Source organism: Vibrio sp., from assembly GCF_984391705.1.
The window spans coordinates 114,322-198,499 of record NZ_CFHWOM010000004.1; the positions used below are offsets into that span (position 1 = coordinate 114,322).

General features: G+C 43.7%; 76 protein-coding genes and 1 tRNA gene (1 of these 77 cut by a window edge). 27 read left to right on the forward strand and 50 right to left on the reverse strand.

Annotated features, from left to right (window positions below; all coding sequences use genetic code 11):
- A protein-coding gene (locus tag AC4MRV_RS05105; protein WP_491186344.1) for an OmpA family protein crosses the window boundary here: on the reverse strand, nucleotides 1-228 show its 5' end (the start). The gene continues 390 nt to the left of window position 1, outside the view; only the first 228 of its 618 coding nucleotides appear in the window; it begins with the start codon at nucleotides 226-228; its stop codon lies off the left edge, out of view.
- A gap of 223 nt (nucleotides 229-451) precedes the next feature.
- On the opposite strand from AC4MRV_RS05105, the gene AC4MRV_RS05110 reads away from it, so the two are divergent.
- Together AC4MRV_RS05110 and bamJ are read left to right on the forward strand one after the other, a co-directional pair.
- A complete protein-coding gene (locus AC4MRV_RS05110; protein WP_491186345.1) occupies nucleotides 452-1,072 on the forward strand; it encodes a thiol:disulfide interchange protein DsbA/DsbL in 621 nt (206 codons plus the stop codon).
- A 17-nt stretch (nucleotides 1,073-1,089) separates the two neighbouring features.
- Nucleotides 1,090-1,563 carry a BamJ family beta-barrel-assembly machinery protein gene (gene bamJ, locus AC4MRV_RS05115; RefSeq protein WP_491186346.1) on the forward strand — a complete coding sequence of 158 codons (474 nt, stop codon included), beginning with the start codon at nucleotides 1,090-1,092 and terminating at the stop codon, nucleotides 1,561-1,563.
- Between the two features lie 44 nt (nucleotides 1,564-1,607).
- Here the strand turns inward: bamJ and AC4MRV_RS05120 are convergent, their stop codons facing one another.
- The 5 genes from AC4MRV_RS05120 to nrdD form a co-directional block, all read right to left on the reverse strand.
- Entirely contained in the window at nucleotides 1,608-1,994 is a 387-nt protein-coding gene (locus AC4MRV_RS05120; RefSeq protein ID WP_491186347.1) for an NUDIX hydrolase, read from the reverse strand.
- Nucleotides 1,995-2,184: 190 nt separating this feature from the next.
- Nucleotides 2,185-2,829, reverse strand: a complete 645-nt coding sequence (locus tag AC4MRV_RS05125) for an ATP-dependent zinc protease family protein (RefSeq protein WP_491186348.1) — start codon at nucleotides 2,827-2,829, stop codon at nucleotides 2,185-2,187.
- A gap of 90 nt (nucleotides 2,830-2,919) precedes the next feature.
- Nucleotides 2,920-4,101 (reverse strand): amino acid aminotransferase, encoded by a 1,182-nt coding sequence (locus AC4MRV_RS05130; RefSeq protein WP_491186349.1) that lies wholly within the window; start codon nucleotides 4,099-4,101, stop codon nucleotides 2,920-2,922.
- A gap of 169 nt (nucleotides 4,102-4,270) precedes the next feature.
- Nucleotides 4,271-4,741, reverse strand: coding sequence for an anaerobic ribonucleoside-triphosphate reductase-activating protein (gene nrdG, locus AC4MRV_RS05135; RefSeq protein WP_491186350.1), 471 nt, complete (start codon nucleotides 4,739-4,741; stop codon nucleotides 4,271-4,273).
- 87 nt (nucleotides 4,742-4,828) lie between these two features.
- A complete protein-coding gene (gene nrdD, locus AC4MRV_RS05140; protein ID WP_491186351.1) occupies nucleotides 4,829-6,949 on the reverse strand; it encodes an anaerobic ribonucleoside-triphosphate reductase in 2,121 nt (706 codons plus the stop codon).
- A gap of 293 nt (nucleotides 6,950-7,242) precedes the next feature.
- Here nrdD and AC4MRV_RS05145 point away from each other — a divergent pair, with 293 nt between their 5' ends.
- A complete protein-coding gene (locus tag AC4MRV_RS05145; RefSeq protein WP_491186352.1) occupies nucleotides 7,243-8,133 on the forward strand; it encodes an endonuclease/exonuclease/phosphatase family protein in 891 nt (296 codons plus the stop codon).
- Here AC4MRV_RS05145 and AC4MRV_RS05150 read toward each other — a convergent pair.
- From AC4MRV_RS05150 to AC4MRV_RS05170, 5 genes are read right to left on the reverse strand one after another with little or no spacing between them, the layout of a single operon-like run.
- Nucleotides 8,125-9,180, reverse strand: coding sequence for an efflux RND transporter periplasmic adaptor subunit (locus AC4MRV_RS05150; protein ID WP_491186353.1), 1,056 nt, complete (start codon nucleotides 9,178-9,180; stop codon nucleotides 8,125-8,127). The genes AC4MRV_RS05145 and AC4MRV_RS05150 overlap by 9 nt on opposite strands.
- Complete coding sequence (locus AC4MRV_RS05155; RefSeq protein ID WP_491186354.1) at nucleotides 9,177-12,482, reverse strand: efflux RND transporter permease subunit; 3,306 nt, start codon at nucleotides 12,480-12,482, stop codon at nucleotides 9,177-9,179. Before AC4MRV_RS05155 ends, AC4MRV_RS05150 begins: the two co-directional genes overlap by 4 nt.
- Before the next feature lies 1 nt (nucleotide 12,483).
- Nucleotides 12,484-12,972 (reverse strand): DUF6691 family protein, encoded by a 489-nt coding sequence (locus AC4MRV_RS05160; protein ID WP_491186355.1) that lies wholly within the window; start codon nucleotides 12,970-12,972, stop codon nucleotides 12,484-12,486.
- A 14-nt stretch (nucleotides 12,973-12,986) separates the two neighbouring features.
- Nucleotides 12,987-13,412: a YeeE/YedE family protein gene (locus tag AC4MRV_RS05165; RefSeq protein WP_491186356.1), complete on the reverse strand. Its 426-nt coding sequence runs from the start codon at nucleotides 13,410-13,412 to the stop codon at nucleotides 12,987-12,989.
- 12 nt (nucleotides 13,413-13,424) lie between these two features.
- Nucleotides 13,425-13,730: a metalloregulator ArsR/SmtB family transcription factor gene (locus tag AC4MRV_RS05170; RefSeq protein WP_491186357.1), complete on the reverse strand. Its 306-nt coding sequence runs from the start codon at nucleotides 13,728-13,730 to the stop codon at nucleotides 13,425-13,427.
- A 168-nt stretch (nucleotides 13,731-13,898) separates the two neighbouring features.
- On the opposite strand from AC4MRV_RS05170, the gene AC4MRV_RS05175 reads away from it, so the two are divergent.
- The 14 genes from AC4MRV_RS05175 (at nucleotide 13,899) to AC4MRV_RS05240 (ending at nucleotide 30,581) form a co-directional block, all read left to right on the forward strand.
- Complete coding sequence (locus AC4MRV_RS05175) at nucleotides 13,899-14,084, forward strand: YgaP family membrane protein (protein WP_491186358.1); 186 nt, start codon at nucleotides 13,899-13,901, stop codon at nucleotides 14,082-14,084.
- Between the two features lie 12 nt (nucleotides 14,085-14,096).
- Complete coding sequence (locus AC4MRV_RS05180; RefSeq protein ID WP_491186359.1) at nucleotides 14,097-15,800, forward strand: FAD-dependent oxidoreductase; 1,704 nt, start codon at nucleotides 14,097-14,099, stop codon at nucleotides 15,798-15,800.
- Between the two features lie 141 nt (nucleotides 15,801-15,941).
- Complete coding sequence (locus AC4MRV_RS05185) at nucleotides 15,942-16,124, forward strand: hypothetical protein (RefSeq protein ID WP_491186360.1); 183 nt, start codon at nucleotides 15,942-15,944, stop codon at nucleotides 16,122-16,124.
- A gap of 124 nt (nucleotides 16,125-16,248) precedes the next feature.
- Entirely contained in the window at nucleotides 16,249-18,018 is a 1,770-nt protein-coding gene (locus tag AC4MRV_RS05190) for a choice-of-anchor I family protein (RefSeq protein ID WP_491186361.1), read from the forward strand.
- A gap of 238 nt (nucleotides 18,019-18,256) precedes the next feature.
- Nucleotides 18,257-18,772: a sigma-70 family RNA polymerase sigma factor gene (locus AC4MRV_RS05195; protein ID WP_491186362.1), complete on the forward strand. Its 516-nt coding sequence runs from the start codon at nucleotides 18,257-18,259 to the stop codon at nucleotides 18,770-18,772.
- A 3-nt stretch (nucleotides 18,773-18,775) separates the two neighbouring features.
- Complete coding sequence (locus tag AC4MRV_RS05200; RefSeq protein ID WP_491186363.1) at nucleotides 18,776-19,714, forward strand: FecR domain-containing protein; 939 nt, start codon at nucleotides 18,776-18,778, stop codon at nucleotides 19,712-19,714.
- Nucleotides 19,715-19,786: 72 nt separating this feature from the next.
- On the forward strand, nucleotides 19,787-22,909 hold the full coding sequence (locus AC4MRV_RS05205) for a TonB-dependent receptor (protein WP_491186364.1): 3,123 nt from the start codon (nucleotides 19,787-19,789) through the stop codon (nucleotides 22,907-22,909).
- Between the two features lie 147 nt (nucleotides 22,910-23,056).
- Nucleotides 23,057-24,391, forward strand: coding sequence for a PKD domain-containing protein (locus tag AC4MRV_RS05210; protein WP_491186365.1), 1,335 nt, complete (start codon nucleotides 23,057-23,059; stop codon nucleotides 24,389-24,391).
- 139 nt (nucleotides 24,392-24,530) lie between these two features.
- Nucleotides 24,531-25,910, forward strand: a complete 1,380-nt coding sequence (locus AC4MRV_RS05215) for a PKD domain-containing protein (RefSeq protein ID WP_491186366.1) — start codon at nucleotides 24,531-24,533, stop codon at nucleotides 25,908-25,910.
- A 175-nt stretch (nucleotides 25,911-26,085) separates the two neighbouring features.
- Nucleotides 26,086-26,817 carry a Slam-dependent surface lipoprotein gene (locus AC4MRV_RS05220; protein ID WP_491186367.1) on the forward strand — a complete coding sequence of 244 codons (732 nt, stop codon included), beginning with the start codon at nucleotides 26,086-26,088 and terminating at the stop codon, nucleotides 26,815-26,817.
- Between the two features lie 61 nt (nucleotides 26,818-26,878).
- Entirely contained in the window at nucleotides 26,879-28,351 is a 1,473-nt protein-coding gene (locus tag AC4MRV_RS05225; RefSeq protein ID WP_491186368.1) for a surface lipoprotein assembly modifier, read from the forward strand.
- 107 nt (nucleotides 28,352-28,458) lie between these two features.
- Nucleotides 28,459-29,301 (forward strand): tonB-system energizer ExbB, encoded by an 843-nt coding sequence (gene exbB / locus AC4MRV_RS05230; RefSeq protein WP_491186369.1) that lies wholly within the window; start codon nucleotides 28,459-28,461, stop codon nucleotides 29,299-29,301.
- Nucleotides 29,302-29,304: 3 nt separating this feature from the next.
- On the forward strand, nucleotides 29,305-29,733 hold the full coding sequence (gene exbD / locus AC4MRV_RS05235; protein WP_491186370.1) for a TonB system transport protein ExbD: 429 nt from the start codon (nucleotides 29,305-29,307) through the stop codon (nucleotides 29,731-29,733).
- The gene (locus AC4MRV_RS05240; protein WP_491186371.1) at nucleotides 29,733-30,581 is read left to right on the forward strand and encodes an energy transducer TonB; all 849 of its coding nucleotides are present in this window, start codon (nucleotides 29,733-29,735) and stop codon (nucleotides 30,579-30,581) included. Before exbD ends, AC4MRV_RS05240 begins: the two co-directional genes overlap by 1 nt.
- Nucleotides 30,582-30,638: 57 nt before the next feature.
- Here the strand turns inward: AC4MRV_RS05240 and AC4MRV_RS05245 are convergent, their stop codons facing one another.
- Nucleotides 30,639-32,078, reverse strand: a complete 1,440-nt coding sequence (locus tag AC4MRV_RS05245; protein WP_491186372.1) for an aerolysin family beta-barrel pore-forming toxin — start codon at nucleotides 32,076-32,078, stop codon at nucleotides 30,639-30,641.
- A 411-nt stretch (nucleotides 32,079-32,489) separates the two neighbouring features.
- On the opposite strand from AC4MRV_RS05245, the gene AC4MRV_RS05250 reads away from it, so the two are divergent.
- Nucleotides 32,490-33,734, forward strand: coding sequence for an SGNH/GDSL hydrolase family protein (locus tag AC4MRV_RS05250; RefSeq protein WP_491186373.1), 1,245 nt, complete (start codon nucleotides 32,490-32,492; stop codon nucleotides 33,732-33,734).
- Between the two features lie 58 nt (nucleotides 33,735-33,792).
- Here AC4MRV_RS05250 and AC4MRV_RS05255 read toward each other — a convergent pair whose 3' ends face one another.
- The 6 genes from AC4MRV_RS05255 to AC4MRV_RS05280 form a co-directional block, all read right to left on the reverse strand.
- Entirely contained in the window at nucleotides 33,793-34,962 is a 1,170-nt protein-coding gene (locus tag AC4MRV_RS05255) for an MFS transporter (protein WP_491186374.1), read from the reverse strand.
- A complete protein-coding gene (locus tag AC4MRV_RS05260; RefSeq protein ID WP_491186375.1) occupies nucleotides 34,952-35,650 on the reverse strand; it encodes an aspartate/glutamate racemase family protein in 699 nt (232 codons plus the stop codon). Before AC4MRV_RS05260 ends, AC4MRV_RS05255 begins: the two co-directional genes overlap by 11 nt.
- A 157-nt stretch (nucleotides 35,651-35,807) precedes the next feature.
- Nucleotides 35,808-37,580: a class I poly(R)-hydroxyalkanoic acid synthase gene (gene phaC, locus AC4MRV_RS05265; protein ID WP_491186376.1), complete on the reverse strand. Its 1,773-nt coding sequence runs from the start codon at nucleotides 37,578-37,580 to the stop codon at nucleotides 35,808-35,810.
- A gap of 58 nt (nucleotides 37,581-37,638) precedes the next feature.
- Nucleotides 37,639-37,986, reverse strand: coding sequence for a phasin family protein (locus AC4MRV_RS05270; protein WP_491186377.1), 348 nt, complete (start codon nucleotides 37,984-37,986; stop codon nucleotides 37,639-37,641).
- 58 nt (nucleotides 37,987-38,044) lie between these two features.
- Nucleotides 38,045-39,253 (reverse strand): acetyl-CoA C-acetyltransferase, encoded by a 1,209-nt coding sequence (locus tag AC4MRV_RS05275; RefSeq protein WP_491186378.1) that lies wholly within the window; start codon nucleotides 39,251-39,253, stop codon nucleotides 38,045-38,047.
- Nucleotides 39,254-39,263: 10 nt separating this feature from the next.
- Complete coding sequence (locus tag AC4MRV_RS05280) at nucleotides 39,264-40,004, reverse strand: SDR family oxidoreductase (RefSeq protein ID WP_491186379.1); 741 nt, start codon at nucleotides 40,002-40,004, stop codon at nucleotides 39,264-39,266.
- A gap of 804 nt (nucleotides 40,005-40,808) precedes the next feature.
- On the opposite strand from AC4MRV_RS05280, the gene AC4MRV_RS05285 reads away from it, so the two are divergent.
- Nucleotides 40,809-41,510 carry a TetR/AcrR family transcriptional regulator gene (locus tag AC4MRV_RS05285; RefSeq protein ID WP_491186380.1) on the forward strand — a complete coding sequence of 234 codons (702 nt, stop codon included), beginning with the start codon at nucleotides 40,809-40,811 and terminating at the stop codon, nucleotides 41,508-41,510.
- 35 nt (nucleotides 41,511-41,545) lie between these two features.
- On the opposite strand, the gene AC4MRV_RS05290 is transcribed toward AC4MRV_RS05285, so the two are convergent.
- Both AC4MRV_RS05290 and AC4MRV_RS05295 read right to left on the reverse strand, forming a co-directional pair.
- Nucleotides 41,546-42,802 (reverse strand): sensor histidine kinase, encoded by a 1,257-nt coding sequence (locus AC4MRV_RS05290; protein WP_491186381.1) that lies wholly within the window; start codon nucleotides 42,800-42,802, stop codon nucleotides 41,546-41,548.
- Nucleotides 42,803-42,879: 77 nt separating this feature from the next.
- The gene (locus AC4MRV_RS05295) at nucleotides 42,880-43,584 is read right to left on the reverse strand and encodes a response regulator transcription factor (protein WP_491186382.1); all 705 of its coding nucleotides are present in this window, start codon (nucleotides 43,582-43,584) and stop codon (nucleotides 42,880-42,882) included.
- A 635-nt stretch (nucleotides 43,585-44,219) separates the two neighbouring features.
- Here AC4MRV_RS05295 and AC4MRV_RS05300 point away from each other — a divergent pair.
- From AC4MRV_RS05300 to AC4MRV_RS05310, 3 genes are read left to right on the forward strand one after another with little or no spacing between them, the layout of a single operon-like run.
- Entirely contained in the window at nucleotides 44,220-44,762 is a 543-nt protein-coding gene (locus AC4MRV_RS05300) for a hypothetical protein (protein ID WP_491186383.1), read from the forward strand.
- 3 nt (nucleotides 44,763-44,765) lie between these two features.
- On the forward strand, nucleotides 44,766-46,346 hold the full coding sequence (locus AC4MRV_RS05305; RefSeq protein WP_491186384.1) for a hypothetical protein: 1,581 nt from the start codon (nucleotides 44,766-44,768) through the stop codon (nucleotides 46,344-46,346).
- A gap of 55 nt (nucleotides 46,347-46,401) precedes the next feature.
- Complete coding sequence (locus AC4MRV_RS05310; RefSeq protein ID WP_491186385.1) at nucleotides 46,402-47,097, forward strand: VV20781 family protein; 696 nt, start codon at nucleotides 46,402-46,404, stop codon at nucleotides 47,095-47,097.
- 71 nt (nucleotides 47,098-47,168) lie between these two features.
- Here AC4MRV_RS05310 and fusA read toward each other — a convergent pair whose 3' ends face one another.
- Nucleotides 47,169-49,190 carry an elongation factor G gene (fusA, locus tag AC4MRV_RS05315; protein ID WP_491186386.1) on the reverse strand — a complete coding sequence of 674 codons (2,022 nt, stop codon included), beginning with the start codon at nucleotides 49,188-49,190 and terminating at the stop codon, nucleotides 47,169-47,171.
- A gap of 286 nt (nucleotides 49,191-49,476) precedes the next feature.
- Nucleotides 49,477-51,477 carry a HAMP domain-containing methyl-accepting chemotaxis protein gene (locus AC4MRV_RS05320; RefSeq protein WP_491186387.1) on the reverse strand — a complete coding sequence of 667 codons (2,001 nt, stop codon included), beginning with the start codon at nucleotides 51,475-51,477 and terminating at the stop codon, nucleotides 49,477-49,479.
- A 286-nt stretch (nucleotides 51,478-51,763) separates the two neighbouring features.
- Here AC4MRV_RS05320 and AC4MRV_RS05325 point away from each other — a divergent pair, with 286 nt between their 5' ends.
- A complete protein-coding gene (locus tag AC4MRV_RS05325) occupies nucleotides 51,764-52,039 on the forward strand; it encodes a hypothetical protein (RefSeq protein WP_491186388.1) in 276 nt (91 codons plus the stop codon).
- Nucleotides 52,040-52,099: 60 nt separating this feature from the next.
- On the opposite strand, the gene AC4MRV_RS05330 is transcribed toward AC4MRV_RS05325, so the two are convergent.
- From AC4MRV_RS05330 to AC4MRV_RS05380, 11 genes are all read right to left on the reverse strand, one after another.
- Nucleotides 52,100-52,873, reverse strand: a complete 774-nt coding sequence (locus AC4MRV_RS05330; RefSeq protein ID WP_491186389.1) for a DUF5718 family protein — start codon at nucleotides 52,871-52,873, stop codon at nucleotides 52,100-52,102.
- Between the two features lie 28 nt (nucleotides 52,874-52,901).
- Nucleotides 52,902-53,858, reverse strand: coding sequence for a triphosphoribosyl-dephospho-CoA synthase CitG (citG, locus tag AC4MRV_RS05335; protein WP_491186390.1), 957 nt, complete (start codon nucleotides 53,856-53,858; stop codon nucleotides 52,902-52,904).
- Nucleotides 53,845-54,366, reverse strand: coding sequence for a citrate lyase holo-[acyl-carrier protein] synthase (gene citX / locus AC4MRV_RS05340; protein ID WP_491186391.1), 522 nt, complete (start codon nucleotides 54,364-54,366; stop codon nucleotides 53,845-53,847). Before citX (AC4MRV_RS05340) ends, citG begins: the two co-directional genes overlap by 14 nt.
- 3 nt (nucleotides 54,367-54,369) lie before the next feature.
- Entirely contained in the window at nucleotides 54,370-55,878 is a 1,509-nt protein-coding gene (gene citF, locus AC4MRV_RS05345) for a citrate lyase subunit alpha (protein ID WP_491186392.1), read from the reverse strand.
- A 9-nt stretch (nucleotides 55,879-55,887) separates the two neighbouring features.
- Complete coding sequence (gene citE, locus AC4MRV_RS05350) at nucleotides 55,888-56,766, reverse strand: citrate (pro-3S)-lyase subunit beta (RefSeq protein ID WP_491186393.1); 879 nt, start codon at nucleotides 56,764-56,766, stop codon at nucleotides 55,888-55,890.
- Entirely contained in the window at nucleotides 56,763-57,065 is a 303-nt protein-coding gene (gene citD, locus AC4MRV_RS05355; protein ID WP_491186394.1) for a citrate lyase acyl carrier protein, read from the reverse strand. The genes citE and citD overlap by 4 nt, the downstream gene beginning before the upstream one ends.
- 242 nt (nucleotides 57,066-57,307) lie before the next feature.
- A complete protein-coding gene (locus AC4MRV_RS05360) occupies nucleotides 57,308-57,994 on the reverse strand; it encodes a response regulator (protein WP_491186395.1) in 687 nt (228 codons plus the stop codon).
- Nucleotides 57,991-59,628 (reverse strand): ATP-binding protein, encoded by a 1,638-nt coding sequence (locus AC4MRV_RS05365; protein WP_491186396.1) that lies wholly within the window; start codon nucleotides 59,626-59,628, stop codon nucleotides 57,991-57,993. The genes AC4MRV_RS05360 and AC4MRV_RS05365 overlap by 4 nt, the downstream gene beginning before the upstream one ends.
- 102 nt (nucleotides 59,629-59,730) lie before the next feature.
- Nucleotides 59,731-60,969 (reverse strand): sodium ion-translocating decarboxylase subunit beta, encoded by a 1,239-nt coding sequence (locus AC4MRV_RS05370; RefSeq protein WP_491186432.1) that lies wholly within the window; start codon nucleotides 60,967-60,969, stop codon nucleotides 59,731-59,733.
- A 75-nt stretch (nucleotides 60,970-61,044) separates the two neighbouring features.
- A complete protein-coding gene (oadA, locus tag AC4MRV_RS05375; protein WP_491186397.1) occupies nucleotides 61,045-62,844 on the reverse strand; it encodes a sodium-extruding oxaloacetate decarboxylase subunit alpha in 1,800 nt (599 codons plus the stop codon).
- Nucleotides 62,845-62,853: 9 nt separating this feature from the next.
- A complete protein-coding gene (locus tag AC4MRV_RS05380) occupies nucleotides 62,854-63,108 on the reverse strand; it encodes an OadG family protein (RefSeq protein ID WP_168786380.1) in 255 nt (84 codons plus the stop codon).
- Nucleotides 63,109-63,377: 269 nt separating this feature from the next.
- Between AC4MRV_RS05380 and citX (AC4MRV_RS05385) the strand changes: the two genes are divergently transcribed.
- Nucleotides 63,378-63,863: a citrate lyase holo-[acyl-carrier protein] synthase gene (gene citX, locus AC4MRV_RS05385; RefSeq protein ID WP_491186398.1), complete on the forward strand. Its 486-nt coding sequence runs from the start codon at nucleotides 63,378-63,380 to the stop codon at nucleotides 63,861-63,863.
- Nucleotides 63,864-63,905: 42 nt separating this feature from the next.
- Here the strand turns inward: citX (AC4MRV_RS05385) and citC are convergent, their stop codons facing one another.
- From citC to AC4MRV_RS05470, 17 genes are all read right to left on the reverse strand, one after another.
- Nucleotides 63,906-65,003, reverse strand: a complete 1,098-nt coding sequence (gene citC / locus AC4MRV_RS05390) for a [citrate (pro-3S)-lyase] ligase (protein ID WP_491186399.1) — start codon at nucleotides 65,001-65,003, stop codon at nucleotides 63,906-63,908.
- A gap of 191 nt (nucleotides 65,004-65,194) precedes the next feature.
- Nucleotides 65,195-66,700, reverse strand: a complete 1,506-nt coding sequence (locus AC4MRV_RS05395) for a tripartite tricarboxylate transporter permease (protein ID WP_005474580.1) — start codon at nucleotides 66,698-66,700, stop codon at nucleotides 65,195-65,197.
- A gap of 9 nt (nucleotides 66,701-66,709) precedes the next feature.
- Entirely contained in the window at nucleotides 66,710-67,204 is a 495-nt protein-coding gene (locus AC4MRV_RS05400; RefSeq protein ID WP_491186400.1) for a tripartite tricarboxylate transporter TctB family protein, read from the reverse strand.
- An 85-nt stretch (nucleotides 67,205-67,289) separates the two neighbouring features.
- Entirely contained in the window at nucleotides 67,290-68,279 is a 990-nt protein-coding gene (locus AC4MRV_RS05405; protein ID WP_491186401.1) for a Bug family tripartite tricarboxylate transporter substrate binding protein, read from the reverse strand.
- A 429-nt stretch (nucleotides 68,280-68,708) separates the two neighbouring features.
- On the reverse strand, nucleotides 68,709-69,380 hold the full coding sequence (locus AC4MRV_RS05410; protein WP_491186402.1) for a hypothetical protein: 672 nt from the start codon (nucleotides 69,378-69,380) through the stop codon (nucleotides 68,709-68,711).
- Nucleotides 69,381-69,552: 172 nt separating this feature from the next.
- Complete coding sequence (locus AC4MRV_RS05415) at nucleotides 69,553-69,876, reverse strand: YqfO family protein (protein WP_491186403.1); 324 nt, start codon at nucleotides 69,874-69,876, stop codon at nucleotides 69,553-69,555.
- A gap of 114 nt (nucleotides 69,877-69,990) precedes the next feature.
- Nucleotides 69,991-70,608, reverse strand: a complete 618-nt coding sequence (locus AC4MRV_RS05420) for an HAD family hydrolase (protein ID WP_491186404.1) — start codon at nucleotides 70,606-70,608, stop codon at nucleotides 69,991-69,993.
- Between the two features lie 35 nt (nucleotides 70,609-70,643).
- Entirely contained in the window at nucleotides 70,644-70,982 is a 339-nt protein-coding gene (locus AC4MRV_RS05425) for a hypothetical protein (RefSeq protein WP_491186405.1), read from the reverse strand.
- A 50-nt stretch (nucleotides 70,983-71,032) separates the two neighbouring features.
- A complete protein-coding gene (locus AC4MRV_RS05430) occupies nucleotides 71,033-71,791 on the reverse strand; it encodes an isocitrate lyase/PEP mutase family protein (protein ID WP_491186406.1) in 759 nt (252 codons plus the stop codon).
- Nucleotides 71,792-72,434: 643 nt separating this feature from the next.
- Nucleotides 72,435-72,509: transfer RNA gene (locus AC4MRV_RS05435), tRNA-Gly, on the reverse strand.
- A 120-nt stretch (nucleotides 72,510-72,629) separates the two neighbouring features.
- Nucleotides 72,630-74,042, reverse strand: coding sequence for a transporter substrate-binding domain-containing diguanylate cyclase (locus AC4MRV_RS05440; RefSeq protein WP_491186407.1), 1,413 nt, complete (start codon nucleotides 74,040-74,042; stop codon nucleotides 72,630-72,632).
- A gap of 136 nt (nucleotides 74,043-74,178) precedes the next feature.
- On the reverse strand, nucleotides 74,179-75,366 hold the full coding sequence (locus tag AC4MRV_RS05445) for a hypothetical protein (protein WP_491186408.1): 1,188 nt from the start codon (nucleotides 75,364-75,366) through the stop codon (nucleotides 74,179-74,181).
- 1 nt (nucleotide 75,367) lies between these two features.
- Nucleotides 75,368-76,087: an ABC transporter ATP-binding protein gene (locus tag AC4MRV_RS05450; RefSeq protein WP_491186409.1), complete on the reverse strand. Its 720-nt coding sequence runs from the start codon at nucleotides 76,085-76,087 to the stop codon at nucleotides 75,368-75,370.
- On the reverse strand, nucleotides 76,087-77,319 hold the full coding sequence (locus tag AC4MRV_RS05455) for an ABC transporter permease (RefSeq protein ID WP_491186410.1): 1,233 nt from the start codon (nucleotides 77,317-77,319) through the stop codon (nucleotides 76,087-76,089). Before AC4MRV_RS05455 ends, AC4MRV_RS05450 begins: the two co-directional genes overlap by 1 nt.
- Nucleotides 77,309-78,538, reverse strand: a complete 1,230-nt coding sequence (locus AC4MRV_RS05460; RefSeq protein ID WP_491186411.1) for an ABC transporter permease — start codon at nucleotides 78,536-78,538, stop codon at nucleotides 77,309-77,311. The genes AC4MRV_RS05455 and AC4MRV_RS05460 overlap by 11 nt, the downstream gene beginning before the upstream one ends.
- Nucleotides 78,539-78,541: 3 nt before the next feature.
- Complete coding sequence (locus tag AC4MRV_RS05465) at nucleotides 78,542-79,312, reverse strand: outer membrane lipoprotein-sorting protein (protein WP_491186412.1); 771 nt, start codon at nucleotides 79,310-79,312, stop codon at nucleotides 78,542-78,544.
- A gap of 158 nt (nucleotides 79,313-79,470) precedes the next feature.
- Nucleotides 79,471-80,010: a DUF3332 domain-containing protein gene (locus tag AC4MRV_RS05470; RefSeq protein ID WP_491186413.1), complete on the reverse strand. Its 540-nt coding sequence runs from the start codon at nucleotides 80,008-80,010 to the stop codon at nucleotides 79,471-79,473.
- A 568-nt stretch (nucleotides 80,011-80,578) separates the two neighbouring features.
- On the opposite strand from AC4MRV_RS05470, the gene AC4MRV_RS05475 reads away from it, so the two are divergent.
- The 3 genes from AC4MRV_RS05475 to AC4MRV_RS05485 all read left to right on the forward strand — a co-directional run.
- Nucleotides 80,579-82,129 carry an alanine/glycine:cation symporter family protein gene (locus tag AC4MRV_RS05475; protein WP_491186414.1) on the forward strand — a complete coding sequence of 517 codons (1,551 nt, stop codon included), beginning with the start codon at nucleotides 80,579-80,581 and terminating at the stop codon, nucleotides 82,127-82,129.
- 441 nt (nucleotides 82,130-82,570) lie between these two features.
- Nucleotides 82,571-83,662, forward strand: a complete 1,092-nt coding sequence (gene pdhA, locus AC4MRV_RS05480) for a pyruvate dehydrogenase (acetyl-transferring) E1 component subunit alpha (protein ID WP_491186415.1) — start codon at nucleotides 82,571-82,573, stop codon at nucleotides 83,660-83,662.
- Nucleotides 83,655-84,178, forward strand: a 524-nt coding sequence (locus AC4MRV_RS05485) for an alpha-ketoacid dehydrogenase subunit beta (RefSeq protein ID WP_491186416.1), incomplete at its 3' end; no start/stop codon positions are given. The genes pdhA and AC4MRV_RS05485, both read left to right, overlap by 8 nt.

Genomic DNA, 84,178 nt, shown 5'->3' on the forward strand with positions numbered 1-84,178 from the left:
AAGTAGAAATGTTTGCAGATCTTTATAGTATGGCGCTCGTTTTTGCCCAATTGGACCTCGGACATCAGATACAACTAATTGCGGATCGTTACCCCACTCCGGATATCTCACTTCAAAATCTGTCTTCGGAGCAGTGTCAAGCATATCGTCAGTCACATTTGCGATATTCTGCGCCATATTGGAACAGCCCGAAAGCAAGATAATCAGAGGTAAAGCTAGGTATTTCATCTCTACACCATAAGTTCTGTTTACTACAAATACTGTATCGACAGATTCTCCAGATCTTTAGTTAAATTTTAGCCTCTTTCGTGTAATTCTGCTCCTGGACACTGCAAGAAACAATTTGCCAATAATTTACCGATTAGAGCTATTTAGTTCTTGTATCTTAAAGAGTAAAATCTAACTACTTTTAACTCGTGCATTGCATCGCACGAATTTTCGAGAATCTATTATGAAAAAGCTCATCGCATTGTTTGCCATCTCGATCGCCACTTTTTTGGTGGGGTGTACCGATAACAACATACCTCAAGAAGGTAAACAATATCAGCAGTTACCCGTTAATCTGGCAACTTTCCGACTGCCTCAGGTTACAGAGGTATTCTCGCTAAATTGTGGTCACTGCCGAAAAATGGAAGCGGTTATGCCTCAACTAGAAGAGCTGACGAACCAATCCATCGGCAAAATTCACGTCACATTCAATGAAAGTGCTCAAATTGGCGCAATGATCTATTACAGCGCAGAGATGCAACTAAGCAAAAAACCAGACCACGAACTAATGAATGAACTGTTCGCTGCAGTGCAAATGGGTGATGGAGCAACACTTTCAGATAAAAAAGTCGCCATCGATACCGCTTTTCAATCACGTGGACTGGTTAGCCCTTACGACCTTAATGAGCAACAACAAGAGCAACTATTTCAAGCGATGAATCTCGCACAAGACATCACCGAGAAAGGGCAAATCAATTCAGTGCCTACTTTCATCGTTAACGGCAAGTACATTGTTCTTACTGCCGGTCATCAAGATGTCGAAGGCATTGCGAACACAATTAACTATCTGACTAATCAACCTTAAACAAACGGACGTTATCAATGTCAAAATTTATTATCCCTATTGTTATCTTCATTCTTGCTGGTTTCATGATTTATCGCACCTGGGTGAACAATAAAGCCGGTGAAGAGAACTTTGCTGCTGGGCAAGCATTCTTGCTGGAAAATGGTAAACAAGAAGACGTGGTTACGACTGAAAGTGGCCTTCAGTACAAAGTGTTAGTGAAAGGAGAAGGGACAGAGCACCCAACGACAAGCAATACTGTAAAAGTCCATTATCACGGCACGCTAATCGATGGTACTGTATTCGATAGTTCGGTTGAACGCGGAGAGCCAATCAGCTTTAAACTCAATCAAGTAATTAAAGGTTGGCAGGAAGGCCTTACCTATATGGCCCCAGGTGATAAGTTCCGCCTATACATTCCTAGCCCTCTTGCTTACGGTAAAGGCGGCTCAGGCCCAATTCCACCAGCTTCAACTCTAATCTTTGATGTTGAGCTGCTAGAAGTTAAATAAAAAAAAGCCAGTCGAATGACTGGCTTTTTTATGATTTCAATTTATCAGCAGAACTCTGGCAACTGCTTGTTGATGAAGGCTCGGTCTGCCGAATAAAACTCATCTAAAGGAAGCTCTTTTGGTTCTAACCATTTAAATGTCTGTTTTCTTTCTTCATCAACGGCCGTTGGCTGCACTTCATCCTGCGCCTTTAGTACAGCGTAATAGATACGTCCCCCGTACTCATTTACGTCAGAGAAGGTCGCGACGTGCTTTAGGCCTTGAAGCTGTGTTTCTTCATACAATTCTCTAATTGCAGCATCAGTCCCTGATTCGTTGCTATTTACCACTCCACCAGGAAACTCAATCACCATTCCTTTCGCTGCTCTAAATCGTTCCTGTACCAACACCTTTCCATCTTTGACTACCACGGCCATAGATAAGTGCTTCATGCCTGACTCCTTAAATTCCTTTTGGTTTCTCTCCGACCACCAGAACAATTGTACTGGTAACGCTATTGAATGGCGGAGATGATATCGCAATGCATCCATTTGCACTTATGAACTAATTCACATTTATGATTTTGCAGCACAAAAAAACCGGCTTCTGTGCAGTCGCCGGTTTTTTTCAGTTATTTATCGATTACTTATGCTTGTCTTGTACGTACTGTTGGCTCACATCTACGACTGCAACATCTTTAAAGAAGCTACGCCCTAGCAATAGTGGAAACGTCAGGTGAGTACGATCGGCTAAAGTAAACTCTGTTTTTTCTTTCAGATCACCAATTTGAATCCAGGCATCAACCACAGCTCTCTTTTGTGTTCCATCTGCGCTTGACTGACGAATTTTCACCCAACGCTGAACTGGCAGAGCGATTTCTTTGCTCTTAACCCCTTCATGTTCGATCTTGAACTTAACCCAATCTTTACCATCACGTTCAAATGGCTCAATATCGACAGCGCTAATAGATGACGTAGTCGCACCAGTATCGATACGTGCTCTAAAGTTCTGCTCTAACCCTGGAACATATACCCACTCTTTCTCACCCAGAATCAACTTACCATCAGATGTTTTTTGAGCTTTAAGCACAACTTCAGGTTGTTTTGGTTTTTCGGCCGGCTTGGTTTCTTTAGCAACCTCTTTTTCTTCAACCTGAGGTTGCTCTACTTTAGGCTCTTCTACTTGCGGCTTTTGTTCAGGTTCAACAGGAGTTTGCCCCGTCGTTGAACACGCCATTAAACCACCACTTAGCATAACTGGAATGATAAGTTTCCACGTTTTGTTCATTCGACCACCTAATTCAATTGACAATACTTACCCACAATAAAAAAGGCCCACATAAAGTGAGCCTTAGATCGGGTATAAAAACTCGGTCTATTAAGACACTTTAACTATTGCATCCGCGACATAAGGGATGTCTTTTTCAGTAAGACCTGCAATGTTAATTCGACCATCGCCTACACCATAAATTCCATATTCTTCACGAAGTTGGAGCATTTGGTCTTGGCTAAAGCCTAGCACAGTAAACATGCCTTTGTGACTTTCGATAAAATCGAATTGTGAAGTATTGTGCGAATTTCTCAATTCTTGGCACAAGGTTTGACGAAGGTTTAACAAACGCTGTTGCATTTCACTTAACTCTTGCTTCCAAACTGCCGTTAGATCTTGATTTTGCAGGATAGTTTTAACAAGAGCAGCACCATGGTCAGGTGGCATAGTATAAGTTGCGCGAGCCAGCGTCAGTAACTTACCTTTTGCGTTGCCTACGTCCTCGAGTGACTTACCAACGACAATTGCCGCCCCTGTGCGCTCACGGTACAAGCCAAAGTTCTTTGAACAAGACGTCGTGATAAGCATTTCTTCTACGTTATCAGCCATGAAGCGTAGACCTTTCGCATCCTCTTCTAAGCCGTCACCGAAACCTTGGTAAGCGATATCTACAAACGGCGTGAAACCATTCTTTTGAGATAGCTCTGTGATTGCTTTCCAAGCGTCGAAATCGATATCAGCCCCTGTAGGGTTATGACAACAACCGTGCAGTAATACGACGTCTTCAGGACCAGCCTTGGATAAGTCATCGATCATTGCTGATGTATCAACTTGCTTCGTATCACGACTGAAATAGCGGTATTCACGAACTTGAAGACCGGCAGCTTCCATCACTGGACGATGGTTCACATAACTCGGGTTTGAGATCCAAACCGTCGTATTTGGTTGCGCGACTTTCATTAGGTCACCCAACATGCGTAGTGCGCCACTAGCACCAGGTGTTTGAATTGCGGCAACTCGGTCCATCGCAGAAGTGCCATCCAGCAGCAAATTCACCATACTCTGGTTGAATTCTTCGCACCCTGCTAAACCAACATAGGATTTGGTTTTTTGCGTCTCGACAACGATATCTTGAGCTTGGAGTATCGCCTTCATTACAGGAGTTTCGCCCGCACTGTTTTTGTATACGCCGATACCTAAATCGACTTTATCAGGACGAGGATCGTTACGATACGCAACGGAAAGAGAAAGAATAGGATCTAAAGTTGGTTTTGGTAAATGTGAGAACATGAAAGTCACAACCCTTTGAAATTCAAGTAACGGCCAACACGTTATCATCTAATTTACAAATCTAGAAATAAAATTTTAATTGCTCAGAGCAAAACAGGATAAAAATCTGTAAATTTTAACATACAGTTAACTTATTCACTTCATTTACCCTCTTCTAATACTGTGCATTTTAAGACAATTTAAATGTATGAATAATCTGGTTTGAGCTACCACGCCACTCTAAGTTGAGATCTTTCTTTTCCTCAACAAACTTACCGTCAATTAATACGTCAATGTAACTTGTGATTTCTCGCTGCGCGTCATCAAGCTCCGCTAGTGTATAGCCTGTCCAAACCCAAATATCCTTGTCTGGACATTCCTCTTTGACTCTTTTAACTAACCTTAAGATGTCTGGTACATTCGCTGGATGTAAAGGATCACCGCCAGAGAGCGACAACCCACGGCGCTTTATACGTTCATCTTTTAAGTCAGCAAGGATTTGATCTTCCGCAAGCTGAGTAAACGGTGTTCCCGAATCTAACCGCTGAGTTGATTGGTTGTAGCAGCCTCTACACTGGTGTACACAACCAGAAACAAACAGTGTGCAACGTGTACCTGGCCCGTTTACCACATCGACTGGATAGTATTGATGATAGTTCATACGTAAACTCAAAAAATAAAGCCCATTACAGGGCTTAGTCGGAAACTCATGTCCCCCACCTAATAAGGCGGGGGGGTGACACGGCGATTATAGGTGTTTGACTCGACGCTTAACTTCTTCTTGTTTACCGAAGTTAAATGGACGGGCGTCAGGACTTCCCAAGTAACCACATACACGACGTGTTACCGATACCTTGGTTGAGTCATGATTACCACAGCTTGGACAGGTAAAGCCCTTACTGGTACATTCAAATTCCCCGTTATACCCGCACTCGTAACACTCATCGATTGGCGTGTTTGTACCGTAGTAAGGTACTCGCGTATAGCTGTAGTCCCATACGTTTTCTAATGCTTCGATATTACGTTGCATATTAGGGAACTCACCGTAACAAATAAAACCACCGCTTGAAATTTCTGGGTAAGGCATTTCAAAATCGATCTTGTCGTAAGGATTAACCTTTTTCTCAACATCTAAGTGGAAGCTGTTTGTGTAATACCCTTTGTCTGTCACACCTTTGATAACGCCAAACTCTTTGTTATCAATACGGCAGAATCGGCTACATAGGTTTTCACTTGGCGTACCGTACAAGCTAAAGCCATAGCCTGTTTCTTCCGTCCATTGGTTAACTGCATCTTTCATGTGTTTGATGATACCCAATGCCTTCTCACGTAGCACAGCGTCGTCATAGACATGAGCTTCTGTACCAAATAGAGCATTCACTGTCTCATGAATACCAATGTAACCTAACGAGATTGAAGCACGACCATTTTTAAAGATATCAGCAATTGAGTCATCAGCTTTAAGACGAACACCACACGCACCTTCCATATATAGGATTGGTGCTACACGAGCTTTAACGTTCTCCAATCGTGTAATACGAGTTTGCAATGCTCGTCGTGCCAACTTGAGCTTCTCGTCCAATAGCTCATAGAATTTGCTTTCACTGCCTTCCGCTTGAATTGCAATACGTGGCAAGTTCAAACTCACAACCCCGAGATTGTTACGGCCTTCATGGATAAGTTCGCCATTCTCTTCATAAGTACCTAGGAATGAACGACATCCCATTGGGGTTTTGAACGAGCCAGTGATTTCTACCAGTTTGTCGTAGTTTAGAATATCTGGATACATACGCTTAGAAGCACACTCAAGCGCGAGTTTCTTGATATCGTAATTTGGATCTTCCGCCTTGTGGTTTAGCCCATCTTTGATGCCAAACACAAGTTTAGGGAATACCGCTGTTTTACGGTTTTTACCCAATCCAGCAATTCGGTTCTTAAGAATAGATTGTTGGATAAGACGTGAAGCCCAGCTTGTTCCTAAACCAAAACCGAAAGTAACGAAAGGCGTTTGGCCGTTCGCAGTATGTAATGTGTTTACTTCGTACTCAAGGGATTGAAAAGCGTCATAACACTCTTTCTCTGTGCGCGCTTTAGCAAACGCTTCAGGTTCTGGGATATCCCACTCGTTAGCAATTTTCAGATGCTTTTCGTAACTGGTCAGTACGTACGGCTCAAGAACCTCATCAATACGGTTGATAGTTGTACCGCCGTATATGTGGCTCGCTACCTGCGCGATAATTTGTGCTGTTACCGCCGTGGCAGTCGAAATTGATTTTGGCGTATCAATTTCTGCGTTACCCATTTTAAAGCCGCTTGTCAGCATGCCTTGAAGATCAATAAGCATGCAGTTAAACATTGGGAAGAAAGGCGCGTAATCCAGATCATGGTAGTGGATGTCACCCTGCTCATGCGCTTGTACGATATCTCGCGGTAAAATGTGAGTCTTTGCGTAATGTTTGGCAACGATACCGGCTAACAGGTCGCGCTGAGTCGGAATCACTTTTCCGTCTTTGTTCGCGTTCTCGTTGATAAGATCAAGGTTACTCTCCTCAATCAAACCCTCGATTTCTTGCGTTAGTGCACTTTGTTTTTCACGGGCTGTGTCACGATCATGACGATACTCGATGTATGAACGCGCTAGGCCTTTGTATGGACCCTGCATTAGCTCATCTTCAACCAAGTTCTGAACTTCAGTGATTTCAACTTCATCGCGATCTTGTAGCTTAAGTTCCACTGCTAACGCGACATTAAGGGCGTAAATAGCGGTTTCTTTACTATTGTGATCCGCTGCTGCTTCCACTGCTGCTTGGATACGGTCGCGAGCAAATTCTGCTCTCGAGCCATCACGCTTGATTACGATTGGATTCACTGATTCTCCTTACCCCTAGCATATTCACAATGTTATCCACAAATACACTATATGGGCGATTTATTATTGAGCTAACACAAGATGTTGTGGCGTATTTAACGGGATGAACCGATCAAAAGTATTGATTTCGATCAATAAAAATAGGCCGTAGATTAAGATCAACGCGATCTTAGTGGCACCGATCTCAGGCTGGAAGAAAACCATGAAAATTGCAAAAATGACGACAATTCCGCTTGATTTTTTTTAACGTCTTATAGGATAAAGGCTGTAATCCATTTTATGAATGTTAGAGTATGACACACACTAAACTTCGCTCTTTTTTGGTCACTTTACTGTTGCCAATTTGCTTTTCCGCGTCTGCTGAAAAAAGTCTCAACCTGTCCACATGGAACATCGAATGGTTAAGTTCTTCTCCGTCAGATAAGTTTCCCCAATCACATCGTGCTCCTGAGGATTACGCTACGCTATCTAATTACTTTGCAGTGATGGGGACTGACGTGCTCGCTTTCCAAGAGGTGAATGACAAGAAAGCGCTGATGAAAGTGATAGGCAATGACTACAAGATTTACTTTTCAGATCGCTCCCAACCAAGCAACCGCCATCATCAATTTGAGGAGATTAACCAATACACTGGGTTTGCAGTACGAAGCGGCATTGAGTTGATCAATCAGCGCGACTTGGTACTCGACACAAGCAGAAGCAGTAAATTACGTTTCGCCACCTATGTAGTGTTAAAACCAATCGGTCGTAAACCTATTCATATGCTGTCTGTACACCTTAAGGCCCGCTGCTCTGGCGCGTTTAAATCCACCCGAGACTGTAAAATACTGAAACAGCAAGGTGTCGAACTCAACAACTGGATGCAACAACGTGAACAAGGCAAGCAAGACTACATTATCCTTGGCGATTTCAACCATAATCTAGGCTATGAAAAGGATTGGTTGTGGAAATCGATTGCCAACAAAACAAGTGCTGTTTTAGCGACTCGCAAAACTAAAGCGGAGTGTAAGGTGAGATCGCGTAACAATCCCAACAAAACACACCGCTTCCGCTCTCTCATCGACCATGTGATTGTTAGCGAACAAATAGACCTTAGTAAACCAAAACAAACGGTTTTCGAAACAAAAGACGTCCTTCACTATACACTGAGTGATCACTGCCCTATCAGCACAACATTACATTGATGGTCGTAGCCGGGGATTCAGTACCACCGAATCCCCGGCGACTAAGCCTTTTCTGACCCGTCCTTCACTACCTAACTGGACTAAACGCGTTTCCAATTTACCATCTTCAATCACTTTAACGTAATCGAGCTGACCAACTTGATACACAGCTTCCTCTGGTACATAAAGCCCTTGCTCACCTTCAAGAGGAATCATAACTTTAGCGTAAGTCCCCGGATACAACACATCCTGACTTTTAAAAGTAAGTTTCACCATGTAACTGCGAGATCCCGCATCGGCTGCTGGCGCGATCTCAACGACTTGTCCTTTGGTTGTACGCTTATATGTAGGAAAGCTGATCGTAGTTTGGCTACCGAGTCCTAGATATGGCATCACCGACTCCGACACATTGACTTCAATTTGAAGTGATTCAGGATTGTATAAGCTAAGAAGCTTTCCGCCCGGCGTCGCAGTATCTCCCTCATTTACCGATTTAAATGTCACGACACCATCAAATGGCGCAGTGATAATGCTGTACCCAAACATCGTCTCTGCCTCACGTACAGCCGCTTGTGCCTGATTAAAATTGGCCTGCGCAGTCTGCAGCTCTTTGGTCGCACTATCAAACTGAGACTGAGGAACAAGCTTTTTGGTCACTAACTCTTTCACCCTAGCGTACTCTTTACGAGCATTGTTTAATTGAGCTTGGGTAGAAGAGAGCGCTTGCTCTGTTTGGGTTACGCGTGCATCAAGATCGCCACTATCGAGTCTAAGCAGCACATCCCCTTTGTTGACACTGTCACCCACATCAACCAACACATCAGCGACATTCGCCGTCAATCGAGCAGAAATATTGGCTTTCTGCTCAGCAACAATCACACCTGGGAATTGACGTTCTAACTCAACGTCCCGCGCTACCAAAGTTATCGTTTCGTACTCTGCGATACTTTCTTGTATCACTTTATGTTCCGTCGGAAGTTTTTCGCTGAACCCATCCGCCATGTAGTAAAAAAGAAGTGCGAGCACGGCAAACAAGCCAGTCCCTAACCATCGATTATTGAGTTTCATAGTTCGTCCTCCTTCACAGGCAATCCATGGCCCGGCTGATTTTGGTATGCAAGGTTATAGACCACGGGTACAACGAGTAAGGTAAAAATAGTCGAAGCAGTAATGCCAAAGATGATCGCCCAAGCTAAGCCATTAAAAATAGGATCAAGGGTTATAACAATATTACCCAGTAAGGTTGTCCCTGCTGTGAGTAAAATTGGTCTCATCCGCACGGCACCTGATTGGATTAGCGCATCCTGTAGATTATGGCCAGCGTTTAGTGACTGTTGAATAAACTCAATTAATACTAGCGAGTTGCGCACGACAATACCCGCTAGGGCAATCATGCCAATCATCGCTGTCGCAGTGAACAAAGCGGGATTAGGGTAATGATTAATGTCATTGCTTATTACATTTAGAAGCCAGAAGCCGGGCATTATGCCGATAACGGTCAACGGTATCGCCAGCATGATGATCCCCGATACAGCAGGTAACCCAGTTTGAATCAGCATTACGGTAAATACACCCAATAATGCTGCGCCATAAGCAATACCGAGATCGCGGAATACATCAACGGTAATTTTCCACTCACCTTCACCGCTCCAAACTACATCAATGCCCTCTGCGACTTGCCAAGCATCACCGCCGCCATTGTTTAAATAAGTTCTGCTTTCCCAGGATTTTGTTTCACTACCGTTTGTATCTTTGTCTGCAAGAACATCGGCAATTATTTCCCCAGGAACACGACCAACAGACTCCGCATAAACATAAACAACAGGTTTTAGATTTTTGTGGTAAATCGGTTTATCGACCGCTCGTTTAACGAAAGCCCCCACTTCACTAAGTTGAACCAAAGGCTGAGGGGCGTCGACTAACGATCCATTTTGTACTTGCTTGACCACACCACCTTGACCACGAACATACAACTGTAACAATGCGTCTAACTGATCTCGCTGTTTAACTGGTAGCCGTATTTCTATCGGTAGAGGCTCTATTTCTCTCTGTGTCTCTAGATATCCTATTACAATGCCATCATTTGCTGCTTGAAGCGTCGTATTGATATCACGTACTGAAACACCGGAAAGCGCTGCTTTCTCTTGGTCAACCACAAACTGCCAGATCTCCTGTTGCCCCGGTGTACTAGTATCAACCTCTGTGACAAAAGGCTCTCGGCTTAGTCTATTGGCAACAATGTGGGCTTGTTCTTGTACTGCGTCATAACTCATTGTAGGAGTCCCATACACCTCAGCTGTGATGGTTGCAATAACTGGTGGCCCCGGTGGCACCTCAACAATTTGAACATCGGCACCATAGCGCTCGGCAATCTCTTCGAGATCACCCCGTAAGCGGGTTACGATTTCATGGGATTGCATCTGACGTTTGGATTTATCAGCCAAAACAACCCTAAGCTCTCCTTGGTGAGGATCATTGCGCATAAAGTAGTGGCGCACCATGCCATTGAAATCCATCGGTGACGCAATGCCCGAGAAACCAGAAATCGACACCACTTCAGGCACATCAATTAAATAATCGCTAAAGCGTCTTAGGGCATTTGAAGTGTCTACGAAACTACTGGTTTCAGGCATGTTTACGACTATCTGAAACTCACTTTTGTTATCGTAAGGTAAGAGTTTTAACGGAACCAACCTAAGAGCTGGAAGCAGTGCGGCCAAAACAAAAAGTAACGCGACTACGCCAAGAAATGCCCAAGCTTTGGTACGACTGCGTAAAAGCGGTAATAGCAGTTTTCGATACAGCTTGTACAACACTGTTGATTCAATCTCATAGTCCCCTCGATCTTTCGCAGCGACTAAAATTTTCTGTGCGAGCCAAGGGGTAATCAAAAACGCGACGAGTGTACTGAAAATCACACTTACAGGTACGTTAAATGCGAGTGGCCCCATGTACGGCCCCATCATACCTGTGATGAAAAACATAGGTAAAAAGACGATAACGATAGCGACCGTGGACATCAACAGGGCACTGCGAATCTCTGCCATTGCATACACTATTGCTTTCGTGCGACTCAGATCTTTTCGTTTTAGATAGCGTTCAATGTTATCTATGCTGGCGATAGGGTCATCAACAATCAAACCCAAGGCGAGGATAAGAGCAAACAGTGTCACGCGGTTAATTGAATAGCCAAACAGTAAATCCATACCTAGTGCTGCGCCATAGCTTATTGGTATAGCGATCGCCACGACTAGAGCACTGCGCCAGTTTAGAAACAAGCCGACAAAAACGACGACTGTTAATATTGATATACCAAGGCTGGAAATAAGGTTGGAGACTTTGTCATCAGCCGTTTGACCATAATTACGTATGATCTCTATTTCTACGGATTGTGGAAACTGCGTTTGTTTGAGGAGCATGAGTTTTTGCAGAACATCATTAGCGACATCTACAGCATTGGATCCCTTTTGCTTAGCAACAGAGATAAACACAGCCTGATGTTCTTCACCCGTGGCTGCTTGTCGAATCCAAGTATCGTTAACCGCTTCACTTGGCTCATCTGTGACATTAGCAACGTCTTGCAAGTAAACGGGCTTACCATTAACCACACTTACCACCAGATTTTTTACCTGGCTAACGTCCGAAAGTAAGTTACCAGATTCAACGCGAAAATGGTTACCTCCAAACTGGATATCACCAGCGCTTTGCTTTGTGTGTGACAAGGTGATTGCATGTCTTAAATCATCGATCGACACTTTAAAATTAGCCATCGCCACTGAGTCAAGCTGGATATTTACTACTCTTGATTCGCCGCCAATCACTTCGACGGAGTTAGTATCATTTAACGCTTTAATGCCAAGAGTTGCCTGGTCTGCGATTCGTTTTAATTGGTGACGATCAACCTGCTTACTGTCTGTGCTATATAAAGCAGCGACCACAATTGGAACATCGTCAATCTCAATAGGCTTAACTAACCAGTTTTCTACAGCTGGGGGTATCTTGTCTTGATTAGAATAAAGCTTGTTATACAGTTTTACTAAAGCGTCTTCACGCGGCTCACCAACATAAAAACGGACGATAACTTGTGCTGCGCCTTCCATAGACGATGAGTAGACATATTCCACGCCATCGATTTGACTAAGGAGCTTCTCTAGTGGTTCTGTGACCTGCTTTTCCACTTGCGAGGCTCGTAAACCAGGGGCAGACACTAAAACGTCTGCCATTGGCACAACAATTTGTGGATCTTCTTCTTTGGGTGTCAACCACAACGCAGCGGCCCCAACGGCAACCATTAGGATGATCAGAATAGGAGGGAAGTAACTTGACATCACTCGCTGGATAAAACTTCCCTGTTGTTGATGTAACTCCATGTTACCTCCATACAAATGGAAAAATGTGTTTAACCGATTTTCTCTGCAGCTGTGAAGTTTTGTCTGCTTTTGAAAAGAGAAACTGTGCCATAAGCGAACCAACTAACATGGCGACAAAGAACAGCACAATACTAATATTGCCCAGAGCTAAACTCGTCACAGCCGGGCCTGGGCAGATCCCAGCTATTCCCCACCCCAAACCAAACAACGCAGAGCCTGACACAAGTTTACTGTCCACTTTTGTTTGTTCTGGTATGCACATCTCATTTCCTGACAGAGCTCGCTTCCTTGGCTTAATCACAAATTTATAGAAAGGAACAAAAACAGCTAATGCACCTCCCATTACAAACGCTAGGCTTGCATCCCAATCTCCTGCAATATCGAGAAAACCAATCACTTTTTCTGGCTCTATCATTCCTGACACTGCCATTCCCAAACCAAACAAAATTCCAGAAACCAGTGAAGAAAAACGAAAAATAAAACTATTCACTTCTATCTACCCATTTACGACCCGATAAAGTGTAGACGCACATAAACGGTAAGTGCGGCGACAAACATAAATACACAAGTAGCGATAATCGAACGTTTTGATAAACGCCCGATGCCGCAAATTCCGTGGCCACTCGTACAACCATTACCTAAACGCGTACCAAAACCGACAAGTGTTCCCGCGATAATTAAGAGAGGAAGAGACGTACTAGAAACGTCTGGAACATCAACACCTAGAAACAAAATGCTGAGCACACCGCCTGAAACCATGCCAATAACAAAAAGCAAGCGCCACGAGTAGTCACTTTTTTGGGGAGAAAGTAGACCGTTAAGGATTCCACTAATGCCCGCTATTTTTCCATTCATTAGCAACAACATCGACGCGGAAACCCCTAATAGAACTCCGCCCCACAACGAATCCCAAGGAATGCTTGATAACATTTTATCCTCCTACTAATTACTTTTTACGCCGCAAAACACGGTATGTAAGCTCTGAATCAGCGCTTCAACTCTTGGGTCTGACAATGAGTAAAATACTTGCTGAGATTCTTTTCTTGCACGAATTAGATCGTGCTTTCGTAACACGGTTAAATGTTGGGAAAAAGCCGATTGGCTCAGATTGGAACCTGCTTGCAATGCCCCAACCCCAACTTCACCTTGAGTCAACTGGCAAAGCACCATAAGGCGATCTGGATGCGCCATAATTTTTAAAAGGTCTGCAGCTTCTGTCGCATTGCTCTGCATTTCTACTAGATCCATAACGTCTCAACACCAAATCAATAAACCCTAATTTAGATGTTACTAAACAAGTTACTTTAGTCAACACTAATTTAGAAAACTTGAAATTAGATAAATTAACATTAGACTTTTCTAAATTAGCTAATTATAGTTTTATCAGATTGATGGATAAGCGACAAGGAATTAGATATGTCTTTGGAAAATGCAGTCCGTGTCTTCGCGGGAGTTATGGTTTTACTCTCTGTAGTATTAACACTCTTCGTGCATACTGGGTTCGTTTGGTTCACAGTGTTCATTGGCGTTAACCTGATCCAAAGTGCATTTACTGGCTTCTGCCCTGCTGCGCTTTTCTTTAAAAAGTTAGGCTTTAAATAATTGGAGTTTTCAATGACTAAAATCGTTATCGTTGGTGGTGTTGCTGGTGGAGCATCTGCTGCCGCTCGTGCTCGACGTCTAAGTGAAGACGCTCAAATAATCATGTTTGAGCGTGGAGAGTTTGTTTCATTCGCAAACTGCGGATTGCCTTATCATATAGGCGGAGACATCCAAGACCGCAGTAAGTTGCTACTCCAAACTCCAGAAAGTTTCTTAGCGCGATTTAACGTCGACGTTCGAGTAATGAATGAAGTTGTTTCAATTAACAGACAAAGCAAAACGGTGACGGTAAAAAATTTGCTAGATGGAAGTGAATACCATGAGTCATACGACTTCCTCTTGCTAAGCCCAGGGGCCGCTCCAGTTGTCCCTCCTATTTCTGGAATCGATAATCCATTAACCCATTCATTGCGTAACATTCCTGATATGGATCGAATCATAAACACGATTCACATGAATAAACCGAAACATGCAACGGTTGTTGGTGGCGGATTCATCGGCCTGGAGATGATGGAAGCCTTCCACCAGTTGGGAATTAAAACCACACTGATTGAGATGGCAGATCAAGTCATGACGCCAGTAGACAGAGAAATGGCAGGGTTTGCTCACGCCGAAATTCGACAAAAAGGCGTTGATCTCCAGCTTGGTGTTGCCCTAGAGTCAATCGAGTACATAGCCAATGATCACATTGCGAGTTGCGAGTCTGGCGAAAGCGACCAAGATCAACACTTACAAGGTTCGCTGAAGCTTACGTTGAACAATGGCGATACACTTGATACAGAAGTTCTAGTCATGGCCATTGGTGTTCGCCCAGAAACCAAACTCGCGCAGCAAGCCGGCCTTCAGATTGGTGAGTTAGGTGGTATCTACACCAATGAAATGATGCAGACCAGCGATCCTAGCATCTACGCGGTCGGAGACGCCGTTGAAGACAAAGACTTTATTACAAGCGCTCAAACGCTGGTACCGTTAGCAGGCCCTGCCAATCGTCAAGGTCGTATGGCTGCTGATAACATGCTAGGACGCAATGAAACCTATCAAGGTACACAAGGCACTGCCATATGTAAGATTTTTGACCTAGCTGTCGCTTCGACTGGTAAAAATGAAAAGCAACTTAAGCGCGATGGCACCAATTACGAAAAGGTCTACGTTCATACGGCAAGTCATGCAAGCTACTACCCTGGTGCAGAAATTGTTTCATTTAAAATGCTGTTTGACCCAACAACAGGCAAGATCTTCGGTGCGCAAGCGGTCGGTAAAGATGGTGTCGATAAACGCATTGATGTGATGGCAGTTGCCCAAAGAGCGGGCATGACAGTCGAGCAGCTTCAACACTTAGAACTCACTTACGCGCCGCCATATGGCAGTGCCAAAGATGTCATCAACCAAGCAGCCTTTGTTGCAAGCAACATCATGAAAGGCGATGCCACTCCAATCCATTTCGATCAAATTGATCAAATAGGCGATCATCAGCTGTTATTGGATGTTCGTAATCCGGGTGAATTACAGGCTGTTGGTTATCTTGATGGCGCGATAAACATACCTGTCGACCAGCTCCGTCAGCGCATGAACGAACTACCCAAAGACAAAGAGATCATTATCTACTGTCAAGTTGGCCTGCGTGGCAACGTTGCCTATCGACAACTTGTGAACAATGGTTTTAAAGCACGTAATCTGATCGGTGGCTATCGTACGTATAAGTTCGCAAACGCATAAAACATTCCTACAAAACACTGCGCTACTTCTTGGGGTCCATTGTGCCCCATTTTTTGGCATTAAATTGATCTATGTCATTTTTCCTTACCAAAAGTATGGCTATGTTAAAAATACAACCAAGCGTTAACAAGGAAGAAACAAATGGAGCTAAAAAAAGACTCTCGCTGCTACACCGATGTATGCATTAATGGGAAATGGTTTCATCACGATCATTGCACCTCTACAGCTTACATGTTGAAAGGTGGCGCTGAATGCAGCCTTGAATTGTCACGTACTCCTGAAACAGAAAGTGAACTGATTCAGCTAATCACCGATCAATTTTAGGATTACGGGCCCGACTATTTACCTCCCTTTTTATAAACACCTGTAATCAAATTGTTATAAAAAACCAATCTCAATTTCACATCTCCTCCATAGAATTCGCTCAACTATTCATGGAGGATTTATTTTGTTCAACCCATCACAACTCGCGCTACCAATTTCTATTTCACTTGCTGCACTTGTCGGTTGTAGTTCGTCAACCAACACCATCGATGTCGCGACATGTTTATCGCCAGCTTCATTGCCAGAAGAACAAAGCTCAATTTCTGGTCTTACTTTACTCGGTAGCTTTGTGTCAGACAGCCCATTCGACAGCTCTGCTGCGGAAATCGTTCATTACGATGTATGTCGTGACCAATTGTTCGTTGTAAACGCACAAAACCAAAGTATCGATGTACTTAGCCTCGATAAAGATAATAGACCTGCGCATAAAGCCACACTTAACCTAGATAAAGCTAAGCAAAATGCGCAGATAGAGATAGGTGCTGCTAACAGCGTAGCTACATACAATGGTCTCGTGGCCGTTGCTATAGAAAATAAGAATAAACAGCTTGATGGTATTGTCGCAATTTACCAATCAGACAATCTCAGCCTACTCGCTACTTATCCGACTGGCGCACTGCCTGATATGGTGTCTTTCTCGCCAGATGGTCGCTACATCGCTACAGCAAATGAAGGTGAACCAAACAGTGACTACTCAAACGATCCGGAAGGATCCGTCACCCTTATCGACTTAGCTCCTGGCGTCAAACAAGCAAAAGTGTCTCAAATCAGCTTTAAAGAATTTAACGTTGGTAATACGCGAAACAACGAACTTTCAGAGCAAGTGAGAATTTCGGCACCTAATGCAACCGTCGCCCAAGACCTTGAGCCCGAATACCTTGCCTTCGACGAAAATGGCAAGCTATTTGTCGCCCTGCAAGAAAACAATGCATTGGCTAAAATTGATATCGCCAGTCAGCGCGTCGATGCCATCTTGCCACTAGGCTATAAGCGCTGGGGTAACGCTCAGCTTGACGCCTCAAACAAAGATAACCTAATCGGAAACTTTACCAGCTACGATATGTTGGTAGGCTTATACATGCCAGATTCAATTGATACTTACCAAGTCGATGGCGAGACATTCATCGTATCTGCAAACGAAGGCGATGGTCGCGAATACGGCTTTAAGACGACTCAAGCACAATGCGATAAGAGAGGATTTGATTGGGATGAAGATGACTATTCAGCAACGGACAAATACGACTCCAAGCAAGGCTTCTGCATTGCATACAGTGATGAGTTGAGAGGTAAGAAACTCGATGTGCCACGCGCACACCCTCTACACGACGCTTTAGAAGACAAGAAGAAGCTAGGACGACTAAAAGTCATCGCCCCAAATGAAGACTTACAGTCAAACTCAAGCATTGAATCTTTCGGTTCGCGCTCTTTTTCCATTTGGAATGCTAACGGTGAACAAGTCTTTGACAGCGGAGACCAGTTTGCTCAAATCGTATACGGGCAGCATCCCCTTTATCTCAACAGCAGTAACGACAGTAACCAGAGCGCAGATGACCGAAGCGACGATAAAGGAGTCGAGCCTGAAGCAATTGAAGTCGCGACCATCAATGGACGTCAGTACGCCTTTATTGGCTTAGAGCGACAAGGCGGAGTGATGATCTACGATATCTCCAACCCAACCGATGCTATGTTCCTACACTACAGCAATAATCGCGACTTTACTCAGCCTGTATGTACTCAAATCGAGGACGGAGAATGTGCGAATGGCCGTTACAATCCAAAAGCTGGAGATCTCGGCCCGGAGTCCATCCACTACTTTACTCGCAACGGTCAGCATCTACTTGCGGTAGGTAATGAGGTCAGTGGGACAACAACACTTTATCGAATAGATTTGTAATTCTAATGCCCAGCAATCAAGAGTGTCATTGGAACACTTTTGATTGCTATCTTCCTCCTAAGCACCTGTAATACCTATAAAACATGCTATTCCTTTGGTCCAATTCTGCTTGTGTAATCACCAATTGTTAAATTTATAAAAATTCTTATAGCACATATTTATAAATCTGATATATTGCCCAACTCACCTTAATGATAATTATTATCATTAGCATTATTTCACAATGGAGTAACAGGCAATGGCGTTTACCAGTCAAGCACATATGGCGAGAATCGATCACATGTATCAAGAACACCATAGCTGGCTTTCGGTATTTATTAAACGTCGCCTTGGTTGCCCTGATGCAACAGCGGACTTAGTTCAAGATACTTATCTCAGATTACTCACTAAAGGTAAGTTACCAGAGTACAAAGATTCACGTAGATACCTAACCCACATCGCAAAAGGGCTAGTGATTGATTTGTACCGCCGACGCCGCGTCGAAGCAGCCTATTTAGAGTTAATCGAACAGGATCCAATTCAAGTGACAGGGTCACCAGAGGAGCACACCCTCATCGTCGAGGCGCTGGTTGAAATTGATACCCTACTGCAAAAATTACCCGTTAAAGCACGCCAAGCACTTTTGATGAGACAGTTGGAAGGTAAGAGCTACAAAGAGATTGCTGCGGAGCTTGGCGTATCAGTATCATCCGTTGAGAAATACGTCGCTAAGGCACTTCAAGGCTGTATGCTCGCTGTGTTGGAGGAGAATTAGTCCATGGATCCTCTCTCTCGCGATGCGATCGAACAGGCGTCAATTTGGATGGCGCGGCTATGGGCTGATGATGTAACTCAGCAAGATCGAGACGCTTTTCATTGCTGGAAAGGGGCAAATCCTGAAAACGCCCAAGCGTGGGAAAAGCTTGAGATGATTCAGCAAAAGTTTGCCAGAGTTCCACAAAGTAATATTAGCCGGCGTGTATTGTCCCCCAATCAGCAAGGTATTCGCCGTAGGCAACTACTGATGCTAGGAGGCGTTACCTTTGCTTCACTTGGCCTTGGTTTATCGAGTTATCGCCCAACTCCAGATGGCCAAAGCTACGCTACGTCTGTTGGTCAAATGAAGGCATTAACACTGACTGACGGGACGGAAATCACGATGAATACTAACTCAAAAGTATTCATTAACTTTAAACATGAACAGCGTGAACTTTACTTAGCTCAAGGTGAGATCCTTATCTCCAACTCCCAACACAGAACACCGCTTAATGTGACGACATCGCAAGGTCGTGTTAGGCCTATCGGCACACGTTTTTCCGTTCGTGAATTGGAATCTTCAACCCAAGTCTGCGTTTATGAAGGTGAAGTTGAACTCCAACCTTTACTTGGCTTGGGATCTCCACACCTTTTCGCTGGTCAATATACTCACTTTGACCGCAGATCTGTCGCCAATATCAAGGACAATACTAGCCAAGACGCACTGTGGTTAGAGCAAAAGATCGAAGCGCAAGGCACACCGCTCACTTTATTTATTAAAGAGTTATCAAGGTACCGTAAAGGCGTACTCAATATTGACCCTGAGTTAAAAGATCTGCGTTTAACCGGGGTCTTTTCTACGCAAGATGTCGACCGTACGCTATATAACATCAGTCAAATATTGCCAATCGAATTGCATTACCGAACCCCATTATGGGTCACTGTCAAAGCGAAAACTTAAATCCTTTTACGGACTTCACCTTCTCGTTCGGTGTAGTAGTCAGTGAGAATTGATACCGAAAAGGAAAAAACGGTGAAGTATAATCATCGACGTCAGTGGCTAACTCTACTTATCAAAGCCAACTTAGGGATATCTGCAGCATTGCTTCCCTACTCTGCCCATGCAACAGGCAGCCAACAATACAGCATCCCACCAGGTACACTCGATAGTGTCCTTAATCAATTCGCTCTAGAATCTGGGGTTGAGTATTATCTCGACTCCTCACTTTCTTCTGAACTCTATAGCCAAGGCTTACAAGGAGAATACAAACCTACTCAGGCGTTTAGTCAACTTTTGAATAACACAGGCTTGGTCGCCGAAAAACAAGCTGATGGGGTCTACTTTTTGTCGCCCATTGGCGATGGCTTAACATTAGATGCCATTCAGGTAACCACCAGCTTTGAAAATGGTTACTTACGCGATGTTAATGGTACCCAAGACGTTTACGATCAAGACACTGCAACTGCTTATATCGGTAAACAGGATATAGAGCGATTCAAAGGAACCAACGCCGCAGACCTGTTCACCGGTGTTGCAAATGTACACAGTGGTGAGTCACGCAATGGCGGCGGCAGTATCGACCCGAACATCCGCGGCGTTCAAGGGTTTGGCAGAGTCCCCGTTGTGATTGATGGTACAGAGCAAGGAATTACGGTTTACAACGGTTATCGTGGCGCATCGAACAGAAATTATATCGATCCAAACTTAATCGGGAGCATGAAAGTCTATAAAGGTGCTCAGCTTAGCTCCGACATTAACACATCAATTGGTGGCGCAGTTCAAGTCACCACCTTGCAGCCACAAGATATCGTGGAAGAAGGCGAATCCTTTGGCATCGAACTTGTCGCAGAAAGTAGCAGTAATTCAGTTGAGCCAAACAAAGCACGTCTGCACACAGGAAAGCGTTGGCAGGATGTTCCGATCTACTCGGCAATTGGCGGCGTTCCTCTTTATGATGACCCAGAAGTACGCTTTCATACACGGGATGATAAGAGCGATAATCCCTTTGGCGGAGAAGATATCGCCTACCGCCTAGCTCTTGCCGGTATAAAACCGAGATTTGAATGGGTAGCCGCCTACGCCTATCGAGATCGAGGTAACTATTACTCGGGTACTCGCAAGTCAGATTTCTACAATCAAGCTTATGAAGATGGCAACGGCAATCTCGTCGATGGTCGAAACCCTATGCTAGAGCCAGAACATATGGCAAGAGTCCACTATCCTGGCCACGAGGTACCAAATACATCGTCTGAAATGGAATCCATTTTGTTCAAGAGTACTTTCAGTTTTGATGACTACAACAAGCTTCAGTTCAGCGCGCGTTACACGGATAGTACTCACGGTGAAATACTCGCTAGTCGCTCAGACTATCGTAATAGTGACGGCTTAGCCCAGTGGCCCTTGGGGACAAACAGAATCCAAGCTTATAGCCTTAAATTTCGTACTAATCCAACCAATCCGTATCTAGATCTAAGCACTAACCTTTGGCTGACTAAGTCGGAAGGAAAAAGCAATACGGGTTATGGATTTCCAAACTTTACCTGGTCTGGTAGCGAGACTCCTGATGTCATAATTAACACTGCAACCATTGAGCGTGAAGAGCAGCGCTATGGATTCGACTTTAATAATAAAATGCTATTGAGTGAATCGATCGACCTATCGCTTTCGGGCAGTTTTCAACGCCATGAACTTACGCCGAAAAAAGACCTCGACTACATGATTGATTACTATGGTGGCGCTGTGCGAACTGGTCAGCGAGACGAGTATAATGGGGCAGCGAAAATTGAGTGGCGCGCGACTGATTCTTTGATCTTCGATGCAGGTATCCGTTTCATCTCCTATACCGCTGAAGATTACTATATCGAAAACCGTCTTGATGCAGGCGACTTTGCAAGCCTAAAAGAAGTCAGAACAGCAGGCTATGAAATTAGCTACCAGACGCGCGAAAACTACGCACCAGAAGAAATAGCGCAGAATATCGCTAACGCAGAACATGACGTCCGCGTGAGTTTTACGCCAAACAACCTCAATAAAGAAATCCTTCGCCTACAAAATTTGATTGCCCAGTTCCCTGAGCAAGCCGCACAACATCAAATAGAACTTGCTGAAAGACAAAATGAGCTTTCCAACTTTGATCAAGTTCTTGCTGACAAGATAACCCAAGCAACCACTGAGGCGAGCAACAACACGAGCTTTATTCTCGATCACACTTCTCAATGGTTAGCCGATCAAAACAACGAACTTTCTGTCGCAGAAAATGCCTGTTACAACGCAATGAAACAAGAAAACTATATCGAAGGCAGTTGTAAAGCCAATAGCTACCTAGACGATGACGCTTACAATACAGACTACAAAACTAGCGGAAACGGCTGGATGCCTTCATTAACAGCGACCTGGATGATTGATGACGACCGCCGTGTCTACGCGCGGTATACAGAAACTTTACGCTTTCCTAGCCTATTTGAGAGTACAAGTGGCTTTAGTGGCGTTCCCACAGCCAGTGCTCCTTTAGAAGCCGAGCGCGCAAAACTGTTCGAGACGGCATACATTCACTACTTTGAAAACGCCAGTACCAGAGTGACCTACTTTGACCAAACCATAGATAACGTGATGGATCGCCAGCGAGATGCTGTCGCCTTTACCAACTTAGATAGTCAACGCACGAGCGGTATTGAGTTAAACGGGCGCTTTGATAACAGTGACTACTTTGCAGACGGCTCCTTTGCTTATAACTTCCGAAACGAGGTATGCGACAGCCACTCAGGCGCTGTTGGTTACGTGCAGGACATTCGAGCGGGCGATACACCTTCTTATCAGCGCTGTTCTCGCGGGGGATTTAGTAAGTCAAGCTACCTCGCGGCACACGCTGCTCCTGAGTATTCGGCAAGCATGTTAATTGGAGCTCGCTTTTTTGAACGAGATCTAGAAACGGGCATTCGAACCAACTACGTATCAGGCAGCCATAAAGACGAAGTCATTAAACGTACAGATGTGACCACTTACGATGCGTACGTCAAATATGCTTTTACCCCTTCGATAACAGGTGAGCTAATCGGAAGAAACCTAAGCGACGTATACTATCTTGAAGCGGGCTCGGTCTCTGGTATGCCTGCACCTGGCCGTACAATTACCATCAAACTTAACGGTCGATTCTAAATAAAAACGTCTCATTTGAGGCGTTTTTTATTCTTCATATTACGGAAATGCCTGTCTCGCTCGGTAAAAGAGTTGAAACCCAAGAAGCCCACTCTACTGAATCGTCAAAACCTACACAGTAGACTCAGAATAACTAGGAACAACTCAATGAAGTCAACATTTAAATGGACCTTACTCGCGCTCTCTATCCCGGCACTAATTGCATGTGGTGGAGGTGGTGGTAGCTCTGACTCATCTGATAAAACACCATCGGTCAAGACCAGCAGCAATGCAATCATCGCAGCTCGTAGCAACGCTAAAGTTGGGGACCGCGTCCGCCTAGATGGTTCGCACAGTAAAGGCCATGCTGGCACAATGTTGAGTTATGCTTGGTCGATAACAACTAAACCAGATGGAAGCGCAGCAGAGCTTAATAATGTAACGTCGGTCGCTCCCTACTTTACACCAGACGTGACGGGTAACTATACCATCGAGCTCACCACAACAGCTGGAGAACTCAACCAGAGCACTTCTTACAACATTCATGTCAGTGACGAAGCTAACAATGTACCACCCGTAGTTATGGTAGACGTACCTAATAAAATGGCGTTAGGTCAAAGCATCACTCTTGATTCCAATGCTTATGATGCCGATGGCGATATTCTAACTTACCAATGGGCACTCACCTCGATGCCTGACAATGCGACATTAAAGCTGACTGGTGGCGCAAATTCTAGTGCCGAGTTTCAAACCGACACATCAGGCGAATATACGTTGCGCTTAACGGTAAATGACGGCTACGAAACGATTGAAAAAGACATCACATTTGAATACACAGCGGATAATGTCTCTCCCGTAGCAAATGCTGGTGGCTCTCAAAGCTTTGAACTTGGCGCGCAAGCTCAATTAGACGGCTCAGGCAGCTTCGATGGCAACAATGACGCGCTAACCTACAACTGGGAGTTTATCTCTAAGCCTGAAAATAGTAATGCTCAGCTTAGTAGCACCAACCAAGCTCAACCAAACTTTACCCCAGATATCATTGGTGATTATGTCGTGGCATTAACGGTTTCTGATGGTGAATTTAGCAGCAACCTTGATTACGTAAGAATAACTGCAACAGATGTAGGCTCGAGCGATCTGTTATTTGTGATGGGCGACCAAGAGCCCCAAAGCATAGGCTTCATTGTTCATCAGCTTACCGTGGATAAAACTGTCGAAGGAGATGCACCAGAATACATTCTACTCGGCGAATTTACTGTCGAAGCAAAAGGCAAAGACTTCCCGATAGAAGACTTCTACGTAGTAGATACTAAAGGCGTAACTGAAGGCAAAGTCACAGGACTTGAAAAAGGAGAAACCGTCTACGCTGGAGATAAAGTCCGCGCCAAAATGTGGGCTAAGCCGACAGCGGGCCAAGAGTCAAAGATGTCATACTCAATCACGTTCAATTTGAATGAAATGCGTTACGTAAGTATTGGTTATGTCTTCACTTCCAATTAAAGCTTACTCGTTGAAAAGCGCGGATATCCGCGCTTTTTTTTGTTTTCTGTTACGGGTTTAACCAACTCATTCGGTGTAGGAGGAAAGTAAATTTCTCTCCTCACTATCGGTTGGAGTGACATTGGTAATGGATTCTAATATGAACAAAACAACTCAGGTGGCTTACTTACTCTCGGCAGGGCTATTTATAGCTGGTTGCAATGGCAGCTCCGGAAGCGCAGACAAATCGACCACGAACCTAGCAGCCAATCAAGCCCCCATCGCGATTGCAGGCATTAATCAGCAAGTAAAACAAGGAGACCGAGTTCAACTCGATGGCACTTCCAGTGTCGATTACGATAAAGACCTTATTACCTACCAGTGGCGATTCGTGTCTACCCCACACCAGAGCTCGACAGCGCTCGATGATAATAAAGCGGTTAGCCCAAGCTTTGTCGCAGACGAAATCGGAACTTACTTGTTGGAGCTTACCGTCAATGATGGAAAAACTACCAGCCGACCAAATCAAGTTAAGATTGTTGCAGTCACCAGAGAAGACAACTCTCCACCTACAATCAATCTAACACCCGGCCATAGCGAAAATTTAGCCAACTCCCACATGCTCAATTCATGGGCTAAAGACGCTGACGGCGACCAGCTCTATTTCAAATGGGAAATCATCAACCAACCAGAAGGGAGCCTACCCACCATCGATAACCCCAACGATAGTCTGCCAAGAATTTCTACTGATACGATCGGCGATTATGAGGTAAAAGTGACTGTAACCGATGGGTACGAGAGCGTCAGTGGCACGACAACAGTCTCGTTCTACTATCAGAACTTACCTCCGATTGCTCAAGTTGGCCCTGCAATGCTCGCAATCGAAGGAATGACTATACCGTTAGATGCAAGCTTAAGTCGTGACCCGAACTCGGATCCAATCACTTATAAATGGAGTTTTACGGTTAAACCCGATGGCTCAAATGCCGTTATCGATGATCCTTCAGCCCCTGTCACCAGCTACGTCGCAGATGTGAGTGGTGAGTTTGCTGTAACCGTTGAGGTCAGTGACGGCGAATTTAGCGATTTTCCCTACCGAGCCACTTACGTCAGAGTAGCCCCACTTGATGGGCCGCACGCTAAAGTATTTGTTGATCAAACCAATATGCCGCTTCTGTTGCCATTTAAACAGAACCAGACGATTGATAAGTCCGAAGATAGTGGCGCTCTTCCTGAATATTATGAGTTGGGTAGTTACACATTTGAAGCTGTCGGTAGAGATATTACTATTACTGCCACTTCCATTGGTGACGACAATAATATCGTACTACCCGTGATAAAAACCGACTTCGCTACGATTCGCCAAAACGATGTCTATGTTATTGCCGCAGGTACCAAAGAAACACTGCGGCTACTCGCCCCTCCTACTAGTGGTGAGCAAGCCCGCCCTTCGTTTGCTCTTGCTTGGAGCTTAAGTGGTCCCAACGATTTCACAATGATTGAACGTGTCACCTCAAATTACCACTTTATCAGCCGGTAGCATTGAAATCCTTTCAAAACGCTCAACTCAGTTGAGCGTTTTTTTATTTTTGTTACGGGTTTTCAACCCACCTTCGGTATACCTAATGAAACCAAGCGAGCTGTCTGTCGCGCGCACCGGATCGCTTGCTAGGTTTCTTTTATTTAGTTAAATACCAAATCAAAAGGAATAAAAAATGAAACCGATTCAACTTTCATGGATTGCCGCAGCGTTTCTAGGCCTTAGCTCAGTTGCACACGCGGGCTTTGACGGTGCAATTAGCGACGACTCTTTACGCACAGTTGGTGAATCACAAATTTGGGTACCGTTTTTCCATTCAAAAGGAAAAGCAGGTATTGGCTCAGCAGCAGACAAAACTGTCGACTTTGAAGGCCTAGCAGGTAATGTCTTTAGTAGCGATTACCGAAATGAGGGCGTACATACATCTGGCAGTAAACATTTTGGCTCTTCACACTACAACTTTGTCCAAGTAGCTAACCAAGATATTTGGTTTGGAGAATGGTACCAAGGCAAACAAGACCAAGACTTCAACAACCGCACTGTTTACTACATCGGTAACGATGCGGGTACCACTGTTCCGACCAGCGGCACTGCTTCATACAACATTACAGGCATCAACAAGTTTAGTGGTTCGAACAAACTTACAGGTACGATCAACGCTGATTTTGGTGCGCAAACATTGACTGGCAATATGTCTAATGCAGCGCTAACCGTTAAAGTAAACAGCAACATTGATGCGGCAACTGCTTCATTTGCTGGTACTGCAGAAGCGACTCAAGCTGGAGTCACAACCCAGGGTGCTTCACAAGGCCATTTCTTCGGTGCTAATGCAGCATCACTAGCGGGCATCGCAACGTTTACTGAAAACAGCGACCTAGATACAGCCTTCGGTGGCGAAAAGAAATAACTTTTGAGTCCTTGTTAAGAAGCAGCGTCGGCTGCTTCTTTTTTCTTGTTTGGAACCTTTGATGAGCCGCCAATACATAGCTTCGTTAATTATTGTATGCTTCGCACCATTCTCGCCAACGCTTCACGCTAATACTCAGGATACACGTTTAAGAATCGAACAACAGGATGCCTTAACCGCGCAGCAGAAAGAAAACAAAATATTAGAAGAAGAGCGCGAAAGAGAGCAACTCAGCACTCAATCAATCACGCCTATCAACATCGATCTCACTAACCCAAATCAAGTCGCTCAAGCGCTCTACCTATCGGTAAAGAATCATCAATGGACCAACGTAGAACAGCTGCTTATTCTGTATCGGCAGTTCAAACAAGCTGACCCTTTACTATTGCACTATGCTCAGGGAGGCCTTTACCGTGTACAAGGAGAGTTGCTTAAATCTGAACAAGAATACCTAGCCTTACTCGCCAGCCATAACGACTTTCTGCCTGCAAAACTCGAACTCGCGCGAGTCTTATTCGAGAACAACAAAAATAATCAAGCGCAAAAACTGTTCGATGAAATCGCTCTCTCATTACCACAAGACAATCCCAGATCTGAAGGTGTGCGTAAAACCATTGATGCCTTCTCTTTGGCATTGCAATCTAGAGATGACTGGACAGGCTCATTTAGCTTAGGCCCTTCTTTTAACGATAACCTAAACAGCTCATCTGAAAGCTATACCTGCCTTTTACGTGACAACATTGGTCAATGCATTATAGACAGAGTGACCCCCGATAAAGAAAGTGCTTATGGGCATGATTATGAGGCGAGTCTAAATAAACGTTATTCTTTGTCCGGACACCATGGTGTGTTAGTGCAAGGGCAAACCTACGGCAGCCAATACCGCCACAACGAAGACTATAACGAGAACACTTCTCGCATTTCTATCGGGTACAGCTTTCACAGCCAAGCTCACCGAGTCTCATTGTCACCTCAATTTGAATACAATGGATTTGCTGGAAAAACACTCTACCTAGGTTCAGCGATTAAATTAGATTGGTTGGCTACAATAAATCGTCGCAGTGCAATTAAGTTTGAAACGAAAGCAGAATATCAAGACTATTTACCCAACCAGCTCAGATATCAAACCGACTGGCAATTCTCGTCCCTGGCCACTTACTGGTACCAAACGTCAAACGAATGGTTACTTTTCGGTGGTGTCGACTGGACGGACAAACGTAATAAGCAAAGTGTGCATGCCTATCACGTATTCGGCACTCGCCTAGGCGTTAACAAAAAACTAAATCCATGGATTGATATTAGTGTTTTCGCTTCATTTAGAGATCGGCGCTATCAAGCATTTAGTGCTCTGTTGGATGAGAAGCGCCACGACCAAGAGCAAAACTACACCCTGATCCTGTCATCGCCTGCTGTCAGTTTATACGGCATCAGTCCCTCTCTGAGTTGGACTCATAAGCGAGTAGAAAGCAACGTAGATTGGCTCTATACCTATCAGCAAAATGAAGTCACGTTTAAGCTAGCAAAAAGATTTTAACTTTTATCTTCTAACCATTACGGTTTTGTCATTCTCATTCGGTGTAGTGACTATAACAAGGCAGCAAATGGACATTTGCTGCCAAATATCACCAATGAGCAACGACAATGAATACGCTTTTTTTTCGTCTAACGTCGGTATTTTGTATACTGACAACGTCTTATCAGGCTAACGCCCACAGTACCTCGGCTTCTAATAACCACTCGATAATTGAGCAGCAGATCGCTCCTCCATCAAATCCTCTAATCACCCATGACCTTTCCCCATTGGGCATGTATCACGCAGCAGACTGGGTAGTTAAAGCAGTGATGCTCTCGTTGCTGTTTGCCTCCGTTGTTAGTTGGGCAGTATTTATAACCAAGCAAGTTCAATTGGTTCTGGCTAATAAACGAACAGAAAAACTGCTGGCTAACTTAGTGGTGAGTGAAAGCCTTTCCGACGCTGAAGCTATATTGTCAAACACCAAGGGCAATGAAGTTTCGCTAATCACAGCTGCGCAGCACGAACTCTATATGTCTTCACGAGGTCACGCGACCGATGATGGCATAAAAGAACGTGTACAGTTGCGGTTAGAAAGAGTACAGGCTGAACTGGGTAGAAAGATGACCTCCTTAACAGGGATCTTGGCAACGATTGGATCTATAAGTCCATTTGTTGGTTTGTTCGGTACAGTGTGGGGAATCATGAATTCATTCATAGGCATAGCGAAAGCTAAGAGTACTACATTGGTTGTTGTTGCTCCGGGTATCGCAGAGGCACTTTTAGCGACAGCGATTGGCTTAGTTGCTGCCATACCAGCCGTTATGATGTACAACTATTTCACTCGATTTATTGCTAAATACAAAGGACTTGTATCTGATGTATCTGCAGCCACTATGGTTTTAGTGAGCCGAGACCTAGACAGAAATAAAGTGCACTCATCAACACCTGAACTTAAGCAGGTGGGGTAAATAATGGCATTTAATATTTCCTCTGATAATGATGAAATGGTAGAGAACCATGACATCAACGTCACACCACTTGTTGACGTTATGCTGGTGCTATTGATCATCGTGATGGTCGCAGCACCTCTGGCAACAGTGAATGTTCCGGTAGATCTCCCGTCATCCTCGGCAGAACAAAGCCCACCACCAGACAAGCCTTTTTATATCACTGTCGGTAAAGACCTAAGTATTACTCTAGGTGAAGAACAGGCTACCACAATTGAAAGCTTAAAATCCCACCTCGATAGTATGCTGGATAGTAGAGAGCAACGTATTTTTCTTCGAGCTGATAAAGAACTGAACTATCAAGACTTAATGACCATTATGAACGCGCTCGTCGCATCTGGTTATAGCCAAATTGCTCTAGTGGGCGTCGAAGCCGTTGCGGAGTCGACGTAATGAGTCTACTCGCTGATCCTAGGTTGCCGCTGCAACGTGACACTTCTCGTTGGTTGTTGATGGCCATTTTGGTAAGTTTTGCTTTTCATCTACTTGCTATTGTCGCGTACATGTGGACGCCCGAATATGACTTTACTCCGCCTCCACAAGCAGCCCCTATAACAGTATCAATCGTTGCTCCTTTAGCAGCAAAGAAGTCCCTATTTGAAGGCAAAATTGCAATAGAAGACCAACAGCAGTTAATTCAACAACCACAGCAGCCACCGATTGAATCGGTCGTTGAAGATTTTGAACCTACGGTACCTGTTGTCGAATCCCCAAGACCAACCCCCGTATCGTTACCGCCCAAACGAGAGAATCCACCCCAAAAAAAGCAGCCAAAGAAAAGCATCAAAAAAGAAATCAAACCCGAACTCAGCCTGCCCCGTAAGAATGTGAAACCAGCGAGTGAGCAACACGCTATAAACCAAAAAGCACAAGCAACGACAAAACTCCAAACAAACGTCATTGCAAATCAACTAAGTGCGCCGCGCACCGGACAGTTATCTGAGCAAGGCAAGGCTGCAAATATAAGTTGGAAGCAGGCTTTACATGCTCATTTAGAGCGAGAAAAGCGTTACCCAAGAAAAGCCAAGCGGCTTAGGAAGCAAGGTATGCCTGTCATTCGATTCACAATGGACCGAGCAGGCAATGTAATCAACGTAATATTAGTAAAAAGTTCAGGGACAAAATCTCTCGATAAAGAAGCGATTGATCTGGTCTATCGAGCGCAACCATTAATACTTCCGCCTGATTCAATTAGTGGGGATAAAATAAAAATAACACTGCCAATTAACTTCTCCTTCTAATATGAAATAAGTTTAACAAAAAATTAAAAGGCGCGAACTATAGTCGCGCCTTAATATTTATAGCTTTGGCATTGGTTCTATTTCAACGGTAAAGTTCTTTATTCCATTCTCTTCAAGCTCTTCGTCCGTCATTGAATAATTAGTCGAACGCTTGCTTCTTGTAGATAGAGGAATTGTCTCACCATAACGAACATTCGAACCAAATGAAGACTCAGCAAAAAACTGCCCTGTAATATCCGTTTCAATCGGTCTTAACAGTTGTCCTAAAACGCTACGGACGTTATTTTCACCATATTCTCGAATCATCCATGGCCAATCCCACTCATTACTAGTTGCCGGGATATTGCGGTGTTCATATTGATAGCGTAGGTCTTTTGCCTTTCCTCCCGCTCTTCCGATCACCCACTCTGCAGTGTAGGTTGGTCTATCCTCCGGATGGTAACTCAATGCATTGCCAGACCAACGCATAAATCCGTTCATCGCAACCTTATAACTCAACTCAGCCCCAAAGGAGTATGGGTAGCTGATTGATGAACGAAAGACTTCCATAAATACTTCTTGCTTGGTGTTCGGCGCAACATTCACCACGATAGTATTCGAAATGCCTTTAGTTTCACCTTCCCCATCTGTTGACGCCCAGCTTTGGTTTGCGCCCACTTCAATTGATAGTTCAGTCTCGCCGACTAGTGGCCATTGGAATTTGTTTTTGGTTGTCACTTTCTGGCTTAAACCGTAGGTATCAGTTTTGGACCAGTTGGTTGTTTTCTCATATTTAAACGTCACTCGATACTGCTGTTCAAGATCAGATTCATTAGTAACCACTTCAGAACGTCTACCAATAAGTTCCCTATCAGACTGAGTGATTTGGCCGGCTTTAAATGTCTCAGGGTCTATGTGATATTCAAAGTCAGACACTGTCATTTTTAGTCTGTCTTTACAGCGATATCCATCACACGACCCACTATCATTAGCATTAACACGATATGTACCTTCGCCATCAGTGGAAATCAGCATATCATCGCCGACATATTGACCGCCTGTACCGCCAGACCAACCAAAGCCTAAGTAATGCGCAAGTAGTGATAACGGTTTATAGAACTCGCTTTTATTGACCAAGTACCACTCTGTGTAAGCTTCATCGTTCTCGTCCAATTTTAGAGGAGCGTAATTGGGGATGCTGTGGTCCGGAGGCGTCAAGTACGTACACCAGGTTGACCCTGCCAATCTATCTTGTTTTATCTTACCGTTATATCCGGAGCCCATAATGACATAGCCATCAGATAAGTTTGTGATCTGCCACTGACCCATTCGGCTCACTAAGTCGGACTTAATTAGCCCTGCTTCCTCTACAGTGATTGGTTTGAATCCATTGTTACAGTATTGGCCTTGCAGTTTCACATCAAGAATATCAATTGCAGCATGAGATTGGGCACTAAATAATGCGCCTAGAATAGAAAATGTAAGTGTTGAGATCTTTGCTGTTCTTATTTTGTTCACTTTTTTGTCCTTTATATTATGGTACAGTCTACGAATAAATATTCACGACAACCCCATTTTTATATCAACATGAAAATAACAAAAACCGTCAAATAACATAAAGTGAATTAACATCACGGTGCAACAAGATAATATTATTATCACTTGTATCCAAGCCTTAAACTTTGATATTTTAAAAATACCAACATAATACATTAGCGAAAATTAATTTAAACAAACCTTATTTTTAATATTCTAATTTAGATTGTTTTAAATCATTATTTTTCTATAACGCGCTTTTGCTTTTAATAATTTGATCTTCATTCAATAATTAAAACATTCATAATAATTATCCTTTGACCACCAATCATTCGCCATGAGATACATGGCGCTAGGGTTATAACTCTAAAACCATACGATAGAGATGATTATATGAAACATTCACTATATTTAACTGCAGCTTTGCTCTCCTCCCCGTTATTGGCAGATGATACGCCTACTACCCCCGAAGCAGTTACCGATGCTTACGCTTCTCAAGTGCAAGACGATAAAACTTACACATATGTTCGCTGTTGGTACCGACCATCGCAGAACCATGATGACCCGTCCACAACTTGGGAGTGGGCCGAAAATAGCGATGGTTCCTATTTCACCATTGACGGTTATTGGTGGTCTTCGGTTTCATTTAAAAACATGTTCTTTACTTCTACCCCGCAACAAGAAATCAAGCAACGTTGTGAAGATACATTAGGCGTTACTCACTCCACTGCTGATATTCTGTACAACGCAGCAGACAATCGTTTTTCATATAATCATTCAATTTGGACCAACGATAAACTGGATGGGAAGACATCTATCAATCGTGTCGTTGCTTTCGGTGACAGTCTTTCTGATACAGGGAACTTATATAACGGCTCACAGTGGGTATTTCCGAACAGAAACTCTTGGTTCCTAGGGCACTTTAGTAACGGGTTTGTTTGGACCGAATACTTGGCGAATGACAAGAATCTCCCCCTATATAACTGGGCGGTAGGGGGCGCGGCAGGTACCAACCAATATGTGGCATTAACCGGTATTTACGATCAGGTTACATCCTATTTAACCTATATGAAAATCGCCCAAAACTACGATCCCGCGCAAACCTTGTTTACGTTAGAGTTCGGCCTCAATGACTTCATGAACTACAATCGCGAAGTTTCGGATGTAAAAGCAGATTTGAGTAGTGCGCTAATTCGGCTGAAAGATGCCGGCGCTAAGCATTTGATCATGTTAACTCTTCCTGACGCAACTAAAGCTCCTCAGTTTAAGTATTCTACTGAAGAAGAAATCAACTTAGTTCGCGCGAAAATATTCGAGTTCAACCAGTTCATCGTTGAGCAAGCAGAATTGTACCAACAGCAAGGCATGAACATCGCATTGTATGACGCTCATAAGCTGTTTGAATCTATGACAAGCAATCCAAAGCAACACGGATTTGAAAATGCCTCAGATGCTTGTCTCAATATCAATCGTAGTTCGGCAGCCGACTACCTGTATAGCCACAGTTTCACCAACGACTGCGCATACCATGGTTCAGATAAGTATGTATTTTGGGGCGTGACACACCCAACCACTGCTGCACATAAATACATCGCTGATAACATTATTGCTCAGCAATTCCATCAGTTTCCTTTCTAACTAGGTAGAAATATAAAAAGGCAGGTAAATCACCTGCCTTTTCTTTTTTAATGCCACCCTAAGCAGTAGCACGCTTAGCTTTGTGGTTAGAGAAACCAAACATCCCAATCACCGCAATAACGAAAGGTAACACATATAGGTTCATCGCTTCCCAGCCAACGGTTGATTCAAGCCAGCCAGATAGAAGCGCAGTAATTGTCACGCAACTAAAAACAAAGAACTCGTTAAATGCCTGAGCTTTAGACTTGTTGTTAGGTAAGTAAGATTGGCTAAATAGGCTTGTAGCAGCGATAAACATAAAGTTCCAACCGACGCCGAGTAAAACTAATGCGGTTGTGAAATGCCAAATGGACTGACCGTGGATATTGATCGCAATACAGAGGACAAACAAAACACCACCCGCAAGAATCATTCTTCGGGGCCCATAACGCTCAATCAAACGACCAGTGAAAAACGCTGGAACAAACATCCCCAACACATGCCATTCGATGACACCTGCTGCTTTATTGAAGTCAAACCCACATCCAATCATAGCTAATGGTGTAGCAGTCATAAGTATGTTCATTACTGCGTAAGCTACCATTGCGGCAAAAACAGCCAACATAAAATTTGGAGCTGCTACAATATGACGTAACGGGTCTGACTTAACCGCGCCATTTAACTGGCTCTGTTTTGGAAACTGAATGGTTTGCAATAAGCATAAGGCCAGAATATTAAGCCCAATTAACGCCATAAATGCGCCAACATAAAGCCCATCTTGGGACCATTGTTGTGAATACACCGCAAGATTCGGCCCTAGCACAGCAGCCAACACTCCACCTGCCATAGAAATTGAAATCGCTCTATGACGCGCACTCTCATCACATACTTCAATCGCTGCAAAGCGGTAAAGTGTTCCAAAACCGATGCCAATTCCAAGCAGAAACGTCCCGACACAAAATAGAGTAAACTGCTGTATGGAAAGTGCGTACGTCGCAATACTCGCTCCAGTAATGCCTATAACATTACCTAGGCTAAAACCAACTCGCCTACCCAACTTACCCATAATCAAAGAAGCTGGTATTGTTGCCGACATTAGACCTAAAAACTGCAGTGCGACTGGCAAAGTAATCATACTAGAGTCTGGTGCCAGGGCTTTACCAACAAGTCCAATTACAGAAATAAGCAAAATGTTCCCTGTCATTAGAAGAGCTTGGCAAACGGAAAGCAACCATACATTACGATTCATTTAACGCCTCTTTAACCGCTGCGTTTACGTGGAGAGAGACAGTGTCGAATAACGCTATGTCTGTATCTTTTTGATCAATAAGCAATCCAATTTCGGTACACCCCAAGATAACTCCCTGAGCTCCATTCATCGCTAGCTCCTCGATAATGGTTTGGTAATCGTGCTTCGAGCGACGATTAATCTCTCCCATACAGAGTTCATTGTAAATCACATCATGGACAAGCTTTCTTTGAACCCCATTCGGCACTATGACTTCAATACCAAACTTATCCGTCAGACGCTGCTTGTAAAAACTTTGTTCCATCGTAAATGAGGTCCCAAGTAGTCCGACTTTTGTTATCCCTTGCCGCTTGAGCTCGTGGCCAGTAGCATCTGCGATATGTAATAGAGGAATAGAAATTGATTCTTCGACTTGAGAGGCGACTTTGTGCATGGTGTTCGTCGCGATTACGACGAAATCTGCTCCGGATTTTTCTAATGACTGAGCGATACCACAAAGGATAGCCGCCATTTCGTTCCAAGCACCTTCTCGCTGCATTCGCTCGATGTCAGCAAAGTTAACACTGTTGATGATTACTTGCGCTGAATTGTGTCCCCCAAGTGCCGACTTTACGCCATGATTGAGTCCTTGATAATAGCTAACCGTAGATTCCCAACTCATGCCACCTATGACGCCAACTGTTTTCATCGTCTCTTCTCCCTTTTTGATTACAATAATTAACCAAATTCACAATCACATTACAAACAAAATAATATCAAAGTGTTTCATATATAAAATGAGGACAGATGGACAGAAATAAAAAATCCCCCAACTCACGTTAGGGGATTTCGAAGTGGTGACATTATCACTCTTTAATAGGTAATACTTGTTTAACGTACTTACCCGGTGCTTGGTCTATAACTGGAAAATCGTCGTTGCCTATAGGAAATGGCTCTACTTGTTCATCAGGGTTAAAACCCATTAACCATTGATGCCAGTGGGTCCACCATGAACCCTCGTTGTGTTTAGCATTGCCAAACCACTCATCCGCACTATCATCTAAGTTATCATTGGTCCAGTAGCCATACTTCCCTTTTGCAGGATGATTGACGATTCCCGCGATGTGCCCTGACTCTCCAAGAACAAACGTTTTATTACCACCAACGTTTAGCGCTCCTCGATAGGTACCTTGCCACAAAGCAATATGATCTTCCTTCGTGGAAACAAAGTAACTTGGCACTTTGATCTTGTTCAGGTCAATCCAAACTCCGCCAATTTTAACCCCCTTGTCCTGAACGAGTTTGTTTTCCAAATAGAGCTCTCGAAGCAGGAAGCTGTGGCTTGCTGCCGAAACATTCGTACTGTCACTGTTCCAATAAAGCAAATCAAAATCGACAGGGCTGTTACCTTTTAGATAGTTGTCTACGTAGTAGTTCCAGTACAAACTATTTTCGCGCAGTAAGCTGAAGGTTACACTCAAGGATCGACCATCCATATAGCCCTTCGCATCATTTTGCAAAGTTATGGCATCAATGATGGTGTCATTTATGTATGCGCCAACCTCTCCAGGTTGAGAGAAATCAAGCAGGGTTGTGAAGAAGGTAGCGCTCTTAATGCGTTTCTTCATTCGTTTAGCGGCATAATAAGCCACCGTGCTGGCAAGCACAGTACCACCAATACAATAACCAGCGGCATTAATTTGCTCTTGACCTGTGATTGACTCAATAGCTGATACCGCTTTTGCGACGCCTTCAGTTACATAATCACCAAACTCGACATCACGTTGTTCAGCACCAGGATTTCGCCACGAAATCATAAAGACAGAATGCCCTTGCTCTAACAGCCAACGTACCATTGAGTTCTTTTCTCTAAGATCAAGAATGTAGTACTTATTGATAAATGGTGGAACAATGAGCAATGGAACCGCATTAACCGTCTCGGTTAAAGGCTTATATTGAATAAGTTCGAACAGTTCGTTTTGATAAACAACATCGCCAGCAGTATTGGCAACATCATCACCAAGCCTGAATGCGTTATTGTTAGTCATACGAATTTTTAGGATATCCGCACTGGACTCTAAGTCGGCTTTGAGTTGATCTAAGCCAGTAAGCAAATTTTCGCCATTTTGCTCTAACGTTAGCTTAAGCAACTCTGGGTTTGTCGCGATAAAGTTACTTGGCGAAAGTGCATTGATTGCTTGTCTGGAGAAAAAGCTAATACGTTCTTTCGCTTTTTCGTCTAAGCCTTCAATACTATCGATGGTTTGCAAATACGTTTTACTAAACAGCAGATATGACTGCTTGATGAAATTATAAAACACATCTTGTTGCCACTCTTCATTCGAAAAGCGCTTGTCACCTCGTTCAGGCTCGATAACATCATTCGAGTTACCTGCTAAAGCGACGTTTTGCCAAATCTGAAGCTGCTGCTGCCACCAGTCTGCCTGAATTTGTAACAATGCCGCGGGCTGATTCGCTGCGCTTTCAAACAGCTTAGCGGTATCTTCAAGATTGACTTCCTGCATGGCTTTGTTGAGGGGAGAGTTAACGGCTGCCCTGCTCTGTTCTAGATCTTCCCACCATTTTTGATTGGTTTCTTGGAGCTTAACAAGGTAGTCCGAAAAGAAGTTTTGATACATAGTATTACTCCTAGGATCGGAAAAAAGCCGCCTAAAAAGGCGGCAATAATAAACAGCGTTATGCAGGAGTCACTGTCTTAAGGTTTTCCGTTGTAAGTTGCTCTACATCTTCTTTAAACTCTTTAGCAATTGATTGTAGCTTGTTGCTATCATCAATCATCTGCTGCGATAGCTTCGTAAGAGTACTAAGCTGTTGACCATTGAAAGCCGTTAGCGAAGTCACATCTTTGATCTCACTTGCCGCCTTCATTTGAGTTAGGCCCATTTCACTGTAAGTTCGAATAGCGTTAAGTTGTAGCTCTGTAAGAACTTCGACATTCTTAGTCACTAGTTTGTTGAACTTAACGTAAGGTTCTAGGCCTTTTTCAGTTTGATCTGTGAAAGTTTTAAAAAAATCTGTATACATGAGTATTACTCCTGAGTTAATTCCATTTAAATAGCGAATTCAGTTCACTCAACGTAAGTTAAGCGATTGATTTAATTACAACAGCAGTGCCCATTCCACCACCGACACAAAGTGAAGCCACACCATACTGGCCTTTACTTCGGTTCAGTTCGTGAATCAGCGAAACTAAAATTCGGTTGCCGGATGCTCCGAGCGGATGACCAAGTGCTATGGCCCCGCCGTTTACATTGGCTTTATCCATAATTGATGAGATAGATACATTTTGCTCTTGAGCTAATTGATGAATGACGCCAAGAGCCTGTGCAGCAAACGCTTCATTCAACTCGTAAAGATCAATATCTTTGGTTGATAAATCGGCTTTGAGCAACGCATTCGATACCGCTTCTACAGGACCTAACCCCATGATCTTAGGATCCAAGCCTGACTGAGCATAGCTAATCAATTCAGCGATAGGCTCTAGATTGAACTCTTTTACAGCAGACTCGCTTGCAAGAATAACGGCGCTTGCCCCATCATTAATGCCAGATGCATTTCCTGCCGTTACCGATCCTTCCTTATCGAATGCCGGACGTAATCGTTCTAAGCCACTGAGTGTAGCGTCTGCCTTAGGGTATTCATCAGTATCAAAAACGATTGTTTCACGACGTTTCTTCACATCAACCGCTACAATTTCGTCTTGAAACTTGCCCGCCTCAATCGCCGCGACCGCTTTCATTTGGCTTGCCAGTGCGTATTCGTCTTGCTGCTCTCGGCTGAGACCTACTTCACGGGCAATGTTTTCCGCTGTCACCCCCATGTGGTACTGATTAAACACGTCGGTCAACCCATCATTAATCAGTAGGTCAGTAAGGCTCATGTTACCCATTTTATGTCCATCTCGAATGCTTCCCGAGACTGTAAATGGAATTTGAGACATAACTTCAACACCCGCAGCAACGACAACTGAGGCGTCACCCGCTTTAATATGGCTCGCCGCATCCATCACGGTTTTCATGCCGCTGCCACAAACCATGTTCAGAGTGTATGCAGGTACTGTTTCTGGTATGCCAGCGTAAATTGAGGCTTGTCGACCAACGCTCATGCCCTGTCCAGCACCAATTACATTACCTACAATCACTTCATCTACAACTTCAGGCTTCACATTTCCTTCGGTCATCGCTGCTTTGATTGCAATAGAAGCTAAGTTACCAGCACTGATGTCTTTCAATGTGCCGCCAAAAGCACCAATAGGCGTACGCTTAGCCGCAACAATGTATACTTTTTCCATCATCTTTCCCTTAATGCATGTATAAGCCGCCGTTAACAGACAAAGTTTCACCGGTGATATATGCACCTGCGTCACTCACCAAGAAAGAGACCGATTTTGCAATCTCTTCAGGTTGTGCCAAACGCTGCATTGGGATTTGGGCTTTAATTGAATCCAGCACTTCTGGCTTCATCTGCTCAACCATTGGTGTACCGGTGTAGCCAGGGGCAATTACGTTAACCGTAACTCCACTACGAGCACCTTCAGCAGCCAAGGCTTTAGAGAAACCAATCATTCCGGCTTTAGCTGCTGAATAGTTAGTTTGGCCAAACTGACCTTTCAAGCCGTTAACAGACGAGATATTGATCACTCTTCCGCCACCTTTTTCACACATCGCAGAGAAGACTGGCTGTGTCACATTGAACAAACTATTCAGGTTCGTTTCGATGACCTCTTTCCACGCTTCTGCCGTCATTTTCTTGAAGACACCGTCTCGAGTGATGCCCGCATTGTTTACAACGACGTCAATCGTACCTTCTTCTTGAAGAAGGAGCGCTAATCGTTCTGCGCACTGCTGAGTATCCGTAACATCGAGTTCAAATAGCCTAACTTGGTCTTCTGTGAAACCTTTTTCATCAAACCATTCTTTAGCGCACTGATATTTACCCGTAAAGTAAGTAGCAATAACACGGTAACCATCTTCAACTAATTGAGAGGAAATAGCAGAACCAATTCCGCCTTTTGACCCAGTGATCAAAGCGATCTTTTTCATTAAGAGACTCCATTCTTAACAGCAATTTTAACAGTAAAACCTGTAATCGTTTGATGCCAAGAAATAGCATCAACCAACGTTGTTAGTAATAATATCTGAGAGACTTCCCGCTCCCGTTCTATTAATTAAAATTAAACCTAAAATATTACAGTTCAAATAATTTCTTAACTTAAGTGCATAAAGTTGAACAAAGTCTCATAAGGAATGAAATGTTATATAGATGTTAAGCAAATCTAACTCATTGTTTTAATTGTATATTTTTTATAACACTATTCTATCAGTAGCGTATAACGTTATGTTTTTAAAATATTTTTCTCAAAAGTGAGCTTTTTCATTGTTCTCTTTTGTAGGTTGTCACTATGGATTGACTTGTCCAATATCTAGCTTGTTTATCTATTCAATTGTCATTATAGATTTCGACCTTAGTGGAATATTTGCTATCTATCCTTCTATCAAAAAATATAATTACCATGTAACTTATTGAATTAATTAATTTGTAATTAATTGGTATTTATTAGTACCAAAGTCTAATGAATACTACTCTATTTTCTATTTTGTTAATAAATTTAATAGTCCCATTCAGCGTGTTGAGTTTCTATTCGATCGGTAATCAATACGAATAATTATTGATTAAACTAGGTCGCTTTCAGAGGTGATAAGACTACTTCAGGGCCGCTAGAAGCTATTTATTTTACATGTGTATAGTAAGGTTTTCTGATAAAATCGTAGTTAGGCTTGCCTGTTTAATGAAATGTCTTCCCATATCTGGTAGAAATACTGCGTCATAAGTAATTGATAGAAAAAATGGTAGTAAGAAAGCAAGGTCGTCGCAGCGCGCAAGACGCCGAGAACACAAAGCGCGAAATCATGAAAGTTGCTACTGAGCTATTTTGTGAGCTTGGCTATGAGCGTGTTTCTTTACGAAACATAAGTGAAAAAGCCGGCGTATCGCATAGCCTCATTCGTCACCACTTTGGAAGTAAAGAGCAGATCTGGTATGCGATAAGTGATGGTTTACACAAGTATATGGAGAACTACCTCCATGTCATTATTAACAATATGCCCAAGAATGTAGAAGCAAATGTAAAGCTCTACTTATTCTCTGTTCAGCTTCTTGCTCATATGCTTATTGTCAAGCAGCCAATTCAACTCATCGCAGATGCAGTGCGTCAGGAAGATGCGTTATTTGACTACTTTATCGACAATACTGGCGAGATAGAAACGCTAATAAATCGTATTTCTGAGGAGTACAACAGCCAGAATCCCGGCACACCCGTTAAGATATGGGAGCTAAAGTGGCAGATGATCATGTTCGCCCACTCAGCAGCCAGTCTGACGCCTTTTATGAAAGAAACTTGGCGGGATGAGACTAAAGACTATAACCAGTGCCTTCTTAATCATTGGGGAATGTTCAATCATATGATGGCGTGCCGTTTCTCCATTCCAGAAGATCAACAGCTCAAGCCGAGCAGAGTTGAAGATTTGGTTTTTGAAGTATCTTGTTAGATTAGCCAAAGCCCCTGATTAACAGGGGCTTACTTTCAAAATTTTTTCGGAATCAAAACGGTAAACCTTGCGCCACCTAGGTGACTTTGATCAACCGAAATTGTCCAATTTAATAACCTAGACGCATTTTTCGCAATGGCTAATCCAAGGCCAAAACCACCATCATTTGCGTTTCGACTCTTGTCCAATCGCGAAAACGCCATAAAGATTTCTTCGCGTTTTTCTCTTGGAATTCCTTGACCATTGTCTTCTACGTCAATTGACCACCCGGTACTGTACTCATGTAGCGTCACTTCGACCAACCCATTGCCATAACGTTCAGCGTTTTTAATTAGATTATCTAACACTAATTTAGCCAGTGACAGAGGGATGGTTATCTCATCAAATGATATGTCCTCATCAATGTTAAGGCTTGTCTCACAGCTCGCCATCATATCTAACCTGCAACGACAAAATTGCTTCAGAGAAACTGGCTCAACATCAGGCTGATTATTTGAATTTGCCTTATTGTTAAGCTTGGACAGCTGTAAAATATCTGAGGTTAGATCTGAAATGTCTCCAATATAGTCGTCTATGTTATCAAACAGTTGGTCTTTGTTCGTACAGTCTGTCCTACGTGCGAGATCACATGCCATCTGTATTCGGCTTAAAGGAGTGCGGACTTCATGAGGGATTGCGTGTGAGAACACTTGGCTTTGCTTAACACTTCGCTCAATGTCTTCGGCCATTTCGTTAAAACTTTCAGCAATCTCCTTGATAGGTGATATGTGATACGACTCTGCCCGAACATTTAACTCCCCTCGCCCGAACCGTTCCTGAATTTTTATCAAGCGATTAACTCTTTTATTTACCCTGTACAATGGAAGGTAAATCAGCAACCCCAAAGCAATACTCATGGTTAAGAATAGTGAAACCATGAAATGGACCTGACGATCTCGATACCAAGGGATCGCGGCCGCGTAGGGATCATCTATCTCTTTGACTACGATGTGTTTGCTTGAATTTGGAATTGGCAACGCAATGAGGAGAGAGTCATCGCTGTCCATATACACGTTGACACCTTGAGAGCTCTTATACAAAGTGCAATGGATACAAAGTGGCGTCTCCTCGTCCCAATTAGCTAGTAACGATAAGGAGTAATCGTAAAATGTCAGTTCGTTAAAACGGTTAAGACGCTCGTACAATCCATGACGTTCATAACGACTGTTTATATAGTGTTGAGTTTGGTGAATTCCGTCATCAACAAAGCGATCAATATCTGCCTGACGCAAATACCCGGTTCCAAAATGCATGAAAACTGCAAAAGTCACCACCAGACCTATTAAGCTTTCTGTATACAGGCAGGTGAACATTGACCTCGGTTTTGACACTATTGGCATGCAGAGCTACTTACTAACTTATAACCTTGATTACGAATGGTTTTAATCGCTGCCGTATAGACTTCGGCTTGAATAAGCTTTTTACGTAAGCCAGAAACCCTCATATCTATCGAACGGTTATTTACATTGTATTCGATGCCACGGGCTGAACGGCAACAATGCTCGCGTGATACGGTTTCACCAGCATTTTCGATAAGTAGTTGAAGTATTTCAAATTCGGAATTGGTGAGATTTATCGGCTTATGCTCATAATAGGCGGTTTGGTTTTGTGTGTTGATAACAATGCCATGAGCATCTGACACATGGCTGACTTGCTCTAGTTTTTGCTGTCGCTGGTAACGACGCATCAAAGCCTCGATACGTGCGACCAAGATATGCCCTCTAACGGGCTTAGTCACGTAATCGTCCGCCCCAAACTTAAACAAGCTGACTTCGCTCATTTCATCCTCAGCGGCGGTCAGCACCATAATCATTCCAGTATAGAACTGACGAGCTTCACTACAGATTTCCGCCCCAGACTTTCCAGGTAACATAAGGTCAAGCAACACTAAATCAGGCTGGTATTCTCTAATTTTATCGATCGCTATTGCTCCATCCTCGATAGCTTCAACTTCATACCCCTCTGAAGTCAAATACATTTTGGTCAATTGAGAGATATCTCTATCATCTTCGATCAATAAAATCTTTGGATTCATCTACCTACACACTAGCTTATAAATTTTCGCGCAGTATATAGCAAACGGTTTACCCTTCAAGCAGTGTTATAAATTACGTCAATGGTTAAAGTAAGAAATGGCTTACACAAACTGCCACTCGATAATAGCAACCACACACACTTGCAGTACAACTATCGGTTAAACTCAAAAATCTGAAGTAAAATCGACGAAAATAAGATCAAATATTACAAATTAAGTTATCTAATTAAATATTACTGTTACTTTTATCATTCACAAAACCAACATGTCAGCACAAATCCAAGTATGGGGACCTGCTGTAATCCATATTTTACACATTCCCCTCTCATAAATGAGACAAGAATAGCTTACAAAAAAGCCAAATTGCGCTTACAAACACTTACACGAAAGAATATACAGTATGGATGCTCTGTTAATTTATCCTGAAACCTCGGATTCTATACACGATCGAGTGAATACTCTCAGTTTTATCAGAAATTCAGCACATTTCTCGTTACTAAAATGTGAGTTAGAAGATTACTGCGCTTACAAATCAGCCGCGGTGTACCAAGTGACACTTAATGCATAATTGTTTTGGATAAATCCTACCTCTAACATTCAAAACCAATTCCTGTTCCTGAATTTGGTCACCTTAAATGAAGTTAAATTCATCTCTTTTTATGCTATCGGCAATATGCCCACTGTTTGCGCAAGCATCCGTGGAGGAGCAAATATCAAATGTCGTGTCTTCTTGGTTCTCTGTAGAAGTCAAACAAGTTAAGGGCTTAGCATTGCGTAATGTCTTTGATTGTGATTTCTATACCGCAACGCCGAATGTTAGTACAACTGACGGTGAATCCAGTTTTGGCCATCACTTATTCTTGCACAATGATGAGATAGTCGAAGCCTTCTCGGGTCCATCGACAACCCAACCTCTCCCTGAGCTGACGCAATGCATTAAACGCGACTTTTCTCTTACATCCACTGAGCAGGCCGATGTCCTTTTAGAAGCACTTGATACTTTGTTTGTCAGCTATGGCGCAATGAGAGAAATAGAACCTTACGTAATGAATAAGGGAACCCATTGGGAGCTAGTTAACGATAAATTTTTCGATTCTTTTTCAGGTTACGTAGTAAAAACGACCGCCAAAGGAACAATCAAATCAGTCTCTTATTCTCTTGAGCTAAAAGGAAAATAAATCATGATGTCTAAGCACACTTTAGCACTAGCTATCACAGTTTCACTTCTTTCAGGCTGTGATAGTGAGAGCAGCTCTAACACGACAAACACTAGCACTCATCGGGATAAAGGTACCACTATTCCTCTAATCGAAGGGTCGGCTATTGCCTCTGCAAAAACCTTCGATACGATACCAGAACAGTTTGCAGTTGATGGTGTGGATACTTATATCCAAATCACGCCAAAGAACAGCAATACTAGAAACGTAGCGTATAGTAACAATGCACCGGCTATCCACATTATTGCAGCTGACGATGGCGCAAAAGGTGAAAAAATTCGTCGTGCCGTCATGATTCTGCAGCACCTTTTAACTGACCTTCCAGATAGCAGCTATGGTACAGACAAAGCCTCCATCGCCAATAGTATGGCCCAGCGAAACGCGACATTAATTCTGACAGAAAATGATGATGCAAACCAAAAACTCATGGTCGAGCTATTCGTTAAAGAAGCATATAGGCAGGGGCAGCTACAAGCATGGGTTACAAGCGCTGAACCAAGCACACTCGAGGGCTTAGATTTTTCGAGTTCAACCGCATTTATGAAGTCTCTAGTTGAGTATGGAAATAAACAGAGTGAAGAAGACTTTGAGAAAATAATAAGTGGTTTGATTGAAGGCATAATCGACAGTGATGACTCTCCACAATGGTTGCTCAACAGCCAGTCACTGATGTATCGAGAGCTCACCGTCGAAGGCGACTGCCACTACATGAGTAATTTTTCGGATTACTGCGAAAACCTAGGAGAAGATGCAGATCGAGATGCAGCTTTCGAAGAAATTCTGCACTTAGTTCAAGCTCAAGGCATCGCGCCAAATGATAAATATCGAGATCTACAAGCTAGCATTTCCACTCGCGCTTTAAATTTATACAACGCTCATAAGGCAGGTTTGAATGCTGTCTGGCAACCGCGCGATTCGAGTTGGCAAGATTGGGCCGGGGATGATTTTAATGCCGATGAAATTGGTCATTCGTACTCTCACGAGTATTTTGCCGCAGTATTTGAAGCATTTATGGGTGTGTCGCAACATAACGGTCGTGGTTTAGACGGTTACCAAGCATTGACTCGAAGTGATATAGAGACACAAGATTCAGACGCAAGCCGATGGATTACAGGACTTTTTCACGGCTACCTTCAATACACTGCAAATATAAACTCGAATGGCGTTCACACATTCCATACACACGAATTTCCAGAGTCAGATGCCGCGCCCACATTTAAGATGAACCGCGAAGACGCATTAGCACTTGAAGAGTATACCTATAAGTCTCAATGGCTCTTACATGCAAAGGTAGTCGGCACTTCGCCTATGAACCTAATTGCTAACGACAAAGACAATACATTGGAAGGTAATCAAGCAGATAACGTTATCAATGGTAAAGCAGGCCAAGACGTTTATTTGGTTAACGCGAACGTTGAAGACTGCGAGGTTCAAAAGGGCCAAACGTCTGGATATAACGTTGTCTGTTCGACAACCGGTACCGATACGCTCATCAATATAGAAGAAATTCGTTTCAACAACGCATCACTAACTATTACACCGTAGCACTTGGCTCTCGCCTAATTAAGGCGGGGGTAGCACTTAACTTTTGGATACAACAATGAAAAAACAATTCATCATTTTACTATCAGCTATTGGCCTTAGCGCATGTGGTAGCCTAGCGATCATGGACAAATCTGAAGCTGTCAAAGCTCAACCAGAAATGTTGATTAAAACAGACGGAGATTTATGGGGTCTAGGTGGCGATGGTCAGTTTACAATGGGCGGTTTGTATGAAGGGAAATACTCTCGTGATGCCTCTTCTTCTACTTGGTTTAACACTATTTCTACCAAAGATGGCTCAATGGGAGCGGAAATCACGCGTAAAGACAATGGTGATAGCTGGGTTCTAAGTTGTTCAGGTGGTGGTACATCGGTCAATGTTGGCATGATGCAATTCGGAGGCAATGATCCTTACACCTGTGACATTTCATCTAAGGGCCAATCAGTTGGTAACTTTACTATCGCTGCAGAAGACAAAATGATCAGTTTTGGTAGCGAGAAAAAAGAGCGTGGCCACATTATTATCAACGGCAAACGCTTTGATGTTGAAACAGTTCATACAGGCACGAACCTAATGATGCCTTTAGAAAACCCGTTGGGTTACAGCTTCAAGTTAAACGGTAAAGAAGTTGCTGCCGTTCAAACCAACGGCATCTTAACCGTTCAGTGGTTGCCAGAACTGTCGCAAGAACAACAAGATGTATTGGCTGTTGGCGCTATCGCAAGTGCTCTAAGCTGGAGACCCGCTGAATAAACAACTCGCACCCAAACAAAAAAAACCAGCTAATTTATTAGCTGGTTTTTCATTGCTAGGTAGAAGATTGATTAGGCATCTGAAGACTCTCGACACACCTTATCTTGAACTGCAGTCGGCGCAGGCTCATAGTGACTCAACGTCATACTAAAACTCCCTTCACCTCCGGTAAGTGCTCGTAAACGTCTAGCGTAATCTTGTAGCTCATTAATCGGAGATTTAGCTTTGAGCAAAGTGAGGTTGTTTCCAGCGGCATCCGCCCCCTCGATTAATCCGCGATTACCAGAAAGATCACCGGATACATCACCAACATTGGCAGTGGGTATTACGAGCTCCATCTGGACAATGGGCTCTAATACTATCGGGCCTGCCTTAAGTACTGCATCCAGAAAAGCTTTTTTACCCGCGATAAGAAACGCAATTTCTTTCGAGTCTACCGAATGATATTTTCCGTCAAACACGGTGACTTCAATATCCTTTATAGGGTTACCCGAAATCGCCCCCTCTTCCAACGCCTGCCTAATTCCCTTTTCAACTGCTGGGATCAACGCAGTTGGAATTGCGCCGCCAACAACTTTGTTGATGAATCTAAACCCTGAGCCTCGCTCTAGCGGTTTGACGCTCAATCTAACTTCACCAAATTGCCCTGCACCTCCACTTTGTTTTTTGTGTCGGTAATGCCCTTCTGCACTTTTCGTAATAGTTTCGAAATACTCAACACTTGGTTGGCTTGCTTCCACCTTAAGCTTGTAAACCGATTCCATCTTTTCAAGTGCGACCTTGAGATGAAACTCGCCTTGACCACTGATTATGGTTTCATTGGTACGAGCCCGGTGTTCGATGCGTAACGAAGGATCTTCACTCGCGATCTTATGCAGTACATCGGAGAGCTTCTGCTCATCTCCTCGCTTCATGGGTTTAAGACATAGCGAATACATTGAGTCAGGGAGGTGGAGCGTTTTCAAACTGACATCATCTTCTGCATGCGAGTCATGCACAATAGAATCAAACTCTAAGTCATCGACTTTAGCTAATACACACAAGTCTCCTGCGAGTGCTTTAGAGATTTCATGTCGATCTTTACCCTGCAGTTGATAAAGATGTCCAACTTTAAATGGCTTGTTTCCATCACCGATGTATAGTTGAGAGCCAGAGTTGATCTCTCCCTGATAAACGCGAAGGTAAGCCAACTTACCCATGTAAGGGTCCACACTTATCTTGTAAACATGAGCCACACTGTGCTCGAGCGTTTCACAGTTCACTTTTATCTGTTTTCCGGCTTTCTCAAGTAAAGGAGGGTTCCCTTCATTAGGCATTGGCATGATTTCACTAAGCGTCTGAAGAAGAAGCTCTATCCCGGCACCTGATTCTGCTGAAACAAAACAAATTGGAATAACATGGCCAGTTCGGAGCGCTTCTTCAAATGGATCGTGTAACTGCTCTGGAGTGAGTTCTGAACCCTGCTCTAGATAAAGCTCCATTAGGTCTTCATCCATTTCAATCACTTGATCGATCAAGGTTTCATGCGTTGCTTCGACATCACTAAACAACGTAGCCTCGTCAATTTGTGGAGAAAAGTAACAATCGATAACTTTACTGGCATCGGAAGAAGGTAAATTAATAGGTAAACAGTGTTCACCAAACTGCTGGTGGATTTCACCCATCACTTGAGCAAGCTGATGAGTTGACGTATCTACTTTGTTGATGATAATCATCTGACACTTTTTCTGCTCACTGGCAAACTGAAAAAGACGCTCTGAAGTTTGATTGATCGGCATATGGGGGTCTATCACCAATGCGCTTGTTTCTACCGCAGGATAAATACTCAGAGTCCTGCCCAATAACTCATTTTGTCCCGGGGTATCGATAATGTTAAGTCGATGCTTTTGCCAGCTTAACGCCACAGGCGTCGCTTCAATACTACGTTGATACTGTATCGACTGAGGGTCGAAATCTGTGACAGTATCACCTTTTTCAATACTCCCGAGGTGGGTAGTTTCTTGGCATGTGTAAAGCAATTTTTCGATGAGCGTTGTCTTGCCGCAGCCAGCTTGGCCGACAAAAGCGATGTTGCGAATCTTATTGATAGGCATAGAGCCTCCTAGCAAAGTAACGTGGTGGAATAACCGATAAGGTCACGAACTGCGTTGGAGTTTGGGCGGGTTTACCGCCGTGTCGTCTTCCAGGTCATTTTTCGGATGACTCTATACATAAGCACTCCATGTGGGCGATAGAGTAGTTAGGATGCAATAATAACCATATTGTTTTTGTGATTTAATTCATGACCATTGAAACCCGTTCGTCTAATTTATGAGCAAGTACAAAAAAGCCGAACTCCATCATGTTTTATGGTGTTCGGCTCTAAGCTATAAATGTGGTCTAACTTGTTTTGAACTGGGACATTTCTTGGTTGAGTGATCGTACTTGTTCTGTGACCTGTTCGGAGACTTGATTCGACGAGTTAGATATACTGGCAACCCCTTCTACCGAGTCGTTAACTTGCGACATGAGTGCGTGTATTTCTTGAGTCGCCTTAGATTGCATTTCAGCAGAATGAAGCAACTCTTTCATTTGTTCATTAAGCTGCTCAATCTGCTCTGTCGTTGCACTTAACGTTCCATAAGCCTGTTTCGTATGAGAAGCTCCATCTTCGGCTAACACTTTACTGTTGTTAATCTCGCTGACAACCGCCGCTGTTGAGGTTTGAATTGCATTGACGATGTTATTGATTTCAGTTGTCGATTCAGTGGTTCGCGTAGCAAGCAATCGCACTTCATCAGCGACAACAGCAAAGCCACGCCCATACTCACCTGCGCGTGCTGCCTCTATTGCAGCGTTAAGTGCCAATAAGTTTGTTTGCTCTGCAAGACCTTCAATAACTTCCGTGACACGGCCAATGGCTTCACTCTCTTTACTTAGCTCAGCGACCTGTAAGCTCGCTTTCTCTATCGTTTGGTGTAAGTTGGTTACGGTTTGTTTATTTTGTTCTAGAGCCCGAGAACCAACCTCGATTTGGCTTTTCGATTCTAATAGATTATCAACCGACAGCTTGGCATGACTCGCCGTTTCTTCAGCAGACAAGCTAACGTCAGAAACTTGCTCACTGACTAAAGAAATAGTCGACATTTGCTGGTCAACCTGAACCGCTGTGTTGCTATTTGCTTCCTGGAGCGCGGCCATGCTCTCCGTTACGATCTGAGCTTTACTGGTTACACCACTTACAATACTAGAAAGAGCGTCGTTCATTTGATTGATGGATTCGGTAAGAGTCGCCAGCTCGTCATTACCTTCTATGAGCAGTTTCGGCTGAGACACATCGCCTTTCGCGATCAACTGAGCGCGCTCTGAAACGATAGAAACGCGACGGCCGATGCTTTTTCCCATATAGTTTGACACTGAGAAAGCCACCAGCACGATAATGACCGAAGATCCGACTAACAAGTTGATGACTGCACTGACAGAGCTAAAGATCCCTGATCCACTCGCATCAGCTTGGTTCTGTTGCTGTTGAATCAATTGCTCAAGTGACTGGTTCAAACTATCGACAGCAGGAATAAGCTCTGAAGCCATTTTCTGATTCGCTAGATTCCAGCCTGCCGCTTGGCGCAAGCTGACGACTTGGTCTGCCAAAGGAAGGTAAAGTTGCTGCATTTCTTTGAAGAGTGACCAAAGGCTCTGATCACTATCTGAAAGTAACGCTTTTTTGGAGTCGATTTCAGCGACGAATTTGTCGTGAGATTTTAAGAAGTCTTGATACTTGTCTAAATGCTCTTGCTTGCCGTATTGCAGGAAATCTCGCATTGAAGATAGCGCATTGGCCAGCGAGGTATAGCTATCAGCATACAGTCTGAACAAACGCTTTCTATCGCCGCCCTCTTTATTGCCCGCTTCATCATTAATCAGACCTTGGATTTGGTCTAGAGCAACTTCGGCGATGGGTGCAGCTTCATTAATGAACAATGAGTGAGCGGGTAAGTTTTCATCACTGTGACTTAACTCAGCAATATCATTAACCAATTGCTTAAGTGTGAGCCAACGGTTTTGAACTTGCTGATAGGAGTCTGGCTCAAGTAACGATTCTAACTTAGGAAAGCTCTCTTCCACTTGGAGCACAATGGCCTCTAGTTGAGCCTTTTGCTGTTCTCCTAGCGCTTCATCGCCCCCGAGTAACATATACGCCCTGAGTGTAGACACCGTGGCCTCAAGAGACTGCTGTATAGATCGCCCTACATCGACGGTTGGTAAGTCCGATTTCAGCAATGACGTAGTCTGCTGCTCTACAATGTTTACGCTGCGATAGACAAAAAGTGCTGACACGATAAAAAGTACTGCAAGTGACAGAAAACTTAACTGTAACTTCCCTGATATCGAGAGTTTCATCCTAATAACTCCTAATCTAATAACCTCCTAACTATAGCGTTTTGCGATGCATTGTTAAATATATGTAAATCAATAAAATAAACTTTTGATTTAAAAGGTTGTAAGAGTTTTCATACGTTATAGGAGAACACTTGCACATCAATCCATCGATTTCGCAACGACTTAGCAATTAAGTTCATAAGCACCAATAAGGACATTATCTCCTCACTAACATGAGGGATATTTCAAAACTCCGTTTGCCCGCCAGATTTACTATGTAATCAAAGCTAATCAAAGAGGTAGCGATATGATAGTTAAGAACGCATTCAGCGAAAAACTCAGTGAAGAATCAAAGCAAAACTGGCTGAGTTACTGGAAACACTTTACCGATCAAGAATATGGCTACTGCGCCGAAAGAAACTGTACAAAAGAACATCAACATGGCGTTTTAGTTACGCAATCATCTTTCTGCCAACGCGCATTGTTTGTTGTGCCACTCTGTAAAGAGCACAGTAACAGCTTTGTAAGCCAGCTAGAGATCGATGATGGCGCAAGTATCGTTCCAACTGAACTAAGCTTATAGGTTTTGTAGGGATTTTGTTGGAACTTGAGCAATGACAAAGGGTTTCGTCATTGCTCTTTTTTATTTTACAAGTTGCGAAAATGAAAGGAGCGCATCCGAGTTGAGTAACTCTCCACGACGAAACATTTCTATGATGATCTCTTCATCAATCAAACGCCCATTATAGGCGGCGATGTGCACTTTATCTCCAGGTTTTAAAAAATGTTCCTCTGCCCAAGGGGAGTAGTTAGGTGCACCCGTATATAGAACTAATTCACTTGGATAGTTTAACTCCGCAAGCTTAGGAAGAATTTGCTCATACATACCCTCATCTTCTTGACTGTTGATCCGACCGACCATCCAAGCCATTAAGTGACAATAAAACACTTTTAACTCTGTGCAACTCACTGATGGAGTTGCCAAATTAAGTTCACCATCTCGCTCAATATAAGAGACCAGCTTTATGTTTTCATCATAATTCGCTGGAGATAATCGAGACACGTTCCACCAATGACGGTTGATCCCCTTCGAGTGCTTGCCCCAAGATTTACGCTCAGAGATTTTCTCACTGCCCGGCAGATTTCGAATCGTGACATCGTTGCCTATCGAGATATGCGTTGTCATTAATGAACTCACTTTTCCTTTTTGATACTCAACCTGACAACGTAAGACAAACTCTGGCTCAGCATCTACTTCGCTCCCTCGTTCTGGATATTTCAGTGTCGAGCCAGACGTAATGGTGTTGTGTTCACTGCAATCAATGACAAATATACCATTGGGTAATTCATTTTCTTCTACACGTTCGGCACCACTGAGGTGACCGGAAAAATTACCAATGATTCCAATACTTAACATGTTACTTCCTATTGTTATGTGTGCGAACTTATGTCACTTGTTTGTTGATGAGTACTTGAGAGCAGGTATCCAGTTGCGCGAGTAGCCACGTGGCTGCAAGCAGATCGGCACTGCCACCTGGGCTGATGTTTCTTTGGATACAGGCTTGATCGAGCGCTTCTAATTGACACTCGAACGCTTGGTGGGTATCAAAATGGGTGTCGAGTATTTGTCTTGCTTCAGTTTTAACGAATTTAAGGCCACCGAGACCTGCACGATTCACTACATTTGTATCTTGATTGTGAGCCATCAAGTTGAGTAGCGCTAAGCTCAATGCCTTCTCTTCAGAATCCCCCCGATTCACTGACTTGTAATAGGTCGGTAAACCATGGTCAAAAATGGTTGGGTACCCTCGCTGAGCTTCACCTCTTACTCCGGTAAATCCATACTGTACGTAAAGACGCTCACCTACCGTTTTAGGCTCACCGCTTATGCTCCTTAACTGATCGTTAACGAGTCCAGAACAACACTCTTTGATCACTGCGCGAACGCGCTTGGAATCATAGCTAATGCCTTTACGATGTAACCAACCAACCGCACCGCAAATTAGCCCTAAGGTAAAGATCATACCTTTATGAGTGTTTACGCCCTTGGTTGTGCGATTCATTGCAACTTCTGCGCGTAGTCCCACTCTTCTCAAAGTAGGGAGTAAATCCCGCGCATGCGTCTCTGCCGCGTTGTAACCGGCCCGGACAAACTCTTTCATAAAGGGTCTAAGTGCATTACTGCTTGCCACAAAAGTATTGATATCCATATCTTTGTGGGCGCCCGAGTTTGCACAATCAACTAGCCCTGGCTTAGGCGTCAGATGTACTTCTAGCATCATTGCGTGATACGCGAGGTTACCTGCAAGTACGCAGATGTTTAGACGAGATTCACCGTTAGTTTCTGGCTCATACAAACTGCAATCGTCCATTAACCATTCTAGTGTTTTATTGGCATGCATTGATTAGCTCCGTCATTTTCTTAATCAAGTCTTTAGCAGTGTGCGACTGTTGGCGAATACAAGACTTCGCCTCTTGCTCACATACTAAGCACCGCCTTTTCGGTCGTTTGATAACACTCCTGGGGATAGGACGATAGTCTTTGCGGATAACATCAATATCGAACAGCCGTCCTAGCGTGTGGGTTTCTTCGATTTCAACCATGGTATTTTTTAAGAAATGGATGTCACACGTATCGACAACCACGAGAAGCTCGTAACCTGTGACTTCTTCTTTTATGTCCATCTTAAGAATGGCCATCCCCGACTTCACACACGCATTGACGATCGCTTTATACCCATATTCAAAAGCGACTTTAGCGATATGGTTTTTCTTAATATTACCAACCATGTTGATGGTGAAGCTCACCAGAGGCAGGGAGTGGGCATCCACCCACTCCCGCTGTTTAACAGCCCTTTGCTCCCTGCTATCCAGTATTTGTTCCAAACTGGCTATTGGACCGTCATACACAAACTAATCCTTTACTTGCTTAATCACGTCGATTACTGAACCATCGCGGTAACGTATAACGCCAACAATGTTCTCTTTGTAGCGAATTGCTCTAGGCTCACCCGTCAGTAATTGCGCGCGTTGTTGAAGCTGTTCAACGCCCATCAACGCAACCCCAGCCTTTTGCAAGCGCGCTGCAATTTCAGGTCGACTTGGGTTAACAGCGACGCCATGATCTGTCACTAGGACATCGATTTGGCTTCCTGGAGTCACCGTGTTAAGGACAGAGTTCACCACGGTAGGAATGCGGCCTCGGACAAGTGGAGCAACGATGATCGTTAAGTTTGCCGAAGCCGCAGTGTCACTGTGACCACCCGACGCACCACGTATCACGCCATCAGAGCCTGTAATGACGTTAACGTTGAAATCCGTATCAATTTCGAGTGCGCTGAGTATCACCACATCCAATTTTTCCACTGCCGCCCCTTTGGAAGCAGGGTTAGCATATTGGTTGGCCGAAATCTCAATATGACCTGGGTTACGTGCCATTGAGTCGGCGGCGTTAGCGTCAAATGACTGCACGTCCAGCAGCGTTTTGATGAAGCCTTTTTCATGCAGGTCAACCATGGTCGAGGTGATGCCACCTAACGCAAAACTTGCTTTTATGTTGTTCCGCTGCATTTTCTCTTCAAGAAAACGGGTAACAGCGAGAGACGCACCGCCAGATCCCGTTTGCATAGAGAAACCATCAAAGAAATACCCGGATTGTTCAATCACCTCAGCCGCTTTTCTCGCGATAAGTAACTCTCGTGGGTTGTTGGTCATCCGAGTCGCCCCACCACCAATCTTTGAAGCGTCACCAACACTTGCCACTTCAACTATGGCATCGACATCATCTTGCGCAATCGAAGCTGGCTGGTTAGGAAAAGGGACAATTTGCTCGGTAAGTAAGATGGTGTGTTTAGCGTATTTTGCGTCAATTTGCGCGTAGCCAAGTGAACCACATCGAGCTCTCCCACTGACAGCATTAGCATTACCAAACTCGTCACTGGTTGATACGGCTAGAAATGCAACATCAATATCAATCTCACCACTTTCAACTAAATGAACTCGACCACCATGTGAATGAATTTGAATTGGCTCTTCCATCAAGCCGCGAGAGATTTCTTCTGCAAGCTCTCCACGCAGTCCAGACGTGTAAATCTTTGTCACTACGCCATTTTTGATGTGTTCAACGAGGGGGGCGTGGACATCAGACAATGAACTGGATGCCAAAGTAAGATTTTTAAAACCCATTTCAGCCAGTAAATCCATTACCATATTAACGGTCTTATCTCCCCCTCGGAATGAGTGATGGAAAGAGACTGTCATGCCATCTTTCAATTCACTCGCTTCGATGGCTTGTTTCAACTCCGCGTACAACTTGCGCTCTTTTCTGTTCTCGCAGTCAACGAGATGCTGTGTTATAGAATGCGGCCCCGCATAAGGCTGCAATTGATAACGTTCAATGACATCAATATTTAACTCTTTCATCGTACTGCCTTACCGTTTAATTCCTGATTTTGCGCGTTCTAATGTCCAGCGAGCTCTTTCGATGATCGGTGCGTCGACCATTTTCCCATTTAGAGATACCACTCCCGAGCCTTGACGTTCAGCTTCTTCAGCCACTTCAATCACCGCTATTGCATGCTCAACTTCTTCTTCGGATGGCGCAAAGACGTTATGCAATAGTTCTATCTGGCGTGGATTAATAAGTGACTTGCCATCAAAGCCTAAACTGTGGATATGCCTAGCTTCTTTAAGGAACCCAGCTTCGTTACCTGAATCAGAATAAACCGTATCAAAAGCCATAATTCCTGCAGAGCGTGCTGCTTGTAGAATGGAGCAGCGGGCGAATAATAACTCTGTACCTTCTGGGCTTCGCTGCGTCCGAAGATCTCGCACGTAATCTTCAGCACCTAACGCGATACCTATCAAACGTTGCGAAGCGTGGGCAATTGACACTGCATTGTTGATCCCCATAGCCGATTCAATCGCTGCCAACATTTTTGTGCTGCCTAGCTCGCGACCAAACTCCACTTCTGCATGCTCAATGACCATTTCCATATCGACAACATCTTGCAGAGAATCCGTTTTCGGAAGGCGTATAACATTCACTCCCGCCTTTACCATCGCCATCACATCAGCACGTCCAAAATCCGAGTCGAGCGCATTAACACGCACGACCGTTTCAATGTTTTGGTAGAGAGGATGTTGCAGCGCGTTGTAGACAAGCATTCGCGCGGTATCTTTTTCGCGCAATGAGACAGAGTCCTCCAAATCAAACATGATTGCATCTGCGTCATAGATAAATGACGTGCTCAACATGGCTGCGTTTGAACCAGGAACGAATAGCATGCTGCGTCTTAGGGTTTCACTCATATCGCACCCCACACTAGTTGATGGCAATCAACGCCTTTAGAGGCGCGCATTACAGCAGCTTGGACACGAGCGCGTATCACACAATCAAGGGCACCTTTATCATTAATGGTAAGTCGGGCCGAGGTCACTCCCATTTGCTCAAGAGTAGACATGATCACATTGCGAATGGCGGGCTCAAATTGCTTTTCTACGGAGCTGGTGATTTCAACTTCAATAGAGCGACCCGGAGCGGGCGAAACTTCGACAAGCAAATCGCTCGATTCCAAAGTTCCAGCATATGAGCGCTGAAGTATTTCCATAATGGATCCTTAGGATAGGTTTGGATTAGAACAGACTTAGCCGGCAGTGGTATTCACTGTCTGCGTTACGCCTATTGTCAGTGAACCAGTAAGGATATTGCTGGACTGCGCTCAAATTTCACCATAGGGTAAAGTTGACTTATGGTTTCAATGAACTTAATTACTATAGGGTTATTGGATGCATAAAAAACGCCTTACACTAGAAGCATAAGGCGTTTGCGTTAACGTGCTTTTAATAGGCGTTAGTTGCGAATATAAACTCGCTCTGGGCGGCCTACGCGGCCATGTTCGTTTTCCACAGACAGAAAACCACTAGCAGAGCAGTATTCCAAATAACGTCTAGCTGTTGTCTTACTGATACCAACCGCATCACCTAGCGTTTCTGCAGTAAACTTAATTCCGCAATTGGCATTAAACACTTGGTGAATCTTATCAAGAGTGAGCTCTCCGATTCCTTTGGGTAATCGACTTGAGCTTTTATCTCTCGCTTGCATATTAAACAAGTCGTCAACATGACGCTGGCTGATGGTATCAAACGCTTTAATCGCGCAGTTATATTTCAAATAGCGATTAAGTGTTTCTTGCAGCCTTTCGTAAGAAATGGGTTTTAAAAGGTAGTCGAAACAACCGCAATGAAGTGCTTCTTTTACTGTATCCATCTCGCTTGAGGCTGTCACCAAAATAACATCAGGTTGAGGCGCTTTTTTATCTGCTATGATTTCTCGGAGTAAATCAATACCTCGTCCATCCGGTAAGTAATTGTCTAGGATAATCAACTTAGGCTTATGAATGCGGATCATATTCCTTGCCATGGCAAGGTCAGAGGCAATACCAATGGGGTTAAATCGTAGGGTTTGACGGAAGAACTGTGCGTGTAGTTCCGCAATACCCACTTCATCTTCAATGATTAAGACATCTATTAAATTCATGCTTCATTACCTTTATTCGGAATAAATATTGAGAAAATTGTTCCTTTAGGCTCAGCATCATCGACCAGGATGACACCTCCTGCATTTGTCACATATCGATTAATCAAATACAGTCCGATGCCATGCCCCTCCCTATCATCTTTGCTGGTCACGCCGCGGCTAAAGATAGTACTAGCAATATCGTCAGAGATACCGCACCCATTGTCAGAGACTTCAATCACTAAGTCGTCACCAGCATCAGTGATTAAAACATTGACAACTTTTTCGCTAGCAGGATTTTTCAACGTGGCTTCAAAGGCGTTATCAATCAAATTCCCTATGATAGCTGACAGCTCATTTGGCTCTATTGAAGCATTTAGTTTTGTTAGTTGGCACGTTGGATCAAATTTTAGCTCTAACCCTAATTCACAAGCTCGCGCATATTTCCCTAAGAGAATACCCGCTACTTGCTTTAATAATATTCGGGAGCTAATAAAATCAATTAATTGTTGCTTTCTGGTACTTTCGCTGTTTATTAATTCAAGTGCAGCGTTATATTCTCCTATTTCAATTAATCCACTAATGGTGGAAAGTTTATTAGCGTGCTCGTGACGCATAACACGCAGGTTATCTGTATATTGTTTGATCTGAGTCAATTCGGCAGTTAATGAATTAATATCATTTTTTGCTCTAAAACTAACCACCCAACCAAATAATTCTTCTTGATCAAAGATAGCAACTCTATTTGCAATAACGGTTTGACCATTAAGTACGATTATCTCGTCTTTAATATTCTTATCAAATGGGGTTTGGAAAAAGAACTGCGAGTTTGATAGAAACTCTAAAATAGAGCTGGATTTGAGCTGTTCAAAATAAGATTCGATTCGAAGGATTTCTGCTGCATTTTTATTAACCGCAAGGATTTTTCCTTTACGATCAATCGCGATAACACCTTCGTAAACAGAAGTGAGAATCGATTTTTGCAAATGAAGTGCTAAGCCTATCTCTGAAGGCTCCATGCCATTCATTTTCTTTTTGATGTGATTAGAGAAGTACCATGCACCGACTAACGTCATGATCAACATCAGAAAAAGCTCTAACAACAAAGGCTCAGCGTAAAATGCAACCCACTGATCAAACCGATTGAAGAGATAGCCGACTGAAACAACACCAATGATCTCGCCGTCAAAGTCAATAATGGGCGCTTTGCCACGAACTCCGTAACCTAAGCTTCCTTCACGAAGAGAAATGTATGATTGGCCTTGCTGTAATACGCCGTCATTGTCGCCACCCTGCATCGGATAGCCAATTTTATCCTTAACCGGATGAGAGAGACGGATACCTTTTTCATCACCGACAACAATAAAGCTTGCGTCTGATATTTTATGTAATCTACCAATCAGCCTTTCAATTGCAGGAACATTTTTAATTCTGACTTCTTGAATTAATTCTGGATCACTAGCAATTTCTTTTGCTTGAATTAATGCTCGAGTTCCAACTTGATGTTCTAAAGTATCTAGCAAGCTCTTATGGAAATTAGTCGTTACAATTGCCAACTGTACGATCATCAAACCAAAGATTAATATAAAAACACGACTTCTAAAGGTGAGCCCACTTTTAAACCTATACAGCAGTTGCATAACACCTGCTTTCATAAAAATTCCTTTTACTCATACTTTTAAAAGTATATTTGTCGATAGTTTGCCAACATAAATGATAAAAAGGAAGATAACTAGATCTTCCTTTTCACCTATTTATCAGCCTCCGATCACATACTTGATCATTACGCCAGCAGCGACAGCAGAACCAATTACGCCAGCCACATTTGGCCCCATTGCATGCATTAACAAGAAGTTCTGACTGTTCGCTTCAAGACCAACTTTGTTAGATACACGAGCGGCCATCGGTACTGCCGACACGCCTGCAGAACCAATCAGCGGATTGACCTTCTCTTGGCAAACTTTATTCATTAATTTTGCCATCAACACACCTGTCGCTGTACCAATACAGAACGCGACAATACCAAGTGCAAGAATACCTAAGGTCTGTGGTTGCAAGAACTTGTCCGCCATCAACTTAGAACCTACTGACAAGCCTAAGAAAATCGTAACAATATTGATCAAGCCATTTTGTGCCGTATCGCTCAGACGCTCTACCACACCACATTCACGCATTAAATTACCGAAGCAAAACATGCCTAGCAGAGGCGTCGCTGATGGAAGCAACATAGCAATCAAAATCAGCAGCATCAGTGGAAAGCAGACTTTTTCTAGTTTGCTTACACTGCGAAGTTGCGTCATCGAGATCTTACGTTCCTCAGCATTAGTTAGCGCTTTCATAATTGGCGGTTGGATCATTGGAACCAACGCCATGTACGAATACGCCGCTACCGCAATTGCGCCCAATAGCTCGGGAGCCAGCATACTCGATACGTAGATTGCCGTCGGGCCATCTGCGCCACCAATAATGCCAATCGCAGCCGCTTGAGCGACGCTGAAGTCCATAATACCAAGTTGACTAAGGCCAAGTGCGCCCAACACGGTGGCAAAAATGCCAAATTGAGCCGCCGCTCCTAGAAGCAGAGTTTTCGGGTTCGCTAACAGAGGACCAAAGTCCGTCATTGCACCTACACCCATAAAGATAACTAACGGGCCAACACCAGAAGCGATCGCTACGCTGTAGAAGGTGTACAACATACCATCGGTATAGTTGAACTCCTCTGCGAGCAATTTCAGTTGCACTTTCTCCATCGGTGTGGCCATTTCATAAGCATGCTTTAAGCTATCTTTACTTATGTCAGCAACATTTAAGACGCTGTTTAACACCTGATAAACTTCGGTTTTACCACTGTATATTGCTGCTTCAACCCCACTTATTGCTAAGTTTGCGTCAGGTAAGTTGGCAAGAATCCCACCCAAACCAATGGGCACTAGCAGTAGCGGCTCAAACTTTTTCACAATCGCCAAGTAAAGCAGAATCAGACCGATGAAAATCATCGCTACTTGACCTAACTGAAGGTGAAGAAACCCAAAGTCTTTAATTAACGCAATTACACTATCCATAACTGCACCTTACGCCAATGCCAGCAGTGCATCGCCAACCTGAACGGCATCACCTTCGTTAACAGATACAGCCTCAACAACACCATCTCGAGAAGCTTTAATTTCAGTTTCCATCTTCATCGCTTCGAGAATCAGTAGTATCTGACCTTCTTTTACCTGTTCGCCCGCTTTAGCGTGTACTTTCCAAATGTTACCAGCAAGGGGTGCAGCCACTGTTTCAGCATTACCTGAAGGAGCGGTTGGAGCTGCCGTAACAGGGGCTGCTTTGGGGGTATCAAGAGTAGCTTGCGCGAGCACTTCGGGATCGGCTCCCTCATTCACTTTCACCACATACGCTTGGTTGTTAACATTAACGGTATAAACACCTGGCTCAGTAGCGACTTTCTTGTCATCAGCTTTGGCCGGTGCTTGCTCTGTTGGTATCGGTTCAAATGCTTCTGGGTTGTGTCGGTTTTCGAGGAACTTCCAGCCCACTTGTTCAAACAACGCGACGGTAAGAACATCATCGATAACATCCTCCGTCAGTGAGATCCCTTTTTCTTTTGCCTTTTCTTGAACATTCAGTGTTAATGCTTCAATTTCTGGCTCAATGAGATCCGCTGGGCGACATGTAATCGCTTCTGCACCTTCGAGCACCTGTTCTTGTAATGCCGTATCGACAGGCGCTGGTGTTTGACCATACTCGCCTTTAAGGACGCCAGCCGTTTCTTTAGTAATCGTCTTATAACGTTCGCCCATCATCACGTTGATCACGGCTTGTGTGCCGACAATCTGCGAGGTTGGCGTCACCAATGGAATGTACCCCAAATCTTTACGAACTCTTGGGATTTCTTCTAATACTTGGTCTATTTTGTCGATTGCATTTTGCTGCTTCAGCTGGCTTTCCATATTCGTCAGCATTCCGCCAGGAACTTGAGCAACTAAGATGCGTGAGTCGACACCTTTCAATTGACCTTCAAAAGCATGGTATTTTTTGCGAACCTCGCGGAAGTACGCAGCAATATTTTCAAGCTTAGAGATATCAAGCCCGGTGTCACGTTCTGTCCCTTGTAACGCGGCAACCAAAGACTCAGTTGCCGGGTGTCCGTATGTACCACTCATCGATGAAATCGCAGTGTCAACGCGGTCAACCCCTGCTTCAATCGCTTTCAGCAACGTCATATCGGCCATACCCGCCGTCGCGTGACAGTGAAGGTGCAGCTCTACGTCAAGCTGTTGTTTTAAGGTAGATACTAATTCACTCGCTTCATACGGTGTCATTACACCCGCCATATCTTTGATAGCGATGGAATCAACCCCCATCTCTACCAATTGCTCAGCAAGGTTTACCCATGAGTCCATGGTGTGAACAGGGCTCGTGGTATAGCAAATTGTCCCTTGGGCATGAGCACCTTGCTTTTTCACTGCTTCGATAGCGCGCTGCAAGTTACGAGGATCATTCAATGCATCAAATAGCCGGAACACGTCCATGCCATTGTGCACGGCACGTTCAACAAATTTATCCACCACATCATCGGCATAATGGCGGTAACCTAAAATATTTTGGCCACGGAATAACATTTGCTGCTTAGTATTTGGCATCGCCTTTTTTAGCTCACGCAAGCGTAGCCAAGGATCTTCGCCTAAAAAACGAATACAAGAGTCAAACGTCGCGCCGCCCCAACTTTCTAGTGACCAGTAACCGATTTGGTCTAACTGTTCTGCGATGGGCAACATGTCATCTAAACGCAGACGGGTCGCGAACAGGGACTGGTGTGCGTCACGTAATACAACATCAGTAATACCTAGCGGCTTTTTAATATCAGACATCGTGTTCTCCTAGATTTTGGCACTATTAGCTTTGAGTTGGTTGTGATGATGAATCGCGGCAGTAATCGCAGCGACAATGTTATTGTCTGATGGCGCGCTACTTACTGATTCCGTAATGGCTTCTGTTTTAGGTGGCAGTATCGCTAACGAAACTTTCGTTAACAGACGAATCGCACCCACTAATAAACAGAGAAAAAAGAAGACAAACCCCATGCCTAAGCCCATGAGAACGAAGCCTTCATAAATGATTGGTTGTTGACTCATTATGAATACCCATATTAAAAGAGTGGTATGAGTCTAAAGTGATGTCGGAAATGACTTCGTGAGGCTCATCATCGTAATCCCCCCCCATAAAGTGCATTAATGGCGTTAATTAATTTAATTATTTTTGCAGTACAAACCGCTAGAGATTTAGGTCATTTACGCCATTAAAAACTCATGCGTCATCAATAAACGTTTTTTACCTCTAATTCGTATCGATGAGTTTTCGCTAACGTGTCAATACGAGCATGTTACGTAGACGAGGACACAAAATGGATACCGTAACTCAATTAGAACGACGCGCTGAGCGTAAGAACAAGATTCGCTTAACTCACCAACTCCCGGTGATTGCACTCACCTTAAACATTCCCGCAAACCTAACTCATCAAGCTTGGGTACCTATGTTGTTTAAATCAGCGTTAAATAGCTTTCTCGCAAAAATGGAAGAGATGGATGTTAAGGTAATCGAACAACAATTCGCGACGACACCTACTTACGAAGCCCTATTTGCTGTTGATATCCGTTCAAGCACCTTACTGAAAAAGGCGGTTATCGAAATCGAACATACTCACCCATACGGGGCGCTTTTTAACTTTGACGTTATGTGTCGACAAGGCAAAACCATATCACGCCGCTCATCTTACATGCGCCCAAGGCCTTGCCTAATTTGTGACGATATCGCTCAACGATGTGCAGCAATGAAACGCCATAGCCCAAATCAAATAGAACAAGCCATTATGCAGATCATTAACGCTTAACGGCTAAAAACAAAAAAGCGCTGATTGTTATCAGCGCTTTTTTTAATGGCTCACTTCCGTGGGTTGCTGAGCCTCTTTCACTATCTTCATTGCTTTTCTTTTTACTTGATAAGGGGATGTTTCCAAATCAAACAATTGCTTGAGATGTAAGTATGTCGTTCTTGGTACCAGCTTCTCAATCATCTCCCATTGGTTATCAAAGAGTAAGTTTCTTACCAATGACGCCGATACAGGTAAGTTCTCGCATTCAACACGAGGGATCTCACTTAATGTAATGGTCGCATCTTCTAAAATAGGAGTTGATAGCCATTGCTGCATTTGCTGGTTATAGAATCGAGTCACCGCGCAGATGGGCTCAGTTCCCACAAACCGATGCGTGATGCCTAACGCTGGAGCAATATGACTACGGAAGATTTGTAGATCCATGGCCGTATGGCAGTAGTTAATCACCCCTTCGTCTTTTAAGAAGTAACTTGGAAACGTCGCACGAGAGATAATGTAATCTGAGCCTTCATGTACGATGACGTTAGGAAGGTCTCTCAGGCCCGCTTTAATCATCAGCAACCTATCTTGATAAGTGAAAAACGAACGATCTTCTTTTACCACAAACAGATGTACCCAATCGCATTGTGACGCTGCGTGCTCCACTAAATATCGGTGCCCATTCGTGAACGGGTTCGCGTTCATGACAATGCTGCCTATTGTCTCCCCTTCTCGCTTATAAGCACGTAGGTCATCACAGTAATCTGTTAGACGATGTCGACTGTTCTCTAGCAATATCACACGGTTTTTCACAGAAGCCAGCTTGTAAAAACCAGCTTGCTTAAATAAGCGATAGTTATCAGGTTTAGTATAAATGAACAGGTTGTAGCGCCCCAGGTCATAAGCCATTGTCACTAACTCGCTCAGGAGAGATGTGGACAAACCTTGGCCTTGAACACTTTCATCGACCGCTATTGATTTGAGTGTGTTGCCAGCCAAACCGCCTGTTGCAATGATTTGATGGTTCGAATACGCGACGACAAAAAACTCTACGTCTTGATCAACTCCCAGCCCCATCTTGGTTAAGAACTCTCTTATTGCTCCCATCTTGCGAGGATTTTGTCTTTGAATTTGTTCGAAGCGATACGACATGAGCACGGCTCTTTTTCATTAAGTTAGCCATCTAATTATCAAACTCCTACCCTATGCAAAGGATGAGATATGTCATAGCTCATCACAAGGATAACTAATTAAATGGTGTTTATCGTTTTAATTAAATTGAGGCTTTAAAAAGACAAAAAGCCAATTAATTGATATCAATTGGCTTTGTCCTAACTGCTTAGTTCCCGTTAAGCAGGTTGTTGTACTTGTTTACGCTTTTTCATCATACCGATAATTGGTAGCGCGATAGACAGAACAGTAATACCAATCAATACTTGCGATACTGTAGAGCTTGCGAAGATAGACAGGTCTTGGTTAGAGATTCTGAACGCCTGACGGAATGACTGCTCCATGGTTCCACCCACGATAACTGCTAGGATCATCGGAGCGGTCGGAATGTTCGCACGCTTCATCACAACCCCTGCTACACCTAAGATAACAAGAATGTAGAACTCGATAACTGAGTTACTGATTGCGTAACAACCGATAAACGCTAAGCCAAGTACGATTGGGTAAAGCACCTTAGGTGGAATAGCTAATACGCGAACCAAGACACCCGCTAGAGGAATGTTGACAACCGCTAGGATGATGTTCGCAACGAACATACTTGCGATTAGACCCCAAGCAACATCAGCGTGTTGAACGAATAGTAGCGGGCCAGGCTGAATACCCAGCATCAGTAGCGCTCCCATCATTACCGCCGTTGTACCTGAACCTGGTACACCTAACGATAGCATTGGAATCATCGCACCGATTGACGCTGCGTTGTTCGCAGATTCTGGAGCCGCTAGACCTTCGATTGCACCATCACCAAACTCTTCACTGTGCTTAGAAAGTTGCTTCTCGTTGTTGTAACACATTAGAGAGGCCATTGTACCGCCTGCACCAGGCAGAGAGCCGATGATGAAACCTACTGGCGCACTGCGTAAGATTGCCCACTTAGAACGTTTCCAATCATCACCTTCAATCCAAATACGTTTAAATTTAGTTTGTGCTTTCTTAGTACCCTTACTCAAAGAACTAAAGCTCTTGAATACTTCACCCATCGCGTAGATACCGATGATGACCACTAGGAAATCAATACCGGTTTGCAGGTGCAAGTTACCAAAGGTAAAACGCTCTGTACCTGTCTGTGCATCAATACCAACCGTTGCGATAGCAAGACCAATCACCATTGAAAGGAAGCCTTTGAGCATATTCCCTTTCGACATGGATGCCGTCATTGAAAGTGCCGCAACCATGAGTAGGAAGTACTCAGCAGGACCAAATTTCAAGGCAAATCCAGCAACTGGCTCAGCCAGTAATGTCATTAATACCGCTGCAATCATACCGCCAATAAGAGAAGCAATCGCAGAGATAGCCAGTGCCGATTCTGCACGTCCCTTCATGGCCATAGGATAGCCATCGAACGTTGCCGCCAAGGCTGCTCCATCTCCTGGAGTGTTGATCAAGATAGAGCTACGTGAACCACCAAACATCGCGCCGATATAGACACCTGTCATGGTGATCAATGCAGCGGTTGGACCCATTGCAAATGTCATTGGGAGCAATACCGCTACCCCAGTTGCAGGGCCTAAGCCCGGTAGCATACCTACGATGGTACCTAACACACCACCGACGGTGACAAGAAGCAGGTGATATGGCTGGAAAGCAACACCAAACCCGTTAAATAAGTTAACAAAAATATCAGACATACAAGAGCCTTAACCCATAAAAGGTAGTGGTGGAAGACTAATGGCCAGCAGAGTGTTAAAGATAAAGAACACACTAACCGAGAATGCAACAGCTACCAGTGCACTCTTCTTCCATTCCTGAATGCCACTGGTAATCGTAAGCATCGCGAATAGGAAAAAGAAGGTGCTAATAACGTAGCCAAGCGTGTCGAACAACAATGCGTAACCGATTGAAACAAGACACGTATATAAGATACGTTTACGGTCAAACTTCTTGGTTTCATCTTCATTGATGAGGTCAACGTAAGCTTGAATCGACGCTTTGATGTTGCTTTTTGCGAGTAAGATACCGCCAACAATAATGGCCAGTACGGCTACTCCCATTGGGAAGTAGATGGGATCTAATGGATTTCCAAATGCTGCCCTAGGCATTGCATATGTCATACCACCATAAATAAGACCAAAAGCGATGCTGAATATGCCGGTAAATGCATCCCAGTTTGGACTAACTTTTTTATTTTCCATTTTGAATCCTTTTCGAACCGAGAGAGAAACTTGGTCATAGGAGGTTAGAGCGTTTTGACACGCCCTAACCAACTAACAGGGAACGTTAGCGTTTAAAGATTTCTGCGAGAATGTCTTTGTACTGCTCATTAGTTTGAGCAAGGAACTTAGTGAAATCCTCACCATTTTGGTATGCAGCATCCCAACCGTTACGCTTACGAGCTTCTGCCCACTCTGGTGTCTCAACCATTTCTTTTAGCGTCGTGTTCCAGTAAGTTACCGCGTACTCAGGCATATCTTTCGGAGCAAATAAACCACGCCAGTTTTCGAACGTTGCATCGATGCCCTGCTCTCTTACTGTTGGGATTTTAGCTACTTCACCTTCACCCACACGCTTAGATGCTGTCTGTGCTAATGCGCGAAGATTGCCACTTTCAACTAACTGCGCCACATCGCCAAGACCGGTCGAAATGAGGTCAACGTGTCCACCCAGTACTTGAGCCACCGCACCGCCGTCTTGAAACGAGATGTAATCAATTTGGTTTAGGTTTGGGACACCCGCTGCTTTCGCGATCAATAGGAACTGGATGTGGTCCATACTGCCTGCCGCCGAAGTGCCGCCAACTTTTACAGATTTAGGATCCTTCTTAAGCGCTTCCATTACCTCGTTGATAGAGGTGTATTTAGAGTCTTTAGAGACAACGAATGCGCCGTAATCGGTAATTAGGCGAGCAAGAGGAGTGGTATCTTCGTAACTGTATTTGCTTGAGCCAGTTAGGTTCGTCAACAAAATTGGTGGAGAGTAAACTGAGATAAGCTTGTCACTACCCTTCTGTGTTTGCATGTAAGCCAAGTTAACCGCACCACCACCACCAGGGCGGTTGGTGATTGGCATGTTAGCTTCTACAAGCCCAGTATCTTTCAACGTTTTAGCAACAGTACGGATAGTTAAATCCCAACCACCGCCAGCACCAGAAGGAGCGACAAACGAAAGAGTCTTAGGCGGGTAGTCTTGGCCTGCGACACTAGTTAATGGAAGAACGGCAATCGAGGTCATTGCAGCTCCAATCATCAAGCTCTTTAGTTTCATGTTCATTCTATATACCTATTATGGTTATGTTATTTTGATTTCAACCAGAGGCAGATAAGTCAATAATCTGCCCTAATTGATAGGGTTATTATTGAATGAACAGTCAAGAGGTTATGTGATACGTCACCTTATAAATTAGTTGTTTAATGTAGGTTATGGCGTTAATGGACTTTAATAAAAACCAAAACATAACATATTGAATTTAAATAACTTTAATCAAATACAAACGAATAGTTGCAACCACAAGACATACCTCGGGGCTGATTAAAACCGTAAGGGTCTAAAGCGAAGACCTCATGTAAATAGCCCATCGAGAGACATATCCAACTATGACAGAGGAGATGAAAGGAAAAGATTCAATTGCAGAGGAATACTGCCGTGGAAAGTATGAGGAAGTGGCTCGAACACCATTATTCGAGCCACTTTGAAAGCGAGTTACTGCTCAGAATCAGATTTAGCAGTACCGCTAAAATCAAGGCTAGAGACGTAAACTCTAAAGAAGAAAACTGACATTAAAACAACGACAAAGGCTGATACTAACTCAGCGAAAAAACCTGAGACTAGCGCAAAACCGTTGGTGACTTCAGTGCTGCCAGTTAAAAGCAAATCAAACATTAAGCCGCCCCCACCGATAACGACAACACCTAACATCAATGTTGTCGTGAACTCTTTCGTTTGAGTCCAACTACTACTCATCGCTTCAAACGGGGAACGTTCATTCAGTACTGCTTCAAACTCAGCAAAACCATAACGAGCAGACAGGAACACGCCAGGAATGATCAGCGCCATAATACCAATCAACACTGCAATACCATACAACACATGAACAGCAAAAAGACGGGCCCATTCATTCAATGAGACAGAAAGATTTGCCTCATTACCTGTTACAACAGAAGCCATGTACTTGATAAGGCGACACATGTAAAACGCTTGTCCAAACGCGAACAACGCCAGATAAATCGTAAATATCCAAGCGTTGTCTGGCTCAGATGCATTGATGTAAGCTCCGAACACCGACATGGCTATAAAGAACGGGCCAACAATCTGAAAAATCGGTCCGCGATGGGATTGAATAAAATAGATGCTATCAAGTAATAGTTTCTTCATTCCGACATTGAGTAATTCTATAAAAGGTGGAGCAATCATATCAGAAAGAGAGCGCAGTAGTTCTATATCCCCCTGAATTCACAAACACAGTAGACCAGTTGTCAAATACAATAGGTAATACGAACACTGCATACTCAACTCGCTGGGAGATCTGCCTATCACCGTATCATCGCTAAAGATCAAAATCAGCGTTATACACTTTGAATACATTGACCATAGGTTCTTCCCACCCTAAAGATACTCTCAATTGCTCAACGATGGGCTTCACTTGCTCCTTTGCGACGTTGATTTCCACTTTTAACAAAGCGTAATTTTCTACTTTTCCTTGTTCGCCGAATACAGGGTTAGCTCCATCTAAAGCTCGATGGGAGCCTGTCACAGAGCCAATTGCCCAGCAATGATCATAGTTGCCGATTCTATCAACCCCCGACTCATGTAAAGTGCTGAGCACCAATTCTTTCTGCTCTGGTTTACAGAAAACTTCTAGTTTGTACATCTAACTTCTTAGCTCCATTGACTGATCACTGTTAACACCAAACTCGATTTTTGAGCTAGGCTACCGAGCGTTATTCATCCTCTAAAAGACGCCGCTATTTTAAATTCTGATCGTTTAGAAAGACAAACCCAGCAATTTTAACTCTTCTTCACATTGCGCTGCGTTAACAAACAAGATCCCTGATAGACCAGCAGCCTTTGCACCTTCAATATTATGCGGCATGTCATCAATAAATACGGTTTCCGAAGGGGCTAACTCATGCAGAGAAACTAGCGAATGATAGATTTCAGCTTGAGGTTTGAGTAACCCTACTTCCGCCGATACTGTTGCCCCTTCAAACAAATCCCAAAACGTATATTCTGACTTCAAATAAGCGACGATTTCATGAACATTGTCAGTTAGAGCAAAAACATTGTAACCTGCTGACTTAACACGCTTAATAAGGTCTACTGAGCCATAAATAAGGACCTGAGTTTGTTTGACATAGTAGAATAAGCGTTCGCATTCTAATTCGGACAAGCCTAGCGACTGTTGATACTGAGCCTTGGCGTTAGATTCAGAAATAAAGCCCTTATTTAAATCTAGCCAAGTTTCTGACTGAAAGATTGACCTCGCCAGTTCTTCTGATTCCTTTCCCTCGCCAAAAGTGAGCCTAACTATTTCTATAGGTGCCCAACGAACAATGACGTTTCCAACGTCAAAGACTACATTTTTGATACTTCCTGAAGCCATTTATTTTCTCCTTTCGGGCAACGCCTCGTTATGTATTACAACACTATGCAGACAAACAAACTGAACAAACCAGATAGAAACAGTAACATACTGACACCTACATCAAAGTTTGATTGGCTTTCGTCCAGTTGAGGTTCATTAACCATTGATGCCGCAACCCGAGTCGCACTGTGAGGACTATGCCGCAGATAAGAATCCTTACCTGACTTGGTAATGAGAAAAAGTCCGCTAAGGCTCCATTGAATCAATAAAGAGTAAAAGAAGTAGTCACTTATGAAATTCAATTTTGGAATTGAAAAAAGCAGCTCACTTATATGAAGAATAAGAGCGATGAGCCCATTCACCACAAGAGAAAATACTAAGATTCTTAACATCTTACCTCCTTATAGATACATTGATATCAAGCCCAAAGGACCTTTACATACTATACAAACAAAGCTTGAAAAGTCTGATCTTGCTTAATAGACATCAAGCTAGAAGAGAGTGAAGCGAGCATTGCTTCATGCACAAAATTGCCCATGCTTATGCGTTTAACACCCAAATCTTTCAGTTCGGAAAAGCTAGGTAACTCTGGAACGCACATGACATTGACAGGCAAAGGCGTACTTGTCACAACCGCTCTAATATCACCAATGTTCCTAATACATGGTAAAAAAATCCCATCAGCACCAGATTGTTGGTAACGACTAATTCTCTCGATACTTACCGCGACTGGATCGTCAACAGCTAGCAAGAAAGCATCACTCCTCACATTGATGAACACTTCTACATCGGCTTCGATTAACTGGTGTCTAACTTTGCTTAACATATTTGAAAATGAGGCACTGTCAGTCAACCGTCTTTGACCTTGGACCAAAACACTGTCTTCTATATTTATGCCAACAACACCTAGGTTGACCAATTCAATAATGTTCTTGGCGATAACCTCCGGCATATCCCCGAAACCCGACTCAATATCAACAGTCAATGGCAGAGTTGTTATCCTTTTGATTGCTTTTACAATTAGCAGTAAGTCTTCAAACTGGATGTTTTCTCCATCATCCTTTCCAAGGTTATGCGCAATTGCTGCACTAGAAGTTCCAATGGCTTTAAAACCAATCTTCTCTGCGATCTTCGCACTCGTTGCATCCCAAACATTACAAATAACGAGTGGCTCTTCCGCGTAGTGCATACTTTTAAACATGTCTGATACTCCTATATAGTTCTTAACTAGCGATTTCAGACAGATACTAGCAATGGACGTGTCATAGGGTTCGCCAATTTCGGAACTGAACGTGAATTTGGGACTTCAACTGTCGGTTACCTAGCACCTCTTGAAGCTCTCGAAGTACACCTTCTTTTAGCTCTCATAACCTTCCCTGCTACTCTCTCATAATGCTTCCTTTTGAGGACTAGTTCAATTAACAATCAATAAGTTAGGATAACCAAACCAGATAAGGTTGCAAGGTGTCACACTATTTCCAATAGAAAACCCATTGGATATAAAAAGCGTAACTAAAATGGTAAAGAAGGAAGTGAACACATAAGCGGATTCGAGTGTCGGAAAGACATAGAACAGAGAACAGAGAACAGAGAACAGAGAACAGAGAACAGAGAACAGAGAGTTAAAGCGATCTTTGGTAATTGGATAGGCTTACCAAAGTAAACGTCACGCAAAGAAGCCACGTTCTACAGGTATCTAAATAACTTATTGAGAGAAAAGCAAAAAACGAGAATACTAGATAGAATTACGATTTTGAAAAATACACATCGTGACACTTTGTCGTATCAGTGCTAATTGGAATTGCTTAAAATTGATGTAAATCTTTGAAATTACTGAAGAGTATTGGAGCGTACTGCGGGAATCGAACCCGCATCATCAGCTTGGAAGGCTGAGGTAATAGCCATTATACGAAGTACGCTTTGTCGTCTGGACGTGTTCTAATATGCCAGATCTAACTGAAAAGAAAAGCGTTTTTTCTTAGTTTTCGTTCAAGTGATGAATAGATAGCCACATAGATTCATATTTGTCGCCTTTTTGGTCAATCTACAATCTCCGATACCGCTCTATTTTTACCCCAGGTTTTGGCTTGGTACATAAGACGATCTGCTGCAATCAAATCCAGTACCGAATCTGGGCTTTGATAATAAGCGCAGCCTAAGCTAACTGACACCTTGGCAATAGCCTCTGTATCCAACTTTATGGCACTTACTGCGGCACAAAGAGATTCCGCTTGATCATGAGCTTCACAATAGTCCAAATCAAACGCCAACAAAGCAAACTCTTCTCCCCCTACTCGCGCCATTAGAATATCTGGACCCAAACTTTCTTTCGCCGCATCTGCTACAAGTCGAATCACTTCATCACCAACTGCATGTCCCCAGGTATCATTAATCGCTTTAAAATCATCGATATCGAAAACCATCACGGCAATAGGACGGTTTTGAGGTTTAATCTCTTTCAACCGCTCCATGAAATAGCGCCGATTATGAATTTGAGTAAGCTCGTCTGTCAATGAAAGAGTTGTCAATTGTTGGTTTGCCCGCTCTAATTCGATGGTTCGCGCTTTAACAGTGCGTCGGAGCAAAACGATGTAAAGCAACACAGCTAACGAAACAGCACCAATTGCCAAAGGAGTAAAGAAGTTTGGGTAAACCGTCTCAACATGAATCCAGCGATTAAGGATGTTAGTTCGCTCATCATTCGAAAGCTTGTTAAAACCAGCATCAACGCTCTCAATTAACGCGCTATTTCCCTCTGCTACAGCAGGAAAAATATCACCGGAGTAGAGAAACTTCACTGGAACAAATTTTGTCGGATGAGAAGTAGAATAAAGATAGAAATTAGCTACGTGCAAATCTGCGATAAACGCATTTACCTCACCAGAGAAGGCCCCTTCAATCATTTTTTGGTTATTAGCATACAGTTTAAGGTTTGCTTGTGGGAACTCAGTCCGAGCGTAATGCTCTTCATATCCGCCCTCTACCACACCTACCAAGTCTTGCGTACCCCCTTCTAGAACCGTATTTACATCTACCGATAGCGCTTCTTGGCTGTAATATAGCTGCGTTTCGATTGTGAATAGCGGCTCTCCGTAGTCAAAGAACTCTTCTCTTGGCTTCGACCACATCAACCCTGCATGAACATCGGCTTGCCCCTCTCTTACCGCGACAATCGACTCATTCCAATCGAGCAATACAAACTCAACCTCCACTTGGTTACGCGCTGCATACTCTCTCCAAAAATCGATTAAGATGCCTGCTGGTTGATTGTGTTCATCTAGATATGAAAATGGCTTCCATGCTTTAGAGTTTGCCACTTTAAGCGTGGATTCTGTTGCATTTACCTGCGGAAGGCTAAACGCTGCGACAAACGTGATCGCGCCGCACAGACATAAAAAAGCTCGAGCTAGCAGTAACCATTTAACAGGCGAAGTTTGTCGGACCCAATCCATAATCAGAAATACGTTATTTACACTAATGTAAATACTAGACCAAACCTAATGCTAAAGTTGTAGAAATACCAATCGCAATTTGGAAAACCCCGATTTTGCCCCCCTCGACGATGCTACTCCCAATCTAAAAGAGCAGCTAATAACTCCACTTAAGGTTCATAAAGATCATTGTCGTCGGATTCACACCAAACAGGCTTTTTGTTCTGCCACCAAAGTGTTGAAGCACCGTCAGAAATTGCCAATCATTGGCCAAAGAGTAGCTATTCGAAACCCCAATAAAATAAGAATTATCTTGGTAGTAACTAGAAGATAGAGTCATTCGATTCAACGGCGTCAAATCAAAACTGAGATCGAGATAAGTCGTGTGGGAAGTAAAGCTCAGAGTTTTTGCAGAAAGAGGTAAGCCAAGATAACTTTTTGCATTAGCTATATCGATTGGGTTGTCGATATAAAGCCAAGCCACTCTCATCAGCCAACTACGTACCCCTCCAAAGCTGTAATCTACTTCGCTGCTGGCCACTAGCATCTGATTCTGTTGTTCCAAAGTAAGTTGACTATCAGTGGGATCAAACCAGGTTAACTCTGCTCTTAAACCTGCCCCTAATACGTCTGTGGCAAAACCAGCGCCGATGACATGATCCGATAATGATTTTCCGATGATCAATTGATAGTCCCAGCTCCGCATATTTCCATAATATCGCGCTGCGGCACTATTGAGTTCGCTATCTCTGCTAGGGCTGAACGCAGCTTCAACACCACCAGCAAAACCTATCTGTCGCCCCACCAATATTGCGTCAGAGCCAGCCCTCTCTTCATAGTCAAAATCATAAATCGAATAGGCATTAAACAAATCGTTTGGATTCCACACCGTATTCATTGCCCAATTGATCCGAAAACGACCAACTCGCGCTTTCCATTGATCATTCTGCCAATCAACGAATAATCTATCCAACTGGCTATTGACGATTACGGAGTCATTCTCGACTAGGTTTCGACTCATATCCCAGTAGCCACTATCCCTCTCAATATACTGACTGTAATAAGGTAAGTCTAAGCTATCACCCATTAACACTCGGTTTCGCAACCCCAGATTAATGCTCACGCCACTGTCGAAACGGTACTCAAGATTGAATCGTTGATGAAGTAAATGGTCTAGATTATCCTTACCTTCTTTCGGGTAGGAATAGGTCGCCATGTATTTCACGTAGCCACCCATATCCCATGGGCTTTGTGAGGTTAGGCCAGGAATTTGAGCATATTGAGGAGCGTTCCACAGCGCGCAGATCATTATGACTGACATGATACCTAACGAACGCAACCTCACTCTAAGCCCCTTCACTCACAGCGATATCGACGCTGCCTCCAGAGTAAATATCTTTAGTAAGCTTGCCATCTTCAAATACGATAACACGCTTAGCTCGCTTGATGACTCTCGGATCATGAGTTGAGAAGATAAACGTCGTTCCCTCTTGCTGATTAAGCCTTTGCATTATATCTAGCAGCTCAGCAGTGCTTTGCGCGTCGAGGTTTGCCGTGGGTTCATCCGCCATAACGAACCTAGGGCTTGGCGCGAGCGCTCGTGCAACTGCAACACGCTGTTGTTGACCACCCGACATCTTGCTGGGAATTTTGTCTTTTTGCTCGCTAAGCCCAACTTGATCGAGCAAACTCAACGCTCGCTCTCGGCACTCTTGCTCACTGTGACCTTGTAACTGCATAACGAATTCAACATTCTCTAATGCCGTTAAAACAGGAAGTAAACTGTAGTCTTGGAATATAAAGCCAATGTTGTCGCGCCGGAACGCAATTAGTGCTTTTTCGGACAGCTGGCAAATGTCGCATTCATCTATGAAGACTGAGCCAGATGTCGGAGTATCAATCCCACCGATCAAATTCAGCAATGTGGTTTTTCCCGAGCCAGATGGCCCCATCACAGCGACAAATTCACCCTGTTTTATTTCAAGGTCAACGCTTTGCACTGCGTGAACTGGGTAATCCGTCTCTTGATTATATATTTTGCTTAGTTGAGTGAGTTTAATCGTCATTAACGTTTCTCCGCCATAGCATCGACTGGCCGCTGCTTCAAAATCTGCCTCGCTGGATATATCGCGGCTATAAAGCTAGCCGCAACCACAATAAATAGCACCATCACATATTCTTCTAGTGACACCCGAGGCCGTAGCAAAGTATCAACGCCATAAGCGCCGAGCCCATCAGACATTGCCGCTAACGAGATACCAAAATGGTTAAGCGCTTTTATAATGACACTACTTAAAAATATACCGAGTAGCGCTCCCGCAGCCCCTAGCATTGAAGTTTCAAGTATGAGCAAGACAAATATCTTGTGTTTCTGCATACCCACGGCCATTAACACACCGAATTCTTGAGTTCGTTCATAAACAGACATCAACATAATATTGATGATGCCGAACATCATTGCGATCACGAATATGATAAGAATGACTTGGTTACTGACATCCATAGTACTCATCATCGTGGCAAGCATAGGCTGAATTTTCTGCCAGTCTCTGACAGTAACGACACCCTGCCAAGGAGCTTTGCTCACCATATCGTTCAACTGCTCAATGGTATTTCTTATCTCAGAGGCATCTTTGAGCAACACCGCAATTTCATGTACTCCTTCCATTTGCGCAGTGCGTTGTAAATCAGCCTTTCTGACAAACACATTGCGATCATCAAATGTCGTGGATGGCGTCTTAAATAGGCCCCTCACTCGATACGCGGCTCCCGCTACTTGGCCATTAGCATCAGTAAATGTGAGCACGACTTTAGAGCCCACTCTAAGATTAAGGCGCTCTGCTAGTTTTTCCGATACCAAAATAGGGTTTCCGCCTTGTTGGTCTAGCCATTCCCCTTTTGTGATGTGCTGGCTTAGCGGCGTGATTTTCGCTTCGCTATCAAGTTCCACACCATTAAAGCGCACCGCTCGGTTACTGCGCGACGAAGCAACCATTCCGTCGACAAGAAATCGCTCAGAGACAACATCTACGGATGGTATTTGCCGTATTTCATTAATTAGCTCATTAGCCGCGGGGATCTGAGCGGAGATGTCCGGGTTGAGAAGATAGGCTTTATTATGAACTTGGATATGACTTGTTTGCCAGCGAATCGCATTGCTCACTAGACTGTCTACGAAACCCGTCATGAAGCCCATCATGGCAATAACCCCCGTTAAGCCGAATATCATCGCTCCTATAATGATTGAGGTACGTAATTTGTTGCGCCAAAGATTTCGCCAGGCAAGTTTAACGAGCATGGGCTCCTCCTTTTAGCGCACGAGATACATTCAAACGAGCTACTCGAACAAACGGATAAATCAAGCACAAACACATCATAGTCAACACAATGATGACTTGATCGAGAACTAATTGAGGATCCGTTGAAATGGGGATGATAGGTTCAAACCCTGACTCAAGCATAAGCTCGGCAGCATCGCCCGTAAGCTCTAGAGGATTGAGATAAAAATAGCTCATCACTGGCACACTGAGTACGATACCGCCGATAACACCAATCATAGCGATAAACGCAGATTCCATTAGCAATAGAGCCGACAGCTTTGAGCGTAACATCCCTGTGGCGAGCATTACGGCAAACTCTCGTTGTCGCTCTAACGTCATCATCAAAATAGTGGCAAATAGCCCAAAGCCGACAATTCCGTACAAGACGTAAACTAAAAAGATGCCGCCCGCTTTATCCATAAGAATTTGCTGAGCAAGCTCAGGGGAAAGCTCTCGCCAATCTTTAACAGCGGATTCCGGAGAGTAGTGTTTGCGCAGCTCTAAAACCGTTTGGTCTAGATGCTTTAAATTATTGACATCAAGTACCCAGTTGGTCACTAAACTTGGGGTCGAATAGAGCTTTTGGGCCTCCGCTAAAGGCATGTAAACGAGTTGGCTATTCAGTTGTTGTAATGGGAAACGAATTACTCCAGAAATGGTGTATAAGCCTGCTGCCGTTTGTCCTCGGTAACCTTGCCCATACAGAATAAGTTCATCCCCTACCTTCACCCCTAGATAGTCTGATACCCCTTCACTAACCACAACAGATGTTCCACTCGAAGAAAAAAAACTACCTTCACTTATTTTGGCGCTGACGTTGGAGTAAGCGTCTTCTTTTTCTGGTTCGATTCCTAGAACTAGTACACCTTTAGAACGTTCATCTGCAGCAGCTAAGGCGACCGATTCGATTCTAGGTAGCACGCGAGTCACATTTGGATGATTTGCCGCAAAATCGATGAAATCATTATCCTGTGGCATCACATCATCAATGCTTTGCGAGGTATAAAACTCATGATGCTGTAGTTGTATCAGACCAGTATAGAAGCGAGCCGCATTTTCAATGTTTGAGCTATAGCTTCCTTCTTGAAAACTTCGAGTCATCAGCGACAAGAACAACGCCAATGCTAATGCCGAAGCAGTCAGCAGAGTCCTTCGCTTTTGTCGCCAGAGATTTCGCCAAGCGAGTTTGACTAACATCGATTATTCCCTTAGCGCTTTCATTTGACTAAGCGAAAAGAAATCATCATCAATAGCAAAATCGAACTGAGCCTTGTGAGTCGTTAAAACGGTTTTGTGCCCTTCTTTATCCACTGGTGACATTTCCATGCGAGTAGGTAAAAAGCGACCGCCCATATCCTTGATATCAAACGTTTCCATAACATTGACCAAATCCTCAAACTCATCATAGAACTCCACCTTGCGTTGTAAGTGAGTTTGTTTCGAGATCCAAAGCGTTACTTTCGTCCAAACCACTGGCGCATCCGGCTTCGCTACTGCATCAATAACCCATACTTCATCCTCGTCAAAACGATCTTCTCGAACTACCGAGTGTTGATAGTCAACAACGATGGAAGATTGGTTAATCAAATCATCGTTAGTAAAATCAGATCCCATCCAAGATTGGCTAAGCATTGATGGCGCAATTTTGATCACTCGTTCTATTGTAGGCACCCAATTCCACATTTCTCGCTGGCGTTTAAGAGAAGCACTCCCTTTGTCCTTTGCAGGTGCCGTTACCAACACCATCGAGAGCTCCGTTCCTTTCGTCCAGCTTTTCATACTCATGGAGCGCTGCCAATCCGGGCGAACAATTTTCATGGTGGACTCGGTGTAACTAGACTCTCCTCTCATCGCTTTATCAGATAAGGACACTAATTGAGTAGCATTAAGATTCGTTACAGAAGAGGCAAACACCAAGGAAGGAAGAAAAGTACAAAACAGGGACAAAAAGCGTTGGAGTAGTTTAGGCATAAGGCTTCCTAGCCAATCAAGTTGTAGCTCAATAATACCCGCTAAGTGAAAGTAAATATGAGAAACAGGCTAAAAATCGAACGTTAGATGCCCCACTTTATTGCATGCAAAAAAAAGCCCCTACACAAGGTAGAGGCTCAGTTACGTGATGCAATCAATTAGATGTTTGCAGCAGCAACATAGTTGTTCAGCTCTTCATTTGACACTGTCGCAACGTGTTGGTCATTCAGGTAGAACGCAACGCTATCTTCAGCTTTCTCGCCACGAAGTACTTTTGTCGTACCGTCAATGTACGAAATGTCCATTTGCATCGTGTTCTCATCAATTTGTTGCATCGTTGCTTGCTCGATGTTCGAGTTATTAGATAGTGGCACGGTTGTTAGTGTGCTATCCAAGTGCTCGTTAACTTTGATGTAGTTCTTTGTTGGCGTATCAACTACTGCAGGTGATTTACCTGTGATTGGGTTTTTGCCTGTCCAGAATTCAATTGCGTTGAAAATGAAAAGGTCAGCTGCACCAGCAATACCGTAAACAGGAGATAGTAGAAGGAACATACCTTCACGACCATAACGGTTATCTACAACTTCAAGATTGAATTTAGATACCATACCTGTTGTCGCCATTTGCCCCATACAACCAGTAAGAGAAGATAGACCAAGGCCAGCTACGATTGCGATTTTTAGTGCATTTGATTTCATGTTTTACCACCACTGTTTTGAGATGGCGGGCATCCTACTCCTGAATTTTTTTTAAGCAATCTCCCCCCAACCATATTTGACACAAATTTAACTGTGTTAAGACTCTGTTTTTTATAGGATAATTCTTACTCAGCACACTACAAGTTGTGACAAGTCTTTTACTAAATCACAACGCTTTGTGATTCGTGTTCAAAAAAACCGCATACGCACTCAGGCGCTTATTTGTATAATACAAATCACTAATTATCTCTTTTCTTACGTCATTGATGACTGCTCAATTTATAAACAGATAGTTTTATCATCCGTGAGAATGTTAAAAATTAAACGTTATATCAACAGTAATGAATTAGCTATTAATCCCAGCTTTTAATAGAAATTAAGACGAAAAGTCCAAAAATACGTTACTAAGTTAGCGAATATCAGAACTGTTTTCTAAGTCATGTTTTCCGACAAAGATGTTGCGATCTCATTTATAAAATGAATAATAAGCGATGTTACAAACATGTAACAAAGCACAACATCATATAAATATTATTCATATAAACTTTAATGCACAGGCAGGAAAAGCATGACAAAGCGTATCTCGCTTGCCCTTTTGGCAAGCACATTTGCAGGTAGCGCTGCGGCTTCCAACTTGGATGACAAGATTAACGAAGTAGTAGCACCCATCGTCAACCCATTTGTAGGAATGATCTTCTCGACAATTCCTTTCCCTTTTACTGACGTACAGGTGCCGTGGATCGTTCTTTGGTTGGTCGTTGCAGCTCTTTTCTTTACTTTTTACCTTGGCTTCATCAACGTTCGCGGTTTCAAACACGCAGTTCAGCTAGTCTCCGGTAAATTCTCTGATCCAAAAGCGAAAGAAGATGGCGAAGTATCCCACTTCCAAGCTCTGACTACAGCACTTTCTGGTACTGTGGGCCTGGGTAACATCGCAGGTGTTGCAGTAGCAGTCTCAATTGGTGGTGCTGGTGCTACATTCTGGATGATACTTGCGGGTCTACTTGGTATGTCCAGTAAGTTCGTTGAGTGTGCTCTTGGTGTTAAATATCGAAACACAAACCCAGACGGCACCGTTTCTGGTGGTCCAATGTACTACCTAAGCAAAGGTCTAGCTAAACGTGGCAACGCAGCGTTTGGTCGTACTCTTGCAGTGCTGTTCTCTGTGTTCGCTATCGGTGGTTCTCTTGGCGGCGGTAACATGTTCCAAGCAAACCAAGCGTTCAAGCAGGTTGTTGGTGTAACAGGTGGCGACGCTTCATTCTTCGCAGATAAAGGTTGGTTATTCGGTCTTATTCTTGCGGTAATCGTTGGTATCGTGATTATCGGTGGCATCAAATCTATCGCGAAGGTTACAGAGAAAGTTGTTCCATTCATGGCAACTATCTATGTAGGTGCAGCACTTGTTATCCTACTGATTAACTTCGACAAGATTGATGACGCATTCGGCGCGATCTTCCACGGTGCATTCACTGGTGAAGGTATTGCAGGTGGTGTTATCGGCGTACTTATCCAAGGTTTCAAACGTGCGGCGTTCTCGAACGAAGCGGGTGTGGGTTCAGCAGCAATTGCTCACGCAGCAGTAAAAACCAAAGAGCCAATGTCTGAAGGTTTCGTATCTCTACTAGAACCTTTCATCGATACTGTTGTTATCTGTACGATGACAGCACTGGTCATCATCATCACGGGTTACCTTGATACTGACCATGGTCTTGCGGGCGTAGAGCTAACTTCTGCGGCATTTGGTAGTGCAATTAGCTGGTTCCCATATGTACTTGCTATCGCAGTAGTCCTATTTGCCTTCTCAACAATGATCTCTTGGTCATACTACGGTCTGAAAGCTTGGACTTACCTATTTGGTGAGAGCAAAACAGCAGAGCTTATCTTCAAAGTTAAATTCTGTGTGTTTGTTGTTATCGGTGCAGCAATGAACCTAGGTCCTGTAATCGACTTCTCAGATGCAATGATCTTCGCTATGGCACTGGTTAACATCGTAGGTCTATACATCCTTGTGCCTGAAGTGAAACGTGACCTAGCAGATTACCTAGAGCGCTTTAATGCAGGTAAAGTGTACAAGGTACAACAAAAACAAAATCTGACTGAACAGCCAGAATCTTAATCGCACGATTCGCATTAAACAGCAGGCAATAGCCTGCTGTTTTTATTTCTACCACTTCAAATTTATTTGCTAGCACGAACTCACCGAGTAGCGAATCTATCTAGTTCAATCGAACGTTTAGCTTTAAAAGCGACATCTTCTGCTAACAACTCACTCAATGTACACTCTGATTTACTGCTGATTCTAGAGCAAATTTAGCATAATTTAACATTTTGGTTACACTTACCTTAAACCGTAGATACCAAGATTCATTGCTAGATTGTTGTGTATTAGCAGTTTAAAAAAGCGTGATGGTAATTTTCCTTAGTAATTTGTTTCAAACTCCTGAGCTAAAAACCATCACAAGGTATCTACCTAGACTCATGCCGAAACATGGCTAAAAGTCACGATTGTTCTTGATTTGGTGCGATCCACTAAGCAAGAACATAAAAGGAGATCCCGATGAACGTTCAAGCTCTACCCATGCTGCGATTTATCGACCATTTGGGTGAAGTTGTTGGCCAGTTACCTAGCTGGGCAGATGCCTCTACCCTAACGCAGTTCTACCAAGATATGGTCATGAGTCGATCCTATGACAACAAAGCCGTAGCACTCCAGCGAACAGGTAAACTTGGTACCTACCCTTCCCACTTGGGCTCGGAAGCTTATGGTGTGGCGATTGGACACGCCATGCACGCTAAAGATGTATTTATTCCCTACTATAGAGATATGCCCGCCATGTGGGTGAGAGGCGTACCGATGGAGAAGAATCTCCAGTACTGGGGTGGTGACGAACGAGGCAGTGATTTTTCAACGCCCGAAGGAGAACATAGTCGAGACTTACCTTTCTGCGTACCTATTGCGACGCAGTGTACTCACGCAGTCGGAGTCGCTTCTGCACTTAAAATCGAAAGTAACCATCAAGCTGCACTCGTCACATGCGGTGATGGCGCTACTTCTAAAGGGGATTTTTTAGAGTCTATAAACTGTGCTGGAGCATGGAACCTGCCATTAGTGTTTGTCGTCAACAACAATCAATGGGCTATCTCAGTACCACGTAGTTTGCAATGTGCAGCAGATTTTCTTTCGGAGAAAGCAAAGGGAGCTGGCATACAAGGCGTAACCGTAGATGGTAATGACATAGTTGCAATGCACGATGTCGTTTTAGCCGCGTTAGACCGAGCGAGAAAAGGCAAAGGCCCGACCTTAATTGAAGCTATCAGCTACCGTCTTAGCGATCATACTACCGCAGACGACGCGACCCGCTATCGTAGTGATGACGAACTGAAACTCGCCTGGCAATATGAACCCATTGCACGCCTAAAAGCCCATTTAATAAACCTTGGTGCTTGGAGTAAAGAGCAAGACGAATCTTGGCTTCAGTATTGTAAAGAGACGGTCGAATCAGCGGTAGAAAACTATTTGAACATAGTCCCGCAAGCACCAGAAACCGCATTTGATTACCTGTACGAATCCGCGCCAGCGGAGCTAAACGAACAACGCGATCTCTTGATTCACAAAGTAATGCGCATGCAGGGAGGCAATCGTGGCTGAAATTACATTAGTAGAAGCGGTTAACCTCGCTCTCCATCACGAGATGGCGAAAGACAGTAATGTCATTGTTCTTGGTGAAGACGTGGGAGATAACGGTGGTGTTTTCCGAGCAACCGTTGGCTTAAAAGAAAAGTTTGGCCTTCGCCGAGTCATTGACTCTCCCTTAGCGGAAGCCTTAATTGGTGGAGTGACTGTTGGTATGGCGAGTCAAGGTTTACGACCAGTGGCCGAATTTCAATTTCAGGGCTTTGTCTTCCCTGCATTGGAACATTTGATGTGCCATGCTGCTCGCATTAGAAATCGTACTCGAGGGCGACTTACCTGCCCTGCTGTTTTTCGCGCTCCATTCGGTGGAGGTATTCACGCCCCAGAGCACCATTCTGAAAGTGTAGAAGCCCTATTCGCTCATATTCCTGGATTCAAAGTCGTCATTCCCTCTTCGCCCCAACGAGCATACGGTTTGTTGTTAGCGTCGATTCGCAGCAATGACCCAGTAATGTTTTTCGAACCCAAACG

Coding starts and splice junctions, on each gene's coding strand:
- AC4MRV_RS05110 (WP_491186345.1), top strand. CDS start 452: ATGAAAAAGCTCATCGCATTGTTTGCCATCTCGATCGCCACTTTTTTG.
- bamJ (WP_491186346.1), top strand. CDS start 1,090: ATGTCAAAATTTATTATCCCTATTGTTATCTTCATTCTTGCTGGTTTC.
- AC4MRV_RS05120 (WP_491186347.1), bottom strand. CDS start 1,994: ATGAAGCACTTATCTATGGCCGTGGTAGTCAAAGATGGAAAGGTGTTG.
- AC4MRV_RS05125 (WP_491186348.1), bottom strand. CDS start 2,829: ATGAACAAAACGTGGAAACTTATCATTCCAGTTATGCTAAGTGGTGGT.
- AC4MRV_RS05130 (WP_491186349.1), bottom strand. CDS start 4,101: ATGTTCTCACATTTACCAAAACCAACTTTAGATCCTATTCTTTCTCTT.
- nrdG (WP_491186350.1), bottom strand. CDS start 4,741: ATGAACTATCATCAATACTATCCAGTCGATGTGGTAAACGGGCCAGGT.
- AC4MRV_RS05145 (WP_491186352.1), top strand. CDS start 7,243: ATGACACACACTAAACTTCGCTCTTTTTTGGTCACTTTACTGTTGCCA.
- AC4MRV_RS05150 (WP_491186353.1), bottom strand. CDS start 9,180: ATGAAACTCAATAATCGATGGTTAGGGACTGGCTTGTTTGCCGTGCTC.
- AC4MRV_RS05155 (WP_491186354.1), bottom strand. CDS start 12,482: ATGGAGTTACATCAACAACAGGGAAGTTTTATCCAGCGAGTGATGTCA.
- AC4MRV_RS05165 (WP_491186356.1), bottom strand. CDS start 13,412: ATGTTATCAAGCATTCCTTGGGATTCGTTGTGGGGCGGAGTTCTATTA.
- AC4MRV_RS05170 (WP_491186357.1), bottom strand. CDS start 13,730: ATGGATCTAGTAGAAATGCAGAGCAATGCGACAGAAGCTGCAGACCTT.
- AC4MRV_RS05175 (WP_491186358.1), top strand. CDS start 13,899: ATGTCTTTGGAAAATGCAGTCCGTGTCTTCGCGGGAGTTATGGTTTTA.
- AC4MRV_RS05180 (WP_491186359.1), top strand. CDS start 14,097: ATGACTAAAATCGTTATCGTTGGTGGTGTTGCTGGTGGAGCATCTGCT.
- AC4MRV_RS05185 (WP_491186360.1), top strand. CDS start 15,942: ATGGAGCTAAAAAAAGACTCTCGCTGCTACACCGATGTATGCATTAAT.
- AC4MRV_RS05195 (WP_491186362.1), top strand. CDS start 18,257: ATGGCGTTTACCAGTCAAGCACATATGGCGAGAATCGATCACATGTAT.
- AC4MRV_RS05200 (WP_491186363.1), top strand. CDS start 18,776: ATGGATCCTCTCTCTCGCGATGCGATCGAACAGGCGTCAATTTGGATG.
- AC4MRV_RS05210 (WP_491186365.1), top strand. CDS start 23,057: ATGAAGTCAACATTTAAATGGACCTTACTCGCGCTCTCTATCCCGGCA.
- AC4MRV_RS05215 (WP_491186366.1), top strand. CDS start 24,531: ATGAACAAAACAACTCAGGTGGCTTACTTACTCTCGGCAGGGCTATTT.
- AC4MRV_RS05220 (WP_491186367.1), top strand. CDS start 26,086: ATGAAACCGATTCAACTTTCATGGATTGCCGCAGCGTTTCTAGGCCTT.
- AC4MRV_RS05225 (WP_491186368.1), top strand. CDS start 26,879: ATGAGCCGCCAATACATAGCTTCGTTAATTATTGTATGCTTCGCACCA.
- exbB (WP_491186369.1), top strand. CDS start 28,459: ATGAATACGCTTTTTTTTCGTCTAACGTCGGTATTTTGTATACTGACA.
- exbD (WP_491186370.1), top strand. CDS start 29,305: ATGGCATTTAATATTTCCTCTGATAATGATGAAATGGTAGAGAACCAT.
- AC4MRV_RS05240 (WP_491186371.1), top strand. CDS start 29,733: ATGAGTCTACTCGCTGATCCTAGGTTGCCGCTGCAACGTGACACTTCT.
- AC4MRV_RS05250 (WP_491186373.1), top strand. CDS start 32,490: ATGAAACATTCACTATATTTAACTGCAGCTTTGCTCTCCTCCCCGTTA.
- AC4MRV_RS05255 (WP_491186374.1), bottom strand. CDS start 34,962: ATGAATCGTAATGTATGGTTGCTTTCCGTTTGCCAAGCTCTTCTAATG.
- AC4MRV_RS05260 (WP_491186375.1), bottom strand. CDS start 35,650: ATGAAAACAGTTGGCGTCATAGGTGGCATGAGTTGGGAATCTACGGTT.
- phaC (WP_491186376.1), bottom strand. CDS start 37,580: ATGTATCAAAACTTCTTTTCGGACTACCTTGTTAAGCTCCAAGAAACC.
- AC4MRV_RS05270 (WP_491186377.1), bottom strand. CDS start 37,986: ATGTATACAGATTTTTTTAAAACTTTCACAGATCAAACTGAAAAAGGC.
- AC4MRV_RS05275 (WP_491186378.1), bottom strand. CDS start 39,253: ATGGAAAAAGTATACATTGTTGCGGCTAAGCGTACGCCTATTGGTGCT.
- AC4MRV_RS05280 (WP_491186379.1), bottom strand. CDS start 40,004: ATGAAAAAGATCGCTTTGATCACTGGGTCAAAAGGCGGAATTGGTTCT.
- AC4MRV_RS05285 (WP_491186380.1), top strand. CDS start 40,809: ATGGTAGTAAGAAAGCAAGGTCGTCGCAGCGCGCAAGACGCCGAGAAC.
- AC4MRV_RS05290 (WP_491186381.1), bottom strand. CDS start 42,802: ATGCATTTTGGAACCGGGTATTTGCGTCAGGCAGATATTGATCGCTTT.
- AC4MRV_RS05295 (WP_491186382.1), bottom strand. CDS start 43,584: ATGAATCCAAAGATTTTATTGATCGAAGATGATAGAGATATCTCTCAA.
- AC4MRV_RS05300 (WP_491186383.1), top strand. CDS start 44,220: ATGAAGTTAAATTCATCTCTTTTTATGCTATCGGCAATATGCCCACTG.
- AC4MRV_RS05305 (WP_491186384.1), top strand. CDS start 44,766: ATGATGTCTAAGCACACTTTAGCACTAGCTATCACAGTTTCACTTCTT.
- AC4MRV_RS05310 (WP_491186385.1), top strand. CDS start 46,402: ATGAAAAAACAATTCATCATTTTACTATCAGCTATTGGCCTTAGCGCA.
- fusA (WP_491186386.1), bottom strand. CDS start 49,190: ATGCCTATCAATAAGATTCGCAACATCGCTTTTGTCGGCCAAGCTGGC.
- AC4MRV_RS05320 (WP_491186387.1), bottom strand. CDS start 51,477: ATGAAACTCTCGATATCAGGGAAGTTACAGTTAAGTTTTCTGTCACTT.
- AC4MRV_RS05325 (WP_491186388.1), top strand. CDS start 51,764: ATGATAGTTAAGAACGCATTCAGCGAAAAACTCAGTGAAGAATCAAAG.
- AC4MRV_RS05330 (WP_491186389.1), bottom strand. CDS start 52,873: ATGTTAAGTATTGGAATCATTGGTAATTTTTCCGGTCACCTCAGTGGT.
- citG (WP_491186390.1), bottom strand. CDS start 53,858: ATGCATGCCAATAAAACACTAGAATGGTTAATGGACGATTGCAGTTTG.
- citF (WP_491186392.1), bottom strand. CDS start 55,878: ATGAAAGAGTTAAATATTGATGTCATTGAACGTTATCAATTGCAGCCT.
- citE (WP_491186393.1), bottom strand. CDS start 56,766: ATGAGTGAAACCCTAAGACGCAGCATGCTATTCGTTCCTGGTTCAAAC.
- citD (WP_491186394.1), bottom strand. CDS start 57,065: ATGGAAATACTTCAGCGCTCATATGCTGGAACTTTGGAATCGAGCGAT.
- AC4MRV_RS05360 (WP_491186395.1), bottom strand. CDS start 57,994: ATGAATTTAATAGATGTCTTAATCATTGAAGATGAAGTGGGTATTGCG.
- AC4MRV_RS05365 (WP_491186396.1), bottom strand. CDS start 59,628: ATGAAAGCAGGTGTTATGCAACTGCTGTATAGGTTTAAAAGTGGGCTC.
- AC4MRV_RS05370 (WP_491186432.1), bottom strand. CDS start 60,969: ATGATTTTCATCGGTCTGATTCTGCTTTACTTGGCGATTGTGAAAAAG.
- oadA (WP_491186397.1), bottom strand. CDS start 62,844: ATGTCTGATATTAAAAAGCCGCTAGGTATTACTGATGTTGTATTACGT.
- AC4MRV_RS05380 (WP_168786380.1), bottom strand. CDS start 63,108: ATGAGTCAACAACCAATCATTTATGAAGGCTTCGTTCTCATGGGCTTA.
- citX (WP_491186398.1), top strand. CDS start 63,378: ATGGATACCGTAACTCAATTAGAACGACGCGCTGAGCGTAAGAACAAG.
- AC4MRV_RS05395 (WP_005474580.1), bottom strand. CDS start 66,700: ATGTCTGATATTTTTGTTAACTTATTTAACGGGTTTGGTGTTGCTTTC.
- AC4MRV_RS05400 (WP_491186400.1), bottom strand. CDS start 67,204: ATGGAAAATAAAAAAGTTAGTCCAAACTGGGATGCATTTACCGGCATA.
- AC4MRV_RS05405 (WP_491186401.1), bottom strand. CDS start 68,279: ATGAACATGAAACTAAAGAGCTTGATGATTGGAGCTGCAATGACCTCG.
- AC4MRV_RS05410 (WP_491186402.1), bottom strand. CDS start 69,380: ATGAAGAAACTATTACTTGATAGCATCTATTTTATTCAATCCCATCGC.
- AC4MRV_RS05415 (WP_491186403.1), bottom strand. CDS start 69,876: ATGTACAAACTAGAAGTTTTCTGTAAACCAGAGCAGAAAGAATTGGTG.
- AC4MRV_RS05420 (WP_491186404.1), bottom strand. CDS start 70,608: ATGGCTTCAGGAAGTATCAAAAATGTAGTCTTTGACGTTGGAAACGTC.
- AC4MRV_RS05425 (WP_491186405.1), bottom strand. CDS start 70,982: ATGTTAAGAATCTTAGTATTTTCTCTTGTGGTGAATGGGCTCATCGCT.
- AC4MRV_RS05430 (WP_491186406.1), bottom strand. CDS start 71,791: ATGTTTAAAAGTATGCACTACGCGGAAGAGCCACTCGTTATTTGTAAT.
- AC4MRV_RS05440 (WP_491186407.1), bottom strand. CDS start 74,042: ATGGATTGGGTCCGACAAACTTCGCCTGTTAAATGGTTACTGCTAGCT.
- AC4MRV_RS05450 (WP_491186409.1), bottom strand. CDS start 76,087: ATGACGATTAAACTCACTCAACTAAGCAAAATATATAATCAAGAGACG.
- AC4MRV_RS05455 (WP_491186410.1), bottom strand. CDS start 77,319: ATGCTCGTTAAACTTGCCTGGCGAAATCTTTGGCGCAACAAATTACGT.
- AC4MRV_RS05460 (WP_491186411.1), bottom strand. CDS start 78,538: ATGTTAGTCAAACTCGCTTGGCGAAATCTCTGGCGACAAAAGCGAAGG.
- AC4MRV_RS05465 (WP_491186412.1), bottom strand. CDS start 79,312: ATGCCTAAACTACTCCAACGCTTTTTGTCCCTGTTTTGTACTTTTCTT.
- AC4MRV_RS05470 (WP_491186413.1), bottom strand. CDS start 80,010: ATGAAATCAAATGCACTAAAAATCGCAATCGTAGCTGGCCTTGGTCTA.
- AC4MRV_RS05475 (WP_491186414.1), top strand. CDS start 80,579: ATGACAAAGCGTATCTCGCTTGCCCTTTTGGCAAGCACATTTGCAGGT.
- pdhA (WP_491186415.1), top strand. CDS start 82,571: ATGAACGTTCAAGCTCTACCCATGCTGCGATTTATCGACCATTTGGGT.